The sequence below is a fragment of the Stutzerimonas stutzeri genome (genome assembly GCF_024448955.1).
Classification (GTDB): Bacteria; Pseudomonadota; Gammaproteobacteria; order Pseudomonadales; family Pseudomonadaceae; genus Stutzerimonas; species Stutzerimonas stutzeri_AQ.
Window position 1 is genome coordinate 229,406 of the sequence record NZ_JAMOIH010000004.1, and the last position, 86,522, is coordinate 315,927.

82 protein-coding genes and 1 tRNA gene (1 of these 83 cut by a window edge) are annotated in these 86,522 nt (G+C 61.0%); 31 read left to right on the forward strand and 52 right to left on the reverse strand.

The annotated features are described in order from the left end of the window. The 4 genes in view from surE to NA645_RS06115 are tightly spaced (at most 31 nt apart) and all read right to left on the reverse strand, a layout consistent with a single transcriptional unit that may run on beyond the window. On the reverse strand, positions 1–419 hold the 5' portion of the coding sequence (gene surE / locus NA645_RS06100; protein WP_256048015.1) for a 5'/3'-nucleotidase SurE. 364 nt of this gene lie to the left of the window's left edge; the window shows 419 of its 783 coding nt (coding positions 1–419); it begins with the start codon at positions 417–419; the stop codon falls past the left edge of the window. Further along, on the reverse strand, positions 416–1,486 hold the full coding sequence (locus tag NA645_RS06105) for a phosphotransferase (protein WP_256048016.1): 1,071 nt from the start codon (positions 1,484–1,486) through the stop codon (positions 416–418). Before NA645_RS06105 ends, surE begins: the two co-directional genes overlap by 4 nt. Positions 1,487–1,496: 10 nt before the next feature. Then, entirely contained in the window at positions 1,497–2,264 is a 768-nt protein-coding gene (locus NA645_RS06110) for an SDR family NAD(P)-dependent oxidoreductase (protein ID WP_256048017.1), read from the reverse strand. 31 nt (positions 2,265–2,295) lie between these two features. Next, entirely contained in the window at positions 2,296–3,507 is a 1,212-nt protein-coding gene (locus tag NA645_RS06115; protein ID WP_256048095.1) for an acyl-CoA dehydrogenase family protein, read from the reverse strand. A gap of 406 nt (positions 3,508–3,913) precedes the next feature. Between NA645_RS06115 and dctP the strand changes: the two genes are divergently transcribed. The 3 genes from dctP to NA645_RS06130 all read left to right on the forward strand — a co-directional run bounded on the left by dctP (position 3,914) and on the right by NA645_RS06130 (position 6,880). Continuing rightward, positions 3,914–4,951, forward strand: a complete 1,038-nt coding sequence (gene dctP, locus NA645_RS06120; protein ID WP_423836565.1) for a TRAP transporter substrate-binding protein DctP — start codon at positions 3,914–3,916, stop codon at positions 4,949–4,951. A gap of 82 nt (positions 4,952–5,033) precedes the next feature. Beyond that, a complete protein-coding gene (locus NA645_RS06125) occupies positions 5,034–5,573 on the forward strand; it encodes a TRAP transporter small permease subunit (RefSeq protein ID WP_256048018.1) in 540 nt (179 codons plus the stop codon). Then, a complete protein-coding gene (locus tag NA645_RS06130) occupies positions 5,570–6,880 on the forward strand; it encodes a TRAP transporter large permease (RefSeq protein ID WP_256048019.1) in 1,311 nt (436 codons plus the stop codon). The genes NA645_RS06125 and NA645_RS06130 overlap by 4 nt, the downstream gene beginning before the upstream one ends. Positions 6,881–6,936: 56 nt before the next feature. Here the strand turns inward: NA645_RS06130 and NA645_RS06135 are convergent, their stop codons facing one another. The 8 genes from NA645_RS06135 to NA645_RS06170 all read right to left on the reverse strand — a co-directional run bounded on the left by NA645_RS06135 (position 6,937) and on the right by NA645_RS06170 (position 17,522). Then, the gene (locus tag NA645_RS06135) at positions 6,937–8,232 is read right to left on the reverse strand and encodes a flavohemoglobin expression-modulating QEGLA motif protein (RefSeq protein WP_131648075.1); all 1,296 of its coding nucleotides are present in this window, start codon (positions 8,230–8,232) and stop codon (positions 6,937–6,939) included. 288 nt (positions 8,233–8,520) lie between these two features. Further along, a complete protein-coding gene (gene lysS / locus NA645_RS06140) occupies positions 8,521–10,023 on the reverse strand; it encodes a lysine--tRNA ligase (protein ID WP_256048020.1) in 1,503 nt (500 codons plus the stop codon). 166 nt (positions 10,024–10,189) lie between these two features. Beyond that, positions 10,190–11,285, reverse strand: a protein-coding gene (gene prfB, locus NA645_RS06145; RefSeq protein WP_256048021.1) for a peptide chain release factor 2 whose coding sequence is annotated in 2 segments (ribosomal slippage) — positions 10,190–11,212 and positions 11,214–11,285 — 1,095 coding nt in all. Because the reading frame shifts where the segments join, the coding sequence is not laid out codon by codon here. A 153-nt stretch (positions 11,286–11,438) separates the two neighbouring features. Next, positions 11,439–12,194, reverse strand: coding sequence for a tellurite resistance TerB family protein (locus NA645_RS06150; protein ID WP_256048022.1), 756 nt, complete (start codon positions 12,192–12,194; stop codon positions 11,439–11,441). A gap of 32 nt (positions 12,195–12,226) precedes the next feature. Continuing rightward, a complete protein-coding gene (locus NA645_RS06155) occupies positions 12,227–13,336 on the reverse strand; it encodes an NADH:flavin oxidoreductase/NADH oxidase (protein ID WP_256048023.1) in 1,110 nt (369 codons plus the stop codon). A 460-nt stretch (positions 13,337–13,796) separates the two neighbouring features. Beyond that, positions 13,797–15,512, reverse strand: coding sequence for a single-stranded-DNA-specific exonuclease RecJ (gene recJ / locus NA645_RS06160; protein WP_256048024.1), 1,716 nt, complete (start codon positions 15,510–15,512; stop codon positions 13,797–13,799). 32 nt (positions 15,513–15,544) lie between these two features. Then, a complete protein-coding gene (locus tag NA645_RS06165; RefSeq protein ID WP_256048025.1) occupies positions 15,545–16,084 on the reverse strand; it encodes a YaeQ family protein in 540 nt (179 codons plus the stop codon). Positions 16,085–16,382: 298 nt separating this feature from the next. Continuing rightward, a complete protein-coding gene (locus NA645_RS06170; protein ID WP_256048026.1) occupies positions 16,383–17,522 on the reverse strand; it encodes a GGDEF domain-containing protein in 1,140 nt (379 codons plus the stop codon). 213 nt (positions 17,523–17,735) lie between these two features. On the opposite strand from NA645_RS06170, the gene NA645_RS06175 reads away from it, so the two are divergent. Next, positions 17,736–17,954, forward strand: coding sequence for a bacterioferritin-associated ferredoxin (locus tag NA645_RS06175; protein WP_256048027.1), 219 nt, complete (start codon positions 17,736–17,738; stop codon positions 17,952–17,954). A gap of 197 nt (positions 17,955–18,151) precedes the next feature. Next, on the forward strand, positions 18,152–18,622 hold the full coding sequence (gene bfr, locus NA645_RS06180; RefSeq protein WP_131648065.1) for a bacterioferritin: 471 nt from the start codon (positions 18,152–18,154) through the stop codon (positions 18,620–18,622). A gap of 166 nt (positions 18,623–18,788) precedes the next feature. Here bfr and grxD read toward each other — a convergent pair whose 3' ends face one another. Continuing rightward, positions 18,789–19,115 (reverse strand): Grx4 family monothiol glutaredoxin, encoded by a 327-nt coding sequence (grxD, locus tag NA645_RS06185; protein WP_131648064.1) that lies wholly within the window; start codon positions 19,113–19,115, stop codon positions 18,789–18,791. Between the two features lie 272 nt (positions 19,116–19,387). Here grxD and argF point away from each other — a divergent pair, with 272 nt between their 5' ends. Beyond that, entirely contained in the window at positions 19,388–20,308 is a 921-nt protein-coding gene (gene argF, locus NA645_RS06190) for an ornithine carbamoyltransferase (protein WP_256048028.1), read from the forward strand. After that, positions 20,305–21,414 carry an ABC transporter ATP-binding protein gene (locus tag NA645_RS06195; RefSeq protein WP_256048029.1) on the forward strand — a complete coding sequence of 370 codons (1,110 nt, stop codon included), beginning with the start codon at positions 20,305–20,307 and terminating at the stop codon, positions 21,412–21,414. The genes argF and NA645_RS06195 overlap by 4 nt, the downstream gene beginning before the upstream one ends. Positions 21,415–21,430: 16 nt before the next feature. On the opposite strand, the gene tadA is transcribed toward NA645_RS06195, so the two are convergent. Both tadA and NA645_RS06205 read right to left on the reverse strand, forming a co-directional pair. Continuing rightward, positions 21,431–21,943: a tRNA adenosine(34) deaminase TadA gene (tadA, locus tag NA645_RS06200; protein WP_256048030.1), complete on the reverse strand. Its 513-nt coding sequence runs from the start codon at positions 21,941–21,943 to the stop codon at positions 21,431–21,433. 69 nt (positions 21,944–22,012) lie between these two features. Further along, complete coding sequence (locus NA645_RS06205; protein ID WP_256048031.1) at positions 22,013–23,383, reverse strand: multicopper oxidase family protein; 1,371 nt, start codon at positions 23,381–23,383, stop codon at positions 22,013–22,015. 187 nt (positions 23,384–23,570) lie between these two features. Between NA645_RS06205 and NA645_RS06210 the strand changes: the two genes are divergently transcribed. Continuing rightward, on the forward strand, positions 23,571–24,068 hold the full coding sequence (locus NA645_RS06210; RefSeq protein ID WP_256048032.1) for a cupredoxin domain-containing protein: 498 nt from the start codon (positions 23,571–23,573) through the stop codon (positions 24,066–24,068). A 47-nt stretch (positions 24,069–24,115) separates the two neighbouring features. On the opposite strand, the gene guaA is transcribed toward NA645_RS06210, so the two are convergent. The 3 genes from guaA to NA645_RS06225 all read right to left on the reverse strand — a co-directional run bounded on the left by guaA (position 24,116) and on the right by NA645_RS06225 (position 27,922). Continuing rightward, on the reverse strand, positions 24,116–25,696 hold the full coding sequence (gene guaA, locus NA645_RS06215; RefSeq protein WP_256048033.1) for a glutamine-hydrolyzing GMP synthase: 1,581 nt from the start codon (positions 25,694–25,696) through the stop codon (positions 24,116–24,118). 117 nt (positions 25,697–25,813) lie between these two features. Beyond that, entirely contained in the window at positions 25,814–27,283 is a 1,470-nt protein-coding gene (guaB, locus tag NA645_RS06220) for an IMP dehydrogenase (RefSeq protein WP_256048034.1), read from the reverse strand. Between the two features lie 87 nt (positions 27,284–27,370). Continuing rightward, positions 27,371–27,922 carry a sugar ABC transporter ATPase gene (locus tag NA645_RS06225; RefSeq protein ID WP_256048035.1) on the reverse strand — a complete coding sequence of 184 codons (552 nt, stop codon included), beginning with the start codon at positions 27,920–27,922 and terminating at the stop codon, positions 27,371–27,373. 132 nt (positions 27,923–28,054) lie between these two features. Between NA645_RS06225 and xseA the strand changes: the two genes are divergently transcribed. Next, positions 28,055–29,431 carry an exodeoxyribonuclease VII large subunit gene (gene xseA, locus NA645_RS06230; protein ID WP_256048036.1) on the forward strand — a complete coding sequence of 459 codons (1,377 nt, stop codon included), beginning with the start codon at positions 28,055–28,057 and terminating at the stop codon, positions 29,429–29,431. 42 nt (positions 29,432–29,473) lie between these two features. On the opposite strand, the gene NA645_RS06235 is transcribed toward xseA, so the two are convergent. After that, complete coding sequence (locus NA645_RS06235) at positions 29,474–31,048, reverse strand: TerC family protein (RefSeq protein WP_256048037.1); 1,575 nt, start codon at positions 31,046–31,048, stop codon at positions 29,474–29,476. 331 nt (positions 31,049–31,379) lie between these two features. On the opposite strand from NA645_RS06235, the gene NA645_RS06240 reads away from it, so the two are divergent. The 3 genes from NA645_RS06240 to NA645_RS06250 all read left to right on the forward strand — a co-directional run bounded on the left by NA645_RS06240 (position 31,380) and on the right by NA645_RS06250 (position 34,171). Next, on the forward strand, positions 31,380–32,204 hold the full coding sequence (locus NA645_RS06240; protein WP_256048038.1) for a peptidoglycan DD-metalloendopeptidase family protein: 825 nt from the start codon (positions 31,380–31,382) through the stop codon (positions 32,202–32,204). Positions 32,205–32,228: 24 nt separating this feature from the next. Next, the gene (locus NA645_RS06245) at positions 32,229–32,771 is read left to right on the forward strand and encodes a hydrolase (RefSeq protein ID WP_256048039.1); all 543 of its coding nucleotides are present in this window, start codon (positions 32,229–32,231) and stop codon (positions 32,769–32,771) included. A 110-nt stretch (positions 32,772–32,881) separates the two neighbouring features. Continuing rightward, a complete protein-coding gene (locus tag NA645_RS06250) occupies positions 32,882–34,171 on the forward strand; it encodes a mechanosensitive ion channel family protein (RefSeq protein WP_256048040.1) in 1,290 nt (429 codons plus the stop codon). A gap of 124 nt (positions 34,172–34,295) precedes the next feature. On the opposite strand, the gene NA645_RS06255 is transcribed toward NA645_RS06250, so the two are convergent. Both NA645_RS06255 and NA645_RS06260 read right to left on the reverse strand, forming a co-directional pair. Further along, positions 34,296–36,398 carry a TonB-dependent copper receptor gene (locus NA645_RS06255; RefSeq protein WP_256048041.1) on the reverse strand — a complete coding sequence of 701 codons (2,103 nt, stop codon included), beginning with the start codon at positions 36,396–36,398 and terminating at the stop codon, positions 34,296–34,298. Positions 36,399–36,451: 53 nt separating this feature from the next. Then, positions 36,452–36,844: a DUF2946 domain-containing protein gene (locus tag NA645_RS06260; protein WP_256048042.1), complete on the reverse strand. Its 393-nt coding sequence runs from the start codon at positions 36,842–36,844 to the stop codon at positions 36,452–36,454. Positions 36,845–37,138: 294 nt separating this feature from the next. Here NA645_RS06260 and leuA point away from each other — a divergent pair, with 294 nt between their 5' ends. The 5 genes from leuA to NA645_RS06285 all read left to right on the forward strand — a co-directional run bounded on the left by leuA (position 37,139) and on the right by NA645_RS06285 (position 42,875). Beyond that, positions 37,139–38,809: a 2-isopropylmalate synthase gene (gene leuA, locus NA645_RS06265; protein ID WP_256048043.1), complete on the forward strand. Its 1,671-nt coding sequence runs from the start codon at positions 37,139–37,141 to the stop codon at positions 38,807–38,809. 578 nt (positions 38,810–39,387) lie between these two features. Continuing rightward, positions 39,388–40,443, forward strand: coding sequence for an NAD(P)-dependent alcohol dehydrogenase (locus tag NA645_RS06270; RefSeq protein WP_256048044.1), 1,056 nt, complete (start codon positions 39,388–39,390; stop codon positions 40,441–40,443). Between the two features lie 115 nt (positions 40,444–40,558). Further along, positions 40,559–41,413, forward strand: coding sequence for a carboxylate/amino acid/amine transporter (locus tag NA645_RS06275; RefSeq protein WP_256048045.1), 855 nt, complete (start codon positions 40,559–40,561; stop codon positions 41,411–41,413). A gap of 105 nt (positions 41,414–41,518) precedes the next feature. Further along, entirely contained in the window at positions 41,519–42,250 is a 732-nt protein-coding gene (locus tag NA645_RS06280) for an endonuclease (protein ID WP_256048046.1), read from the forward strand. A gap of 232 nt (positions 42,251–42,482) precedes the next feature. Next, positions 42,483–42,875, forward strand: coding sequence for a DUF2784 domain-containing protein (locus NA645_RS06285; protein WP_256048047.1), 393 nt, complete (start codon positions 42,483–42,485; stop codon positions 42,873–42,875). Here NA645_RS06285 and NA645_RS06290 read toward each other — a convergent pair. Together NA645_RS06290 and NA645_RS06295 are read right to left on the reverse strand one after the other, a co-directional pair. After that, positions 42,872–43,666, reverse strand: coding sequence for an amidohydrolase (locus NA645_RS06290; protein ID WP_256048048.1), 795 nt, complete (start codon positions 43,664–43,666; stop codon positions 42,872–42,874). The genes NA645_RS06285 and NA645_RS06290 overlap by 4 nt on opposite strands. Further along, positions 43,654–44,802 (reverse strand): pyridoxal phosphate-dependent aminotransferase, encoded by a 1,149-nt coding sequence (locus tag NA645_RS06295; RefSeq protein ID WP_256048049.1) that lies wholly within the window; start codon positions 44,800–44,802, stop codon positions 43,654–43,656. Before NA645_RS06295 ends, NA645_RS06290 begins: the two co-directional genes overlap by 13 nt. A 181-nt stretch (positions 44,803–44,983) precedes the next feature. On the opposite strand from NA645_RS06295, the gene cysE (NA645_RS06300) reads away from it, so the two are divergent. Beyond that, entirely contained in the window at positions 44,984–45,775 is a 792-nt protein-coding gene (cysE, locus tag NA645_RS06300; RefSeq protein ID WP_256048050.1) for a serine O-acetyltransferase, read from the forward strand. Between the two features lie 338 nt (positions 45,776–46,113). Here the strand turns inward: cysE (NA645_RS06300) and der are convergent, their stop codons facing one another. From der to trmJ, 19 genes are all read right to left on the reverse strand, one after another. After that, on the reverse strand, positions 46,114–47,595 hold the full coding sequence (der, locus tag NA645_RS06305; RefSeq protein ID WP_256048051.1) for a ribosome biogenesis GTPase Der: 1,482 nt from the start codon (positions 47,593–47,595) through the stop codon (positions 46,114–46,116). 107 nt (positions 47,596–47,702) lie between these two features. Then, positions 47,703–48,851 (reverse strand): outer membrane protein assembly factor BamB, encoded by a 1,149-nt coding sequence (gene bamB, locus NA645_RS06310; RefSeq protein ID WP_256048052.1) that lies wholly within the window; start codon positions 48,849–48,851, stop codon positions 47,703–47,705. Between the two features lie 4 nt (positions 48,852–48,855). Continuing rightward, a complete protein-coding gene (locus NA645_RS06315) occupies positions 48,856–49,497 on the reverse strand; it encodes a YfgM family protein (RefSeq protein ID WP_256048053.1) in 642 nt (213 codons plus the stop codon). A 40-nt stretch (positions 49,498–49,537) separates the two neighbouring features. Beyond that, the gene (gene hisS / locus NA645_RS06320) at positions 49,538–50,821 is read right to left on the reverse strand and encodes a histidine--tRNA ligase (protein WP_256048054.1); all 1,284 of its coding nucleotides are present in this window, start codon (positions 50,819–50,821) and stop codon (positions 49,538–49,540) included. A gap of 13 nt (positions 50,822–50,834) precedes the next feature. Beyond that, the gene (gene ispG, locus NA645_RS06325; protein ID WP_256048055.1) at positions 50,835–51,947 is read right to left on the reverse strand and encodes a flavodoxin-dependent (E)-4-hydroxy-3-methylbut-2-enyl-diphosphate synthase; all 1,113 of its coding nucleotides are present in this window, start codon (positions 51,945–51,947) and stop codon (positions 50,835–50,837) included. Positions 51,948–51,949: 2 nt separating this feature from the next. After that, on the reverse strand, positions 51,950–52,954 hold the full coding sequence (locus NA645_RS06330) for a RodZ domain-containing protein (protein ID WP_256048056.1): 1,005 nt from the start codon (positions 52,952–52,954) through the stop codon (positions 51,950–51,952). After that, positions 52,951–53,709 (reverse strand): type IV pilus biogenesis/stability protein PilW, encoded by a 759-nt coding sequence (gene pilW, locus NA645_RS06335; protein WP_256048097.1) that lies wholly within the window; start codon positions 53,707–53,709, stop codon positions 52,951–52,953. Before pilW ends, NA645_RS06330 begins: the two co-directional genes overlap by 4 nt. Before the next feature lie 16 nt (positions 53,710–53,725). Next, entirely contained in the window at positions 53,726–54,874 is a 1,149-nt protein-coding gene (gene rlmN, locus NA645_RS06340; RefSeq protein ID WP_256048057.1) for a 23S rRNA (adenine(2503)-C(2))-methyltransferase RlmN, read from the reverse strand. Positions 54,875–54,893: 19 nt separating this feature from the next. Continuing rightward, positions 54,894–55,325, reverse strand: a complete 432-nt coding sequence (ndk, locus tag NA645_RS06345; RefSeq protein WP_021209485.1) for a nucleoside-diphosphate kinase — start codon at positions 55,323–55,325, stop codon at positions 54,894–54,896. 232 nt (positions 55,326–55,557) lie between these two features. Beyond that, positions 55,558–55,755, reverse strand: a complete 198-nt coding sequence (gene iscX, locus NA645_RS06350) for a Fe-S cluster assembly protein IscX (RefSeq protein WP_256048058.1) — start codon at positions 55,753–55,755, stop codon at positions 55,558–55,560. Positions 55,756–55,769: 14 nt separating this feature from the next. Beyond that, the gene (gene fdx, locus NA645_RS06355; RefSeq protein WP_256048059.1) at positions 55,770–56,108 is read right to left on the reverse strand and encodes an ISC system 2Fe-2S type ferredoxin; all 339 of its coding nucleotides are present in this window, start codon (positions 56,106–56,108) and stop codon (positions 55,770–55,772) included. Between the two features lie 5 nt (positions 56,109–56,113). Next, positions 56,114–57,976, reverse strand: a complete 1,863-nt coding sequence (gene hscA, locus NA645_RS06360; protein WP_256048060.1) for a Fe-S protein assembly chaperone HscA — start codon at positions 57,974–57,976, stop codon at positions 56,114–56,116. A 41-nt stretch (positions 57,977–58,017) separates the two neighbouring features. Then, the gene (gene hscB / locus NA645_RS06365) at positions 58,018–58,539 is read right to left on the reverse strand and encodes a co-chaperone HscB (RefSeq protein WP_256048061.1); all 522 of its coding nucleotides are present in this window, start codon (positions 58,537–58,539) and stop codon (positions 58,018–58,020) included. A 7-nt stretch (positions 58,540–58,546) separates the two neighbouring features. Continuing rightward, positions 58,547–58,870, reverse strand: a complete 324-nt coding sequence (gene iscA, locus NA645_RS06370; protein ID WP_131651195.1) for an iron-sulfur cluster assembly protein IscA — start codon at positions 58,868–58,870, stop codon at positions 58,547–58,549. Between the two features lie 10 nt (positions 58,871–58,880). Next, a complete protein-coding gene (gene iscU / locus NA645_RS06375; RefSeq protein WP_256048062.1) occupies positions 58,881–59,273 on the reverse strand; it encodes a Fe-S cluster assembly scaffold IscU in 393 nt (130 codons plus the stop codon). 42 nt (positions 59,274–59,315) lie between these two features. Beyond that, entirely contained in the window at positions 59,316–60,530 is a 1,215-nt protein-coding gene (locus NA645_RS06380) for an IscS subfamily cysteine desulfurase (RefSeq protein ID WP_256048063.1), read from the reverse strand. 30 nt (positions 60,531–60,560) lie between these two features. Next, entirely contained in the window at positions 60,561–61,052 is a 492-nt protein-coding gene (iscR, locus tag NA645_RS06385) for a Fe-S cluster assembly transcriptional regulator IscR (protein WP_197445458.1), read from the reverse strand. 181 nt (positions 61,053–61,233) lie between these two features. Continuing rightward, on the reverse strand, positions 61,234–62,010 hold the full coding sequence (cysE, locus tag NA645_RS06390; RefSeq protein ID WP_256048064.1) for a serine O-acetyltransferase: 777 nt from the start codon (positions 62,008–62,010) through the stop codon (positions 61,234–61,236). Then, positions 62,010–62,786, reverse strand: coding sequence for a tRNA (cytosine(32)/uridine(32)-2'-O)-methyltransferase TrmJ (trmJ, locus tag NA645_RS06395; protein WP_256048065.1), 777 nt, complete (start codon positions 62,784–62,786; stop codon positions 62,010–62,012). Before trmJ ends, cysE (NA645_RS06390) begins: the two co-directional genes overlap by 1 nt. A 149-nt stretch (positions 62,787–62,935) precedes the next feature. On the opposite strand from trmJ, the gene suhB reads away from it, so the two are divergent. Beyond that, the gene (suhB, locus tag NA645_RS06400; RefSeq protein ID WP_168425373.1) at positions 62,936–63,751 is read left to right on the forward strand and encodes an inositol-phosphate phosphatase; all 816 of its coding nucleotides are present in this window, start codon (positions 62,936–62,938) and stop codon (positions 63,749–63,751) included. 58 nt (positions 63,752–63,809) lie between these two features. Here the strand turns inward: suhB and NA645_RS06405 are convergent, their stop codons facing one another. The 6 genes from NA645_RS06405 to queA all read right to left on the reverse strand — a co-directional run bounded on the left by NA645_RS06405 (position 63,810) and on the right by queA (position 69,821). Next, positions 63,810–64,343 carry a glycine zipper 2TM domain-containing protein gene (locus NA645_RS06405; RefSeq protein WP_256048067.1) on the reverse strand — a complete coding sequence of 178 codons (534 nt, stop codon included), beginning with the start codon at positions 64,341–64,343 and terminating at the stop codon, positions 63,810–63,812. 77 nt (positions 64,344–64,420) lie between these two features. After that, the gene (gene secF / locus NA645_RS06410; protein ID WP_256048068.1) at positions 64,421–65,329 is read right to left on the reverse strand and encodes a protein translocase subunit SecF; all 909 of its coding nucleotides are present in this window, start codon (positions 65,327–65,329) and stop codon (positions 64,421–64,423) included. Positions 65,330–65,341: 12 nt separating this feature from the next. After that, the gene (gene secD / locus NA645_RS06415; protein ID WP_256048069.1) at positions 65,342–67,210 is read right to left on the reverse strand and encodes a protein translocase subunit SecD; all 1,869 of its coding nucleotides are present in this window, start codon (positions 67,208–67,210) and stop codon (positions 65,342–65,344) included. Between the two features lie 67 nt (positions 67,211–67,277). Next, positions 67,278–67,607, reverse strand: a complete 330-nt coding sequence (yajC, locus tag NA645_RS06420) for a preprotein translocase subunit YajC (RefSeq protein ID WP_256048070.1) — start codon at positions 67,605–67,607, stop codon at positions 67,278–67,280. A 34-nt stretch (positions 67,608–67,641) separates the two neighbouring features. Next, positions 67,642–68,757 carry a tRNA guanosine(34) transglycosylase Tgt gene (tgt, locus tag NA645_RS06425; RefSeq protein ID WP_165914257.1) on the reverse strand — a complete coding sequence of 372 codons (1,116 nt, stop codon included), beginning with the start codon at positions 68,755–68,757 and terminating at the stop codon, positions 67,642–67,644. 14 nt (positions 68,758–68,771) lie between these two features. Continuing rightward, complete coding sequence (gene queA, locus NA645_RS06430; RefSeq protein WP_256048071.1) at positions 68,772–69,821, reverse strand: tRNA preQ1(34) S-adenosylmethionine ribosyltransferase-isomerase QueA; 1,050 nt, start codon at positions 69,819–69,821, stop codon at positions 68,772–68,774. A 115-nt stretch (positions 69,822–69,936) separates the two neighbouring features. Between queA and NA645_RS06435 the strand changes: the two genes are divergently transcribed. From NA645_RS06435 to NA645_RS06445, 3 genes are all read left to right on the forward strand, one after another. Then, a tRNA-Leu gene (locus tag NA645_RS06435) sits at positions 69,937–70,023 on the forward strand. Positions 70,024–70,488: 465 nt separating this feature from the next. Beyond that, complete coding sequence (locus NA645_RS06440) at positions 70,489–70,701, forward strand: cold-shock protein (RefSeq protein WP_014853413.1); 213 nt, start codon at positions 70,489–70,491, stop codon at positions 70,699–70,701. Between the two features lie 95 nt (positions 70,702–70,796). After that, positions 70,797–71,294 (forward strand): RDD family protein, encoded by a 498-nt coding sequence (locus tag NA645_RS06445; protein WP_256048072.1) that lies wholly within the window; start codon positions 70,797–70,799, stop codon positions 71,292–71,294. Positions 71,295–71,353: 59 nt separating this feature from the next. Here NA645_RS06445 and lptG read toward each other — a convergent pair whose 3' ends face one another. Both lptG and lptF read right to left on the reverse strand, forming a co-directional pair. Then, complete coding sequence (gene lptG, locus NA645_RS06450) at positions 71,354–72,415, reverse strand: LPS export ABC transporter permease LptG (RefSeq protein ID WP_131651182.1); 1,062 nt, start codon at positions 72,413–72,415, stop codon at positions 71,354–71,356. Further along, positions 72,408–73,529, reverse strand: coding sequence for an LPS export ABC transporter permease LptF (lptF, locus tag NA645_RS06455; RefSeq protein WP_256048073.1), 1,122 nt, complete (start codon positions 73,527–73,529; stop codon positions 72,408–72,410). The genes lptG and lptF overlap by 8 nt, the downstream gene beginning before the upstream one ends. A 183-nt stretch (positions 73,530–73,712) precedes the next feature. On the opposite strand from lptF, the gene NA645_RS06460 reads away from it, so the two are divergent. The 9 genes from NA645_RS06460 (at position 73,713) to rlmF (ending at position 85,687) form a co-directional block, all read left to right on the forward strand. Next, entirely contained in the window at positions 73,713–75,206 is a 1,494-nt protein-coding gene (locus NA645_RS06460) for a leucyl aminopeptidase (RefSeq protein WP_256048074.1), read from the forward strand. 22 nt (positions 75,207–75,228) lie between these two features. Then, positions 75,229–75,648 (forward strand): DNA polymerase III subunit chi, encoded by a 420-nt coding sequence (locus tag NA645_RS06465; RefSeq protein ID WP_256048075.1) that lies wholly within the window; start codon positions 75,229–75,231, stop codon positions 75,646–75,648. 126 nt (positions 75,649–75,774) lie between these two features. Next, entirely contained in the window at positions 75,775–76,137 is a 363-nt protein-coding gene (locus tag NA645_RS06470) for a DNA polymerase III subunit chi (protein ID WP_256048076.1), read from the forward strand. Positions 76,138–76,309: 172 nt separating this feature from the next. Continuing rightward, positions 76,310–79,144, forward strand: coding sequence for a valine--tRNA ligase (locus NA645_RS06475; RefSeq protein WP_256048077.1), 2,835 nt, complete (start codon positions 76,310–76,312; stop codon positions 79,142–79,144). A gap of 439 nt (positions 79,145–79,583) precedes the next feature. Beyond that, positions 79,584–80,966: a sodium:proton antiporter NhaD gene (gene nhaD / locus NA645_RS06480; protein ID WP_256048078.1), complete on the forward strand. Its 1,383-nt coding sequence runs from the start codon at positions 79,584–79,586 to the stop codon at positions 80,964–80,966. Between the two features lie 291 nt (positions 80,967–81,257). Next, positions 81,258–81,554 (forward strand): winged helix-turn-helix domain-containing protein, encoded by a 297-nt coding sequence (locus NA645_RS06485; RefSeq protein WP_256048079.1) that lies wholly within the window; start codon positions 81,258–81,260, stop codon positions 81,552–81,554. 12 nt (positions 81,555–81,566) lie between these two features. Continuing rightward, positions 81,567–83,396 (forward strand): SLC13 family permease, encoded by a 1,830-nt coding sequence (locus NA645_RS06490; RefSeq protein WP_256048080.1) that lies wholly within the window; start codon positions 81,567–81,569, stop codon positions 83,394–83,396. A gap of 85 nt (positions 83,397–83,481) precedes the next feature. Continuing rightward, on the forward strand, positions 83,482–84,651 hold the full coding sequence (locus NA645_RS06495) for a YbfB/YjiJ family MFS transporter (RefSeq protein ID WP_256048081.1): 1,170 nt from the start codon (positions 83,482–83,484) through the stop codon (positions 84,649–84,651). A 43-nt stretch (positions 84,652–84,694) separates the two neighbouring features. Next, on the forward strand, positions 84,695–85,687 hold the full coding sequence (gene rlmF / locus NA645_RS06500; protein WP_256048082.1) for a 23S rRNA (adenine(1618)-N(6))-methyltransferase RlmF: 993 nt from the start codon (positions 84,695–84,697) through the stop codon (positions 85,685–85,687). A 10-nt stretch (positions 85,688–85,697) separates the two neighbouring features. Here rlmF and NA645_RS06505 read toward each other — a convergent pair whose 3' ends face one another. Next, positions 85,698–86,129 (reverse strand): GNAT family N-acetyltransferase, encoded by a 432-nt coding sequence (locus tag NA645_RS06505; protein ID WP_256048083.1) that lies wholly within the window; start codon positions 86,127–86,129, stop codon positions 85,698–85,700. A gap of 3 nt (positions 86,130–86,132) precedes the next feature. Continuing rightward, complete coding sequence (locus NA645_RS06510) at positions 86,133–86,324, reverse strand: hypothetical protein (RefSeq protein ID WP_256048084.1); 192 nt, start codon at positions 86,322–86,324, stop codon at positions 86,133–86,135. Between the last annotated feature and the right edge of the window lie 198 nt (positions 86,325–86,522).

The following is an 86,522-nucleotide window of genomic DNA, read 5'->3' on the forward strand; positions in this document are numbered from 1 at the left end:
ATACTGGTGCGGTCGAGAAAGGCCTGGCTCAGCCCGATGGCGGGCAGCCCCAGGAGGTCGGCACTGAGCACCGCACCCAAGGTTCCGGAGTAAGGCACCGAGTCGCCGATATTGGCCCCGCTGTTGACGCCGGACAGCACCAGATCGGGCGGCGAGTCCTGCAGCCACTCGGCCATGGCGAACATCACGCAATCGGACGGCGTGCCAGAGATGGCGAAGCGCCGCTCGCCGTGGCGGTACGCCCGTAGCGGCGAATGCACCGAGATACCCTGACCGGTGCCGCTCTGATCGTGCTCGGGTGCGACTACCCAGACTTCCTCGGCCAGTTGCGCGGCGATCCGCTCGAGCAGTGCCAGCCCTGGTGCGGCTATGCCGTCGTCGTTGGTCAGCAGGACGCGGCGCAGCAATGGACCGCTCATTTCAATTCTCCCTTGCCGCCTTGGGCGATGCGCCAGCCCGCTTCGGCCAGCAAGCCGGCGCGTTGACCGACCTGCAGCGCATCAGCATTGCTGGCATTGCCCTGCAACGCTCGCGCATAGACACCCTGCAGAATCGCCGCGAGACGGAACAAGGAAAACGCCACGAAGACATGCCAATCGGCCACTTCGGCGCGACCGCTCTGCCGGCAATAACGCTCCAGCACCTGCTGCTCGGAAGGAAGGCCCTGCGCACGCAGATCGATGCCGACCAACCCACGCAGGCCATCGACACCGGCTGGCAAGTGATAAGGCAGGCAGAAATAAGCGAGATCGGCCAGCGGATGACCCACGGTGGACAGCTCCCAGTCGAGAATCGCCGCTACCTTTGCCTGGTCCGGCTCGAAGATCAGATTACCGAGGCGGTAGTCGCCATGGGCGATAGCGCATTCATCGTGCTGCGGCACTTGCTCCGGCAGCCATTGCATCAGCCGCTCCATCGCTGGCATGTCGCCGGTGCGGGACGCCTGGTACTGGCCGGACCAGCGCTTTACCTGACGGGCAAAATAGCCCTGAGCTTTGCCGAAATCGCCCAATCCCACCGCCTCGACATCGACCCGATGCAGGTCAGCCAGCGTATCGATGGCCGCCAGATGCACCGGCTCACGCTCATGGACCGCCAGCTCATCCAGTGCCGGATGACTGAAGATTCGCCCCTCGATGTGATCCATCAGATAGAAGGCGGTGCCGATGATGCCTTCGTCCTCGCACAACAGATGCACACGCGGCACCGGCACCTGGGTGTGTTCGGACAGCGCGCGGATCACCTTGTATTCGCGTTCGACCATGTGCGCCGAAGGCAGCACCTTGCCCGGTGGTTTCTTGCGCAGCACATAGCGACGCCCTGCCGTCTCCAGCAGGTACGTGGGGTTGGACTGGCCGCCCTGGAATTGCTTGATGCTCAGATCGTCATCACCCAGCTGCGGCAGATGCAGGCGCAGGTAGCGCGTCAGCGCAGCTTCATCGAAGCGATGTGCCGGCAAAACCTCGATCAGTTCGGGTTCGTTCATTGACGGGCCCTCAGCATGCGGTTTCGCCGCCATCCGCGACGATCACTTGCCCTGTGATATAGGCACTGGCCGGCGCCGCCAGAAACACCGCGAGCCCGGCAATATCCACCGGCTCGCCGATACGGCGCAGCGGGGTTTTCTCGGCGGCGCGACGGACCCGCTCAGGATCATCGAGCAGCGCCTTGGCGAAATCGGTACGCACCAGCCCCGGCGCGATGGCGTTCACGCGGATGCCCTTGGGGCCCCACTCCGCTGCCAGATTGCGCGCCAATGCCGCCTCCGCTGCCTTGGACACACCGTAAGTGCCGATCACGGTGTTGCCCCTCAGCCCGGCGATGCTGGAGAGCATGATGACCGCCCCCTCGCCACGCTCGGCCATCTGCGGCAGAACCATATTGGACAGCCAGAAGGTGCCCTTGACGTTGGTGTCCATGATCTTGTCCCAGGCGTCGTCGGTCAGCTCGCTGGTCGGGCCGTAGACGGGGTTGGTAGCCGCGTTGCAGACCAGCACGTCGATGCGACCCCAGGTTTGCAGCGTGGTATCGACCAGGCGTTGCAAGTCTTCCTTACGGCCAACGTGGCAAGGCACCGCAATGGCCTCGAAACCCGCAGCCTTCAACTCAGAGGCCACGGCCTCGCAGGCATCGGCCTTGCGGCTGGAAATCACGACGCGAGCGCCGCACCGGGCCATTTCTTCGGCGATGGAGCGGCCAATGCCGCGGGTGGAACCGGTGATCAGCGCCACCTTTCCGGTCAGATCGAATAATGGATTATTCATGACTGCATCCTTTGTAGGTCTTGTCGGAGGCTCAGCGCTTTTTGGAGTAGTTCTGCAGCTCCAGTTTGGCGATGGTGTCCAGATGCACCTCGTCCGGGCCGTCGGCCAGCCGCAGGGTCCGTTGGTGAGCCCAGGCCGCCGCCAAGAAGCTGTCCTGGCAGACGCCTTTAGCGCCATGGACCTGAATGGCACGATCCAGCACCCGCAGCGCCATGCTTGGTGCGGCCGCCTTGATCATGGCGATCTCCTGCCGCGCCACCTTGTTGCCCACGGTGTCCATCATGCGCGCCGCTTTCAGCGTCAGCAGGCGGGTCTGCTCGATCTCGATGCGCGAGCGGGCGATGTCCTTGCGGATCGAGTCGAAGTCAGCCAGCGGCTTGCCGAACGCCACGCGGGAATGGACGCGCTCGCACATGGCCTGCAGGGCGCGCTCGGCCACTCCGATGGTGCGCATGCAGTGGTGGATGCGGCCTGGGCCGAGACGACCCTGGGCGATCTCGAAACCACGGCCTTCACCCAGCAAGATGTTGCTGGCCGGGACGCGAACATTGTTGTAGTGAATCTCGGCATGCCCATGGGGCGCGTGGTCGTAGCCGAACACGTGGAGCGCGCGGGTTATTTCCACGCCAGGTGTATCCAGCGGCACGAGGATCATCGACTGCTGGCGGTGACGCTCGGCGGAGGGATCGGTCTTGCCCATGACGATGGCGATTTTGCAGGCGGTTGCCATCGCGCCGGACGACCACCACTTGTGCCCGTTGATCACGTATTCGTCGCCCTCACGGCGGATTTCACAGGCGATGTTGGTGGCGTCGGAAGAGGCCACGTCAGGCTCGGTCATGGAAAAGCACGACCGTATCTCGCCGTTAAGCAAGGGCTTGAGCCACTGCTCCTGCTGTTCCGGCGTGCCATAGCGCGTCAGGACCTCCATGTTGCCGGTGTCCGGCGCCGAGCAGTTGAAAATCTCGGCGGCACCATGCGCGCGACCCATGATTTCGCACAGGTGGGCGTATTCGAAGTTGGTCAGCCCGGCGCCGAACTCGCTCTCGGGAAGGAACAGGTTCCACAGCCCCTGCGCCCTCGCCTTGGCTTTGAGTTCTTCCAGAATCGGCGGCGGCGCCCAGCGATTTTCAGCGGAGGCGGTCTGCTCGTGGAAAAGATGCTCGTTGGGATAGACATGTTCTTCCATGAACGCCGTGAGCTGTTCATGGAGCTGTAGCGCTTTACCGGTCAGTTCATACATCGCCGTTTCCTTCTTGTTGTTGTGCCTGCGATCGACAAAGCCTTCCGCGCTGAATCGCATAGCGAATCCTGTCGACTGATTTTCAATAGCCTGTCTCTTTTTTGAAGCTGGCATGCCAGAAACAACGCGTCAATTCGAAATCTAGTTCCATTGAGCAAAATTATGATGAGTCACAACCACAGGCGTCTAAAGTCAATATCGAAGTGCCATGAGACTTGATAACCGACCGGGTCGGTGATCATCAGAAACAAGAAGTGCACGGATAGCGTTCTGCCAGCGGTTGAAAATGCCGTGCGCTATGCTAGTTTTCCGATTACTTTTGTAAAAACTAGTTTTGCTCTGCGGAACATAAAGACATAAGCGCAATACAAATGGCCGTCAGCCAATTACAACAAGAGGACGCGTTATGACATCCATGCCCCTGCTCAGAAAACTCCTTCCGGCCAGCTTGATGGCCTTAGCCGCCGCCATCGCTCTCCCGCAAATGGCTGCGGCGCAAGACGTGACGAAGTGGCGCGTTCAATCACATTGGCCGAGCGCGAGTAGCTCTTTCGAAGACAGCCTAGTGCGTCTGAAGAATGAAATCGAAAGACGCACCGAAGGCCGTCTGCAGTTGCAGCTGTTCGAGTCCGGCGCGCTGTTCAAGCCGCAGGAGACATTCAACGCGGTCAGCCGCGGCATCCTGCAGATGGGCACCATTTCACCCGGCTACGCGCAGGACAAAATCAGCCTCGCCGGCATCGCCTCGGGCCTGCCCTTCGCCTTCCAGAACGTCTGGGAAACCGCCTACTTCCACAAGCACATGGGCTTCGAGGACATGCTGCGCGAGGAAGCGGCCCAGCACGGCGTCTACTGGTCGACCGACAAGGTCTACCCGACCGAGATGGTGGTGAAGAATCCGATCAACAGCTGGGAAGATTTCACCAAACTGAAGATCCGTTCCTCGGGCGCGCTGCAGAAATTCCTGGATGACGCCGGCGCATCGACCACCTACCTCCCCGGCGGTGAACTGTATCCGGCGCTCGATACCGGCGTGGTCGACGGTGCCCACTGGGGCGCGGTGCAAGGTGCGGCGAGCATGAGCTTCTACGAGGTGGCGAAGCATCACGTCAGACCAGCACTCAACATTGCCGGCACCGATGTGATCATCGTCAGCCAGAAGGCGCTGGACAAGCTGTCCGAGCGCGATCAGGAAGTGGTCAAGCAGGTCCTAGACGAACAGTTCTGGTACCGCACCAACGAGTATCTGTACCAGGAGCAAATCGCTCTGCGTAAGGCCATCGCCGAACAGGGCGTTCAGGTCAATACGCTCCCCGATGATGTACAGAAGCGCCTGAGAGAAGTGGCACAAAAATCCTGGGAAGAAGAAGGCAAGCGCAGCGACAAGGCCGCCGAAGCCCTGAAGATGCTCAAGTCCTTCCTCGGTGACCTCGGCTACCTGTAATCCCCCTCGCCTGTTCATCTCACCCGACGCGACCACCGCGCCGGGTGAATGATTTGCTCATTCTTTGCTCGTGGGGCTCGTCATGCGCCTGATCCATGCCTACATCAACGGCATCACCTGGCTCAACGAATTCATCGGCCGCCGGGTGGCCTACCTGATTTTCCTCATCTTCGCGCTGCTGCTGCTCGAAGTGTTCATGCGCTATCTATTCACGAGTCCGACTTCCTGGACCAACGAATTGGGGCAGATGCTCTTCGGGGCTTATGTGGTGTTATCGGGCGGTTACGTGATGGTGCACCGTGACCACGTCAACGTGGACCTTTTGTATTCATCGTTCGGGCCACGCACTCGCGCTTGGATCGACATTTTCACCTCCAGCATGTTCTTCCTGTTCATGGCCGCGCTGTTGTATTTCGGCAGCTCCATGGCGTGGGAATCGATCCAGAGCATGGAGACCTCCTACTCGGCGTGGAACCCGCCGATCTGGCCGATCAAGGCCATGATTCCTCTCGGTACATTGCTGCTGTTGTTGCAGGGCATCGCCAAGCTGTTGCAAGACATCCTCATCGCCCTGGGCCACGAACCGGCCAGCGACACCAAGCACGCGGAGGATGCCCAATGAGCATCGAAGTCACGACGCTGCTGTTCTTTCTCACCCTGATATTTTTTCTCGTGCTCGGTCTGCCGCTGGCCTTCGTGCTGGGCGGCGTCTCGGTGCTGTTTTTGTACTTCACCTGGGGCGCCGACGCCTTCTATATGGTCGCCTCGCAGATGTGGGGCACGATGGAAAGCTTCACCCTGGTGGCCATCCCGTTGTTCGTCTTCATGGCCATGCTGCTGGAACGAACAGGCGTGGCGCGCGACCTCTACCGCATGATGCATTTGTGGTGCGGTGGCATGCGCGGCGGGCTGGCGATCGGCACGCTGGGCATCTGCGCGGTGTTCGGTGCCATGGTCGGCATCAGCGGCGCCGCGGTGGTGGCGATGGGCACCATTGCACTGCCGGCAATGCTCGAGCGCGGCTACGACAAGCGCATGGTGCTGGGTTGCATCAACACTGGCGGCGGCTGGGGCATCCTGATACCGCCGAGCATCATGATGATCCTCTACGCCATGATCAGCGGCCAATCGGTCGGCAAGATGTTCGCTGCCGGCGTGCTGCCGGGGCTGCTGCTAGTCGCTCTGACGGTAACCTACGTGCTTGTACGTTCATTCCTGCAACCCCACCTCGCCCCCGCTTTGCCAAAGGAAGAACGCGGCAGCTGGCCGGAAAAATTCCGTGCCGTACGCGCCGTGCTGCTGCCGATCGGGATCGTGGTAATAGTGCTCGGATCGATCATCGGTGGCGTGACCACACCGACCGAGGCGGCGGCGATGGGCGTGCTCGGTGCGCTGATCTCCGCGGCGCTGTATCGCAAGCTCGACTGGCCAGTGCTACAAGAGGCGGCCATCCGCACCTTCAAGCTGACCGGTATGATCGCGTGGATTCTGTTCGCGGCCCACGCCTTCAGTTCGGCCTATCAGGGCATGGGCGCGCAGTCCTTGATCGAAGGCTTGATGATGGATCTGCCGGGCGGGCGCTGGGCGATCGTCATCTTCATGATGGCCATCGTCTTCGTCATGGGCATGCTGCTCGATCCGGTGGGCATCATGCTGATCACCCTACCGGTGTTCCTGCCGATTATCGCGTCGCTCGGCTTCGATCCGATCTGGTTCGGCGTGCTGTTCGTGATCAATATGGAAATCGGCTACATGACGCCGCCGTTCGGGTTCAACCTGTTCTACCTAAAAGGCATCGTCCCGCCCGGCATCACCATGAAGGACATCTACTGGTCGGTGATTCCTTTCGTGATCGTCAACATCATTGGCATGGGCCTGATCATGGCTTTTCCCCAGATCGCGACTTATCTGCCGAACACGCTGTTCTGATGCCGCAGCTGTAACGAAAAAGCCGGAGCAATGCTCCGGCTTTTTGTGCGCGTCGATTAAATGATATTGGCGTAGTCCGCTTCGATGCGGTCGAGGCTCAGGTGGTTGAGGAAGTTGGAGAAGCACATCCAGGCCGACAGTGCATTGAGATCCTGGAACTGCTGAGGCAGGTACTTGGGCGGTACCACCATACCCTCGTCCACTAACTGGCGCAGGGTGCGCATGTCTTCCAGTGTGGTCTTGCCGCAGAACAACAGCGGAATCTGCTCCAGCCGACCTTTGCGCACCGCAAGCTGGATGTAGTTGTAGATCATGATGAAACCCTTCAGGTAGGACAGGTCCTTGGTGAAGGGCAAACCATTCGGGAGCGAGCCGCGAAATACCCGGCTGGCGTTGCTGTAGCACTCGTCCTCGGCGTAGCCCTGGTCGCGGAAGAAGGCGAACACATCGAGGAAATCCGCGCCCTCCTCAGCCATGTGGATGGCGCGGGTGCGGTTGGTCAGCTTGCGCAGCCGCGTCGGATAGGACGCGAAGGCGATCACTTCCATAAGGATCGCCAGGCCTTCCTGCGTCACGGTAGAAGACGGCGGACCCTTCGCAAGGAAGGTGCAGATCGGCTGGTTCTGGCCGTTGAGCGTGGTGCCCACATGAACCAGGCCTTCGTGAACTTCCAGCGCGCGCACGTCGCGCTCGTTGAACATCGCATCGCTGCGGATCTTGATGTAGTCGGCGCCGGCTGCAGCATCGGCGAGGATGCCGTCGGACTCGAACACGCGGATCACGCCCTCGCCTTCGCCGAATACCAGGTCCAACCGCCGCTGCAGCATCTCCACCGCCTGCGGGGCGTCCAGCGTCTTGGCTTCGTCCTTGAGATCACCCCGGTCGGCGATGTTGTTCAGGTAGTCCGACAGCATCAGGCCGAGGTCGGACAAGGTCGGGTCGCCGGCATGGAAGGCATCCGAAGCGGCGCCGTAGAGTTCCTGGGAGATCAGGCCGAAGTCGGCGGTGCCACGTGCCTCGAGCATGCGGATCACCATGCGGTATTCCTTGCACATGCGCCGCATGATCTGCCCGACCGGGTTGAACTGGCCCAGCTGACGGGTGATGTCACGCTCGATGTTCTGGAATTCTTCCTTCTTGGCGCTGGAATCGAAGGCCAGTGGTCGGCCTTCGTAATAGGCGCGATCGACCTTGGGCAGCTCGCGCCCGCCAGCGGCGAAAAAGCCCTGACGGACATTCTCGTCCCACTTCACCGCATCGAGCACCCGCACCGGGGTTTGTGCCTCGACGATGCGGTCGGACAGCGCACGAACGGTGCTCTGGTACTCATCGAGATTGTTACGGGTATTCATCCGTACCTCGTCAGTGATCCGTGGCCTTCAACTTATACATCAGCGGACCCTCGCGATCCGTGTCCGGTTCGCGAACAGCCGCGCCAGCGATATAAAGCTGTCGGCAGGCGATGACCGATCTGAAGCCATCGAGCCGGTGGCGATAGATGCAGACGCCATGCGGCAACTGCAGTGATGCGAGGGTTGGCGTTCGGTGCGGTGCATCTCCTGCTCCGGCGCGACCGCCAGATGCCCGCGACGGGAACAGTACCCGCTCGGCAAGTCTCGCCGAGCGGGGAACAGCCGAGATCAGACCTCGGGGCGCATGTGCGGGAACAGGATCACGTCGCGGATCGACGGCGAGTTGGTCAGCAGCATCACCAGGCGGTCGATGCCGATGCCCTCTCCGGCGGTCGGCGGCATGCCATATTCCAGCGCGCGGACGAAGTCGGCGTCGAAATGCATGGCTTCGTCGTCGCCGGCATCCTTGTCACGTACCTGGGCATGGAAGCGCTCGGCCTGATCTTCAGCGTCGTTGAGCTCGGAATAGGCGTTGGCGATTTCGCGACCACCAATGAACAGCTCGAAACGATCCGTGACGCTCGGATCGTCGTCGCTGCGACGGGCCAGTGGCGAGACTTCGAACGGATAGCGAGTGATGAAGTGTGGCTGCTCCAGCTTGTGCTCGACCAGTTCCTCGAAAATCATCACCTGCAGCTTGCCCAGCCCCTCGAAGCCCAACACCTTGGCACCGGCCTTCTTGGCGATGGCGCGTGCGGTATCGACGTCCTGCAGGTCGGCGGCGCTGATGTCCGGGTTGTATTTGAGGATCGAATCGAACACCGACAACCGCGCAAAGGGCTCGCCGAAGTGGAACACCTTGTCGCCATACGGCACGTCGGTGCTGCCGAGAATCAGCTGCGCCAGCTCGCGGAACAGTTCTTCGGTGAGGTCCATGTTGTCTTCGTAATCGGCGTAGGCCTGGTAGAACTCGAGCATGGTGAACTCGGGGTTGTGCCGGGTCGAAACGCCTTCGTTACGGAAGTTACGGTTGATCTCGAACACGCGCTCGAAGCCGCCCACCACCAAACGCTTTAGATAGAGCTCCGGCGCGATGCGCAGGAACATCGGCAGGTCCAGCGCGTTGTGATGAGTCTCGAACGGCTTGGCCGCAGCGCCGCCTGGAATGGTCTGCAGCATCGGCGTCTCGACTTCGAGGAAGTCGCGTTCGTTGAGGAACTTGCGGATGTGGCCGATCACCTGGGAGCGCACACGGAAGGTGTGGCGGGTTTCCTCGTTAACGATCAGGTCGACGTAGCGCTGACGGTAGCGCTGTTCGGTATCGGTCAGGCCGTGGTGCTTGTCCGGTAGCGGACGCAGCGACTTGGTCAGCAACCGCACGTCGGTCATCTCGACATAGAGGTCACCCTTGCCGGAACGGGCCAGGGTGCCCTCGGCGGCGATGATGTCGCCCAGGTCCCAATGCTTGATGGCTTCCAGGGTCTCGGCTGGCAGCGTCTTGCGGTTGACGTAGACCTGAATGCGTCCGGTCATGTCCTGCAGGACCATGAAGGCGCCGCGGTTGAGCATGATGCGCCCGGCGACCTTCACCGGGATAGCCGCTTCTGCCAGCTCTTCCTTGGTCTTGTCGGCGTATTTCAGCTGCAAGTCGTTGCAATAGCTGTCGCGACGGAAGTCATTGGGGAAGACATTGCCCTTGGCGCGCTCGGCGGCCAGTTTTTCCTTGCGCTGAAGGATCAGGCTGTTTTCTTCCTCTTGGATGGCGTGCTGGTTCAGCGGTTGTTCGCTCATGGTTTCAAGTGCCTAGCGGGTGGTGCGGTGTGTTGTTTGTAGGAGCGAGCTTGCTCACGAATCAGGCTGCCTGCACCGGACGACTCGGGCAGTGCCTATCGAGCGCCCATTCGCGAGCAAGCTCGCTCCTACACGTTAAGTGGCGACGTCAAAACAACGGGCCGGGTCAAAGGCCTTGTTTCAAGCTCGCTTCGAGATACTCGTCGATATCCCCATCAAGCACTTTGTCGCAGTCGCTGCGTTCTACACCGGTGCGCAAATCCTTGATCCGCGACTGGTCGAGGACGTAGGAGCGGATCTGATGGCCCCAGCCGATATCCGACTTGGTGTCTTCCAGCGCCTGGGAGGCGGCGTTGCGCTTCTGCATCTCCTGCTCGTACAACTTGGCCCGCAGCATTTTCATGGCGGTGTCCTTGTTGGCGTGCTGGGAACGTTCGTTCTGGCAGCTGACCACGGTGTTGGTCGGCACGTGGGTAATCCGCACGGCCGAGTCAGTGGTGTTTACGTGCTGACCACCGGCACCGGAAGAACGGTAGGTGTCGATGCGCAGGTCGGCCGGGTTGATCTCGATCTCGATGTTGTCGTCGATTTCCGGCGAGACGAATACTGCGGTAAACGAGGTATGGCGACGATTGCCGGAGTCGAACGGGCTCTTGCGTACCAGGCGATGCACACCAATCTCGGTGCGCAGCCAGCCGAAGGCGTATTCGCCCTTGATGTGCAAAGTGGCGCCCTTGATGCCGGCGACTTCGCCCTCGGACAGCTCCATGATGGTCGCGTCGAAGCCGTGTTTGTCGGCCCAGCGCAGGTACATGCGCAGCAGCATGTTGGCCCAATCCTGAGCCTCGGTGCCGCCGGAACCGGCCTGGATATCGAGGTAAGCGTTGTTGGGATCCATCTCGCCGCTAAACATGCGGCGGAATTCCAGCCCTTCGAGGATGCCACGCAGACGGTCCAGTTCGGCGGCGACGTCGTCTACCGCACCCTGGTCGTCCTCCTCGACGGCCATGTCGAGCAGGTCGCGCGAGTCGGCCAGGCTGCTTGTGAGGTCGTCGATGGTTTCGACGATCAGTGCCAGGGTGGCGCGCTCACGGCCCAGATTCTGGGCGTACTCAGGGCTGTTCCAGACGTTGGGGTCTTCGAGTTCGCGGTTTACTTCGACGAGACGATCATGCTTTTGATCGTAGTCAAAGATACCCCCGAATTGACTGAGTGCGGTCGGACAGGTCCTTGATGCTGTTAAGGATCGGGTTGATTTCCATAGATAGGCAGCTCTCAAGCGGACGTGTGAAAAGCCGACGATTATAGCGCAGCAGACTGCGGCTGACAGCCCGTGCGGGATCGCTGGCGCGACGAATGTCAAGCTCGGTTGAAAGCCGAAATGGCGGGGGCCATGATCAGGCCCCCGACCGACATCAGGCCGAGACGCCGCGCACCTGGCTTTCCAGTTCGGCTTTCAACCCTGCGTCGAGCTTGAGCTGACGGGCCAACTCGTCCAGGTAGGCACGTTCCATGAAATGCTCTTCGTCGACCATCAGCACACTGGCCAAATACATTTCCGAAGCCATTTCCGGCGTGGTGGCGGCGGCGGCTACCTCGACCGGATCCAGCGGTTTGTTCAGCTCCGTTTCCAGCCAGCGTTGCAGCTCGGGGTCGCCGGTCATCTGTGCGAACTCGGCCTCGATCATCTTGCGCTCCTGATCGTCGACATGACCGTCAGCCTTGGCCGCGGCGACCAGCGCCCGGAGAATGCCGCGGCTGTGCTCTTCCACCTGTTCTGGCGGCAGCCGATCGACCGTCTTCGGCTCGGCCTGCGCGGTGCTCGTTCGCGCCGCGCCAGCCTGCTGCGCCTGCCAGTTGCCATAGGCCTTGTAGGCCAGCATGCCGAGCGCGGCCAAGCCGCCGTAAGTGACTGCCTTACCGCCCAGGCGGCGCCCGCTCTTGCTTCCCAGCAACATCCCAAGTGCTCCGGCCGCCATCGCGCCACGCCCGCCACTGCCGCCACTGCCGCCACCTAGAATCCCACCGAGGGAACCACCCGCTCCCGAGAGAATGCCACCGAGCGAACCGCTGCCCCCGGGATTCGATTGCCGCGAAATCGATCCCTGCTGCTTCTGCAGCAGGTCCTGACCGGACTTAAGCAACTGATCGAGCAAACCGCTGGTTTTCATGAGTGTCTCCTGCAAAAAAGAATGAACCGGATTCAATCGAGCGAATCGGGAACCTGCCGAATCGGCGTATTTCGATGGGCGGCGCGCACGTATTGCGCAGGCCACGGCACTGAGTTGTCACGCAGATCTTCGGCGGCATGCAGCGGCCAGTAGGGATCGCGCAACAACTCGCGGGCCAGCAGGATCAAATCGGCCTGCCCGGTGCGCAGAATGTGCTCGGCCTGGACCGCCTCGGTAATCATCCCGACCGTACCGGTGGCGATACCCGCCTCGCGTCGGACCTGTTCGGCGAACTGCGTCTGGTAACCGGGTCCAACTGGAATCTCGGCATTGACGGCGGTGCCGCCAGAAGACACGTCGATCAGATCCACGCCTACGGCTTTCAGGCGGCGGGCCAGTTCGACGGTTTCTTCGGGGTTCCAGCCGTCCTGAACCCAGTCGGTGGCGGACAAGCGAACGAACAACGGCAACTCTTCCGGCCACACGCTTCTCACCGCCTGAGTCACTTCCAGTAGCAGTCGAATGCGGTTGTCGAACGAGCCGCCGTAGCCATCCTGGCGCTGGTTGGACAAAGGCGACAGGAACTGATGCAGCAGATAGCCGTGGGCGGCATGCACTTCGGCGACCTTGAAACCCGCCGCCAGCGCGCGTTCAGCGGCGCGTACAAAGGCCTGAATGACACCCATGATCCCCATCTCGTCCAGCGCAGTAGGCACAGCATGCTCCGGATCGAAGGCGATGGTGGACGGTCCGACCGGCATCCAGCCGCCAGCAGCGATCGGAACGCTGCCGTGCCGCCCCAGCCAAGGCTGCCAGGTGCTCGCCTTGCGTCCGGCATGGGCCAGCTGAATCCCGGCAACCGAGCCTTGAGCATGGATGAAACGCGTGATTCGGCGCAGCGGCTCGACATGGTCGTCAGACCAGATGCCGAGATCTTCCGGCGAAATACGCCCGTCGGCGGTAACGGCGGTCGCCTCGATGATGACCAGGCCCGCACCGCCTACCGCGCGGCTACCCAGATGCACCAGATGCCAGTCGTTGGCCATACCGGCCTTGGCCGAATATTGGCACATGGGCGAAACAGCAATGCGGTTGGGCAACGTCAACTGGCGCAGAGTGAGTGGTTGGAAAAGCTGTGTCATGGAAACCTCGACTGCGTTGGATGCGGGTTGGACATCCCTCAGTACAGACTGTTTCGACGATCTTGCCTGGTCACGGCTGCGCTTGGCGTATGAATCGGTGACGGCGTGTTGCGAGGTTGATGGTGGACTGGATGTGGCTGTGGGCTAGAAGCGCATGCGTGTTTGGAGTGGCTCTGCGTAGTGGGTGCCACGTTCCCCTCACCCCAGCCCTCTCCCCGGTGGGGCGAGGGAGCTAGATCGGTGTTGTTTCGAGCGGCTGCGTGCTTAGCCTGACTCTGCTGGAGCCGTCGTTTCGCGTGAGGGCAATTTATGCGGCTGCCTTACTGCCTTGATTCGGTCCAACGCTATAGGTCATGCGAATTCGGACCAGTCCCCTCCCCTGAGGGAGAGGGCTAGGGTGAGGGGGAAAGGTCGTCACTACACCCAGGCGGCGGATGCCCCACGCATCAAAACGCAACACTCAACGCGCCGCGATATGCGCGACCAACAACTGCACGCTTTCCCGCCCGCGAAATTCGTTCACGTCCAGTTTGTAAGCCAAATCCGCCCAGCGCACGTTGGGGTTAGGCCAGAGATCGCGATCAATGTTGAAAGCGATGCCATCGAGGGTCACTGAACCACACTCGCTCTTGAGCATCATTTTCAGGTGCCGCTCGCCCACCAAGCGTTGCTGTACCAGCTGAAACACGCCATGGAACATCGGCTCGGGAAAATGCTGACCCCAGGGCCCTGCATTGCGTAGCGCCTTGGCTAGCTCCAGATGAAATTCTTCGATGCTGAGCTGACCATCGGTCAGCAATCGACCGGTGAGGTCGTCCTCGCACAACTGGCGCCGAACCTCGGTATCGAACGCCGCCGCAAAGGTGTCGAAGTTGGCTTGCGGCAACGACAGACCGGCCGCCATCGCATGGCCGCCAAACTTGCTGATCAGACCAGGATGGCGCGCTGCGACTGCATCCAGCGCATCGCGAATATGGAAGCCCGGCACCGAACGCGCCGAGCCTTTCAGAATCCCTTCTCCCGCATCGGCGAAGGCAATCGTTGGCCGGTGATAGCGCTCTTTCAGCCGCGAAGCGAGGATGCCGATGACACCCTGGTGCCAATCCGGCTCGAACAGACAAAGGCCGAACGGCATATCGTCGTGCGGCAAATCCTTGAGCTGCGCCAGCGCCTCGCGCTGCATGCCCTGCTCGATGCCCTTGCGGTCCTGGTTGAGCTGGTCGAGCTGCACGGCCATGTCGCGCGCCAGTGCTTCGTCTTCGCAAAGCAGACATTCGATGCCCAGCGCCATGTCGTCCAGGCGCCCCGCCGCGTTCAGCCGTGGGCCGAGGATGAAACCAAGATCGGTTGAAGTAATGCGCTTGTGGTCACGTCCGGCGACGTCCAGAATCGCACGCAAGCCCGGCCGCGCCCGCCCCGCTCGGATCCGTGCCAAGCCTTGATGTACCAGGATGCGGTTGTTGGCATCCAAAGGAACCACGTCGGCGACGCTGCCCAGCGCCACCAGATCCAGCAGCTCGGCCAGGTTCGGCTCGGCCCAACCATTGCGGTTGAACCAACCCTTTTCACGCAGCGCCGCGCGTAGAGCCAACAGCACGTAGAAGATCACCCCGACGCCAGCGATGCACTTGCTGGGGAACGCGCATTCCGGCTGGTTGGGATTGACGATGGCATCGGCCGTCGGTAGCTCATGGCCCGGCAAGTGATGGTCGGTCACCAGCACCTTGAGCCCTGCCGCCTTGGCCGCAGCCACGCCGTCCACGCTGGAAATGCCGTTGTCCACCGTCACCAGCAGATCGGGCTGACGCTCGAGCGCCACGGCAACGATCTCCGGCGTCAGTCCGTAGCCATATTCGAAGCGATTGGGGACGAGATAATCCACATGCGCCGCACCCAGCTGGCGCAAGCCGAGCACGCCAACCGTGCTGGCGGTGGCTCCGTCGGCGTCGAAATCGCCGACGAACAGAATACGCTGACGCAGCTCAAGCGCCTCGACCAATAGCGACACGGCCCCATCGATGCCCTTCAATTGGCTGTAGGGAATCAGCTGCGCCAGACCCTTGTCCAGTTCGGCCACCGACTGTACGCCGCGCGCCGCATACAGGCGCGTCAGCAGAGGCGGCAGGTCGCCCAGGTCAGGCAGGGTCGCAGGCAAGGATCGGTGTTCTATACGCATTTTCGGTCAACAACTCGAAGGGGCAGGAAAACTCAACGCTCGCCGAGCAGCCATTGCAGGGAAACTTCGAACTGGCCGCGCTCGTCGGTGATGAACAGGGTGCCGTCACTGATCATCACGCCCCACTGGAGGCTGCGCGGCAGGTCCTTGACCAGCTCGGCGAGACTGTCCGACTCGATGGCAGCGATGGACAGGTTCTTCAACCCCTTCACCGCATCGACCACCTTGCCCTGCCAGACCCGCAGGTTGCCGTAGGCCACCAGACTGACACGCTCGGCACGCCGGGAGCACCAAGTCAGGCGTTCGGCATCCGGTTGGCCGACTTCAATCCAGTGCAGCACGCGGCCATCCAGGCTCTTTTCCCACAGCGCCGGCTCGTCCACATCGGAAAGCCCTCGGCCGAAGGCCAGCTGCTCGCTGTACCACAGCGCATAGGCGATCAACCGGATACCCAGGCGCTCCTCGGTTTCGGACGGATGACGCGCCACGGTGAAGCGCAGGTTTTCGTAAACGCCGCGATCGAGATCGGTCAGGTTGAGTTCGACCTTATAGGGAGTCGCTTGCAGGGCCATGGGAGCGTCACCTGGAAAAAGGGGCGCAGTCTAGCAAACCGCGGCGGCAGGCTGCTGGCTTAACAGGCTGTTGGAAAACGTAGGCGAGGCAGGCAAGACAAGCGCAACGACCAACGGAGTAACAGCCGCAGTGGCCCGAAGGGTGAGCGTAGCGAATCACGCGGAGTTTAGTGGTCTAAATGAGCAGTACTCACTTCGTTCGCCCTCCGGGCCGCGCTGAAGCGCGTTAGCCGCGAGCGGCTTGCCGAGTCTGTTTTTAACGCAGTATTGCCAACGCAGGTAGTTTTCCAGCGGCCTGTTAAATGGCCACCCGGACACAATTACGCCCCGTCGCCTTGGCCTCATAAAGGGCCCGATCTGCCTCGCCCATCAGGCGGTCGAGGCTGTAGCCGGCACGCGTCGTATCACTCACACCAATGCTGACACTGAGGATGCCGGACTGACTGAATGGCAAGTTGGCGAACTCGCTGCGGATACGCTCGGCCACGTCGCGGGCGACCTGGGCATTGGCATCCGCCAGCAGGCAGGCGAATTCTTCACCGCCTATTCGCCCGAAGACATCCTGCCGGCGCATGCGCGACTTCATTACCTGACAAAAGCTGATCAGCGCATGGTCGCCGACCTTGTGGCCAAAGGTGTCATTGAGGCGCTTGAACTGGTCTAGGTCGCAGAGCAGCAGCGTCACCTGCTGTCCGGCGTCGCGACAACGCAGCAACAGCCGCTCGCCATGCTCGACGAAGGCCCGCCGATTGCCGATTCCAGTCAACGGATCGCTGAGCGACGCCTGGCGATGCTCCAACTCGGCCCGCTCGCGCACCATCGCCAGCGTCACGAAGGCGATGCCCACCGCGTAGAGCATGGTTTCGAAGATCACCAGAGCGAAGAAATTGAACTGCCCGGACGCCTCGAAGGGACGGCCATGATCTAATGGGATACGCAAGGTATAGACCGCAATATGTACCGCCATCAGCACCAGGGCCGGATGCAGGGACACCTGTATCACCTGCCGGCTACGCCACAGTTCCGCCATGGCCAGGCCTATATAAATGATGGTGAACAGCGACAGCGTAGCGATCCGCAACCGCAGCGCATCCGCTTCGAAGAAGGCCGGAAAAAGACAGAGACCCGCCCAGATCAGCGGAGCAGCAACGATCCCTTGCCAGTGCGGCTGGCGACCAGCGAACACGCGCATCGCCGTCCAATTGAAGGCCAGCGCCAGCACCAACAGCGAGTTACCCAAGACGATGGGCACCCAGTCGATGCCCATATTGCGCAGCGCACCCAGCGCCGTGGAGACGACGCCGAGAAAAAGCGTCAGGCAGAGATAACCGAGCGTCGGCTCGCGACGGCCGCTACGCCAGGCCAGGAACATCAGGAGCGCCACCAGCAGCATCACATAGATGTCGGCGACGATGAGGGTTGGGACGCTTAACTGCATGGTGGCACCGGCCTAGCGCCCACCCCGGTCGATCGACCCGGATTCTAAAGCGCGAAGAACTTCGCAATTTTAGCGACTCGCCATAGCAATGTCCTGCGATCGGGGAAGCAAAAAACTGACCGTTGAGTAAAAACCGCTCGACCGAGATGCTTTGACAATCATTCTCATTCTGTTTAGCATCGCAGACATCAACAGGCTCAACGGGTAGTTCTTATGTACGTCTGTCTTTGCCAGGGTGTAACCGACGGTCAGATCCGTGACGCCATTTACGAAGGTTGCTGCAGCTATCGTGAAGTGCGTGAAGCTACGGGCGTAGCGACTCAATGCGGGAAATGCGCCTGCGTCGCCAAGCAGGTCGTTCGCGAAACCTTGAGCGATATCCAGAGCGCCAACGCCTCCCTTGCCTATCCGGTCGGCTTCGCACCCGCCTGATACAAATTAGTTTTCCCGAGCCGGGCATCTGCCCGGCTTTTTTCTGCCTGCAAATCAAGACGTTGCTATCGAGTCGCGGAACAGACTTATTCTTATTCCGGTTTACCCTTTAACATTCAATGACTTAGGTTTGACAGGACCTATGTTCGTGGCCAGACTGCGCGCAATACGCACATGATTCGACGCAGGACACCGACATGAAAGGCGACAAGCTAGTCATCCAGCACCTGAACAAAATCCTCGGCAACGAACTGGTCGCTATCAACCAGTACTTTTTGCATGCCCGCATGTACGAAGACTGGGGGCTGGGCAAGCTCGGCAAGCACGAGTACGAAGAGTCCATCGACGAGATGAAGCATGCGGACAAGCTGATCAAGCGCATCCTCTTTCTCGAAGGCCTGCCCAACCTGCAGGACCTGGGCAAGCTGCTGATCGGCGAAAACACCCGTGAAATGCTCGATTGCGACCTCAAGCTGGAACAGGGCGGCGTGCAGGATCTCAAGGTCGCCATCGCCTACTGCGAAAGCGTCGGCGACTACGGTAGCCGCGAATTGCTTGAAGACATTCTTGAGTCAGAGGAAGAGCACATCGACTGGCTAGAAACCCAGCTGAGTCTCATCGATAAGGTCGGCATGGAAAATTACCTGCAGTCCCAGATGGACGAGTAACTCATCCTTATGCTGTAAAAAGCGGGAGCCATCGGCTCTCGTTTTCGTTTTGGCGCAGGCCCCCAAGACTTGTCCGGTGGCGATACCGAAGCTTCCAGCGCCTCGAAATACAGAGTTGCAGCCACAAAAAACCCGCCGTTTGGCGGGTTTTGACAACGCGTCGCGATCAGGCGCCGGCTTTTTCCACAGCCTGCTTGATCAGCGGCTGCAGCTCGCCCTTCTCGAACATCTCGAGGATGATGTCGCTGCCCCCGACCAGCTCGCCATCGACCCACAGCTGGGGGAAGGTCGGCCAGTTGGCGTACTTCGGCAAGTTGGCGCGAATCTCTGGATTCTGCAGGATGTCGACGTAAGCGAACTTCTCGCCGCAGCCCATAACGGCCTGTGTCGCACGGGCGGAAAAGCCGCACTGCGGCGCGTTGGGCGAGCCTTTCATGTACAGCAGCACCGGATTCTTTTCGATCTGCTCTTTGATGGTTTCGATGATATCCATGGGGCACCTCGGCTAGTCACGGTTGGCGCGCATTGTACAGAACAGCGCCATAAAAGCCGAGTCGCGGGCTCGGCTTTTATCCCCAATTGCTTGCGAACGTTCGCTTGTAGCCCGTATTTCTGGCGCGCCCAGGCCGATTTGCGCCCGCGAAGGCTTTCTGGATAAGATCGCGCCTTTCCCGTTTCGTCGCTTCCCGTGCGACCCCTGTCGTAGGCCTTCTCTTTTCTGTAGAAAACTCTCCGGCCTCGACTGCGGCAATAAAGGTAGTTGATATGAGCGCAAGACACTTTCTCTCACTGATGGATTGCACGTCCCAGGAGCTACTCGGCCTGGTCCGTCGCGGCATCGAGCTGAAGGATCTGCGCCAGCGCGGCATTCTGTTCGAGCCGCTGAAAAACCGCGTCTTGGGGATGATCTTCGAGAAGGCCTCGACACGGACCCGTTTGTCCTTCGAGGCCGGCATGATTCAACTCGGCGGCCAGGCGATCTTTCTTTCGCCCCGCGATACCCAACTGGGCCGCGGCGAGCCGGTCAGTGATTCGGCCATCGTCATGTCCAGCATGCTCGATGCGGTCATGATCCGCACCTTTGCCCATGCCACGCTCACTGAGTTCGCCGCTCATTCAACGGTACCAGTCATCAATGGGCTGTCCGACGATTTGCATCCTTGTCAGTTGCTGGCCGACATGCAGACTTTCCACGAACACCGCGGCAGCATCACCGGCAAGACGGTAGCCTGGATCGGCGATGGCAATAATATGTGCAATTCCTATATGGAAGCGGCCATTCAGTTCGACTTTCAGCTGCGTATCGCCTGCCCCGAGGGCTACGAGCCCGAAGCCGAATTGCTGGCACAGGCCGGTGATCGCGTCCAGCTCGTCCGCGATCCGCGCGAAGCCGCCGCCGGCGCTCATCTAATCAGCACCGATGTCTGGGCGTCGATGGGACAGGAGGATGAAGTGGCCGCACGTATCGCCACCTTCCGCCCTTATCAGGTCGACCGTGCCCTACTTGACGTCGCCGCCGAAGACGTACTGTTCATGCACTGCCTGCCCGCCCATCGTGGTGAAGAGATCAGTCACGACCTGCTCGACGATCCTCGTTCGGTAGCCTGGAACCAAGCCGAAAACCGCTTGCACGCTCAGAAGGCATTGCTTGAATTCCTTGTCGAGCCGGCCTATCACCACGCATGAGCTCTCAACCGCTTCTGCACCTTCGCAATCTGGACTGCGGCTATGGCGGCCAGAGCGTCGTGCAGAACCTCAACCTGCACCTCAATCGCGGTGATATCGGCTGCCTGCTAGGACCATCCGGCTGCGGCAAAACCACCACGCTACGAGCTATCGCCGGCTTCGAACATGTCAACGAAGGCGAGATCCAACTGGGCGACGCCGTCATTTCGCGACAAGGCTTCACGCTCGCGCCGGAGAAGCGCCGGATCGGCATGGTTTTCCAGGACTACGCCCTGTTCCCGCACCTGACCGTTGCCGAGAACATCGCGTTCGGCATCCGCAAGCATCCGCACCACGCCCGTATCGTTCGTGAAATGCTCGACCTTGTGCATCTGGCACCGCTCGGCAAGCGCTATCCGCATGAACTGTCCGGTGGCCAGCAGCAGCGTGTCGCCCTCGCCCGCGCACTCGCACCCGAGCCGGAGCTTTTGCTACTCGACGAACCCTTCTCCAACCTCGACGGCGACCTGCGGCGTCGCCTGAGTCATGAGGTGCGAGAGATCCTCAAAGCTCGCGGCACCAGTGCCATCCTCGTCACGCACGACCAGGAAGAAGCCTTCGCGGTCAGCGATCAGGTCGGGGTATTCAAAGATGGTCGCCTGGAACAGTGGGACACGCCGTACAACCTTTATCACGAGCCGCTGACGCCCTTCGTCGCGAGCTTCATTGGTCAGGGTTATTTCATCCGCGGTCAGTTGATCGACCCCGAAACGGTACAGACCGAACTCGGCGTCATTCGCGGCAACCGTGCCTACACCATGCCGGCCGGCAGCTCCGTGGATGTCCTGCTGCGCCCGGATGACATCGTTTACTCGCCGCAAAGTGCGCTCAAGGGACTCATCGTCGGTAAGACCTTCCTCGGCGCCTCGACCCTGTATCGCCTGCAATTGCCGACCGGCAATCAACTCGAAGGCATTTTTCCCAGCCATGCCGATTACCCGACCGGGCAGGAAGTCGGTATCGGCATCGCTGCCGATCACTTGGTGGTGTTTCCCGCGCAGGGCAGTATCGCTGCTCATGAAAAGCTGCCGGAAGCAGGCGTGCGCCGTTACAGCAGCGGCATTTGACCTTCAGGCGCGCCGATTAGCCGTCCAGCGACTTCACAGCCTCGCCACCACGCGTCTTGCGGCGCATCCGGAAGAAGTCGCTCAGCGTCTCACTGCACTGCTCCGCCATCACGCCACCTTCGACCAGCACCCGATGGTTGAGAAAATCCTGAGAAAAGAACTGGCCGCGACTGATCGCGACGCCCGCCTTGGGCTCCGTAGCGCCGTACACTACGCGCTGAATGCGCGAGTGCACGATCAGTCCCGCGCACATGCTGCAGGGCTCCAGCGTCACGTATAGCGTACTGCCTGGCAGACGGTAATTCTGCACGCGTGACGCCGCGTCGCGGATCGCCACCATTTCAGCGTGAGCACTAGGGTCGTGCCGGGATATCGGACAGTTGAAGCCCCGCCCAATGATCTGCCCGTCCTGCACCAGCACCGCCCCCACCGGAACCTCGCCCAGAGCAGCACCCTGTGCTGCCAGTGCAAGCGCCTCGCGCATGAAATACTCGTCGCGCGAGCGGTCGATGATTTGTGGTTTTTTCATGATTCGGTTTTAAGAGCTGAGAGCTGGCTAGAGTCTACAGCCTGCTTAGACTTCAAACTGCAAGAACGTCTATACCACCTCGATCGCCGCCATCAGCCCCGTCTCCATGTGGTCGATCACATGGCAGTGAAACATCCAAACGCCCGGGTTATCGGCCACCAATGCGATGCGGGCGGTTTCGTTCTTGCCCAGCAGATAGGTGTCGGTGAACCAGGGTTCGATCTTCTTACGATTGGATGAGATGACCTTGAAAGTCATACCGTGTAGATGAATCGGGTGCTGATACTGGCTGAGATTACGTAATTCGAGGATGTAATGGCCGTTGCGTTTCAAGGTCGCGATGGGCCGATCGGCGCACGTCTTGTCATTGATATCCCAAGCCTGACCGTTGACCTGCCAGAAGGTGAACGAATCGCCCTGTCCTGCATCGCTGGATAGCGTACCGGCCCACTCGAAATTGAAGCGCAGGGTTTCTGCCTGCTGCAGGTCCGGCTCGGCAATCGGGTTGGGCGGAAGCGGAGCGGGCCACTCTCCTTCGGCCTCTCCAGTGCTGACCGAAGCAAGAGTCGCCAGCCGCAGAGGCCCGTTGCGCAGCGACAGCTGCTCCCCTACAGGCGGCACCTTCAACGCCAGGTCCACGCGCATGCCTGGCCCCAGCCAGTAATCCTTACCGAACGGACGCGGCTTGATCGGATTGCCATCGAGCGCATAGATACGTGCTTCGCCAGCGGAGAGATTCAGTCGATAGGTCAGGGTGTTATCGAGGTTGAGAATGCGCAAGCGCACCACCTGACCGGCGGGTAATTCAAGCGTCGGCGCATGCTCGCCATTGACGCTCGAGAGGACGCCCGGTGTGCCGCCGCGGGCGGCCTCGCGCGGTACGCTGAAATCAGTGAAGGCGCCTTGCTTGTCCACATGCCAGCTCTTCAAGCTCAGGGTGCGCTCATGGCGAAAACCACTCGGTTCGCGCTCCTCGACGATCAGCGGCCCAACCAGCCCGCGTCCCAGCTGCTCGGCGCTGGTGGTGTGCGGATGGTACCAAAAGCTGCCTGCATCATGCACCTGAAATAGATAGTCGAACGACTCACCCGGCAGAACGGGCAACTGCGACACATAGGGGACCCCGTCCATATTCAGCGGCAGACGAATGCCATGCCAGTGGATGGTGGTCGGTTCCGGTAGATGATTGGTGAAGCGCACACGCAGCCAATCGCCCTGTCGAGCGCGCAATTCGAAGCCCGGCGTCTGCCCGCCGTAGGCCCAGGCGGGCGTCGTATGGCCGGGTACCAGTTCGATATCCAGCGGCGCTGCGATCAGCTCGTAATCGTGGGTCGTGACCTCGGCGGGCCGCCCCAGCCAATAACGGGCACCGCCGGCACCGAGGCCGACTACACCGAGCCCGGCCAGGCTGGCAAGGATTTGTCTGCGGGTGAAGGTCATGAAATACCGTTCGCCAAAAAAGATGAGAGATTTTCTCACTTGTCGGTCTGCTCCGCGAGCCGACTTTCCACACGGCAATCACTTGCGGCGCGACATGATGTCTCGCCCAGCGTTCCAGATTCGGTTGCCGGGCTTCGCGGCGCTATGCTGTCATCCGATCAACCGCACTTCTCCAGGAGGTTTTTTCATGCGTTACAGATCTATGAGCCGACTGCTGCTTTCTCTACTGCTCGGCAGTCTGCCTGCGTTATCCCTGGCCAACGGCAGCCATGCGCATGTCCATGATCATCAAGCGCCTGAGAGTAATGAACACGCCTCGACCGGGCATGCCGGCGATCCCGCGCGCGTCAGCCGCACGGTGGACGTCAGCATGGATGACCGAATGCGTTTCGAGCCCGCCTATCTCGACGTGAAGGCCGGCGAAACGGTGCATTTTCGCGTGAAGAACAATGGACAGCTGCCGCATGAAATGGTCATCGGCACACTTGACGAACTGCAATCGCATGCCGAGCAGATGCGCAACATGCCGGACATGCCCCACGATGAACCCAATGCCGTCGCACTTGAAGCGGGTCAGCAAGGCGACCTGCTCTGGCATTTCAGTCAGCCCGCCACGCTGGATTTCGCCTGCCTGATTGCCGGCCATCTAGAAGCCGGGATGAAGGGCACCATCAACGTTCACTAACCCCAAACACAAGGGCCGCCAATCGGCAGCCCTTGGTGTTCAGTTCATCACTCCCACTCAATCGTCGCCGGCGGCTTGCTCGACACGTCGTAGGTGACGCGGGAGATGCCTTCGATCTCGTTGATGATGCGGTTGGAGACCTTTTCCAGCAGCTCGTAAGGCAGGTGCGCCCAGCGGGCGGTCATGAAGTCGATGGTTTCCACGGCGCGCAGGGCGACGACCCAGGCGTAGCGGCGGCCATCGCCGACCACGCCGACCGATTTCACCGGCTGGAACACCACGAAGGCCTGGCTGGTCTTGTGGTACCAGTCGAAATTTCGCAGTTCCTCGATGAAGATATGGTCGGCACGGCGCAGCAGGTCGGCGTATTCCTTCTTCACCTCGCCGAGGATGCGTACGCCCAGGCCCGGACCCGGGAACGGGTGGCGATAGACCATGTCGTAGGGCAGGCCAAGTTCGAGGCCGATCTTGCGGACTTCATCCTTGAACAGCTCACGCAACGGCTCGACCAGCTTGAGGTTCATCTCCTCCGGCAGGCCGCCCACGTTGTGGTGCGACTTGATCACGTGGGCCTTGCCGCTCTTGGCGCCGGCCGACTCGATCACGTCCGGGTAGATGGTGCCTTGAGCGAGGAACTGGATGTTGTCCAGCTTGCTGGCCTGAGCATCGAACACGTCAATGAAGGTGCGGCCGATGATCTTGCGCTTCTTCTCCGGGTCGGCTTCGCCGGCAAGATTCTCCAGGAACTGCGCTTCGGCATCGGCGCGGATCACCTTGACGCCCATGTTCTGGGCGAACATGGCCATCACCTGGTCGCCTTCGTGCAGACGCAACAGGCCGTTGTCGACGAAGACGCAGGTCAGCTGCTCGCCGATAGCTTTGTGCAGTAGCGCGGCAACCACCGAGGAATCGACCCCGCCGGACAGGCCCAGCAGTACGTTGGCGCTGCCCACTTGGGCGCGGACCTGCTCGACCAGATCTTCGACGATGTTCGAGGGGGTCCAGAGGGCTTCACAGCCGCAGATTTCCAACAGGAAGCGCGACAGGATGCGGCCGCCCTGCTTGGTATGGGTCACTTCCGGGTGGAACTGCACGCCGTAGTAGCGGCGGGCCTCGTCACCGATCGCGGCGATCGGGCAGCTCGGGGTGCTGGCGATGATGTGGAAGCCGGCCGGGATATCGGTGACCTTGTCACCGTGGCTCATCCAGACGTCGAGGCCGAACACGCCGTCGTCGTCCATGTGGTCCTCGATGCCGTCGAACAGCTTCGATTTGCCGACCAGGTCAACGCGCGCATAGCCGAACTCACGCACATCCGAGCCCTGCACCTTGCCGCCCAGCTGCTCGGACATGGTCTGCATGCCATAGCAGATGCCGAACAGCGGCACGCCCAGATCGAACACCGCCTGCCGCGCACGTGGGCTGCCCTCCTCATGCACCGACTCGGGACCACCGGCAAGGATGATCCCGCGCGGGGCGAAGGCACGGATGTCCTCATCGCTCATGTCCCAAGGGTGCAGTTCGCAATAGACCCCGAGCTCGCGCACGCGGCGGGCGATCAGCTGGGTGTACTGGGAACCGAAGTCGAGGATCAGGATGCGGTGGGCGTGAATGTCGGGATGAGACATGAGGCTTTCCTTCGGAAAAAGCTTGAAGCTGAAAGCCAGAAGCTGGAAGCAGAGGCCCGAAGTCGCGACTTCAAGCTTCCAGCTTCCAGCTTCCAGCGTCTGTTAATCGAGGCTGGATCAACCGACCCGGTAGTTTGGCGCCTCTTTCGTGATCTGCACATCATGCACATGGGACTCGGCCATGCCGGCGCCGGTGATGCGTACGAACTGCGGCTTGCTACGCATCTCGTCGACGGTGGCGCTGCCGGTATAACCCATGGAGGCACGCAGGCCGCCCATTAGCTGGTGGATGATCGCCGACAGCGAGCCTTTGTACGGCACACGCCCTTCGATGCCCTCAGGCACCAGCTTCTCGGCACCAGCGGAGGAATCCTGGAAGTAGCGGTCCGAGGAACCCTGAGCCTGGGACATGGCGCCCAGCGAGCCCATGCCGCGGTAGGCCTTGTAAGAACGGCCCTGGAACAGTTCGATCTCGCCCGGCGCTTCTTCGGTACCTGCGAACATCGAGCCCATCATCACCGCGTTGGCGCCAGCGACGATGGCCTTGGACAGGTCTCCGGAGAAACGGATGCCGCCGTCGGCGATCATCGGTACGCCGGTGCCTTCAAGCGCGGCGGAAACGTTGGCGATGGCGGAAATCTGCGGCACGCCGACGCCGGCGACGATGCGCGTGGTGCAGATCGAACCCGGGCCGATGCCGACCTTGACCGCATCGGCGCCGGCCTTGACCAGATCCAGCGCGGCTTCGGCAGTGGCGATATTGCCGCCGATCACCTGCACCTGTGGGAAATTCTGCTTCACCCAACGCACGCGATCGATCACGCCTTTGGAGTGTCCGTGGGCGGTGTCCACCACCACCACGTCGACACCTGCAGCCGCCAATGCCTCGACACGGTCAGCGGTATCAGCACCGGTACCCACGGCAGCACCGACACGCAGACGGCCCTGCTCATCCTTGGACGCCAGCGGGTAGCTCTTGGCCTTCTCGATATCGCGGAAGGTCACCAGGCCGCGCAAATGGAAGTTGCCATCGACCACCAGCATCTTCTCGATGCGGTGCTCGTAGAGCTTGGCCTTGATCTCTTCCAGCGGTGTGCCTTCTTCGACGGTCACCAGATCCGCCTTGGGCGTCATGATCGCCGCAACGGTATCGCCGGTGTTGGGGGTGAAGCGCAGGTCGCGGCCGGTGACGATGCCGACCAGCTCCTTACCCGAAACTACTGGAAAACCTGAGAAGCCCAACTCGCGCGCCTTGCGCAGCAGTTCGCTGATCTTGGTTTCAGCGGTGACGGTCACCGGATCATGGACGATGGCCGTCTCGTGCCGCTTGACCTTGCGCACCTCGGCAGCCTGCTGCTCGATGCTCATGTTCTTGTGGATGATGCCGATGCCGCCTTCCTGCGCCATGGCGATGGCCAGGCGGGCTTCGGTGACGGTGTCCATGGCTGCGGAAACCAGGGGGATGTTCAGCTCGATTTCGCGAGTCAGGCGAGTCTTGAGACTGACATCCTTGGGCAGAACCTCGGAATATCCCGGGATCAGGAGAACATCATCGAACGTCAGGGCTTCTTGGCTGATACGCAGCATGGCGGGGGCTCCCAGGCGGGAAAAAGGAAGCGCGGCATTATACCCACCAGAGTGCCCGCGCTCAATGAGGGCGCCGCAAGGCTGGAATCAGTCGGCTACCTCCACCAGCGCGCAAGGGAAACCCAGGCGCTCGGCGAACGCATCGATGAAGTCTACGCGCAGACCGGCAGCGCCCCAGCCATTGAAGATGAAGCCCAGGTTGGAAAAAGCGCAGGCCGGGATGAAGAGAAAACCGTTGATATCGTCCTCGAAGCCGCATTGCGGGCAAGTGAAATTGTCGGTATGACCGGGCATCCAGTCTTCCAGGCTCTCGAATAGCGCCTCGCCAATTTCCTGGCGACACTCGGGGCAACCAGCCTCCTCGGCAAAATCACGAGTCGGCGTATAGATGCAGCGCTTGGTCACGATCTCCAGCCCATTGATTGGCTGACCGAACGGCAACCGTTCCGGATGCTGGACCACAGCGCGTGCGCCCGACGCGATCGCATAGGCCATGCCACCAGCACCTCGACCGCAAGTCGTCGGAAGCGCCTCGACGATACGGCGCTCGACGAGCCAGCGAAGGGCCTTTCGCGCCATGGCTTCATGGCCAGGAAAGGTGGAAATGCGTGGCACGACGATCACTTGGCTGTGGTTCATGGCGGATTCGGAACGTCAGACAGGAAAGCCGAGCAGCTTAATGTGCTGTCCGCTCAGGTCAATCGCGCCCGGTCGGAGCGCTCCGACCAGCCTTCAGCGCTCTTTGTAGCCTTTTCCCGTATCATCGCCGCCATGCTCAAAGATCCTTTCCAGCGTCTCAACTTGGACCGCGAGGTCCTCACCGTCAGCCAGCTCAACGGCCGCGCGCGGCTGTTGCTGGAAGATGTATTTGCCCAGGTCTGGGTCGAAGGCGAAATTTCCAATCTTGCCCGCCCTGCATCCGGCCACATCTATTTCACTCTCAAGGACAAGAACGCTCAGGTCCGCTGCGCGCTGTTTCGCCAGAACGCGCTGCGGGTGCGCCAGGCGCTGCGCGACGGCTTGGCGGTCAAAGTACGCGGCAAGGTGTCGCTGTTCGAAGGCCGTGGCGATTATCAGCTGATTCTCGACTCACTGGAGCCGGCCGGCGATGGCGCCCTGCGCCTGGCCTTCGAGGCGCTGAAGGAAAAACTCGCTGCCGAAGGGCTATTCGACGCTGCCAGTAAACGCGCCCTGCCCACCCATCCACAGCGCATCGGCATTGTCAGCTCGCCGACTGGCGCGGTGATTCGCGACATCATTTCGGTGTTTCGCCGCCGCGCACCTCATGTGGCGCTGACGCTGGTGCCGACTGCTGTTCAGGGTCGCGAGGCGACGCCGCAGATCGTGCGCGCCCTGCAGCTGGCGGACCGCGGCGGTTTCGATGCACTGATCCTGGCCCGTGGCGGCGGCTCGCTGGAGGACCTCTGGTGCTTCAACGAAGAGGTTATCGCCCGCGCCGTAGCCGCCTGTCAGACGCCGATCGTCAGCGCTGTCGGCCACGAAACCGACGTATCCATCGCCGACTTCGTCGCCGATGTGCGCGCACCTACGCCTTCCGCTGCGGCCGAATTGCTGGCGCCCAGCAGCACGGATGTATCCCTGCGCCTGGCAAGCCTGCGTCAGCGCCTGTTGCTGCGCATGCAGGACCGGCTTCACCGCGACAGCTCACGGCTCGAGAACCTGACCAAGCGCCTGCGCCATCCCGGCGAACGCCTGCAACAGCAAGCCCAGCGTATCGACGACCTGGAACAGCGGCTGTTGCGCGGCATCGACCGTCGCCTCTGTGCGGGTCAGGAGCGCTTTGCCCGCCTCGATACCCGCCTGGGCGCACAGCATCCGGGGCGCACCTTGAAGCTGCTGCGCCAGCGTCTTGAGCATCTGTCCGAGCGCATGCCGCGTGCCATGCAGGAAAGGTTGAAGACCCGCCGCCAGCAGCTGCAGGGCCTGGCACAGACACTCAATATCGTCAGCCCGCTGGCAACCCTGTCGCGCGGTTACAGCATTCTGCTGGACGAACACGGCCATGCCATCCGCCGCGCCAGCCAGACGCAGCCCGGCCAGCGCCTCAAGGCCCGTCTCGGTCAGGGTGAGCTGGATGTGCGAGTGGAAGACAACCACCTTGAGCCGGTGACACTGCCGCTGCTTTGAACGAGCGAGCCCGGCAGAAAATACCTGCCGGGCCTTAGCCCCTTACCTCGCCGCGTCTTGTTCCTCGACCCGCTTGAGCAATAGCCCCGTGACGCGCCGGTCCTTGACCTCGGTGACGTGCAATCGCCAGTCGGCGTGCTCCACCTGGTCGCCGATCACCGGCAGACGATCGAGCAGACTCATCACCAGCCCGGACAGGGTCTGGTAGTCGTCGGTCGCCACCGCGCGAAAGCCGAGGCGCTCGCGCAGCACGGCGAGATTGACCGCGCCGTTGATGCGATAGCCACCCTCGACCGGCTCGATATCCGGTCCCTCCACCTCGCTGGCATCAGGCAACTCGCCGGCAATCGCCTCGAGAATATCGGTCAGGGTCAGCAGGCCTTCGAAGCCACCGAATTCGTTGACCACGAAAGCGATGTGGGTCGAGGCGTGGCGCATCTGCTCCAGGGCGCTGAGCACCGTACAGCTGTCGGGCAGGTTGATAGGCGCACGCACCAGCGGCTCGATCTCTGGCGCCTCGCCATTGAGCAGCGTCTTGAGCAGCTCCTTCTTGTGCACATAACCCAGCGGCTCGTCCGGCGAATCGCCACGGGCCACCACCAGACGCGAGTGCGGCGAGTTGAGCAGCGCCGCCTGAATGGTCGCGGGCTCGCCGTCGAGGTTGATGCGGTCCACTTCCATGCGATCGGTCATCACCGTGCGGATGGACTGCTCGGCAAGATTGAGCACGCTGCTGATCATCACCCGCTCGCGGCGATTGAACAGCGAACCCGTCTGCGCCTGGCCACTCCGATCCACCATGTCGGCGATCTCGTCATCCACTTCGTCGGCTTCAAGTTTGCCGCCGAGCATACGCAGCACGGCGTGGGCGGTGCGCTCGCGCAGCGGGCGGGCGCCTTGTAGGCTGCGCTTGCGTCGCGAACGGGCCAGCTGGTTGAAGAACTCGATGGCGATGGAGAAGCCGATGGCCGCGTACAGGTAGCCCTTCGGAATGTGATAGCCCAGGCCTTCGGCGGTGAGGCTGAAGCCGATCATCATCAAAAAGCCCAGACAGAGCATGATCACCGTCGGCCGCGCATTGACGAAGGCGGTCAGCGGCTTGCTTGCCAGCAGCATCAGCGCCATGGAAATGACCACGGCGATCATCATCACCTGCAGGTGCTCGACCATGCCCACAGCAGTGATCACCGCATCGAGGGAGAACACCGCGTCGAGCACGATGATCTGCGCCACCACCGGCCAGAAGCGGGCGTAGGCCTTGCTGCCGGTGTGCTGGTGCATACGGCCTTCCAGCCGCTCGTGCAGCTCCATGGTCGCCTTGAACAACAGGAACAGGCCCCCGCCGAGCATGATCAGATCGCGCCCGGAGAAACTTTTGCCGAAGAGTTCGACCAACGGCTCGGTGAGCGTCACCAGCCAGGCGATGCTCGCCAACAGGCCCAGGCGCATCACCAGCGCCAGGCTCAAGCCGATGACTCGCGCACGGTCGCGCTGCTCGGGCGGCAACTTGTCCGCGAGGATGGCGATGAATACTAGGTTGTCGATGCCCAGGACGATTTCCAGGACGATAAGCGTGAGAAGGCCCAGCCAGGCCGTAGGATCAGCGATCCATTCCATGTTTGCGGTCTCGTGTGGTGGACAGGTGGCGCAGTACGGCGCAAGCGGTGCACGCGTGGGATAACGCGACATCGGAGGTTGGAATGATCGAAAAATAGCAGCTGGAGAGCGCCGCGATCGTCATGGCCGACGATCGCGGCTGGGTACAGGGAATGTTCATGGAACCCTTGGTGTAGATACGGGACCGAGAGAATAGTCAGCAGCGAGGAGCGCGTCACGGCCGATTGGTTACGAGTGTTTTCAGCCAGCCGCGCCGTAGGCCGCTACGCCGCGCCCTTCCCCCCGCCAGGCGTTTACGCGAGGATGGCCATTTCTCCAAGCGGATCCGCCCATGCCACGCGTCATCGTTTTCCTGCTTACGCTCGTGCTCACTCTTCCCGCCCTCGCCGAGGGCTTCATCACCCGTCTGTTGAACAAGCCGGTGCCAGGCGGTGTGGCAGTGGTCGAACTGGGCGACGGCGTCGCCGCGCCGCAGGTGCGCTACCAGGGCAAACCGGCATTGGTGATCAGGGAGGACGGCCAGCGCTGGATTGCCATTCTCGGCATCCCGCTCACGATCAAACCCGGAACGCAGCAAGTGGAAGTCAATGGCAGCCCGAGCAGCTTTAAGGTCGGGCACCGCGAATACCGCGCCCAGCACATCACTCTAAAGAACCAGCGCCAGGTCAATCCGAACCCCGAGGACCTCAAGCGCATCGAGCGGGAACTGGCCGAGCAGACCGAGGCTTACCGCCAGTTCAGCCCCAACCAGCCCAGCAACCTATTGTTCGACAAGCCCGTCGATGGCCCGTTGTCGTCGCCGTTCGGCCTGCGCCGCTTCTTCAATGGCGAGGAGCGCAACCCGCATTCCGGGCTGGATTTCGCAGCCAGAACCGGTACGCCGATCAAGGCACCGGCGGCCGGCAAAGTGATCCTCACTGGTGACTATTTTTTCAATGGCAAGACGGTCTTCGTCGATCATGGCCAGGGGCTGATCAGCATGTTCTGCCACCTGTCCGAGATCGGGGTGAAGGTCGGCGACCCGCTCGGTCGCGGCGAAATACTGGGCAAGGTCGGCGCCACCGGCCGCGCCACCGGGCCGCATTTGCACTGGAACGTCAGCCTAAACGACACACGTGTCGATCCGTCGATTTTCATCGGCGCATTCAAACCCTGAACCACAATAAAAGGATCTACCGACATGCGTATCAAAGCCACGGAATCCACCCTGCTGATCATCGACATCCAGGAGCGCCTGCTGCCGGCCATCCTCGACAGCGCCGCAATGATTGAGAACACCGCCTGGCTGCAGCAGATCGCGCGGCGGGTCGGCGTGCCCGCTCTGATCACCGAGCAGTACAGCAAGGGGCTGGGGCCGACCGCAGCCGTACTTCGCGAAGGCGTGGACCCCGCCTCCATTCTGGAAAAGATGGAATTCTCTTCGGCTGCCGACGGCGAACTGTTCAAGCGTCCCGGCGGGGATCGCAAGCAGTTCGTGATCTGCGGCTGCGAAACCCATGTCTGCGTCATGCAGACCGTGCTCGACCTGTTGGAACACGGCTGCCAGGTGTTCGTGGTCGAGGAAGCGGTCAGCTCGCGCCGCGCCTCCGACAAGGAGCTGGCGTTGCAGCGCATGCGCCAGGCCGGTGCGCAGATTGTCTCGCGCGAGATGGTCGCCTTCGAATGGATGGAGCGCGCCGGTACCGAACTGTTCAAGTCCATCAGCCGTGAATTCATTCGCTGAACCGAACGGCAGTTCGTACCCATCCTCTGCCGGGACTGCATTGGCGGATTTTGTTAAGGTCCGCCTCCTTGCAGCACGCCCCCCTGTATCAAGTACCGATGGAGTATTGAATGACTGACGAGTTTGCCGGCTGGCTGGGCTGGCTCAAAGCCCACCCCGAACTGCAAACGCTGGTCGCCTGTGCCGCGCTGATTTTTGCCGCCTGGCTGTCCAACTGGATCGTCAAGCGCATCCTGGTGCGTGGGCTCTATGGTCTGCTGCGCCATGCGCGCGATGCCGAATTGCAGGATTTCGGCATCATCAAACGGCTGTCCAATATCGTCCCAGCACTGGTGCTGTCGGTCGGTATCAATGCCGTGCCGGGGCTTCCGGAAGCCGCAGTGACCGTGGTGCGCAACGTCTGTGGCGGTTTTATCGTGCTGACCATCGCCCTCGCTCTGGGCGCGGTGATGGACATCATCAACCTGCTCTACCAGCGCCGCTCCGACGCCCATCTGCACCCGATCAAGGGCTACTTGCAAGTGGTCAAGATCGTGCTCTACGCCATCGCCACCATCCTGATCATCGCCACCCTGATCGATCGCTCGCCGCTGATCCTGCTGTCCGGTCTCGGCGCCATGGCGGCGGTGCTGATGTTGATCTTCCAGGACACCCTGCTGTCTCTGGTGGCCAGCGTGCAGATCACCTCCAACGACCTGATCCGCGTCGGCGACTGGATCGAAATGCCGCAGCTGAACGCCGATGGCGACGTAATCGACATTGCCCTGCACACGGTCAAGGTGCAGAACTGGGACAAGACCATCACGAGCATCCCGACCAAGCGCTTCATTTCCGATTCATTCAAGAACTGGCGCGGCATGCAGGAAAGTGGCGGCCGCCGGATCAAACGCAGCATCTTCCTCGACCAGCAAAGCGTGCACTTTCTCAGTGAGGAGGAATGCAAACACCTGCATCGTTTCAGCTTGCTGGAAGATTATCTGGCCGAGAAGCAGCGCGATATCGATGCCTGGAATACCAAGCTGGCCGAGCGTGGGCAGGAGCCGGTGAATACCCGGCGCATCACTAACATCGGCACCTTCCGCGCCTACGTCGAACGTTATGTACGCAGCCACCCCGGCATTCATCAGAACATGACATTCATCGTGCGTCAGATGGCACCCACAGCCGATGGGCTACCGCTAGAGATCTACTGTTTCACCAACACCGTGAGCTGGGTGCCTTACGAGGCGATTCAGTCGGATATTTTCGATCACCTGCTATCGATCCTGCCGGAATTCGGCCTGCGGGTGTTCCAGCACCCGAGCGGGGCGGACATGAGGGGTTGGAGTGAATCGCTGACGCAGGGTGGCGCACCGGCGCTGCCCCAGCCAGAAAGGCATCCGGCCGAAGCGGCCGGCTAGCTGTAGAATCACGAAGACGCAGGCGCTGCCCATGCAGGCATCTCTGATACATGGGCAACAATCCGCTTCACAACCTCAACCTACGTCCAAGGCGGAAAATCCCCGCCTTCCTCCAAGCGACCAATCAGAAGCTCATATCGACACGCGCCCACCAGATGCGACCCGGCTCGTTGATGCGCTCATCCGCTGACAGGCCGATACCGGCATTGCCGGCCTGGTTGAGGTGCTCGCTGTAGGCCTTGTCGAACAGGTTGTCGATACCGGTGCTGAGCTTGAAGTTCTGGTTCAGGCGATAGGCGCCGTTGAGCGAGAACACGCCGAAGCCCGAGCTTTCGTGGAAGTCCTTGCTGGTCACGTTACCTTTGTTCTCGGCCACGCGATTCTGCGCCGTCACCACGCGCCACAGACCGGCCGCGCTCCAGTCGCCCTGCTCGTAGGTCAGGCCCAGGCGGCCTTCGAGTGGTGGCATCTGTGGTAACGCTTCGCCATCGGAGCTGTTCTTGCCCCAGGCGTAGGCCAGGCTGGCATCGGTTTTCCAATTGGAATTCAGGCGATAGCTGGCGCCCAGTTCACCGCCCATGATGCGTGCGTCGATATTGTCGGCGCTCGAGGTGGACATGCCCATCATGTTGGTCTGGTAGCTGAACAGGATGTAATCGCGCACCTGCCCGACATAGGCCGACGCCCAAGCCTCGAGCGGGCCCTGGTTGTACTGGAGGCCGAAGTCCAGCTGGGTGGTCTTTTCCGGTTGCACGTTGGCGAAGGCGGCGGCGCCGCCCGAGAACAGCTCCCAGTAATCAGGGAAACGTTGGGTATGGCCGAGGCCCACATAAGCCGTCGCGGGAAGCGATTGCAGATCATGCTCGTAGCGCAAGAAACCGCTCGGCAGGTTGTCACTGCGGCTATCGCCAGCGGATGGGCCACTGCTGCGGTAATCCTTGGCGGCGGCATGATCCAGGCGTGCGCCGCCGATTATGCGGCCGTCGTCATTCAGGTCACGGGTCAGCTCGCCGAACAGGCCGTAGTTATGGAAGTCGGCATCCTTGTCCCAGGCGAAGCGGTCATGCTCGGTGAGCGTGCCGGTCATCATGTCGTAGCTGGAGTTGCGCTTGCGGTGCTCGTTGCGCTGGGCGTCCACACCCGCCACCAGCTCGTAGTCGTTCCACTGCCAGGTCGCGGCGAGCCGTCCGCCCAGGGTACGGCGATCGACGTTGCTGGCCATGGGATTGGCCATCATGCCCATGCCTGAAGGCGTGCGCAGGCTGTAGTTGTCCATCACGTGATCGGCGTAATTGTAGTAGATCCGTGCTTCGATCTTCTGCAGCACCTCGCCGATATTGTCCCGCTCGAAACGCAGGGCCACGCTCTCGCGCTCGAACTGGCTGCCATCCATGCCACGCCCGGCATAGGCCGCCTCACCATCGCCGCGCCCGACCGTCAGTTCCAGTAGCGTGTCTTCGTCCGGCGTCCAACCGAGCACCAGGTCGGTGCTCCACTTGTCCCAGCGCGAATGCACCCGGTCGCCATTACCGTCCTGGTAATCATCCGAATCCGAACGATTGGCCATCAGGCGGATATAGCCCTGCTCGCCGCCCGTGGCGGCATCGATAGTGCGATCGAAACGACCATCGGAGCCGACTAGAAAGCTGGCATCGACGCGCCCACCCAGCTCGTTGAAGTTTTCCGGATCACGCTCGAAAAGAATCGTCGCCGCCGAGTTGCCCGCGCCCCAGAGCACGGTCTGCGGCCCCTTTATGACCGTCAGCGAGTCGTAATTCTCCGGCGTGATGTAGGAGCTGGGCGAGTCCATCCGGCTTGGGCAGGCACCCAGCATCTCGGCGCCGTTGGCCAGCAACTTCAGGCGCGAACCGAACATGCCGCGAAACACCGGATCGCTGTTGGAGCCACCGCCACGCACTGCCGAGAAACCGGGAATGGTCTGCAGGTAATCGCCCGCATCGCTGGCCGGCACCGGCTGGCGCGGTATCTTCGGATCGGTGACCACGGTCAGCGGCGACTGCTGGGCGACGCCAGTGATGACCATCGGCGTGAGTTCGACGGAGCCATGATGATGGGCGTGATCGGCCTGCTCGGCCGCGAGCACTCCGCTGGCGAACATCCCCAGCAGAGCGGCATGGGCAACCTGCCAACGCAGGCGGGACGGTTGGATCGAAAAGTTATCGGACAGGCAGGCACGCGCCTGACGGCCACGGGTATGACGGGTCATGTGAATTTCCACTTCAATGTTTGGGTACAGCCGTGGCGACACGGCTCCAGGCATCAGCTGTGGAAAAACGGGGGAGCGCGTGCGTAGCCGCTGCTGCGACGCAGCGCCGGGATCAGCGGCGCGTCGGGAAGGGAGAGGAAATGCTCAGGCTCATGCCGAGGCAAGGCCAGATCGAGGGCAAGCGTCAGCGGCGGGTTGAGCGTCAGCAGCTCGCAATAACCGCAGAGCTCCAGCGCCGCCAACCAGGCGGGTTCAGTGCCCGATGCCTGCCGGTGATGACCGTGTGCCGGCGAAGACTCATGGCCGGCATGCTGATGGTGCTCGCCGATCGGCGCAGCGGCGGTTTGCGCCGCCTGTATTGCCGAGTACAACGGGCCGACATGAATCATCAGCATGGCGAATAGGCCAAGCCAGATATTCGATGTCGAAAGCCGTTTGCGTGTCACCGGCAAATCCTTGTTAACAGTGCCCTGGCTCTGCTGAACCGGTGCCTGATGATCGCACGCTCGGTTTGCCGAAGCGGCTGCGACATGAAGCCGCAAAAGTTTCGAGCAAGCAAGCGCAAGCAAGAACGAAATTATCAGCAGTAAATCTCGACAAACTTATCCATCAAAGCAGTTCATACCAATTTTTTGGCAACTGTTGCACGACTCCGCCAGAAAGGACTAAGTTTCCACCATAACCAGCCGGCAAAACCGGTCCCGACTGCTGTCGCCACGAGCGAGCCCCAAGGAAACGCCATGACCATGCTCAAAGATCCGTCGAAAAAATATCGCGCCTTCGCCCCCATCGATATTGCTGACCGTACCTGGCCATCGAAGACCATCACCCAGGCGCCGATCTGGCTCAGCTCCGACCTGCGCGACGGTAATCAGTCGCTGATCGAGCCGATGGATGCAGCGAAGAAGATGCGGTTCTTCAAGACGCTGGTCGCGGTGGGCGTAAAGGAAATCGAAGTGGGCTTCCCCTCGGCCTCGCAGACCGATTTTGACTTCGTCCGCGAGCTGATCGAGGGCGGGCACATTCCCGGTGACGTCACCATCCAGGTGTTGACCCAGGCGCGCGAGGATCTGATCACCCGTACCTTCGAATCGCTCAAAGGCGCCAAGCAGGCCATCGTCCACTATTACAACGCCACCGCGCCGAGCTTCCGTCGCATCGTTTTCAATCAGGACAAGGCTGGCGTGGTGGGCATCGCCGTCAACGCGGCGCAGGTCATCAAGCGCCTGGCCGGCGCGGCGCCGGAAACCGACTGGCGCTTTGAGTATTCGCCCGAAGTGTTCAGCTCCACCGAGACCGATTTCGCCGTCGAAGTGTGCAACGCGGTGATCGAGGTGTTCCAGCCGACGCCCGCGCACAAGCTGATCCTCAACCTGCCGGCCACCATCGAGGCGGCCACCCCGAATATCTACGCTGACCAGATCGAGTATTTCGGTCGCCATATCAACAAACGCGACAGCGTGCTGATCAGCCTGCATACCCACAACGACCGCGGCACCGGCGTGGCCGCCACCGAGCTGGGCCTGATGGCCGGCGCCGATCGCGTCGAAGGCTGCCTGTTCGGCAATGGCGAGCGCACCGGCAACGTCGATCTGGTGACCGTGGCGCTGAACATGTACACCCAGGGTGTCGATCCGCAGCTGGATTTCTCCGACATCGACGCCGTGCGCAAGGTGGTCGAGGAATGCAACCAGTTGCCGGTGCACCCGCGCCATCCCTACGTCGGCGATCTGGTACACACCGCCTTCTCCGGCTCGCATCAGGATGCGATCCGCAAGGGCTTCGCCGTGCAGAAGGCCGACGAGCTGTGGGAAGTGCCCTACCTGCCGATCGACCCGGCCGATATCGGCCGCAGCTACGAAGCGGTGATCCGCGTCAACAGCCAGTCCGGTAAGGGCGGCATCACTTATCTGCTCGAGCAGGAATACGGCATCAGCCTGCCGCGGCGCATGCAGATCGAGTTCAGCCAGGTGGTACAGAAGGAAACCGACCGCCTCGGCCTGGAGATGAGCGCCGCGCAGATCTATGCACTGCTGGAAGCCGAATACCTGCAAGCCGTCACGCCCTACGCGCTCAAGGGCCATCGCCTGCAGGAAGAGAATGGCACCAGCGCGCTTGAAGTGGAGGTCATCAACGAAGGCGCAACCCTGAACCTGCGCGGCATCGGCAAAGGCCCGCTGGAGGCGCTGGTCGCGGCACTGCCGGTCAAGCTGGAAATCATGGACTATCACGAACACGCCATCGGCGCCGGCAGCCATGCCAGGGCCGCGGCCTATATCGAGGTGCGCCTGGACGGCGAACGTCCGCTGCATGGCATCGGCATCGACGAAAACATCACCACGGCGAGCATCCGTGCCCTGTTCAGCGCATTGAACCGTGCGGTGCGAGAGGCCGAGGCGAAGGCAGCCTGATCCTGCCCGGCGAGCCCCGACGGGCTCGCCGCTTTCCCACTCCGGAGGATGTGCACTCCCGAGCTCTGGGTGTGCATCGACACACCCAGAGTGGCTCCGCTTCAGCCCACCAAAGTCCGCTCCAGCCGGTGGGCTAAAGCCCACCCTACTTTCGACCACGGACCGTACCTGTGAAGCAACCCGCTTCCGGTATTCGGCCCACCTACGAATGGGGGATTATGGAGTGTCAAGCGTCGCCTCATGGTCTAGCACCTTAGGGTGGGCTTCAGCCCACCAAAACCTGCCCCTGCCGGCGGGTTAAAGCCCACCCTACTTTCGAAACTGTAAAGCAACCCTTCCGGCATCCAGCCCTCTTGCGCAAAGCGTCGCGTCAATAGTCTTAGCGGTGGCAACCAAGTGAACCAACCCCGGCCAATGCCTCCCAACAGCGCCGAGCATCCGAGACACCCCTTCTCAGCATTACTTCCCAAATCCTTTCGACAGTAATCTGTCATTCATCGCGAGAATCGTGCAAACGACGTCGCCGCCATCGGTATAAGCTTGGCCTCCAGCCCGGACATGCAAACACAGGAGCCGCCATGAGCAACGCCATCGGTTACGCCGCCCTCGACCCGAGCACACCGCTCGCCCCTCATTCGTTTTCGCGCCGCGCAGTCGGGCCGAACGACGTACAGATCGACATCCTTTACTGCGGTGTCTGCCACTCCGACCTGCACACCGCACGCAACGAATGGAACAACACCCTTTATCCATCCGTACCAGGCCACGAGATCGTTGGCCGCGTTACCGCGGTCGGCTCGGCCGTATCGCGCTTCAAAGCCGGTGATCTGGCCGGCGTCGGCTGCCTGGTCGACAGCTGCCGCAGCTGTTCGTCGTGCGGCGAAGGCCTTGAGCAGTACTGCGAGAACGGTTTCACCGGCACCTACAACGGGTCGGCGTTCGGCGGCAGCGAGAATACTCTCGGCGGTTATTCGGACGTCATCGTGGTGGACGAAAAGTACGTACTGCGCATTAGCCACACCGATAATCTTGCCGCCGTCGCGCCGCTGTTGTGTGCCGGCATCACCACCTATTCACCGCTGCGCCAATGGAAGGTCGGCCCCGGCCAGAAAGTCGGTGTGGTCGGCCTCGGCGGCCTTGGCCACATGGCGGTGAAAATCGCCAACGCGATGGGCGCGAAGGTCGTGCTGTTCACCACTTCGCCTGACAAGCGGGAAGACGCCCTGCGCCTGGGTGCCTCGGAAGTCGTGGTATCGAAGAACAAGGATGAAATGGCTGCCCATCTGAACAGCTTCGACTTCATCCTCAACACCGTGGCCGCCCCGCATAGCCTCGATGCCTTCATGGCGTTGCTCAAGCGCGATGCCACCATGACCTTGGTGGGCGCACCGGCTTCTCCCCACCCGTCGCCAAACGTTTTCGGGCTGATCTTCAAACGCCGCCGGCTGGCTGGCTCGTTGATCGGCGGTATCGCCGAGACTCAGGAGATGCTGGATTTCTGCGCAGAGCACAGCATCGTTTCGGAGATCGAGATGATCCGCATGCAGGACATCAACGAAGCCTACGAGCGCATGCTCAAGAGCGATGTGAAATACCGCTTCGTCATCGACATGGCCTCGCTCAAGTCCGCCTGAGCCTACCGCTGGCGCGCCGGACCCAAGCGCGCCAGCCCCGCCCCCAAATGCACGCCGGTCTTCCCTCTTTGCAGCCGAGCCGCTAAGGTCGCCGGCCTTCTGCTGAGGAGCCGGCATGCTTTACCTGATCTTCGTAACCCTGCTCTGGGCGTTTTCTTTCAACCTGATCGGCGCTTACCTGGCCGGCCAGGTGGACAGCTATTTCGCGGTGCTTACCCGAGTGGTTATCGCCGGACTCGTGTTTCTCCCGCTCACCCGTTGGCGCGGCGTTGCGCCGGGCTTCATCGCAGGCGTAACGCTGGTCGGTGCGTTGCAGTTCGGCGTGACCTACCTGTGCCTGTATCTGAGCTTCAACGTCCTGACGGTGGCCGAGGTATTACTGTTCACGGTCCTCACGCCGCTGCACGTCACGCTGATCGACGACGCACTCAATCGACGCTTCAACCCTTGGGCGCTGCTGGCCGCGGCGGTCGCGGTACTCGGTGCGGGCCTTATCCGCTATGACGGGATTTCCAGCGATTTTCTCGGCGGTTTTCTATTGATGCAATTGGCCAATTTCACCTTCGCCGCCGGGCAGGTTGGCTATAAGCACCTGGCGCAACGCTATCCATCGGATGTCCCGCTCTATCGGCGCTTTGGCTATTTCTTCCTCGGTGCATTGGTAATCGTGCTGCCGGCCTGGCTGCTGTTCGGCGATGTCGACAAACTGCCTGGAACGGCAAGCCAATGGGGAGTACTGGTATGGATGGGTGTACTGGCCACGGCGTTAGGTCAGTTCTGCTGGAACAAGGGCGCTACGCTGGTGGACGCCGGCACGTTGGCAGTGATGAACAATCTGGCGGTACCGGTGGGGCTGGTTCTGAATCTATTGATCTGGGGTACGGACACAAATCTGCTGCTACTTGCCATCGGCGGGCTGATCATCCTTGCCTCTCTGTGGATCAATCGGCTGGGCCGACGAACGGCTTGATTAAATCGCCCAACTCTTTGTTTTTCATATGATTTTCTATCTGACATATCGGTAAGATGCGGCGCCCCGCATGGATGCATTTCTCAGCCAGTCGTCGAGATATCCATGCGCCGTTTCAGCCTGTTCCTGCTCGTCCTGTTTTGCTCATCCAACGTTCAGGCCGAAGCGCCGCGCACCTTCCGCGAAGCGAAGAAGCTGGCCTGGCACATCTACGCCGAGCGGCCGGTAGATTTCTATTGCCACTGTGCCTTCAAGGGCAAGCGGATCGATCTCGCCAGCTGCGGTTACGTCCCGCGTAAACAACCCAAGCGCGCTGCACGCGTGGAATGGGAGCACATCGTTCCCGCCTGGGTGATCGGTCATCAGCGCCAATGCTGGCAACAGGGCGGTCGCAAGCGCTGCACTTCGAGCGACCCGGTATTCAGCAAGGCCGAAGCCGATCTGCATAACCTGGTCCCGGTGGTCGGCGAGGTCAATGGAGACCGCAGCAACTACGGCTTCGGCATGCTCAGCGAGAAGCCGACCCAGTACGGCGCGTGCCGGTTCGTAGTTAATTTCAAGCAACGCACCGCGATGCCGCCGGACTATAGCCGTGGCACCATCGCCAGAACCTATCTCTATATGAGTGAACGCTACGGTCTGCGTCTGTCGAAACAGGACCGGCGCCTCTTCGACATATGGAATCGCCAGTACCCGGTGAGCGAGTGGGAGCGATGGCGTAACAACAGCGTCGCGTGTGTACAGGGCAATGCTAATCGCTATGTCGGCACTGTCGACCTACGTCGCTGCGCGAAGTCGAATTCTCGCTCGGCAACGGTAGGCGGCAAACGAGGCTAGATCAGCGCGGCGTGCGTTAGCCGGAAGCTCGGTTAGCTCTGTTAGCTCTGTTAGCTCGGTAGCAAGCGTTATGCTTCGCTGAAGCAAACAGCACGCATATTGCGCGCCGCCACGCGGGCACCGCATTCTCTAGCCTTGTTCGACCGGCGCGGCTCGGTGCGCTGCCGCCGGTTCCGTGCACGGCGCCTCAGACTGCGTGCCTCAAACGTCCGAAAACGGCTGGATAAACGTCATGCTTTATCGACTCGGCGCCGATGCAGTGTTGCTTCTGCACCTGGGTTTCATCATCTTCGTGTTGTTGGGAGGCCTGCTGGTCGCCTGGAAGCGCGGCTTCCTGGTGCTGCATTTGCCGGCTGTCGCGTGGGGCATTTTCGTAGAGCTGACGGGCGGCCACTGCCCTTTGACCCATTGGGAGAATCTGCTGCGGCGGCTAGCGGGCAGTGCCGGGTATGAGGCGAGCTTCGTAGAGCATTATTTGCTGCCGTTGATCTACTCGGATTGGTTGAGCGTACCCGTGCAATACCTACTAGCTGCCGTGGTGGTGCTGGCCAATGTGCTGATCTATGGCTGGTTGGTGGCGCGCTGGCGGCGCAGCACCACGAAGACGCCGGGCCCGCGCTGCTAGAACTTCAATTCGAACACGTCGCCGTCGTGATACGCAGGGAATTTCTCTCGGAACACCGCCAGATCTCGTGCGCGCAATGTCGTACGGAATACGCCATCGGAGTCACCCGCCTCCAGCACCGGATCGCCTAGATAATCCAGCACTTGGCTGTCGCCGCTGTACGGATAACCATTGCCGTCTTTTCCAACACGATTCACCGCCGCGACGTAGCAAAGATTCTCGATGGCACGAGCCGGAAGCAGCCGATTCCAGGCATTGCGGCGCGCAGCGGGCCAGTTGGCCGTATACAGCAGCAAATCGGTGTCGTGAGGATCACGGCTCCACACGGGGAAGCGCAGGTCGTAGCAGATCAAGGGCCGCACACGCCAACCATTGAGCTCGAATAGCGCCTGCTGGTCGCCAGCGGTGTAATGCTTGTGCTCGCCGGCCATGCGGAACAGATGGCGTTTGTCGTAGTGCGATATTTCGCCGTTCGGTCGCGCCCAGAGCAGACGGTTGCGGTGACTGCCGTCCGCAGCCTCGATGATGACGCTACCGGTGATCACCGCGTCCATACGTGCCGCCCGCTCTCGCAGCCAGGTGTAGGTCGGCCCTTCTTCCGGCTCGGCCAGCTCCGATGAATTCATCGAAAAGGCCGTGGTGAACATTTCCGGCAATACGATCAGATCGGCACCGCGCGCCTGCTCCAGCAACTCATCGAAGCGCGCACGATTGGCGCTGGCGTCCTGCCAGACGAGTGTGGTCTGGATCAGCGCCAGTTCGAGATTGGGCAAGTCGTTCAGATCGCGCATAGTCGTTCGGCTGCCTGGCGCAGCGTCTCCTCTCGTTTGGCGAAGCAGAAGCGGACCAGCCGCGATTGGGCAGGAGGCGTCTGGTAAAAAACCGAAATCGGGATGCTCGCCACGCCATGTTCACGCGTGAGCCACTCGGCCATGGCGACGTCGTCGAGATCCGGACGAATCGCCGAATAGTCGACCAACTGGAAATAAGTGCCCGCCGCACGAGTGAAGCTGAACCGCGACCCGGCCAGCAGATCGCAGAACAGATCGCGCTTTGCCTGGTAGAAGGCTGGCAGCTCACTCAGGTGTTCAGGATGCGCGGCCATGAAGTCGGCTAATGCCCATTGCAGCGGCGTGACGCCGGTAAAGCTGACGTATTGATGCACCTTGCGTAGTTCGGCGCTCAATGCGGCTGGCGCCACTACATAGCCAGTCTTCCAGCCGGTGACGTGGTAGGTCTTGCCGAAGGAGCTGACGACGAACGCGCGCTGATACAGCTCTTCATGGCGCAGCACACTGGCGTGCTCGCGGCCATCGAATACCAGATGCTCATAGACCTCATCGCTGAGCAGATAGATATCCCTGTCGCGCATCAACTCGGCCAGACGGTCCAGATCTGCGGCTTCGATCAGCGCGCCGCTCGGATTGTGCGGCGTATTCAGCACGATCATGCGGGTGCGTGGCGTGATCGTATCGGCCAACTTCTGCCAATCGATGGTGAACTCTGGCAGGCTCAGCGGCTGATGAATGCAGATGCCACCGGCCAGTTCCACTGCCGGCTCGTAGCTGTCGTAGCAGGGATCGAAAACGATGACTTCGTCGCCCGGGCGCACCACCGCGTGAATAGCGCAAAAGATCGCCTGGGTCGCGCCCGGCGTAATGGTGACTTCGCTATCGGCGCTCACCTGCCGTCCGTACAGACGTGCGATTTTCAACGCCACCTGCTCGCGTAATGCCGGCAAACCGGTCATCGGTGCGTACTGGTTATGTCCGCCCATCACGTGACGGGCCACCGCATCGCGCAACGCATCGGGTCCGTCGAAGTCCGGGAAACCTTGAGACAGATTCAGCGCACCGGTCTGAGCCGCAAGCTGCGACATGGTGGTGAAGATGGTAGTGCCGACATTGGGCAATTTACTGATGAGCATGACGGGCTTCCAACAGGCCTGCCGTACGGGGGCTTCGACAGGGGGAAACAGCATAGCCGATCAAGGCCGCTCGAGACGAGGGTGTCCAGAATGACAACCTCGGCTGTACAGTTGGTGCGACCGCGCGCAACGCCAGCCCCACAGCGCCCGTTGCCTGCTGATACTCACCAAGGAGTCCGCTATGCCTATCCAACCTGCCAGCCATTCCTGGAACGACCTGCGCGACCAGGCCGAACGGGCGCTTAGGAAGGAGCCGATCCTGGAAAGCATTGTTCAGCAGGTCGTGCTCGACCATCCGGATTTCGGCTGCGCACTCGCCTATCGCGTCAGCCGCACGCTGGCAGATACGTCGGAACAAGCGAATGCGCTGTTCGACCGCTTCGCCAGCGAGCATCGAGCGACTCCGCTGCTGGCCGATTTGGCCTGGCGCGACCTGCAGGCGATCGTCAGTCGCGATCCTGCGTTCGACACCGCGCTGGAAGTGCTCCTGTTTTCCAAGGGATTCCTTTCCCTACAGGCCTACCGTATCGGGCATCGGCTGCATCAACAGGGTGAGCGAATGTTGGCGATGTTCATCCAGGCACGCTGCAATGAACGTCTGGGCATCGACATCAATCCGGCCAGCCGGCTGGGCAGCGGAATCATGCTCGACCACGGTACGGGAATCGTCATCGGCGAAACGGCCGAGGTGGGCGACGATGTTTCGATCCTGCAAGGTGTGACGCTGGGCGGCACCGGCAAGGAAAGCGGCGACCGTCATCCGAAGGTGCGCAGCGGAGTGCTGATCGGCGCGGGCGCTAAGATCCTGGGCAACATTGAAATTGGCGAAGGCGCCAAGATCGGCGCGGGCAGCATCGTGCTGCATCCCGTTGCGCCCCACACAACCGTGGTGGGCAACCCGGCTCACCAGGTTGGCAAACCGAGGCACGCACGACCAGCCCTGGATATGGACCAGTCGTTCGACGAGGGCTAGGGTCTGTTGCCATTTCGTGCGCGGCCGCGCCGGAGCCTGTTTTTACGCGAGGCAAGGCCGCGCCCGCTCCCGGCGGGCTTGCGGCATTCACTCCATCCATGGAGATCGCACGAGAAGCGACGTTTGGTTGTTCCAAATGAGCGTCAAGAAACGCCGCATCGCGCAAAAACAGGCCCGGCCCGAAGGGTTGCGCGGCAAATCTCGCCAGGCGGCGTTGGGGAACGACGCGGCCGGCCCAGGCCATTACCTGCGTCCCGCGCCTGGCGGAGCGCCGCCCGGCCTGGTGAGATTGGCGCAGCAACGCGGCTCGCGACGAAACGGCAACAGACCCTATGGACTCAGCGCTTCTTGTCCCGACGCTTCTTCTCGGCCTTCTTGTGGTGCGACATGAGGCGGCGCTTCTTGTTTACCTGACGATCGGTAAGAGTGTTCTTCTTGCCCTCGAACGGGTTTTCACCGCCCTTGTACTCGATGCGGATCGGCGTACCGACCAGCTTCAGGACACGTCGGTAGGTGTTCTCCAGATAGCGCGTGTAGGACTTGGGTATCGCGTCGACCTGGTTGCCATGGATCACGATCAGCGGCGGGTTGGCGCCCCCCAAGTGGGCATAGCGCAGCTTGATGCGACGGCCAGCGACCATTGGCGGCGCATGCTCGCGCACGGCATCTTCGAGAATCTGGGTCAGGCGGCTGGTCGGCCAGCGCGTAACGGCCGAGGTGAACGAGGCCTGCACGGACTTGTACAGATTGCCGACGCCAGTGCCGTGCTTGGCCGAAATGAAATGGATATCGGCGAACTCGACGAAGAACAGCCGTCGCTCCAGCTCCTTCTTCACGTAATCCTTCTCGCCGGGCTCCATACCGTCCCACTTGTTCAGCGCGATGACCAGTGCCCGGCCGCTGTCCAGCACGAAGCCGAGCAGGTTGAGGTCATGCTCGACCACGCCTTCGCGCGCATCCATGACGAAGATCACCACGTTGGCATCCTGGATCGCCTGCAGTGTCTTGACCACGGAGAATTTCTCCACCGCCTCGAAGATCTTGCCGCGACGCCGCACGCCTGCGGTGTCGATCAGGGTGTACTTCTCCTCGCCACGCTCGAAGGGAATGTAGATGCTGTCGCGGGTGGTGCCGGCCTGGTCGTAGACGATGACCCGATCTTCGCCAAGCATGCGGTTGACCAGCGTCGATTTGCCGACATTGGGGCGCCCGATGATGGCGATCTTGATGCCATCCTTTTCGCTCGGCCCCGGAATACGCTTGAGCTCCTCGCCCTCGGCAACCGTCTCGCCCTCACCCTCGTCGCCTTCGGCTTCTTCTGCGTTGTCCTTCGGAAACGCACCGAGCGCCTGTTCCAGCATATGACTGATACCACGGCCATGGGCGGCTGCGATCGGCAGCGCATCGCCGAGGCCCAACGGGCTGAATTCGGCCCGTGCGATGTCCGGATCGATGCTGTCGACCTTGTTCACCACCAAGAAGTGGCGCTTATTCATCCTGCGCAGATGCTCGGCGATCATCTGGTCGCCCGGTGTCATGCCGGCGCGCGCGTCGACCATGAACATCACCGCATCAGCTTCCTCCATGGCTTGCAGCGACTGCTCGGCCATCTTGGCATCGATGCCTTCTTCATCCCCGGTCAGACCACCGGTATCGATAACGATATAGGTGCGGCCCTGCCATTTGGCCTCGCCGTACTGGCGATCTCGGGTCAGACCGGCGTACTCCGCGACGATGGCGTCACGGCTTTTGGTCAGGCGATTGAAAAGGGTGGATTTACCGACGTTCGGACGGCCCACCAGGGCGATTACGGGAACCATACGGCTCTCCACTGCGATATTTCAGAAAACACGAAGGCCGCTGCAAGGCAGCGGCCGAATATTAAGCGTTCCGCCCAGGCGGAACAGCAGACGAATGACCGGGACGGTCAATCCGCCTGGCGAATGGTCAACGCGACCAGCTTCCCGCCATTGCCGTAGGCATACAGCCAGTCACCCTCGACAACAGGCCGCGCACGCACGCCATCGCTATCGATGCGAGTACGTGCCACGAAGCGACCATCGACCTGACTCAGGAAATGCAGATAACCTTCCTTGTCGCCGACCACCACATAGCTGGAAAACACGGTTGGCGCGGATAGCTGGCGGCGGGCGAGCTCGTCGTTCGTCCAGAGCACCGTAGTCGAACGCTCATCGATTCCGATAACCGAGCCATCAGCCTGACTGAGATAGACGCTACCGTAGCCCATCGCCACACCGGACGAGGTGGAGGCATCCCGCTGCCAGAGAATGCGGCCGCTTTGTAGATCCAGCGCAGCGACGCGTCCCTGGAAGGAGGCGACATACAAGGTTTCGCCTGAAAGCAGCAGACCGCCGTCGATATCGACGACGCGCTCGAGTTCGGAGCGGCCTTGCGGAATAGCGACACGCTGCTCCCAGACAGGCAGACCACGACGAGTATCCAGCGCCACAACTTTGCCGCTGGAAAGCCCGGCAATGGCCAGTTCATTGGTCAGTAGCGGAGCGCCGGTACCGCGAAGAGTCAGCACCGCCGGGGTGCTTTCGTAGCTCCAACGCTGCTCGCCGGTGTCGATATCCAACGCGATGACGCGGTCATCCTGAGTCTGAACGACCACCACGTCACCATTGACGGCAGGTGCGGCGAGAATCTCGCTGCTAACCCGACTGCGCCAACGCTCTTCTCCGGTCGAGACATCGAGCGCCAGGACTTCGCCACGCAGGGTGCCAACCAGCACCAAGCCGTAACCGGCACCCACCGCGCCGGATATGGGCATCTCCAGATCACTTTTCCAGTTGACCTTGCCGGTCATGCGATCCATCGCTACGACGAGCCCTTCGACATCAGCGGCGAATATCTCATCACCGTAGACGACAGGTGTTAGCAGGTTGTAGGTCTCACCCTGGCCTTCACCGATCGAACGATTCCATTGCTTGCTCAGCTCGATCTCGGCATCGAACTTGACCAACTCGGCGGGTTCGGGTTCTTTCTTGTCATTGCTGCTGCAACCAGCAGCCAGGACGGCCAGGGTCAGCAGTGCGGCAGTTTTCCAACGCATCAATTCATGCCTCTCCACGAGCCAGGTCGTCCAGTTTCAGCTGCAGACCGCCGATTGCGGCGTCTTGTGACAGCACTTCTTTGGCCTTGGTATAGGCAGCGTGGGCTTCGTCATACCGCCCCAGCCTGACCAGCAGATCGCCTCGCAACTCTTCACGACTGGCAGCGAATGCTTCGAGAGCCTCACCTTGCAGCAATGCGAGCCCTTCTTCAGCCTTATCCTGCGCGGCCAGAATACGAGCGAGGCGCTGGCGGGCCAGTTCTTCGAGCGTCTTGTCGGCGGGCTTATCCAACACGCTCCGCAACTCTGTTGCGGCTTCATCGAGACGGCCCGACTCCACCGCCACTTTGGCTACGAAGAGGCTGCCGTACTGCGCGTACTGCGTGCCGGCAAATTCTTTCTGCAGCAGATTGCCCAGGCGCGACACTTCGGCGGTATCCACCGCACCCTCATTCAGCGCGGCATTAAGCAACTGTTGATAGACGGCCGAGGCGTTATGCGCCTGATTGAGTTGATGCTTTTGCCAGAACTGCCAACCAAACACCAGCACCAGCGCGAGTATGCCCCCCAATAGCAAAGGCTTGCCGTTACGCTGCCACCAGTCCTTGATTTGCGCCAGCTGTTCTTCTTCGGTACCCGAGGTCACACCGTCACTCCTTTCAATCGCTGAATTCAGACCTGTCCGATCAATCCAGACAGGCAGCCAGACGCTCGGGTAGAGCATCCCAGGCAATACTTTGTTGTTCGCTGTCGTCGCGCAGCGGCTTGCAACCTACCACGCGCGCGGCCAGTTCGTCGTCACCCAGAATCAGCGCGAAACGTGCCCCGCTCTTGTCAGCTTTCTTGAACTGACTTTTGAAGCTGCCGCCGCCGGCGTTGACCAGCAGACGAAGACCAGGCAAGGCGTCACGAAGGCGTTCGGCCAGGGTCAGTGCCGCAAGCTCCGCCGGCCCGCCGAACGCACAGATGAATGCGTGCGCCGGCTGGTTGAGCTCTTCCGGGACCAGCTCAAGCGTTTCCAGCAGCAGCACCAGGCGCTCGATACCCATTGCAAAGCCCACGCCCGGCGTTGGCTTACCGCCAAACTGGCTGACCAAGCCGTCGTAGCGGCCACCCGCACACACCGTGCCTTGCGACCCCAGTTTTTCGGTCACCCACTCGAATACGGTGCGGCCGTAGTAATCCAGGCCGCGGACAAGCTTCGGATTGATCTCATAGGCGATTCCTGCCGCTTCGAGGCGGGCCTTGAGCCCTTCGAAATGAATACGCGACTCGTCGTCCAGGTAGTCATGCAATGTCGGCGCATCAGCCAGCAAAGCCTGAGTCTGAGCGTTCTTGCTATCCAGAATGCGCAAGGGATTACTGGTCAAGCGGCGCTGGCTGTCTTCGTCTAGCTGTTCGAAATGCTGCTGCAGATAAGCGACAAGGGCATCTCGATAGGTTGCGCGCGCCTCGCTGGAGCCCAGGCTGTTCAGCTGCAGCGTGACCGCATCTGACATGCCGAGCTTCTTCCACAACCGGGCCGTGAGCACGATCAATTCGGCATCGACGTCGGGGCCGGGCTGATTGAACACCTCCACGCCAATCTGGTGGAACTGACGATAGCGGCCCTTCTGCGGCTTCTCGTAACGGAACATCGGACCGGCATACCAGAGTTTCTGCACCTGACCGCCACCGGTCATGCCATGTTCGAGCACGGCGCGGACGCAGCCGGCCGTGCCCTCGGGGCGCAGGGTCAGCGACTCTTCGTTACGATCGAGGAAGGTGTACATCTCCTTATCGACCACATCGGTTCCCTCGCCGATGCCGCGGGCGAACAGGTCGGTGAACTCGAGGATGGGCAGGCGGATCTCGCTGTAACCATAGCTGTCGAGCAGACGCGCAAAGGTCGATTCCAGATAGCGCCACACCGGCGTCTGCGCCGGCAGAATATCGTTCATGCCACGAATGGCTTGCAGGGACTTGCTCAATTCGGTTCCTTAATCAGCCACGCACAATCAGAGCGGCGTCGGCCTCGGCCTTCTCGCTGGCCTTGCGACGAATCAGCTGTTCCAACTCGTCGACCAGATTTTCGTTGTTCAGCTTCTGCGCCGGCTTGCCGTCGATATAGATGAGGTTGTTGGGCGTGCCGCCGGTCAGACCGATATGCGCTTCCTTGGCTTCTCCGGGACCGTTCACGACGCAACCGATCACCGCCACGTCCATCGGCACCAGCAAATCGTCCAACCGCCCTTCGAGTTCGTTCATGGTCTTGACCACATCGAAGTTCTGCCGCGAGCAGCTCGGGCAGGCGATGAAGTTGATGCCACGCGAGCGCAGACGTAACGATTTGAGGATATCGAAACCGACCTTGATTTCTTCCACCGGGTCGGCCGCAAGCGAAATACGGATGGTGTCGCCGATGCCTTCGGCCAGCAGCATGCCCAGCCCTACCGCAGACTTCACCGTCCCGGAGCGCAAGCCACCTGCTTCAGTGATGCCCAGGTGCAACGGCTGCTGGATCTTGTCTGCCAGCAGCCGGTACGCGGCAACGGCCATGAACACATCGGAAGCCTTTACGCTGACCTTGAAGTCTGGGAAGTTCAGCCGGTCGAGGTGCTCGACATGGCGCAAAGCCGATTCCACCAACGCCTCGGGTGTCGGCTCCCCGTATTTTTTCTGCAGGTCTTTTTCCAGCGACCCGGCATTAACGCCAATGCGGATCGGGATTCCGCGGTCGCGTGCGGCTTCGACCACGGCCCGCACACGATCTTCCCGACCGATGTTGCCGGGGTTGATGCGCAGGCAGTCGACGCCAAGCTCAGCGACCCGCAGGGCAATCTGATAGTCGAAATGGATGTCGGCCACCAGCGGCAAACCGACGCGCTGCTTGATCTTGCCGAACGCCTCAGCCGCATCCATCGAGGGCACGGAGACCCGAACGATGTCCGCACCCGCATCCTGCAGCCGCTGGATCTGTGCGACAGTCGCGTCGACGTCGCAGGTTTCGGTATTGGTCATACTCTGCACGGCGATAGGCGCGTCGCCACCGACCGGTACGCCGCCAACCCAAATCTTTCGGGTGTGGCGGCGCTTGATGGGGGATTCACTGTGCATAATTACTGTCCGAGCTTGAGGCGCGCGGTCTCGCCACGCGTTTTGCCAGAAAGATTGACGGCTTCCCCGTTGAAGCTGACTTGCACACCGGAGGCAAAGCCCAGGTGCAGGTCCAGCGGGGTCTCGCCAACCAAAGTGCGACTGCTGCCAGCCTTTTCCAACCCGCTGTAAAGTACCTTGCCGTTCGCATCGGTTACTCGGGTCCAGCAGTCAGCGGTGTACTCAAGCGTCAGGCGGCCTTCTCCCGGCACGATCGACTCCGCTTCGGCCACTGGAGCCACTGCAACATCGGCTGATTGGGCAGGCGCCGCGGATACTTCAGCGGAAGAAACAGGCTCGCCTTGCTCCGCAGGTGCTTCAATAGGCATTTCGGCAGGCATCTCGGCTGCCGGCTGCTGGTCCGACGCGAGGGTTACAGTTTCAGAGCTTTGCCCTTGGTCACTCACCGTAGGCGGCACTGAATCGGTCGGCTCGTCGATAGCAAGCTCAACCGGATCCTCGGCTCGATCCAGCAAATGAATCTCAGTGGTACCGTCGGCCGCCTCGACCTCGATCCGCTCCAGTGCCGTGACCGATGGGCCGGACTCGTTACGAGCCGATCGGTCCTGCCACCAGAAAAAAGCGCCGGCGCCAATTACAAGCGTCAGAAGAAACGTGAAGAAGCGCACCATGCTGCGCGACAAGCGCACGGGCTGATCAATGTGACCCAGGCTGTTGACGCTGCTACCACTCGCATCCGTACCAGTATGCTGATCGAACTGCTGCACTAACAGAGCCTGATCCAGCCCCAGGAGCTTGGCATATGCCCGAACGTAGCCGCGCGCAAAAGTATGGCCAGGCAGCTGACTGAAATCACCGGCCTCGATCTGGATGAGCGAGCGCTCCGACAGATTGAGCTGCTTCGCCACCGAAGAAAGCGACCAGTCCTTGCTTTCCCGCGCGGCGCGGAGCGTCTCGCCTGGGTTGGCCAGTGTCGGGGCAGCGGCTTCTGAATGTGGCGCTATCATCGTTGCTCCGAAAGAAACTGTTGATATTCAGGCGTACCTGGGTACAGGCGCTTGAGTTGCAGGCCGAGGCTTGCTGCCTGATCCCGGTCCTGATGAATCCTTGCCAGACGAATACCCAGCAGCAAACTGCGGGCGTTCTGCTCGGAAAGACTACTGAATCCGTCGTAATAACGTTTTGCCGGCACGTACTGCTGGGCCTCGTAGGCCAATAGTGCAAGTTCGAGAAGAGCCCGCGGCTGACGGCTGTCGAGGCGAAGAGCGCGGGTGAAATAGGCTTCGGCCTGCTCGCGCTGGCCGAGCTTCAGCGCAGTCATGCCCATGTTCTGGAAGACATGCGAGCGCTCGGGGTAGAGGTTATCCTCGGACGCTTTCGCAAAACGCTCCATGGCTTCTTGATAACGTTTCTGCTCGAACAGGAAACTGCCGTAGTTGTTCAGGATACGTGCATCGTTGCGGCTGGATAGTGCCTTACGGTAATGCTCGTCGGCCAACGGGTATTCCATCTCGTTCTGAAATACGAGAGCCAGCGCCGCATGGGCGTCCGCACTACCTGGATCCAGCTCGAGCGCCTTACGCAGCGGCGTCTTGGCACGCGAGCCTTCACCTTGCTGCAAATAGCCGATGCCAAGCTGAATATAGGCATCTCGCGCTTCGTTGCGCCCTTCAGAGGTTTGCAACGGATTACCCGTCCCGGAAGATACACAGCCAGCCATGAAGCCGGCAAAGACAAGCAGCAGCGCAACGCGCACGGTCATCAGCAATATCCCCTCCTCAGGAACGGTTGGAAGCAACGGACGCCGTCACTGGCTCGGATTGCAACTCGCGCACCGCGATATAACGCTCGCTACGACGCGTCCGATCCATCACCTGACCCACCAGCTGGCCGCAGGCTGCATCGATATCTTCGCCGCGAGTGGTACGCACCGTTACATTGTGCCCAGCTTTATGCAGGATGTCCTGGAAACGGCGGATGGCGTTGTTGCTCGGCCTCTCATATCCGGAATGCGGGAAGGGGTTGAAAGGGATCAAATTGATCTTGCAGGGGATTTTCGCCAGCAACGCGATCATTTGCTCGGCATGCTCGGGCTGATCGTTGACACCTTGCAAAAGCGTGTACTCGATGGTGAGCACGCGCTTCTCACCCAGATTCGAGATATAGCGCTGGCAAGCAGCAAGCAGCATCTCCAATGGGTACTTCTTGTTGATAGGCACCAACTGGTCACGCAGCGCATCGTTCGGCGCATGCAGCGACAGCGCCAGCGACACGTCGATGACTTTGGAGAGTTCATCGATCATCGGTACGACACCAGATGTCGAGAGCGTCACCTTGCGCTTGGAAATGCCATATCCCAGGTCATCCATCATGATCTGCATGGCGGCGACGACGTTGTCGAAGTTCAGCAAAGGCTCGCCCATGCCCATCATCACCACGTTAGTGATGGCGCGATCGGCTTTCGCCGGTATGGTGCCGAACGACTTGTTAGCAATCCACACCTGACCGATCACCTCGGCGGCCGTGAGATTGCTATTGAAACCTTGTTTGCCGGTAGAGCAGAAACTGCAATCCAGCGCGCAGCCAGCCTGCGAAGAGACGCACAGCGTGCCCCGCCCGTTCTGCGGAATGTATACGGTTTCGACACAACTGCCCGAGGCGACGCGAACCACCCACTTGCGGGTGCCATCGCTGGAAATGTCCTCGCTGACGATTTCCGGGCCGCGTATCTCGGCAGAGGCCTTGAGCTTTTCGCGCAGGGCCTTGCCGATATTGCTCATGGCGTCGAAATCATCGACGCCAAAGTGGTGAATCCACTTCATGACCTGACCGGCACGGAAGCGCTTCTCCCCAATTGAATCGAAGAAGCTTTCCAACTGAGGCTGGGTCAGCCCCAGCAGGTTTACTTTACCGGTCGTAACAGTCATTGAATTCACCTTCGCCTGATCAGCGAATGCGGGCACACACTTCGGTGGCGGAGAAGAAATAGGCGATTTCGCGAGCAGCGGACGCTTCGGAGTCAGAACCGTGAACGGCGTTCTCGTCGATGGAGACAGCGAAATCTGCGCGGATAGTGCCCGGAGCGGCTTCCTTCGGGTTGGTGGCACCCATCAGCTCACGGTTCTTGGCGATGGCGTCTTCACCTTCCAGCACCTGCACGATGACAGGGCCGGAAACCATAAAAGCAACCAAATCCTTGAAGAAGCCACGCTCGCTGTGCTCGGCATAGAAACCGCCAGCTTCACGCTCGGACAGTTGGACCATCTTCGAAGCGACGACGCGCAGACCAGCCTTCTCAAAACGGGAGGTGATTTCACCGATTACGTTCTTGGCGACAGCGTCAGGCTTGATGATGGAAAAAGTGCGTTGCAGGGCCATTTGAAAACTCCAGAAATCGACAGGTTAAAGCAAACGAGTAAACCCGCGAATTATACGCGGGTCGGGAAGGAAAATATAAGAGCGGCTGGAGGAGCGGAAGACGATAACAGCGCTGGAAGCTTGAATGCCAAACGGACGCCTCAAGCACGGTAGGGAGGGCTTCAGCCCACCAGAGCCCTGTCGGTGTGGCTGAAGCCTACCTTACCCAAAAGCTTGCAGCTTGGCCGCTGATCTAGATTTCTTCGATCCAGGCAGCCTGTATGGCTTCGAGCACCTTCTCGCCACCACGATTCGGATCGTCCGAGAAATCTGGCAGCTCAACCACCCAACGATGCAACTCGACGAAATTCACATAGCGAGGATCCACATCCGGTTTGCATTCGGCCAGTTCGATTGCGATCTCCAGCACATCGGCCCATTTAAGCGCCATGGTTCACCTCGCCTTCAATGGCCTTCGGAAACTTGATTGATGGTGTACTTCGGAATCTCGACCACCAGATCGACATCCGCAACGGCTGCCTGACAGGACAGCCGAGAGTTGGGCTCGAGCCCCCAGGCCTTGTCCAGCATGTCGTCTTCCAGCTCATCGGAAGCTTCCAGCGAGGCAAATCCTTCACGGATCACAACGTGGCAGGTGGTACATGCACAGGATTTTTCACAGGCATGCTCAATATCGATACCGTTTCGCAGCGCGGCATCGAGCACCGTTTCACCGGGCTGCGCATCTACCACAGCCCCTTCCGGACAGTGGTCAGCATGGGGCAGGAAAACAATCTGCGGCATCTGGGTCATTCCTCGATATCGTTAAGCCGCCGTCCAGCCAGTGCAGCCTTGACGGTGGAATCTAGCCTGCGCGCGGCAAAGGCATCGGTAATCTGGCTCAGGCGCTTGATTTGGCGCTCGATGGCAATGCCGTCGTGACTATCAAGCAGCTCACGCAGCGCCTGCATCTGCGATTCGATCGCGACGCGCTCCTCATCGCTGAGCAGACGGTCGCCATCTGCAGCCAAGGCAGCGTCGACCGCCTCGAGCAGCCGCTGCGCATCGACCAGCTGTTCACGTAGCGCCCGAGCGGCCTTGTCTTCGCCGGCCTTGTTAAAAGAATCTTCCAGCATGCGGGTGATTTCGCCATCGGTCAGCCCATACGAGGGCTTCACCTGAATGCTCGACTCGACGCCGGAGGCCAATTCACGAGCCGATACACTGAGCAGCCCGTCGGCATCGACCTGAAAGGTAACGCGAATTTTCGCCGCGCCCGCCACCATCGAAGGTATGCCACGCAACTCGAAGCGAGCCAGCGAGCGGCAGTCGGCGATCAGCTCGCGCTCACCCTGCAGCACGTGAATCATCATGGCCGACTGACCATCCCTGTAGGTGGTGAACTCCTGCGCGCGTGCAACCGGAATTGTGGTGTTGCGCGGGATGATCTTCTCCATCAGACCGCCCATGGTCTCCAGCCCCAGAGACAACGGGATCACGTCGAGCAGCAAAAGCTCCTCTCCATCACGATTGTTGCCTGCAAGAGTTTCGGCCTGGATCGCCGCGCCGATGGCAACGACCTGATCGGGATCGATATCGGTCAGCGGGTCTCGACCGAACATCTCGCCAACCCGTTCACGGACTCTCGGCACTCGAGTGGAGCCGCCGACCATGACTACAGCATGGACATCTTCCAACTCGACAGCCGAGTCCCGTAACGCGCGCCGGCAGGACTTGAGACTGCGAGCAATCATCGGATCGACGAGCTCGTTGAAGGTCGAGCGCGTCAGAACGCCCTGCCAACCGCCATAACGCACCTCGACGGACTCGGCATCGCTGAGCCGTTCCTTGGTGTCGCAGGCGATTTTTAATACTGCCCGCTGCGCGCCTGGATCGAGATCCTCGGATGCCCCCGCCTGGGCGAGAATCCAGCCGGCAATAGCATGATCGAAGTCATCGCCGCCAAGTGCGGTATCGCCCCCGGTCGCCAGCACCTCGAACACACCTTTGGTCAGGCGCAGAATGGATATATCGAAGGTTCCACCGCCCAGATCGTAGATAGCTACGACGCCCTCGGCCTCGCGATCCAGACCATAAGCAACGGCTGCGGCGGTCGGTTCGTTGAGCAAACGCAGCACATTGAGATTGGCCAGCCGCGCGGCGTCCTTGGTGGCTTGCCGTTGCGCATCATCGAAATACGCGGGAACCGTGACCACGGCACCAACCAGTTCGCCACCCAGCACCGCTTCAGCACGCTCGCGCAGAACTCGCAGAATCTCGGCAGAAACTTCAACCGGACTCTTTGCGCCCTGCACCGTCTCGATAAAAGGCATTTGCGATTGCCCTTCGCTGAACCGATAAGGCAGTTGCTCACCCAGCTGTTTCACATCGCCGATACCGCGACCCAACAGACGCTTGACCGACACAACGGTATTCAACGGGTCGCTGGCGGCTGCACCTTTGGCAGCGCGTCCCACTTCAACGCGATCAGCGTGATAACGCACCGCGGACGGCAGAATCACCTCACCGTCGGCATCGGCCAGCGGCGCCGTAACGCCACTGCGCAGGGCCGCGACGAGTGAATTGGTAGTTCCGAGATCGATACCAACCGCCAGGCGGCGCTGGTGAGGCTGCGGGCTTTGTCCGGGTTCAGCTATCTGAAGTAAGGCCATGTCTGTCTGATATCGGGCGCAGCGCCTGGCGCTACGCGGGGTTAATCGTCGAGGCGCTCTTCCAACTGGCGCACTTCCTGCGACAGCTTGTCGAGAAACTGCATTCGGCGCACCAGCCGTTCCGCCTCCTCGCGCTGCGATTCATCCCGCCATATATGGGCGAACGAATCATTGAGATCCTGCTGAGCGGCTTTCAGGCGAGCCTTAAAGGAAACGACGCCATCGAGATCCCCATCGTCATACAACTCTTCGAGCTCTTCACGCCACTGCATCTGCTGCATCAGAAAGGCGGGGTCCTGGACGGTGGCCTCAAGCGGCATATCCCGCCCCTGCAGCGTCAGCAGATAACGGGCCCGCCGGGACGGGCTTTTCAGCGTTTGAAAAGCCTCGTTGAGATTCGCCGAGCGCTCTATGGCGTGACGCTGCTCTCTCTCGCCAGCGTCAGCGAACCGATCCGGATGAACCTTGCGTGCAAGCTCGCGATAACGGGACGAGAGCGCCTCGATATCAATATCGAAAGCCGGCTGCAGCTCGAACAGCGCGTAGTGACAGGGAGTTCCCACAGCGTCCTCAGATGTTGAAGCTCTCGCCGCAGCCGCATTCGCCGCGCACGTTGGGGTTATTGAACTTGAAGCCTTCGTTCAGGCCCTCCCGAACGAAGTCGAGCTCTGTGCCATCGAGGTACACGAGGCTTTTCGGATCGATGATGACCTTCACGCCGTGACTGTCGAACACCGAGTCCTCTACTGCCGCCTCGTCAACGAACTCGAGCACATAGGCCAGACCGGAACACCCGGTGGTGCGCACACCCAATCGGACGCCCAACCCTTTGCCGCGCCCCTCGAGGGAGCGACGTACGTGATTGGCAGCAGCGGCTGTCATGCTGATAGCCATCGATACCTCCTTAGACCTGTGGCAACCCTTTTTTCTCGCGATAGTCGCGAACGGCGGCCTTGATGGCATCTTCCGCCAGTACCGAGCAGTGAATTTTCACCGGCGGCAGCGCCAGCTCTTCGGCCAACTGAGTGTTCTTGATGGTTTCTGCTTCTTCCAGCGTCTTGCCCTTCATCCACTCGGTAGCCAGCGAGCTGGAAGCGATGGCCGAACCACAGCCATAGGTCTTGAACTTGGCATCCTCGATGACGCCCTGCTCGTTGACCTTGATCTGCAGGCGCATCACGTCGCCGCATGCCGGAGCACCGACCATGCCGGTGCCGATGGATGGGTCCTCAGCGTCGAACTTGCCGACGTTACGGGGGTTTTCGTAATGGTCGATGACCTTATCACTGTATGCCATGGTGCAATCCTCGTTGAATCAGGCTATGCGGAGCTCGTCGGATCAGTGGGCAGCCCACTCGACTTTCGAAATATCGACGCCGTCCTTGAACATGTCCCACAGGGGCGAAAGCTCACGCAACTTGATAACCGCCTCGCTGACTTTCTGCGCGGCGTAGTCGACTTCTTCTTCGGTAGTGAAGCGGCCGAAAGTAAAACGGATCGAGCTGTGCGCAAGTTCGTCGTTGCGGCCCAGCGCGCGGAGCACATAAGACGGCTCCAGTGAGGCAGAGGTACAGGCAGAGCCGGAGGAAACCGCCAGATCCTTGAGCGCCATGATCAGCGACTCGCCCTCGACGTAGTTGAAACTCAGATTCAGGTTGTGCGGAACCCGCGCCGTCATGCTGCCGTTTACATACAACTCTTCCAGGTGCTCGACCTGCTTGAAGAAGCGGTCACGCAGCTGAGTGATGCGCTCGTTCTCGGTAGCCATTTCCTCTCTGGCAATGCGGAACGCCTCGCCCATGCCCACCGACTGGTGTGCTGCCAGTGTGCCCGAGCGCATGCCGCGCTCATGGCCACCACCATGCATCTGCGCTTCGAGGCGCACACGTGGCTTGCGGCGAACATAGAGCGCACCGACCCCTTTGGGGCCATAGGTCTTGTGTGCGGAGAAGGACATCAGGTCGACCTTCATCTTCTCCAGGTCTATTTCCACCTTGCCGGTGGACTGAGCGGCGTCGACATGAAACAGCACACCGCGCGAGCGGGTGAGTTCACCGATCGCAGCAATATCGTTGATCGTTCCGATCTCGTTGTTCACGTGCATGATGGAAACCAGCACGGTGTCATCACGCAGGGCTGCCTCGACCATTGCAGGGGTGATCACACCGTCTTCGCCTGGCTCGATGTAGGTCACTTCGAAGCCTTCACGCTCAAGCTGGCGGGTCGTATCCAAAACGGCCTTGTGCTCGATCTTGCTGGTGATGATGTGCTTGCCTTTGGAGGCATAGAAATGCGCGACGCCTTTGATCGCTAGGTTGTCAGATTCGGTGGCACCCGAGGTCCAGACGATTTCGCGAGGGTCCGCATTGACTAGCTCGGCGACTTGGCGGCGAGCGTTCTCCACAGCCTCCTCGGCTTTCCAGCCAAAGGCATGGGAGCGTGACGCCGGGTTGCCGAAGTTACCTTCGGCAGTGAGGCACTCGACCATTTTCTCGGCAACGCGAGGATCGACCGGTGTGGTAGCGGAATAATCAAGGTAAATCGGCAACTTCATCAGGTATCTCCTATCAGGCAGTCGTCCTGCTCAATCGACGGCGGACGCTTCAATCTTATCCAGTTGCGAAATCTGGCCTTTGGCTCGCCGCATATCCTGGCGCAGAGCCACTTCCTGAACCTCGCGACGCATTACCAGATCCGCCAGACTGATGCCGCTTAGAAACTCGTGGATCTGCTGACTCAAATCGCACCACAGATGGTGGGTCAGGCAGGTATCACCCGAATGACAGTCACCCAGCCCCTGGCAGCGCGTGGCATCGACCGACTCGTTGACTGCGTCGATGACTTGCGCAACCTGAATACCGGCCATTTCACGGGAAAGTTGATAACCGCCACCCGGCCCCCGAACGCTGGTAACCAGACTGCCACGGCGCAGTTTGGCGAATAGCTGTTCAAGGTAAGAGAGCGAGATGCCCTGCCGCTCGGATATATCGGCAAGAGACACCGGCCCATGTTGCGCATGCAGCGCCAGATCGAGCATCGCAGTGACGGCGTAACGGCCTTTGGTAGTCAATCGCATCGGTTTGCACCAAGCATCATGGTTTGGCGCAAGTATGCAATACCCGACTATTTAGATCAACTATAAGACCTATTAACCCACTCGGACTTTAGCTGCTGAGCAAAGCGAAGGCCGGAACGTAGTCCGCATCCGCAAAAGGCGCGCATCATAACAGCGCGCCCCGCCTATCGCACCCCAGCCCTCAGTGGCGAGCCTCATCGCCAGCATCCTTGACCTCAGCGAAATCCTCCTCACGCAGCTCGGGCATCTGCTTGGCGCAATAGTCGCTGCCTAGCGCAGTCAGCGCCTGACACATACCCTCCATGCGCTCTTCGACAGCTTGGACGTGATCGAGCAACTGGCCAATGGCGCGGGCCACCGGGTCTGGCATATCTTCGGTCACCCCGTAAGCATCGAAGCCGATCTTCTCGGCAATCGCCTTGCGCTTGGCTTCTTGCTCTTCGTCCGACTTGACGATCACGCGCCCCGGAATGCCGACCGCGGTAGCACCCGCCGGAACCGCGCGGGTAACCACCGCGTTGGAGCCGACCTTGGCGCCAGCACCTACTGTAAACGGGCCGAGTATCTTCGCGCCTGCTCCAACAATCACACCGTCTTCGAGCGTAGGGTGGCGCTTGCCCTTGTTCCAGCTAGTCCCACCCAACGTGACACCATGATAGAGCGTCACGTCATTCCCGATCTGCGCAGTCTCGCCAATCACAATACCCATCCCATGATCAATAAAAAAACGCCGACCGATATGCGCTCCCGGATGGATCTCGATACCCGTCAGCCAGCGCGCCAGGTTTGAATTCACTCGCGCCAGCCACTTCCAATCCTTCATCCACAACCAATGCGAAACACGATGAAACCAGACGGCGTGCAGCCCCGGATAACAAGTGATGACCTCGAATGCGTTACGCGCCGCCGGATCGCGATGAAAAACACTCTGGATATCTTCGCGCATGCGTTCGAACATCAATCAGATCTCCGCTTGTGGGGTTCGCCGCGGACGGCCTTCTGGGTTTCGGTCAGAATTCCGCGCAGGATGTTCATTTCGAGCTTGCTGATGCCGCTACGCCCGTAAAGCCTGCGCAGACGCGGCATAAGGTGACGAGGCTTCTGCGGGTCGAGAAAGCCGATATCGATCAAGGTCTGCTCGAGATGCCCGTAATAATGCTCAAGCTCGTCAGCGGTCACGGGCTGCGCATTGAGCATCGATGTGGTTTCGAGCTTCTCCTGCTTGCTTGGCTGGCCGTTCGCCGCGAGCCAGGCCATACGCACTTCGTACGCGAGAACCTGCACCGCCGCAGCCAAGTTCAGCGAACTGAAATCAGGATCGGACGGGATATGCACATGGTACTGACAGCGCTGAAGCTCTTCGTTGGTGAGACCGGCATATTCGCGCCCGAACACCAACGCGACTTCGCCGCCGCGCTCGACTTGCTCCAGGCAGACTGAACCCGTCTCGCGCGGATCCAACAGCGGCCAGGGTATTCGGCGGTCCCGCGCACTGGTCCCCAGCACCAGACTGCAGCCCACCAACGCCTCTTCGAGCGTTGCCACGACCTGTGCCGAATCGAGAATATCCGTTGCGCCCGAGGCCCGGGCAATAGCGTTCGGACTGGGAAAATCCTCCGGATCCACCAGAACCAGACGGGACAAACCCATATTTTTCATAGCCCTGGCCGCGCCACCGATATTGCCGGCATGACTCGTATTGACCAGCACCACACGAATATTCTGAAGCGACACAGTTATTCTCGACCAAAAAGCGAACCGAAAGCTTACAGGAAGGGATTACGCCTTCGCCATTACCGTCCCGACGGTCTCCACCCCCATACACCCGAGCCAGCTTTCTGATAGAATTGCCGGCTTTCTTTAAACGACCAGGTATTTGATCGATGCAGCCCATGCTGAATATCGCGCTGCGCGCCGCCCGTAGCGCCGGCGAAATGATTGTTCGTTCCACCGAGCGCCTGGACGTGATCTCGGTTAGCGAAAAGGACGCGCGCGATTACGTCTCGGAGATCGACCGAACAGCCGAACAGCTGATCGTTGCCGCGCTGCGCAAGGCTTATCCGAATCACGGCATTCTGGGCGAGGAAGGGGGACTGCTGGAAGGCAGCGGTGACGGCAAGGATTATCTCTGGGTGATCGACCCGCTGGATGGCACGACAAACTTCCTGCGGGGCGTCCCACACTATGCCGTCAGCATCGCCTGCAAATACCGTGGCCGTCTTGAGCATGCCGTCGTTCTCGATCCGGTTCGCCAGGAAGAATTCACCGCCAGCCGCGGTCGTGGCGCCGCACTCAATGGTCGCCGCCTGCGTGTTAGCGCGCGCAAGAGCCTGGAAGGCGCACTGCTCGGCACTGGATTTCCGTTCCGCGACGGGCAAATGGACAACATGGACAGTTACCTGAACATGTTCCGCAGCCTGGTGGGACAAACCGCCGGACTACGCCGCGCCGGCGCCGCCAGTCTGGACCTGGCCTACGTTGCCGCCGGCCGCTATGACGCCTTCTGGGAGTTCGGACTTTCCGAATGGGACATGGCCGCAGGCGCACTGCTGATTCAAGAGGCGGGCGGCCTGGTCAGTGACTTTAGTGGCAGCCACGATTTCCTCGAGAAGGGCCAGATCGTCGCGGGCAATACCAAATGCTTCAAGGCAGTGCTGACCGCTATTCAGCCGCACCTCACGCCATCACTGAAGCGCTAACGATCGGCAGAAATAAAAAACGCCCCACGGGGCGTTTTTTATTTGAAGCGGAAGGGGCTTACTGCTGTGTCAGCATCAGCTGACCATCCTGCACAGGAATGCGATTACCGGGGTCGCGGTCCATCCGCACCGTGCCGATCTTGCCGTCCAGATCATACTTGACCTCGTAGCCGACGATCTTGTCGTGAGTGTCGGTCACGGTATTGCAACGAGTTTCGGTGGTTGTATAGGTGTCGTTGGCCTGCATGCGCCCCTGCACCTGATTGCCGGCGTAGCCGCCACCTACTGCGCCAGCCACCGTCGCTATCTTCTTGCCATTGCCGCCGCCAACCTGGTTGCCGAGCAGCCCGCCGACCACTGCACCCACTGCGGTGCCGGCAATGCGATGCTGGTCCTGCACCGGCTTCTGCCGGGTCACCGTTACCTCCTTGCAGACCTCACGTGGCGTCTTGATGACTTCCTTCACGGGCTCGACCCCGAGCACCTCGGCGAACGCCGGCCCACGATCAACCAGGGTATAGGTGGCGAATGCGCCACCTGCGGTAACCACTACGGCTCCTAGAACCGCGCCAACCACCATCGACTTGTTCACTGCATCTTCCTTCTTCCGGCGGGCAAGGTCCCGCTGCGGCGGGTTAGGCAACCAAACTCGCCGGAAGTTCGGAATATTCAGGGACGCTCGTCGACCTCCTCGACAACCGGCGGAATCAGGTCGTCGCGGCTCAACTTCAGCCAGATCAGGAAAATGCTGGCGATATAGACGGAGGAATAGGTTCCCGCACCGACACCGATCATGAGCGCCAGGGAGAAGCCCCAGAGGTTTTCTCCGCCAAAGAACATCAGCGCGGCAACCGCCAGCAGCGTAGAGACCGAGGTAGCCAGCGTTCGCAGCAAGGTCTGGGTCGTGGAGATGTTGATGTTTTCGATCAGCTCCGCCCGACGCAGCAGCCGGAAGTTTTCCCGTATGCGGTCGAAGATCACGATGGTGTCGTTGAGTGAGTAACCGATGACCGCCAGCACTGCCGCCAGCACCGTCAGATCGAAGGATATCTCGAAGAACGAGAAAACGCCCAGCACCACGATGACGTCGTGAAACAGCGACAGCAACGCACCGACGCCGAATTTCCATTGAAAGCGGAACGCCACATAGATGAGGATCCCACCCAAGGCCAACAACATGCCCAGGCCGCCCTGATCGCGTAGCTCCTCGCCCACCGAAGGACCCACGAACTCTGCGCGCTTGACGACGATATCGCCACCTACCTCGTACTCTCGCAACGATTCGGCAATACGCTCACCCAATCGTGGATCAGCACCCGGCATCCGGATCAGCACATCAGTGGTCGCGCCGAAACTCTGCACCAGCGCGTTCTCGAAGCCGCTCTCGCTCAGCTGACCCCGTATCTGATCCAGAGGAACCGGAGTCTCATAGGTCAGCTCAACCAGGGTACCGCCGGTGAAATCCAGGCCGAAATTCAAGCCCTTCACTGCCAGGCTGGCCAGCGAGGCAACGGTCAACAGCATCGTCAGGACAAAGGCCAGATGACGCACCGCCATGAAATTGATTACGCGTTTCATCGTGCTAGCCCCTTAAATCCACAGCTTTTTGAGATCGCGGCCACCATAGATCAGGTTGACCATGGCACGGGTCACGATAACGGCCGTGAACATCGACGTCAGAATGCCGAGCGACAGCGTGACCGCAAAACCCTTGATCGGCCCGGTGCCCATGGCGAAGAGAATGCCGCCCACCAGCAGCGTGGTGAGGTTGCCGTCGACGATGGCAGACAGCGCGCGGTCGAAGCCCTCGTGGATGGCTCGCTGCACCGACATGCCATTCTGAATCTCCTCGCGAATCCGCGAGAAGATCAGCACGTTGGCATCCACCGCCATGCCCATGGTCAGCACGATACCGGCGATACCTGGCAAGGTCAGGGTCGCGCCCAGCAGCGACATCAGCGCAGTCAGCACCACCATGTTGAACAGCAGCGCCACGGTTGCCAGCACGCCGAAGAACTTGTAGATCAGCACGATAAAAATCGCGACGAACAGGAAGCCCCACAGTGCCGCCTGCACGCCCAGTTTGATGTTCTCGGCACCCAGGCTCGGGCCGATGGTGCGCTCTTCAGCAAAGTACATCGGCGCAGCCAGTCCACCGGCACGGAGCAACAACGCCAGTTCGGAAGATTCACCCTGACCATCGAGACCCGTGATGCGGAACTGACTGCCCAGCGGCGATTGGATGGTCGCCAGGCTGATGATTTTCTTTTCCTCCTGGAAGGTCTCGATTCGCTCTTCCTGCTCGACGCCATCGACCATCCGCTTCACATAACGCGTCTGTGGTCGCTGCTCGATGAAGACAACCGCCATGCTGCGACCGACATTGTTGCGCGTGGCCCGGTTCATCAGCTCGCCGCCGTGTCCATCCAGACGGATGTTGACCTGCGGACGACCATTCTCGTCGTAGCTGGCCTGGGCATCGGTGACCTGATCGCCGGTGATGATCAGCGTGCGCTCCAGCTGCGCCGGCGGGCGGCCTTCCTGGCGGAACTCGAAGGACTCCGTAGTCGCGCGGGGGGCATCCATTTCTGCCGCCAGACGGAACTCCAGGTTCGCGGTCTTGCCGAGGATGCGCTTGGCTTCGGCGGTGTCTTGCACACCCGGCAACTCGACCACGATGCGGTTGGCGCCCTGGCGCTGCACCAGCGGCTCGGACACGCCCAGCTCGTTGACCCGGTTACGAACCGTAGTGAGGTTCTGCTTGATGGAGTACTCGCGTATTTCCGCCAGCTTCGCCTCGGTGAGAGCCAGGCGCAGCACCTGCTGGCCATTGCGTTCGGCGGAGCTGATGTCGAAATCGGTGAAATTCTTGCGAACCAGGGCTTGCGCAGCGGACAGCGTAGCCTGGTCGGCAAAGCCGAGCTGCACCGCATTGTTCTGCGTGGGCAAGCTGCGGTAGCGGATACGCTCCTTGCGCAGCAGGCTCTTGACTTCCCCTTCATGGACGTTCAGACGAGTCTCGACGGCCTTCTCCATGTCCACTTCGAGCAGGAAGTGCACACCGCCCGACAGGTCCAGACCGAGCTTCATCGGGCTCGCACCGAGACTGCGCAACCAGTCAGGCGTGGTCGGGGCCAAGTTGAGGGCAACGACATAGGCATCGCCGAGGGCACGACGGATCACGTCCTTGGCCGGCAACTGATCGTCCTGGCGCAGCAGGCGCAACAGGCCGCCTCGGCCCTGCTCGTCCAGTGAAGCAGCCTTGACCTCGATTCCGGCTTCCTTGAGCGCCGTAGTCGCTCGATTCAGATCAGCCTCGGTCACGTTCAGCGAGGTGGCAGCACCAGTGATCTGGACCGCCGGGTCGTCGGGATAGAGATTAGGTGCCGAATAAATGCAGGCAACCGCCAGCACCACCAATATCAACAGGTATTTCCAGAGGGGGAATCTATTGAGCATGACGCAGCCCGTCTAATGACGCGGGGCGCCTTGCGCGCCCCGTCGTTGGTGTTGAATAGAAGTCAGCTCAGATGGCTTTCAGGGTGCCCTTGGGCAGGGTCGCGGCAATCGCCACCTTCTGAAACTTCAGTTCGACGCTGTCGGAGACTTCGATCACGACGAAGTCATCGGCTACTTTGGTGACCTTGCCGGCGATGCCGCCGGAAGTGACCACTTCATCGCCCTTCTGCAGGCCACCGATCAGGTTCTTGTGTTCCTTGGCGCGCTTGGCCTGGGGACGCCAGATCATCAGATAGAAGATGACCAGGAAGCCGACCAGGAACAGCCACTCGAAACCGCTACCAGCGGGACCAGCAGCAGCCTCTTGTGCGTAGGCGGCGGGAATCAGAAAGCTCATGTAGCACTCCTGTTGCAGAGATAAGTTGAATTCGTCACGCAAGCGGCGGGGTTGGCAGACCGCGCTTGGCATAGAAGGCGTCGACAAAGGTCGCCAATGTACCCTGCTGGATAGCATCGCGTAAACCGGCCATCAGACGCTGGTAGTGACGCAGGTTGTGGATTGTATTCAACATGCTGCCCAGCATTTCGCCGCACTTGTCCAAATGGTGCAGATAGGCGCGGGAGAAGTGTTTGCAGGTGTAACAATCGCAGCCGGCATCCAGCGGTGAATCATCGTGCCGATGCACCGCATTGCGAATCTTGATCACGCCAGTGTCGGTGAACAGATGGCCGTTGCGGGCATTGCGGGTCGGCATTACGCAGTCGAACATGTCCACGCCGCGACGCACGCCCTCAACTAGGTCCTCGGGCTTGCCGACCCCCATGAGATAGCGGGGCTTGTCGGCCGGCATCCGCGACGGCAGGAAATCCAGCACCCGGATCATCTCTTCCTTCGGCTCGCCCACCGACAGCCCGCCGATTGCCAGACCGTCGAAGCCAATCTCGCACAGCCCTTCCAGCGAGCGCATGCGCAGCGATTCGTGCATTCCGCCCTGAACGATGCCGAACAGCGCCGCGACGCTATCGCCGTGCGCCTCCTTGGAGCGCTTGGCCCAGCGCAGCGACAACTCCATGGAGCGCCGCGCCACCTCCTCGTCGGCCGGATAGGGCGTGCATTCATCGAAGATCATCACGATATCGGAGCCCAGGTCGCGCTGGACCTGCATCGACTCTTCCGGCCCCATGAATACTTTTGCGCCATCGACCGGAGAAGCGAAGTAGACACCCTCCTCCTTGATCTTGCGCATCGCCCCCAGGCTGAACACCTGGAAGCCACCCGAATCGGTCAGGATCGGCCCCTTCCATTGCATGAAATCGTGCAGATCGCCGTGGGCCTTGATCACTTCGGTGCCGGGACGCAGCCACAGGTGGAAGGTATTGCCGAGAATGATCTCGGCACCGATTTCCTCGACATCGCGCGGCAACATGCCCTTGACCGTGCCGTAGGTACCCACCGGCATGAACGCCGGCGTCTCTACCGTGCCGCGCGGAAAGGTCAGGCGTCCGCGGCGCGCCCTGCCATCGGTGGCGAGCAGTTCGAAGGACATATGGCAGGTACGACTCATGGGGTTTCCTCGGGGCCGCGCGGGGCCGGGTTGCGCGTGATGAACATGGCATCGCCGTAACTGAAGAAGCGATAACCCTCGGAGACGGCTTCAGCGTAGGCAGCCATGGTTTCCGGGTAGCCGGCGAACGCCGAGACCAGCATCAGCAGGGTCGATTCAGGCAGATGGAAGTTGGTCACCAGGGCATCCACCACATGAAAGGGCCGGCCTGGATAGATGAAGATGTCGGTATCGCCACTGAAAGCCTTAAGCGTGCCGTCGCGCGCCGCGCTCTCCAGCGAACGCACGCTGGTGGTACCCACCGCGATGACACGACCACCGCGCTGACGGCAGGCCGCGACGGCATCGACCACATCCTGGCCGACCTCGAGCCACTCGCGATGCATATGGTGATCTTCGATGCGCTCGACGCGCACCGGCTGGAAGGTGCCAGCGCCCACATGCAGCGTGACGAAAGCGCGCTCTACGCCTTTCTCTTCCAGTGCCGCCAGTAGCGGTGCATCGAAGTGCAATCCCGCCGTTGGCGCAGCAACAGCGCCTGCCCGCTGCGCATAAACCGTCTGATAGCGTTCGCGATCAGCGGTTTCGTCCGGTCGGTCTATATAAGGAGGCAGCGGCATGTGCCCGACACGATCGAGCAAGGGCAGCACGTCTTCCACGAACTCCAATTCGAACAGGGCGTCATGGCGCGCCAGCATCAGCGCTTCACCACCGCCCTCGATATGAATTTTGGTTCCCGGCTTCGGTGACTTGCTGGAGCGGATATGTGCCAGCACGCGACGACCATCGAGCACGCGCTCGACAAGCACCTCGACTTTGCCGCCCGTTTCCTTCTGGCCGAACAGACGCGCCGGAATCACCCGCGTGTCGTTGAAAACCATCAGATCGCCAGGCAACAGGTAGTCGAGCAGCTCGGCGAACCCACGATGCTCCAGCCGCCCGGTCATTCCATCGAGCACCAGCAGCCGGCTGGCCCGGCGCTCGGCCAGCGGGTGGCGAGCAATCAGCGAATCGGGGAGCTGAAAGGAGAAATCGGAAACTTGCATTGAAAATGATCAGCACGAGGCTTTGGGGGCGCAAAGCTTAGCGGAAACGCCTCAATCTGACCACGCCAGACGATTGACCGACTCGCATTGCATCCCTATACTGCGCCGCCACTGTGCCTCGATGGCGGAATCGGTAGACGCAGCGGATTCAAAATCCGCCGTTGGTAACAACGTGAGAGTTCGAGTCTCTCTCGAGGCACCATGAATCAGAAGCCACAGGCAACCGATCGCCTTTGGAACAGGGGAACCGCGCAGCAGTAGCGGCATCGCCCCAGCAGTATCGATGCGCCACGCGCATCAGCAAGCGCGACATGCTTTATCGGGCTATATCGCAGCACGCTCTGAAGCGCTCATCGAGAGCTTCGTAACGGCGCAGCGCATCTCGCTCCATGGCGACATCATAAAGAACGCAAGCAACGCTAAAGCGCGCCGAAATGGCGCCGTCTGTAGTGGGCAAACTCTATGACTCCGAGGGCTTGGCATTGGCCGGCGAGTTATCGTAGAGTGTGCCCACTGTGTTTGCATGGGTCGCCGTTGAATCGTGACCTGGTGCAGTAGATCTTCAGATCCGCTACATCCCGTTCGACTCTTTACTCCTTGCAACCAGTCTCCGCTTCCTGCCCTACGCAGGGGCGCTTCTACTATTGAGTTTCAAGGATACAAAGACATGTCGAATCGTCAGAACGGTACCGTCAAGTGGTTTAACGACGAGAAAGGTTTTGGTTTCATCACTCCCGAGAGCGGTCCGGATCTGTTCGTGCACTTCCGCGCGATCGAAGGCAACGGCTTCAAGAGCCTGAAAGAAGGCCAGAAAGTCAGCTTCATCGCTGTGCAAGGTCAAAAGGGCATGCAGGCTGACCAGGTTCAAATCCAGGAATAAGCCCTCGCTCCGAAAAGCCCCTGATGGCAACATCAGGGGCTTTTTTATGCGCGCGATTCCGTAGAATGCGCACTGCCATTTTTAGCGAGACACCCATGCGCAACCATCTGCTCAACCCGCAGGGCCAGTTTCCTGCAGCCGGCCTATTTCGCCGGCTCGCCGCAATCTTCTACGATTCGTTTCTTTCCATCGCACTGATGATGGTGGTCACGCTGCTCTACCAGCAGGGCGTGCTGCGCCTGATTTACGGCAGCGAAGGCCTGCAGGCATTGGCAGACGCTGGCGGCCTGGACATCGATCCGATCCTGTCCACGCTGCTGCTGTTCAGCCTGTTCGGCTTTTTCGCCAAGTTATGGACCCACAATGGCCAGACGCTTGGCATGCAGGTCTGGGGCGTGCGCATTCAGAACGCCGACGGCAGCGCCATCGACCTGTGGCAAGCGCTGCTGCGCTTTCTGATTGCAATCATGTCCCTGCTGGCGCTGGGGCTGGGCTATTGGTGGATGCTCTGGGACAAGCAGCACCGCACCTGGCATGACATCTATTCGGAAAGCCAAGTCGTTCAGCTACCGAAGAATATTCATAAGAAATAGCTTCGAGCTCGCAACTGCTCTCGCCGCCTAGTCGAGCGCTCTTGCAGCTTGAAGCTTTATTAGCCCGCCCGCCGCAACAACCAAACGCCCGCTAGCGCACAGATGCCTGCGGGCACCGCCACCGCCAGCAGCGGCGAGAAGCCGAACACCTGGCTCGCCGGGCCTAGCAGGTCCTGCAGAATGCGGAACACGAAGCCGACGATCACACCGGTGAAGATGCGCTGCCCGAGAGTCACCGAGCGCAACGGCCCGAAGATGAACGAGATGGCCAGCAGCACCAGCGCCACCGTCACCACTGGCTGCAGCACCTTGGTCCAGAACGCCAACCAGTAGCGCCCATTATTCAGCCCTTGGTCGCCGAGGTAGTGGATATAGCGCCACAAGCCGGTGACGGACAGGGCATCAGGCTCCATGACCACGGTACCGACCAGCTGCGGCGTCAATAGCACGTCCCAACGCTCCTCGGCGGCTTTGACCACCTCGGTATGATCGCCGCGGAAATGCGTGGTAGCGACGTCGCTGAGCTGCCAATGATCGCCATCGTAGCGCGCCCGGCGGGCAAAACTTGCCGAGAGAAGCTGCCGCTGCTCATCGAAGCGGTAGCGCGTGACACCCAGCAGCAGACCGCTTGGCTGCACCGCATTGATGTGTACGAATTCGTCGCCCTGACGATGCCAGAGGCCGCGCTTGCTGCTTTGCGCCTCACCTGCCCCCTGCGCCGCCGCCCGGTTGGCCTGAGCAATATTCTCGCTCCACGGCGCCAGATATTCGCCAATCAGAATACCTACTAGCATCAGCAGCAGCATCGGCTTCATCACGGCAACTACGATACGCCCGAGCGATACGCCAGCGGCACGCATGATGGTCAGCTCGCTGCTGCTGGCAAGCGTGCCGAGGCCGATGAGACAACCGATCAGTGCCGCCATTGGCAGCATTTCGTAGATTCGCGACGGCGTTGTGAGCAGGACGTAAACAGCGGCATTCAACGTGCCGTAACTCCCCTTTACGTCCCCCAGCTCGTCGATGAAAGCGAACAGCAACGCCAGCCCGACGATAATGCCGAGCACCGTAAGAATCGCCAGCAATACATGGCTGCCGATATACCGATCGAGTTTACGCATGAGCGACCCCCGACCTGCTCCGACGCTTGCTGATGGCGAGCCTCAGCGGTTCCCAGTAAAGCATCAACATTCCTATCGCAAAGAAGATTGCATGTACCCACCAGAGCCCCAATGCAACGGGGATCCGTCCCTTATCAAGGGAACCACGCGCAGCGATCAGCAGCGCCAGATAGGTCATGTACAGGAGAATCGCAGGCAGCAGCTTGAGAAAGCGCCCCTGACGCGGATTCACCTTCGACAGCGGCACCGCAAGCAGGGTCACGATGAAGACCAGCAACGGCAGCGACAGACGCCATTGCAGCTCGGACTGCAAGCGAATGTCGTCGCTGCCGAGCAATTCGCTGGTAGGCATTGCCTCGCGCTCACTCAGCTCGACGCTGACCTCCGGCTTGGGCAGCAGCACGCCGTAAGTGTCGTACTGGATCGCGCGGTAATTGGCCTGCCCCGGATTGCCGTCATAGCGGTAACCGTTTTCCAGAATCAGGTAACGGCTTCCATCGGGCTGGATCTCCTGCCGACCACTTTCAGCAACCAGCACGGATAGGCCACGCTTCTCACCGGTTGCGCTGGAAAGATTGGTCTCTGAAATGAACACGCCCGCCAGCTCCGTGCGATCGCCGGTCAACTCGCGGGTATAGGTCACTCGGGTACCGTCTCGCAGGGTCTGAAAACGTCCAGGCACCAGCGTGTCGAACTCGGTCAGCGAATCCTGCTCATTGAGAATTCGATCGACTTCGGCGACCCCTTGCGGGGCCAGGCCGAGGCTCAGCCAGCCAACCAGCGCGGCGATCAGCGCGGCCGGCGCCAGGCTGTATACCAGCAGGCGACGCTGACTCATGCCTGTGGCGGAGAGGACGGTCATCTCGCTATCGAGATAGAGCCGGCCATAGGCAAGTAGGATGCCGAGAAACAGGCCCAGCGGCAGAATCAGTTGCAGGAACCCGGGCAGGCGGAACCCCATGATCATCAGCAGCACGCCCGGATCGAGAAGCCCCTGCGCAGCCTGCGCCAGGTATTTGATAAAGCGTCCACTCATGATGATCACCAGCAGTACGGCGCTGACGGCGCTCAAGGTGACCAGAAGCTCACGGGACAGGTAACGAAAGACGATCAAACCGGACACTCCAGGGTTGTCAGGCTCCGGCGGCTACGCTCAAACTAGCCGCCAACAGCCGGTCCGCCCGCAACAGGACGTTGGATTCACGCAGCACTCTCAACGCCCCGGTGGACGAACCACCGGAAAATAGGCCCGGCATTATCCTGCAAACCCGACTCTTTGTCTTGGGGACTCGACGCCATGGAATTCGTTGTAAAAACAACCAAAGCCGCTGCGGCCAAAACAGCCACCCTGGTTCTGCCAGTTGCCGAGGGGCAACTGCTCGGGGCTACTGCGCAGAGCGTGGACCAGGCCAGCGGCGGAACCGTCAGCACCGTACTCAAGCGCGGCGACCTGCAAGGCAAACCGGGCCAGACCCTGCTACTCCACAGCGTACCGGGCCTCAAGGCCGAGCGCGTATTGCTGGTTGGCATCGGCAAGGCGGACGAACTAGACGCCCGCCAATGGCGCAAAACCGCCAGCGCCGCACTTGGCGCCCTCAAGAACCTTGGTGGCAGTGATGCGACCTTTGCCGTGCAGGATGTTCAGGTCAAGGACCGTGATATCTATGCATGCACCCGCATGCTGGTCGAAGTGCTGGCGGACGGTCAGTACCGATTCGATCAGTTCAAGAGCAAGAAGAGCGACGCGCCGGCGCTCGGCAGGATCACCCTACTCGCCGACAAGGCAAGCCAGACCCAGACCGAGCAAGCCGCACGCCACGCCACCGCAATCGCCGCCGGAATGAGCTTCGCCCGCGACCTGGGCAACCTGCCGCCGAACATATGCCACCCCAGCTATATGGCCGAACAGGCCAGGCAGCTTGGCAAGGCATTCAAGGGGCTTAAAGTCGAAGTGCTGGACGAGAACAAGCTGCGCGAACTCGGTGCCGGCGCCTTCCTCGCCGTGTCCCAGGGCAGCGACCAGCCAGGCTGCATCGTGGTCATGCAGTACAACGGTGGCAAGAAAGGCGAGCAGCCCTACGCGCTCGTCGGCAAGGGCATTACCTTCGATACCGGCGGCATTAGCCTCAAGCCCGGCCTGGGCATGGACGAAATGAAATACGACATGTGCGGCGCGGCCAGCGTGCTCGGCACCTTCCGCGCGGCATTGGAACTGCAGCTGCCTATCAATCTGGTCGGCCTGCTGGCTTGCGCGGAGAACATGCCGAGCGGCAAGGCCACGCGTCCGGGCGACATCGTCACTACCATGAGCGGCCAGACCGTCGAGATTCTCAACACCGACGCCGAAGGTCGCCTGGTGCTTTGCGACACGCTGACCTATGCCGAGCGTTTCAAGCCGCGCGCCGTGATCGACGTCGCCACGCTGACCGGCGCCTGCATCGTTGCCCTGGGCAGCAATACTTCGGGCCTGCTGGGCAATGACGACGCGCTGCTGCAGCAGGTGCTGGGCGCCGGCCAGAAAGCCGATGACCGCGCCTGGCAACTGCCGCTGTTCGACGAATACCAGGAGCAACTGGACAGCCCGTTCGCCGACATCGCCAACATTGGTGGCCCCAAGGCCGGCACGATCACCGCCGCCTGCTTCCTCTCGCGCTTCACCAAGGCTTATCCCTGGGCGCACCTGGACGTCGCCGGCACCGCCTGGATCAGTGGCGGCAAGGAAAAAGGCGCCAGCGGCCGTCCTGTGCCCCTGCTGACCCAGTACCTCCTGGATCGAGTCGAGCAGGCATGAGACAGGCGAGCGGGAACCGGACATGACACGGGTCGAGTTTTACGTATTGCCCGATAGCGAACCGGCAGGCCGTGCCAGAGCGGCCTGCCTGCTGGCGAGCAAGGGCTGGCAGCACGGGATGCCGGTGTTCATTCGCTGCGACGATAGCCAACAGTGCGGCGAGCTGGACGAGTTGCTGTGGAGCTTTCGCGCCGAACGCTTCATACCGCACGAACTGCACGACGACGATCCGCATGCGCCGGTAGTGATCGGTACGGAGCAACCGCCCACCACTGCGCAAGGTCTGCTGATCAATCTGGCGCCAACGCTATCGCCACATACCGATCAGTTCAGCCGCGTGATCGAGATCGTCAACCAGCAACCGGAGCTACTAAACCTTTGCCGGGACAATTTCCGCCTCTATCGGCAACGTGGCTATGAACCGAAGCGAGTCGAACTGTAGCGCCAGTGCCGCTGGGTTCGGCGAACTCATCGCCTTATCGACGAGTCAACAACGATAGGCATCGGGCTCATCCCGTTAACGAGCGCCACGATCATCTGGACGCTTAATCTCCGGAAACCACCGTACATGACGCAAACGCCGAAACCCACCCATCTACTCGACGACCTGGAGTCCATCCGTGCGCTGCTAGGAGATCAGGACCCGCCCGCGTTGAGCGAGACGCTGGATCCGGACAGCATCCCTGTGCTCTCGGAAATCGTCCAACCCGCAGCTTCCGCAACAAGCCAGCCAGAGCCGGAGCCCCGCGAACCCGCCGTCCGTACGGCGTTTCGTACCTTGGCCGAGCGTCATCTCGATCTCGAGTTGCGCACCGCCGCGCAATTGATCTTGCAAGAAGTGATCGACGACTTCGTTCCACAGATCGAAGCCGAGCTGCGACATCGACTGGAAGCTCGAGCCGAGCAACTGATCAAGACCCACCGCCCCTGAGCTGCCGATACGACAACTCAGGTCGCTTTTCGATAGCACCCTTCCAACCCAGCCCAGACCAGCTGTCACCTCGATCGTGGCGCGATAAAAGCGCCATTGCGGTTCTGCCGCTCGCGTACTTACCTTTATACTCTCCGGTTTTTCCGACCAGCCGTTCTAAGGGTCCCGCCGAATGGACAAGACCTACCAGCCCCACGCCATCGAGACTTCCTGGTACCAGACCTGGGAATCGAACAACTATTTCGCACCCCAGGGTTCGGGCGAGCCCTACACCATCATGATCCCGCCGCCGAACGTCACCGGCAGCCTGCACATGGGCCATGGCTTCAACAATGCCATCATGGACGCGCTGATCCGCTTCCACCGCATGCAGGGCCGCAACACCCTGTGGCAGCCGGGCACCGACCACGCGGGCATCGCTACGCAGATGGTGGTCGAACGCCAGCTGGGCGCCCAAGGCGTCAACCGCCACGACCTGGGCCGCGCCAAGTTTCTCGAGAAGGTCTGGGAGTGGAAGCACGAGTCCGGTGGCAACATTACCCGGCAGATTCGCCGCCTGGGCTCCTCGGTGGACTGGTCGCGCGAACGCTTCACCATGGACGAGGGCTTGTCCGAAGCGGTCAAGGAAGCCTTCGTGCGCCTGCACGAGGACGGCCTGATCTATCGCGGCAAGCGCCTGGTCAACTGGGACACCAAGCTGCACACCGCCATTTCCGACCTGGAAGTGGAAAACCACGACGAGAAGGGCCACCTCTGGCATCTGCGCTACCCGCTGGCTGACGGCGCGCGCACTGCCGATGGCAAGGACTATCTGGTGGTCGCCACCACCCGCCCGGAAACCATGCTCGGCGATGCCGCCGTCGCGGTACATCCCGAGGACGAGCGCTACAAGGACCTGATCGGCCGCCACATCATGCTGCCGCTGGTCAATCGCCTGATCCCTATCGTCGCCGACGACTACGTCGACCTAGAGTTCGGCACCGGTTGCGTGAAGATCACCCCGGCTCACGACTTCAACGACTATGAAGTTGGCAAGCGCCACCGCCTGCCGCTGATCAACATCTTCGACGAGAACGCAGCAGTCCTCGCCCGCGCCCAGGTGTTCCACCTCGATGGCACACCAAACGACCGAATCGACGCGTCTCTGCCGGATGGCTACGCGCACATGGATCGCTTCGATGCACGCAAGGCCATCGTCGCCGAATTCGAGGCCATGAGCCTGCTGGAAAAGATCGACGACCACGCGCTAAAGGTCCCACGCGGCGACCGTTCCGGCACCGTGATCGAGCCCTGGCTGACAGACCAGTGGTACGTCTCCACCAAGCCGCTGGCAGAGAAAGCCATCGCAGCGGTGGAAAGCGGCGAGATCCAGTTCGTGCCCAAACAGTACGAGAACATGTACTTCAGCTGGATGCGCGACATCCAGGATTGGTGCATCAGCCGCCAGCTCTGGTGGGGCCACCGCATCCCGGCCTGGTACGACGAGGCCGGCCACGTCTACGTCGGTCGCGACGAGATGGAAGTGCGCCGCAAGCACAACCTCGGCAACGAAGTGGAACTGCGTCAGGACGAGGACGTGCTGGACACCTGGTTCAGCTCCGGCTTGTGGACCTTCTCCACGCTCGGCTGGCCCGAGCAGACCGACTTCCTCAAGACCTTCCACCCCACCGACGTGCTGGTCACCGGCTTCGACATCATCTTCTTCTGGGTCGCTCGGATGATCATGCTGTCGACCCACCTGACCGGGCAGATCCCGTTCAAGACCGTCTACGTGCACGGCCTGGTGCGCGATGGCCAAGGCCAGAAGATGTCCAAGTCCAAGGGCAACGTGCTCGACCCGCTGGACATCGTCGACGGCATCACCCTGGACGAACTGCTGCAAAAACGCACCAGCGGCATGATGCAGCCCAAGCTGGCCGAGAAGATCGCCAAGCAGACCCGCGCCGAATTCCCCGAAGGCATCGCCAGCTACGGAACCGATGCGCTGCGCTTCACCTTCTGCTCGCTGGCCTCCACGGGCCGCGACATCAAGTTCGACATGGGCCGCGTCGAGGGCTACCGCAACTTCTGCAACAAGCTGTGGAACGCTGCCAACTTCGTCTTCGAGAATACCGAGGGCAAGGACACCGGCGTCAATGGCGAGGCTGTCGAGCTGTCCTCCGTGGACCGCTGGATCATCTCCGCGCTGCAGCGCACCGAAGCCGAAGTGACCCGCCAGCTGGAAAACTTCCGTTTCGACCTGGCTGCACAAGCCCTATACGAATTCGTCTGGGACGAGTACTGCGCCTGGTATCTGGAACTGGTCAAGCCAGTGCTCTGGGACGAAACCGCAAGCGCCGAACGCCAGCGAGGCACCCGCCGCACCCTGGTGCGCGTACTGGAAACCGCTCTGCGTCTGGCGCATCCGTTCATGCCCTTCATCACCGAGGAAATCTGGCAACGCGTCGCGCCGCTGGCAGGCAAGACCGGTCCGACCCTGATGCTGCAACCCTGGCCGGAATACAACCCCGAGCGCCTCGATGATGCAGCGGAAGGCGATATCGAGTGGGTCAAGGCGTTCATGCTGGGCATTCGCCAGATCCGTGGCGAGATGAATATCTCCATGGCCAAGCGCATCGACGTGGTGCTAGGCAATGCCTCGGAAACGGACCTGCGCCGCCTCGGCGAGAACGAGCCGCTGTTGAAGAAGCTGGCCAAGCTCGAAAGCGTCCGAGTGCTTAGCGAAGGCGAAGAGGCACCGCTGTCCGCCACCGCCCTGGTCGGCGACCTGCAGGTACTGGTGCCCATGGCTGGCCTGATCGACAAGGACGCCGAACTGGCGCGCCTGGACAAGGAAATTGGCCGCCTCGACGGCGAAGTCAAGCGCGTCGGCGGCAAGCTCTCCAACGCCGGCTTCGTCGACAAGGCGCCGGCCGAGGTGATCGACAAGGAACGCGCCAAACTGGCCGAAGCCGAACAGGCAAAAGCCCGACTGGTGGAACAGCGCGAGCGCATCGCCGGGCTGTGATGGATAGCTGATCGCAGCGGCTCGCCGTTGCGTTCAGTAGCAAAACGGAGTGCGCTGGCACCTGCTGGCGCTCTTCGTCTTGAGCGCCACGGTCATCTCCAGCCTTACCGTAAACCGAACGCCAGCCTGTTTGAATCGCGCTTGATCAGTGACAAGTTATAACCGGCACCGCCGGTACAATATGCCTCACAACAAAATCCCGAATAACAACTGGCAGGCCGAGCCAACGCAGAAGCTCTACGACATGAACTAAGCCCGCAGCACAGCGAGCCCGACCGGGCAGCCGTACGCGACCGTCACACGCAGGTACTACCTTTCCGTATACGGTTTTCTAACTTACTTCACTCGCTAAAGCCCATCGCCATTTTGAGCCTGCCAATGACCGAGCCATTCGGCATTCCGAACCGCCGGTCCGGTTTCTCAAGATGGAGCCCTTCCGATGTATGCACTCATGGCTGTTGTGTTTGTTCTGGGCTATCTCTGTATAGCCTTCGAACACCCACTCAAGATCGACAAAGCCGCCGCCGCGCTGCTCACCGCAGTGCTGACCTGGACCGTACTGATATTAGGCGCGGACAGCATTCTGCCGCTGCTGCAACCAGGCAGTCATGATCCAGGCGACTCATCGGCCGTGGTGGTCGAATCGTTGCGCCACCACCTCGGCGAAATCTCGGAGATTCTGTTCTTTCTGCTCGGCGCGATGACCATCGTCGAGCTGATCGACTCCCACGAGGGCTTCAAGGCCATCACCGACCGCATCCAGACACGCAAGCGCGTTCATCTGCTATGGATCATCGGCTTCCTGACCTTCTTCCTGTCAGCGGCGCTGGACAACCTGACCACTACGATCGTTATGGTTTCGCTGCTACGCAAACTGATCCGCGGGCGTCCGGAACGCTGGCTATACGTGGGCATCGTGGTGATCGCCGCCAACGCCGGCGGTGCCTGGTCGCCGATTGGCGACGTGACCACTACCATGCTCTGGATCGGTGGCCAGATCACCGCCTCCGGAGTTATCACCGGCCTGTTCCTGCCCAGCCTGGTCTGCCTATTGGTGCCATTGATCATCCTCAGCTTCCGCTTGCGTGGCGAGGCGCCGCGGCCACGCGTGCGGGCTCACCTTGCCGAACACAGCTCATCGGCTACCACTCCGTTCGAGCGCAACCTGGTTCTGGCGCTCGGCCTCGGGGCCCTGCTGTTCGTGCCGATCTTCAAAACCGTTACACATCTGCCGCCTTACATGGGCATCCTCTTCGGCCTCGGAGTGCTTTGGATCACCACCGAATTCATCCACCGCCATAAGAATGACGAGGACAAACATCCGCTGTCGGTCGTCGGCGTGCTGCGCAAGGTCGATACCCCAAGCGTGCTGTTCTTTCTTGGCATCCTGCTGGCCGTCGCGGCACTGGCGACTGCCGGTCACCTGACCCAGGTCGCTACGGCGCTACGCGAGACGATGGGCCACATCTATCCCATCAACTACGCTATCGGCCTGCTATCGGCTGTAGTCGACAACGTGCCGCTGGTTGCCGGCTCGATGAAAATGTACCCGCTGGTCAGTCCGGCTATGCTTGCCGAAGCCGCGACTGACGAAACCGCATGGCTCTCGCAATTTGTCGTCGATGGCAATTTCTGGGAAATGCTCGCCTACTGCGCCGGCACTGGCGGTAGCACGCTGATCATCGGCTCAGCGGCGGGTGTTGCAGCGATGGGCATGGAGAGGATCAGCTTCACTTGGTATATCAAGCGCGTCAGCCTACTGGCCTTCCTCGGCTACACAGCCGGCGCCGTTACCTACATCGGCATGCTCGCGCTGCGTTAACAGGCCGTAGAAAAACTACCTGCGTTGGCAAGACTGCGTTAAAAATAGGCTCGGCAAGCCGCTTGCGGCTAACGCGCTTCAGCGCGGCCCGAAGGGCGAACGAAGTGAGTAATGCTCATTTAGAACACCTAAACTCGTACGCGAGCCCGGTCCGCTTCCTCGCCTGTTTTTGCCTTGTCTTGCCTGCCTCGCTAACGTTCTTCAACGGCCTGTTAATCGATACGCCTCGTTCTGTGCCGTTGAAGCCTTCGCATAGGCTCAACAGCACAGAACCACCGTCATGGAACCGTGATGACTGTCAGCAAAACCAGAAGCAGTTTCTACCGTCGACTCTACGTCGCCTGGCTGATCGATACCGGTGCAGCCACCAGCGTGCCCGCGCTGGTCGCCGCGACCGGGATGCCGAGACGCACAGCCCAAGACACCCTGACCGCACTGGCCGATCTCGATATCGACTGCCGCTTCGCCCAGGAGGACGGCGAGCGGCATAACGCCGGTCAATACCGCATCCACGACTGGGGCGCGATCGACCGCCATTGGATCGAGCGCAACCTGCCCCAGCTCAAATCCGTTCTCGGCTACCCCTGACCGCCGTTCAGCATGAACGTCGATCTGTTGCTGGTCTTGGCATTGCTGGCCACCTGCGTCGGGCTGTTCATCCTCAACCGGCCGCGGATGGATGTCGTCGCGCTGCTGGCCATGGTCGCCCTTCCGCTGACCGGAATCCTTAGCGTTGCCGAGGCATTGGCCGGGTTCAGCGACCCCAGCGTCGTGCTGATTGCCGCTTTGTTCGTGATCGGCAACGGCCTTGTCCGCACTGGCATCGCTTATCGCCTGGGCGAGTGGCTGATGCGCTCGGCAGGAAGCAGCGAGACACGCCTGCTGGTACTGCTGATGCTTGCCGTTGCCGGATTGGGCTCGGTGATGAGTTCGACCGGCGTGGTCGCCATCTTCATTCCGGTGGTGCTGAGCATCGCTGCAAAGATGAATGTATCGCCCCGCCGCCTGATGATGCCGTTGGCGTTTGCCGGCTTGATGAGCGGCATGCTCACGCTGGTTGCCACACCGCCGAACATGGTGGTGCACAGTGAGCTGCGACGCGCCGGCCTGGACGGCTTCGCCTTTTTCAGCTTCGCGCCCATCGGGTTGACCATCCTGCTGCTGGGCATCGCCTACATGCTGCTGGCGCGGCGCTGGCTTGGGCAGTCGAGCGATCCGCACAGCACCGTCGAGCCCCGCGACACGCTTGCCGCCCTGGCCCAACGCTACCGGCTACCCGAACGCGAACGCCGTCTTCGCGTACTGCCCTCATCGCCGCTGGCCAACCAGGCACTCGACGAGCTGCAGCTTCGCTCCCAGTACGGCATCAATGTCATCGGCATCGAGCGCCAACAGCGTTTCCGCCGTCTATTGTTGATCGCCACCGGCAATACCCAATTGCTTGTGGGGGACGTATTGCTGGTTGACCTGGCGAGCCCGGCAATCGGGCTGCTTGGCGCTTACGACGAACTGGGGCTCGAGCCGCTGCAGCTCGACACTTCCTACTATGGCGATCACTCCCGCGAGCTGGGCCTGGCGGAAGTGGCGCTGCCACCGGATTCGCGTTTGCCCGGCAAGACCATTCAGGAGCTGGGCTTCCGCTCCAAGCACAAGCTCAACGTAGTCGGTCTGCGGCGCAACCACGAGGCGCTGCAAGGCTTGCTGGTCGATGAAAAACTCAAACCCGCCGACACCCTGCTGGTAGCCGGCGGCTGGAAACATATACATCGCCTGCAAGGCATGCGCCGTGATTTCCTGGTCTTGAGCCTGCCCGCCGAGGTCGATGACGTAGCACCAGCCGCCAATCAGGCGCCTTTCGCCTTGCTGGGGCTGGCCGTGATGATAGTGCTGATGGTCAGCGGCGTGGTGCCCAACGTGCTCGCCGCGCTGATCGGCTGCCTGGTCATGGGGCTGTTCCGCTGCATCGACATGGACAGCGCCTACAAGGCCATCCACTGGCAAAGCCTGGTGCTGATCGTCGGCATGCTGCCGTTCGCCCTTGCGCTGGAAAAGACCGGCGGGATAGCACTGGCGGTATCCGCGCTGATCGGCCTGTTTGGCGACGCCGGCCCGCAGGCGTTGCTGGCCTGCCTGTTTCTACTCACGGCCATCATCGGCCTGTTCATCTCCAATACCGCAACCGCGGTATTGATGGCGCCGGTGGCGATTTCCACGGCCGAGCAAATTGGCGCATCGCCCTACCCCTTCGCCATGATCATCGCACTGGCCGCCTCAGCCGCGTTCATGACGCCGATTTCTTCGCCCGTGAATACCCTGGTGATTGGCCCAGGCAACTATCGTTTCGCGGATTTTGTGCGCATCGGTGTGCCCTTCACCTTGTTGGTCATGCTGACATCGGTGTTAATGGTGCCGCTGCTCTTCCCGCTTTGAAATTTCTATCAGCCATCCGTAGCGTGGTCGCCTGACCAATGCTGCCGTTAAGCTGACGCCCTCCACGCTCGCCTGGTCCGAATCAATGACCCAACGCCCCGCCCTATTCCCTGTCCTGCTGGCCGGAGCCACGCTGTTGCTCGTCGTTCACGGCCTCGGTCGTTTCGTCTATACGCCGCTACTGCCGTGGCTGGTGGAAGACGGGCTGTTAACCGTGCAACAAGGCGCGAGCATCGCCAGTTGGAACTACCTCGGCTACCTGATCGGCGCGCTGCTGGCGTTGCGCTGGCATCGGGTCACACAGATCCGCCGAAGCCTGCCTTGGGCGCTGATAGTGCACGTGCTGACCACCCTGGCACAGACCCAGGCCGAGTCAGCGGAGTCGCTTTCGGCGCTGCGTCTGCTCAATGGCATCAGCAACGGGTTAGTGTTCGTTCAGGCCCCTTCGCTGGTTCTGGAATGGCTTGCGCGGCATCGGCGCGTGTCATCCAGCGGTCTGGTTTACCTGGGCGTTTGCGTTGGGCTGATTCTCTCCAGCCTGCTGGTGAGCCTGAGCAACGGCGTGCTGGCAGGCGCCGATCGTTGGTGGCCGGCGGCGTTGCTTTCAATCCCGCTGGCTTGGTGGGGCTGGCGCCAACTGGCGCGGCTGGACATACCCGAGGACACAACGACGGAAGACGCCGCGCATACCCGCAGCGGACGGCTGCTGGATCGCGCCAGCACACCTCTGTTTTTGGCCTATGCCGGCGCTGGCATGGGCTACATCTTGCCGATGACCTTTCTGCCGATGGTGGCGCGGCTGCAGGTGGAGCCCGGTGATTTCCTGATCGAAAGTAGTTGGCTGGTGGTGGCGCTCGCGACGCTTCCCTCGCCTTGGCTGTGGAATCGGTTGGGCGCCCTGCTTGGCGATGTCCGGGCACTGCGTTTGAGCTATGTCACTCAACTGATCGGCGTGCTGGCTGCCCTGTTGCTGCCGAGTGCGCCGGGCATCCTGCTCTGCGCCGTGCTGGTCGGCAGTACGTTTCTCGGCACGGTGCTGCTGACCCAGCGGCTGGCGCGCACGCTGCATCCACATCAGGGGCCGCGCTTATCGGCTGCGCTGATCGCCTTTTACGGCCTGACGCAACTCGCCGCTCCCTGGCTGACCAGCGTCTGGATGGGCATGGGCGGCAGCCTGCACAGCGCCTTCTGGCTTGGTGCGGGCGCGCTGCTGTGGGGGCTGATCTGGATGCTGCTGGTCCCACGCCGCGCCTGAAAGCTGTGGGACAATGCCGACTTCATCGTTACAGCAGCCGAACATGAACGTCCCAAAAGCCAATAGCCAATCACGCGCCGCCAAGCCGGCCAGCGGCACGGCCACGCTGCATCCGCGCAATCGCCACACCGGGCGCTACGATTTCCCGGCGCTGATCGCCGCCAGTCCAGAGCTGGCCGAGTACGTAATTCTCAACCCATACGGCAAGCAGAGCATCGATTTCGCCAACCCGGATGCGGTGCGGGTGTTCAACCGGGCATTGCTCAAGCAGTTCTACGGCATCGCCCACTGGGACATTCCAGCGGGCTACCTGTGCCCGCCGATTCCCGGGCGGGCCGACTACCTGCATGGCCTGGCCGATCTGCTGGCCACCCAAAACGCCGGTGAGATACCCCGCGGCGGCAGGATCCACGCACTGGACATCGGCACCGGCGCCAACTGCATCTATCCGCTGATCGGTCTACGCGAATACGGCTGGCGCTTCACCGGCTCGGATATCGACGCAATCGCTCTGGCTTCGGCGCGCACCATCGTCGCGGCGAACGGGCTCGGCAAGAGCATCACGTTGCGTCAACAGATAGACTCGCGACACATCTTCGAGAATCTCGTCCAGCCTGACGACCGATTCGACATCACGCTCTGCAACCCGCCTTTCCATGCCTCCCAGGCCGAGGCCAACAGCGGCAGCCAGCGCAAATGGCGCAACCTCGGCAAGCTCGACCCGAAGCGCAAGCTTCCGGCACGGAACTTCGGCGGCCAGGCGGCGGAGCTCTGGTGTGAAGGCGGGGAAGCGGCATTCATCGCTCGATTGGCGGACGAAAGCCGTGGCGTGGCAGAGCAAGTCTGCTGGTTCAGTACGTTGGTATCCAAGGCGGGCAATGTGCAACCGCTGCAGGCATGGCTGAAAAAACTCGGCGCCCATCAGATACTCGTCTCGGAGATGTCACAAGGGCAGAAGCGCAGCCGCTTCGTCGCCTGGACCTTCCTGAACGAAGCGCAGCAGAACGAGTGGCGCTCGACACGTTGGAAGCGTTAGCCAGGCTGATTCAACTCAGCGAACGTCGGAAGTACTTGGGCGCATCCTCATAACCCAGTCGTGCATAGAAGCGGTGAGCCGCGTCGCGTCGAACATCGCAATGAAGTTCCATGCGATCACAACCGCGACCTCGAGCACGCTGCTCGGCAGCCCGCACCAGCAGCTCCCCGATCCCCCGGCTGCGTGCCGTCGAGTCGACGCAGAGATAGCTGATCCGGCAGAAGTCGCCCTCAAGAGCTAACTGTGCGATGAAGTGCAGGGAGATGAAGCCGAGCAGTTGGCCATCATCCCCCTCGGCCATCAGCAGACAAGCATCGTCATGATCGAGTTGTTGCTGAAGACGACTGTCAATGAGTTCATCGCTTGCCGGGTAGCCAAGCTGGCCCAGCAGGCGAGCTATGGTTACAGCGTCGTCGCGGCGCGCTTCGCGCACGCGGGGCATGGCTCAGATCGCCATGTCCCACAGCTGCTTGTTCTTCAGCGCCATGGTCTGGATGTAACGCGGCTCGCCATTGAGCTCTTCCAGCTCGGTCATGCCAGCAAGCTCGCCGACCACGCGGTAGCGCTTGCCGACGCGCTTGTCCTGCAACGGATAGAGTTGGACGATCTGTTGGGCGAGTTCGGTAAGAGTGGACATGGTTCGGTAGCTCCAATAACTGCATGCCGCAGCTTTTTACAGGGCTTTGGTTACGGTTCTGCGACAGCTTTCAATCGTCTCGCTTGTTGGAGCCATCTACTGCGAATTGATTCCGTAACACCCGTAAAAACTACCAGAACGCCAAGGTGACGTTTCGTACGCGGCCGCGCCGGAGCCTGTTTTTGCGCGAGGCAAGGC

What these genes read in the sequence shown, in the direction of transcription:
- NA645_RS06105 (WP_256048016.1), bottom strand. Translation starts at nt 1,486, where the DNA reads ATGAACGAACCCGAACTGATCGAGGTTTTGCCGGCACATCGCTTCGAT.
- NA645_RS06110 (WP_256048017.1), bottom strand. Translation starts at nt 2,264, where the DNA reads ATGAATAATCCATTATTCGATCTGACCGGAAAGGTGGCGCTGATCACC.
- NA645_RS06115 (WP_256048095.1), bottom strand. Translation starts at nt 3,507, where the DNA reads ATGTATGAACTGACCGGTAAAGCGCTACAGCTCCATGAACAGCTCACG.
- dctP (WP_423836565.1), top strand. Translation starts at nt 3,914, where the DNA reads ATGACATCCATGCCCCTGCTCAGAAAACTCCTTCCGGCCAGCTTGATG.
- NA645_RS06125 (WP_256048018.1), top strand. Translation starts at nt 5,034, where the DNA reads ATGCGCCTGATCCATGCCTACATCAACGGCATCACCTGGCTCAACGAA.
- NA645_RS06130 (WP_256048019.1), top strand. Translation starts at nt 5,570, where the DNA reads ATGAGCATCGAAGTCACGACGCTGCTGTTCTTTCTCACCCTGATATTT.
- NA645_RS06135 (WP_131648075.1), bottom strand. Translation starts at nt 8,232, where the DNA reads ATGAATACCCGTAACAATCTCGATGAGTACCAGAGCACCGTTCGTGCG.
- lysS (WP_256048020.1), bottom strand. Translation starts at nt 10,023, where the DNA reads ATGAGCGAACAACCGCTGAACCAGCACGCCATCCAAGAGGAAGAAAAC.
- NA645_RS06150 (WP_256048022.1), bottom strand. Translation starts at nt 12,194, where the DNA reads ATGAAAACCAGCGGTTTGCTCGATCAGTTGCTTAAGTCCGGTCAGGAC.
- NA645_RS06155 (WP_256048023.1), bottom strand. Translation starts at nt 13,336, where the DNA reads ATGACACAGCTTTTCCAACCACTCACTCTGCGCCAGTTGACGTTGCCC.
- recJ (WP_256048024.1), bottom strand. Translation starts at nt 15,512, where the DNA reads ATGCGTATAGAACACCGATCCTTGCCTGCGACCCTGCCTGACCTGGGC.
- NA645_RS06165 (WP_256048025.1), bottom strand. Translation starts at nt 16,084, where the DNA reads ATGGCCCTGCAAGCGACTCCCTATAAGGTCGAACTCAACCTGACCGAT.
- NA645_RS06170 (WP_256048026.1), bottom strand. Translation starts at nt 17,522, where the DNA reads ATGCAGTTAAGCGTCCCAACCCTCATCGTCGCCGACATCTATGTGATG.
- NA645_RS06175 (WP_256048027.1), top strand. Translation starts at nt 17,736, where the DNA reads ATGTACGTCTGTCTTTGCCAGGGTGTAACCGACGGTCAGATCCGTGAC.
- bfr (WP_131648065.1), top strand. Translation starts at nt 18,152, where the DNA reads ATGAAAGGCGACAAGCTAGTCATCCAGCACCTGAACAAAATCCTCGGC.
- grxD (WP_131648064.1), bottom strand. Translation starts at nt 19,115, where the DNA reads ATGGATATCATCGAAACCATCAAAGAGCAGATCGAAAAGAATCCGGTG.
- argF (WP_256048028.1), top strand. Translation starts at nt 19,388, where the DNA reads ATGAGCGCAAGACACTTTCTCTCACTGATGGATTGCACGTCCCAGGAG.
- NA645_RS06195 (WP_256048029.1), top strand. Translation starts at nt 20,305, where the DNA reads ATGAGCTCTCAACCGCTTCTGCACCTTCGCAATCTGGACTGCGGCTAT.
- tadA (WP_256048030.1), bottom strand. Translation starts at nt 21,943, where the DNA reads ATGAAAAAACCACAAATCATCGACCGCTCGCGCGACGAGTATTTCATG.
- NA645_RS06205 (WP_256048031.1), bottom strand. Translation starts at nt 23,383, where the DNA reads ATGACCTTCACCCGCAGACAAATCCTTGCCAGCCTGGCCGGGCTCGGT.
- NA645_RS06210 (WP_256048032.1), top strand. Translation starts at nt 23,571, where the DNA reads ATGCGTTACAGATCTATGAGCCGACTGCTGCTTTCTCTACTGCTCGGC.
- guaA (WP_256048033.1), bottom strand. Translation starts at nt 25,696, where the DNA reads ATGTCTCATCCCGACATTCACGCCCACCGCATCCTGATCCTCGACTTC.
- guaB (WP_256048034.1), bottom strand. Translation starts at nt 27,283, where the DNA reads ATGCTGCGTATCAGCCAAGAAGCCCTGACGTTCGATGATGTTCTCCTG.
- NA645_RS06225 (WP_256048035.1), bottom strand. Translation starts at nt 27,922, where the DNA reads ATGAACCACAGCCAAGTGATCGTCGTGCCACGCATTTCCACCTTTCCT.
- xseA (WP_256048036.1), top strand. Translation starts at nt 28,055, where the DNA reads ATGCTCAAAGATCCTTTCCAGCGTCTCAACTTGGACCGCGAGGTCCTC.
- NA645_RS06235 (WP_256048037.1), bottom strand. Translation starts at nt 31,048, where the DNA reads ATGGAATGGATCGCTGATCCTACGGCCTGGCTGGGCCTTCTCACGCTT.
- NA645_RS06240 (WP_256048038.1), top strand. Translation starts at nt 31,380, where the DNA reads ATGCCACGCGTCATCGTTTTCCTGCTTACGCTCGTGCTCACTCTTCCC.
- NA645_RS06245 (WP_256048039.1), top strand. Translation starts at nt 32,229, where the DNA reads ATGCGTATCAAAGCCACGGAATCCACCCTGCTGATCATCGACATCCAG.
- NA645_RS06250 (WP_256048040.1), top strand. Translation starts at nt 32,882, where the DNA reads ATGACTGACGAGTTTGCCGGCTGGCTGGGCTGGCTCAAAGCCCACCCC.
- NA645_RS06255 (WP_256048041.1), bottom strand. Translation starts at nt 36,398, where the DNA reads ATGACCCGTCATACCCGTGGCCGTCAGGCGCGTGCCTGCCTGTCCGAT.
- leuA (WP_256048043.1), top strand. Translation starts at nt 37,139, where the DNA reads ATGACCATGCTCAAAGATCCGTCGAAAAAATATCGCGCCTTCGCCCCC.
- NA645_RS06270 (WP_256048044.1), top strand. Translation starts at nt 39,388, where the DNA reads ATGAGCAACGCCATCGGTTACGCCGCCCTCGACCCGAGCACACCGCTC.
- NA645_RS06275 (WP_256048045.1), top strand. Translation starts at nt 40,559, where the DNA reads ATGCTTTACCTGATCTTCGTAACCCTGCTCTGGGCGTTTTCTTTCAAC.
- NA645_RS06280 (WP_256048046.1), top strand. Translation starts at nt 41,519, where the DNA reads ATGCGCCGTTTCAGCCTGTTCCTGCTCGTCCTGTTTTGCTCATCCAAC.
- NA645_RS06285 (WP_256048047.1), top strand. Translation starts at nt 42,483, where the DNA reads ATGCTTTATCGACTCGGCGCCGATGCAGTGTTGCTTCTGCACCTGGGT.
- NA645_RS06290 (WP_256048048.1), bottom strand. Translation starts at nt 43,666, where the DNA reads ATGCGCGATCTGAACGACTTGCCCAATCTCGAACTGGCGCTGATCCAG.
- NA645_RS06295 (WP_256048049.1), bottom strand. Translation starts at nt 44,802, where the DNA reads ATGCTCATCAGTAAATTGCCCAATGTCGGCACTACCATCTTCACCACC.
- cysE (WP_256048050.1), top strand. Translation starts at nt 44,984, where the DNA reads ATGCCTATCCAACCTGCCAGCCATTCCTGGAACGACCTGCGCGACCAG.
- der (WP_256048051.1), bottom strand. Translation starts at nt 47,595, where the DNA reads ATGGTTCCCGTAATCGCCCTGGTGGGCCGTCCGAACGTCGGTAAATCC.
- bamB (WP_256048052.1), bottom strand. Translation starts at nt 48,851, where the DNA reads ATGCGTTGGAAAACTGCCGCACTGCTGACCCTGGCCGTCCTGGCTGCT.
- ispG (WP_256048055.1), bottom strand. Translation starts at nt 51,947, where the DNA reads ATGCACAGTGAATCCCCCATCAAGCGCCGCCACACCCGAAAGATTTGG.
- NA645_RS06330 (WP_256048056.1), bottom strand. Translation starts at nt 52,954, where the DNA reads ATGATAGCGCCACATTCAGAAGCCGCTGCCCCGACACTGGCCAACCCA.
- pilW (WP_256048097.1), bottom strand. Translation starts at nt 53,709, where the DNA reads ATGACCGTGCGCGTTGCGCTGCTGCTTGTCTTTGCCGGCTTCATGGCT.
- rlmN (WP_256048057.1), bottom strand. Translation starts at nt 54,874, where the DNA reads ATGACTGTTACGACCGGTAAAGTAAACCTGCTGGGGCTGACCCAGCCT.
- ndk (WP_021209485.1), bottom strand. Translation starts at nt 55,325, where the DNA reads ATGGCCCTGCAACGCACTTTTTCCATCATCAAGCCTGACGCTGTCGCC.
- iscX (WP_256048058.1), bottom strand. Translation starts at nt 55,755, where the DNA reads ATGGCGCTTAAATGGGCCGATGTGCTGGAGATCGCAATCGAACTGGCC.
- fdx (WP_256048059.1), bottom strand. Translation starts at nt 56,108, where the DNA reads ATGCCGCAGATTGTTTTCCTGCCCCATGCTGACCACTGTCCGGAAGGG.
- hscA (WP_256048060.1), bottom strand. Translation starts at nt 57,976, where the DNA reads ATGGCCTTACTTCAGATAGCTGAACCCGGACAAAGCCCGCAGCCTCAC.
- iscA (WP_131651195.1), bottom strand. Translation starts at nt 58,870, where the DNA reads ATGGCTATCAGCATGACAGCCGCTGCTGCCAATCACGTACGTCGCTCC.
- iscU (WP_256048062.1), bottom strand. Translation starts at nt 59,273, where the DNA reads ATGGCATACAGTGATAAGGTCATCGACCATTACGAAAACCCCCGTAAC.
- NA645_RS06380 (WP_256048063.1), bottom strand. Translation starts at nt 60,530, where the DNA reads ATGAAGTTGCCGATTTACCTTGATTATTCCGCTACCACACCGGTCGAT.
- iscR (WP_197445458.1), bottom strand. Translation starts at nt 61,052, where the DNA reads ATGCGATTGACTACCAAAGGCCGTTACGCCGTCACTGCGATGCTCGAT.
- cysE (WP_256048064.1), bottom strand. Translation starts at nt 62,010, where the DNA reads ATGTTCGAACGCATGCGCGAAGATATCCAGAGTGTTTTTCATCGCGAT.
- suhB (WP_168425373.1), top strand. Translation starts at nt 62,936, where the DNA reads ATGCAGCCCATGCTGAATATCGCGCTGCGCGCCGCCCGTAGCGCCGGC.
- secF (WP_256048068.1), bottom strand. Translation starts at nt 65,329, where the DNA reads ATGAAACGCGTAATCAATTTCATGGCGGTGCGTCATCTGGCCTTTGTC.
- secD (WP_256048069.1), bottom strand. Translation starts at nt 67,210, where the DNA reads ATGCTCAATAGATTCCCCCTCTGGAAATACCTGTTGATATTGGTGGTG.
- yajC (WP_256048070.1), bottom strand. Translation starts at nt 67,607, where the DNA reads ATGAGCTTTCTGATTCCCGCCGCCTACGCACAAGAGGCTGCTGCTGGT.
- tgt (WP_165914257.1), bottom strand. Translation starts at nt 68,757, where the DNA reads ATGTCCTTCGAACTGCTCGCCACCGATGGCAGGGCGCGCCGCGGACGC.
- queA (WP_256048071.1), bottom strand. Translation starts at nt 69,821, where the DNA reads ATGCAAGTTTCCGATTTCTCCTTTCAGCTCCCCGATTCGCTGATTGCT.
- NA645_RS06440 (WP_014853413.1), top strand. Translation starts at nt 70,489, where the DNA reads ATGTCGAATCGTCAGAACGGTACCGTCAAGTGGTTTAACGACGAGAAA.
- NA645_RS06445 (WP_256048072.1), top strand. Translation starts at nt 70,797, where the DNA reads ATGCGCAACCATCTGCTCAACCCGCAGGGCCAGTTTCCTGCAGCCGGC.
- lptG (WP_131651182.1), bottom strand. Translation starts at nt 72,415, where the DNA reads ATGCGTAAACTCGATCGGTATATCGGCAGCCATGTATTGCTGGCGATT.
- NA645_RS06460 (WP_256048074.1), top strand. Translation starts at nt 73,713, where the DNA reads ATGGAATTCGTTGTAAAAACAACCAAAGCCGCTGCGGCCAAAACAGCC.
- NA645_RS06465 (WP_256048075.1), top strand. Translation starts at nt 75,229, where the DNA reads ATGACACGGGTCGAGTTTTACGTATTGCCCGATAGCGAACCGGCAGGC.
- NA645_RS06470 (WP_256048076.1), top strand. Translation starts at nt 75,775, where the DNA reads ATGACGCAAACGCCGAAACCCACCCATCTACTCGACGACCTGGAGTCC.
- NA645_RS06475 (WP_256048077.1), top strand. Translation starts at nt 76,310, where the DNA reads ATGGACAAGACCTACCAGCCCCACGCCATCGAGACTTCCTGGTACCAG.
- nhaD (WP_256048078.1), top strand. Translation starts at nt 79,584, where the DNA reads ATGTATGCACTCATGGCTGTTGTGTTTGTTCTGGGCTATCTCTGTATA.
- NA645_RS06485 (WP_256048079.1), top strand. Translation starts at nt 81,258, where the DNA reads ATGACTGTCAGCAAAACCAGAAGCAGTTTCTACCGTCGACTCTACGTC.
- NA645_RS06490 (WP_256048080.1), top strand. Translation starts at nt 81,567, where the DNA reads ATGAACGTCGATCTGTTGCTGGTCTTGGCATTGCTGGCCACCTGCGTC.
- NA645_RS06495 (WP_256048081.1), top strand. Translation starts at nt 83,482, where the DNA reads ATGACCCAACGCCCCGCCCTATTCCCTGTCCTGCTGGCCGGAGCCACG.
- rlmF (WP_256048082.1), top strand. Translation starts at nt 84,695, where the DNA reads ATGAACGTCCCAAAAGCCAATAGCCAATCACGCGCCGCCAAGCCGGCC.
- NA645_RS06505 (WP_256048083.1), bottom strand. Translation starts at nt 86,129, where the DNA reads ATGCCCCGCGTGCGCGAAGCGCGCCGCGACGACGCTGTAACCATAGCT.
- NA645_RS06510 (WP_256048084.1), bottom strand. Translation starts at nt 86,324, where the DNA reads ATGTCCACTCTTACCGAACTCGCCCAACAGATCGTCCAACTCTATCCG.